Consider the following 107306-nt stretch of genomic DNA (forward strand, 5'->3'; position numbering starts at 1 on the left):
GCTCTGGTGGAGGTCGAGGTCGACCAGCACGAACCGGCCCGGGTGCTCGGCCTCGGCGGCACGTACGAGCCCCCACGTCGTCGCCGCCGCCACGTCATCCCCGTCCACCGCGCCCTGGGTGAGGAACGCCAGCCGCGAATCGGCGAACCGTTCATCGGCGAGCCAGGATCGCACCAGGTCCAGCACGGACGACGCCACACTGTGCGCGGCCACCGGCACCCCACCGGCCCCACCCGTGGCCACCGGCACCCCACCGGCCCCACCCGTGGCCACCGGCACCCCACCGGCCCCACCCGTGGCCACCGGCACCCCACCGGCCCCACCCGTGGCCACCGGCACCCCACCGGCCCCGCCTGTGGCCACTGGGACCAGCACCGTGCGCGGCATGGGAGCACCGCCCTCGCAGGCCTCTCCCAGCGACCGCAGATCGGCGCCTGTCGTGACGGGACCACCCATGACCTCGGCAAGAGCCTCGGCGAGCCGCCACTCGTCCGGACCCACCACCGCCAGAGTGCCCGGCGCAACCGCGGGCACCGGCGAAGCCGGGGCGGCCGCCGGGGCCCAGTCCAGCCGGAACAGGCTGTCCCTGCCGATCGCTCGCGAGCCCGCGGCCAGCTCGTCCGGCTGGACGCGCAGTGCCACCGACGTGATCGAGGCCGTGGGACCTCCCGCACCGGCGATCGCGATCGACATCGCATCCGGTCCGGCCCAGGACATCCGCACCCGCACCGCTGAGGCCCCCGCCGCGTGCAGGGACACGCCCTCCCATGCGAAGGGCACCTTGCGCCTGGCCTCCTGGCTCTGGTCGAGGAACAGGCACAGATGCAGCACCGCGTCCAGCAGCGCCGGATGCATGCCGAACGACCCTGCCTCAGCCGCGTCCTGCTCAGGGAGGCCGATCTCGGCGTACACGTCCGAGCCGCATCGCCACACTGCGGCCAAGCCGCGGAACGCCGGCCCGTAGTCGAAACCGTCCGCCGCCCGCCCCTCGTAGAAGCCGTCCAGCGAGACCGGCTCCGCGCCGGCCGGCGGCCACACCGTCGTGTCGAATGGGGCATCGGGGGCCGGCGCCTCGACCGCCAGATGGCCGCCGGCATGCCGTGTCCACGGCCGCTCTTGCTCATCTTCCGGCCGCGCGTACACGCTCACCGGCCGGCGTCCCCTTTCGTCAGGGCCGCCCAGCCGCACCTGCACCTGGACGCCGCCGTGTTCGGGCAGCGTCAACGGCGCGGCAATGGTCAGATCGTCCACCCGGGCGCAGCCGACCTCGTCACCGGCTCGGATCGCCAGCTCAAGGAACGCCGTCGCCGGCACCACCACCCGGCCCGACACCATGTGATCGGCCAGCCACGGATGCGACCGCGTCGACAACCGGCCGGTGAAGAGCACCTCGTCGCCGCCGGCCAGCTCAACGGCCGCTCCCAGCATGGGGTGACCCGGCGCTCCGAGCCCGGCGGCGGTGACATCCCCGGCAGCAGCGAGCGACGGCCTCGGCCAGTACCGCCGACGTTGGAAGGCGTAGGTGGGCAGCTCCACCTGGCGGGCGCCCGGGAACATGGCCCGCCAATCGAGCGGCACCCCATGCACATGCAACTCGGCCAGCGCCGTCATCACCGCGCTCTGCTCATCCCGATCCCTGCGCAGCACCGGCACCAGCACCGCGCCGAGCTCCGCCGCCCCCGCCTCAGCATCGCGCGCCAAGCCCGCCAGTCCATCGCCACCCGCGACCCCACCCGCGCCCGCGTTCGCCTCGATCTCCGCGGCAAGGGTGTCCTGCGCCATCGCGGTCAGCACCCCATCGGGGCCCAACTCCAGATAGGCCCGTATGCCCTGAGTCTGGAGCGTGCGGACGCCGTCGGCAAAGCGGACCGCGCCGCGGACCTGGTCCACCCAGTAGCCCGGCGAGCACAACTGCTCGGCCGTGGCCGCCTGGCCGGTCAGGGTGGAGACGATCGGAATCTGCGGCGGGTTGTAGCTGAGCCTGCTCGCCAGCGTGCGGAAGTCTTCCAGCATTGGGTCCATCAACGGCGAGTGGAACGCGTGCGAGACCCGCAGCCGCCGCGTTCTGACCCCCTGGGATTCCAGCGCGGCGGCCACCTCAAGCACCGCCTCCTCGACCCCGGAGACCACCAGCGAGGCAGGACCGTTCACCGCCGCGACCGACACCTCATGCTCACGCCCGGCCAGCAGGTCGGCAACCTGCTCCTCGGACGCCTGGACCGCGACCATCGCCCCGCCCGCAGGCAGCGCCTGCATCAACCGCGCCCGGGCCGCCACCAGCGCACACGCGTCACTCAGTGAGAGCACCCCGGCCACGTGAGCCGCCGTGATCTCACCGATCGAGTGCCCGGCCAGCACATCCGGCCGCACACCCCACGAGGACACCAACCGGAACAGAGCGGTCTCCACCGCGAACAACGCCGGCTGCGCCCACCCCGTCTGATCCAGCGCGTCTGCTTCGGGCGTGCCCGGCTCGGCGAACAGGACCTCGCGCAGCGAACAGCCCCGGGGACCCTCTGCCCGCTCGCCCGAAACGCTGTCCGGCTCCCGATCAACCCCCTCCAACAGCGGCTCCAGCTCCGCGATCACCTCATCCAACGCCTGCGCGAACACCGGGAACCGGTCATACAGCTCCCGGCCCATTCCCGCCCGCTGGCTGCCCTGACCGGTGAACAGCACCGCCAGCTGCGGCTCCGCTCCGGCCACCCCGCGCACCACACCCGCACCCGGCCGGTCCTCCGCCAGCGCGCCCAGCCCGGCCAGCAGACCATCACGGTCCCCGGCCAGCACCACAGCCCGATGCTCGAACACCGACCGCGTCACAGCCAGCGAGAACCCCACATCGGCCAGACCCAGACCAGCAGCACCCTCCAGATGGGCGGCCAGCCGCCCGGCCTGCGCCCGCAACGCCCCAGCCGACCGACCCGACACCACCACCGGAACCAGCCCCGGAACCAGCCCCGGAACCAGCCCCGGGTCCACCACCGGCTCCGCCGCGACACCCGCCACCGGCACCATCCCGGCACCCGGCACCAGCTCCGCACCCGGACCCCGGTCAACAACCCGGTCCCCAGCACGAGCCCCAGTACCCGGTGCCCAATCCCCAGCACGAGCCTCGGTCCGACTTTCCGGAACCTCCGGCCCCTGCTCAATGATCACGTGGGCGTTGGTGCCGCTGATCCCGAACGACGACACAGCCGCCCGGCGCGGACGACCGGCCTGCGGCCACTCCACTGGCTCGGTCACCAGCTCGACCGCGCCCTCGTTCCAGTCCACGTGCGAGGACGGCGCGTTCACGTGCAACGTGCGCGGCACCACACCCTCGCGCATCGCCATGACCATCTTGATCACACCGGCGACACCTGCGGCGGCCTGGGTGTGACCGATGTTCGACTTGATCGACCCAAGAAGCAGCGGCCGGTCCTGCGGCCGGTCCTGACCGTAGGTGGCCAGCAGGGCCTGGGCCTCGATCGGGTCGCCCAGCGTCGTACCCGTACCGTGGCCTTCGACCGCATCCACCTCGGACGCCGACAAACCGGCACCGGCCAGCGCCTGACGGATCACCCGACGCTGCGAAGGACCGTTCGGCGCGGTCAACCCGTTTGACGCACCATCCTGATTGACCGCCGAACCACGCACCACCGCCAGCACCGGATGACCGTTACGGCGCGCGTCCGACAGCCGCTCCAGCACCAGCACACCCACGCCCTCCGACCAGCCGACCCCGTCGGCGCTGTCGGAGAACGCCTTGCATCGCCCGTCCACCGACAGGCCACGCTGCCGGGCGAACCCGATGAAGGTGTTCGGGGTCGACATCACCGTGGCCCCGCCCGCCAGCGCCAGCGAGCAATCGCCCGCGCGCAGCGCCTGCGCCGCCAGATGCAGCGCCACCAGCGACGACGAGCAGGCCGTGTCCACGGTTACCGCCGGGCCTTCCAGGCCGAGGGTGTAGGACACCCGGCCGGAGGCGACGCTCGGCGCGGTCCCGGTTCCTTCGTAACCCTCGACCGCGTCGCGTCCGCCAAGCCCCTCGACCACCTCGCCAGCCGCGGCTTGATGCACCCGGCCGGCGGCGTTGCCCAGGGTCAGGCCGTAGTCGTTGTACATCACCCCGGTGAACACACCGGTCTGGCTGCCCCGCAACGACCCCGGCTCGATCCCCGCCCGCTCGACCGCCTCCCACGACACCTCCAGCAGCAGCCGCTGCTGCGGGTCGACCGCCAGCGCCTCCCGCGGCGAGATCCCGAAGAACCCCGCGTCGAACTCATCGGCGTCGTGCAGGAATCCGCCGTGCCGGGTGTACGACGTCCCCACCCGGCCAGGATCCGGATCGTAAATACCTTCCAGATCCCAGCCGCGGTTGGTCGGGAAACCAGTGATCGCGTCAGTCTCCCCGACCACCAGCCGCCACAGATCCTCCGGAGAGGCGACCCCACCCGGATACCGGCACGCCATCCCCACGATCACAACCGGGTCGTCCGCCACCGAACGCACCACAGGCGACAGCACAGCCGAACCGGCCTGCTCACCCAGCAACTCGCCCAGCAGGAACTCCGCCAGCACGACCGGCGTCGGGTAGTCGAACACCAACGTCGCCGGCAACCGCAACCCCGTCACCGCACCCAGCCGGTTACGCAACTCCACCGCCGTGAGCGAGTCAAAACCCAGCTCACGGAACTCATGCCGCGCTTGGACGGCGTCCGCCGACGCGTGCCCCAGCACCGCCGCGACCTGCGCACGCACCAGGTCCAGCACAAACCGCACCCGATCGGCCTGTCCCATGCCGGCCAGCCGCCCACCCAGCGACCCATCACCCGTCACGGGCGCCAACGCCGATGCCGACGCCGCCGACCGGCGAACCCCCCGCGCCAACCCGCGCAACAGATGCGGCACCTCACCGCCTACCCGCGCCACGGCCGCCGCATCCAACCGTGCCGCCACCACTGCCGCACGACCCACCACACCCGCCGCGTCGAACAGGGCCAACCCCTGCTCGACCGCCAAGGCCGATATCCCCGCCCGCGTCATACGCCGAAGATCGACCTCAGCCAGTCCCTCCGTCATCCCCGCGTCCTTCGCCCACGGACCCCAGGCAAGCGACAACCCCGCCAGCCCCAAAGCACGCCGATGCTCAGCCAGCGCATCCAAGAACGCGTTCGCCGCCGCGTAGTTGCCCTGACCCGGCCCGCCGAACGTCCCCGCCACCGACGAGAACACGACAAACTCGGCCAGATCCAGGTCCCGGGTCAGCTCGTGCAGATGCCAGGCGGCATCCACCTTCGGCCGCAGCACCGCATCCACACGCTCCGCCGTCAACGACGGGATCGTGCCGTCGGCCAGTACACCGGCGGTGTGAATGACCGCCGTCAGCGGATGAGCGGGATCCACCCCGGCCACCAACGCAGCCACCTGATCCCGATCCGCCACATCGCACGCCGCGATCTCCACCTCGGCGCCGTGCGCGATCAGCTCGGCCCGCAACTCCAGCGCACCCGGGGCATCGGCCCCCCGGCGGCTGGTCAGCAGCAGACGCCGAACCCCACGCTCGGCCACCACATGCCGCGCGAACAGCGCGCCCAGACCACCGGTGCCACCGGTGATCAGCACTGTCCCTTCCGGGTCCCACGAGCGGACACCGCCCTCACCAAGGGCCTCGCCAAGATCAGAGCGGGGTGTCACCCGCGCCAGGCGGGGAACCAGCACCCCACCGCCGCGCACCGCCACCTGCGGCTCACCCGAGGCCAGCACCCCGGCCAGCACCGCAGGCGATATCAGCGGTGAAACCGTGGACAACCCCGCCAGCGACGAGAACGACTCCCCGCCCACACCCAACGGCTCCCCGGCCACACCCATTGGCGCCAACCGGCCCAGATCCCCGCCATCGTCACCGCCATCACGGCAGTCGACCGCACCAACATCGACCAGCACGAACCGGCCCGGATTCTCCGACTGCGCACTACGGACCAGACCCCACACGGCCGCAGCCGCCAGATCGGTGACCGCCTCACCCTCACCCACCGCGACCGCGCCCCGAGTCACCACGACCAGACGCGAATCAGCGAACCGGTCATCGGCCAGCCACCCCTGCACCACTTCCAGCACCCGGACGGTCAGCGCATGCGACGACTCCACCACCCCATCGGCCTGGTCGGAGACGACCTCCGTCAGCACCACACCAGGCACCGGCCCCTCCAGGACCGACAGGTCCGCGTGAACCGGCAGCACCAGCCCATCGCGCTCACCGCTCGGGCCCGCCAGCGCTGCGCCAAGCACGCCCGCGCCGAGCATGTCCGAACCGAGCATGTCCGAACCGAGCATGTCCGAACCGAGTACGTCCGAACCGAGTACGTCCGAACCGAGTACGTCCGAGCCGAGCACCGCCACCGGCGTCGCCTCAGGCACCGCAAGCTCTGTCAGCGGCGTCCATTCCACCCCGAACAGTGGGTCCCGCCCCATCGCGCGATCACTGGAGGCGAGGGCGAACTGATCGGCTGAGACCGGCCGCAGCACCATCGATTGCGTCGACAGCACCATTTCCCCGGCGGCATCCACCGCGGTCACCGAAACCGAATCATCGCCCGTCCTGGCCAGCCGGACCCGCAACAGCGACGCCCCACCCGCGTGCAAGGACACCCCACCCCACGAGAACGGCAACAACACGCCCCCGGAATCGCCCGGCCGCCAATCCCCCAGCCCGGCAAACGGCACCACATGCAACGCCGCATCCAGCAACGCCGGGTGCACCCCGAACAGCCCCGCATCAGCCACCTGCTCCGGCAGCACGACCTCCGCGAACACCTCACCAGCCGCACCCCGCCAGGCCGCCCGCAGCCCCTGGAACACCGGACCGTAGCCGAACCCGTCCGCGGCCAGGTCCTCGTACAACCCGTCCAGCTCGATCGCGGTCGCGCCCCGCGGCGGCCAGACCTCGGCATCGAACGACACGGCTTCCGGAGAACCGGACGCGAGCGTCCCGGTCGCGTACCGCACCCACTGCACATCCTCACCGGCCTCCGCCGACCGCGCATAGATGTTCACGCTCCGGTGGCCCGACTCTTCCGGCGCACCTACCGACACCTGCACCGCGACCGCGTCGTCCGCGCCCAGCACCAGCGGCGCGACCAGCATCAGCTCCTCGATCCGGTCGCAGCCGACCTGATCACCCGCACGGATCGCCAACTCCAGGAACCCGGTACCCGGGAAGATCACCGTGCCGGACATCACATGATCGGCCAGCCACGGATGCGACCTCACCGACAGACGCCCGGTCAACAGCACACCGTCGGAGTCGGCCAGGCCCACCGCCGCACCCAGCAGCGGATGGCTCGCAGCGGTCAGCCCCAACCCTCGGGCATCCCCAGCCGAAGCGGGGTTCGGCCAGTACCACCGACGTTGGAAGGCGTAGGTGGGCAGCTCCACCTGGCGCGCGCCCGGGAACATGGCCCGCCAGTCGAGCGGCACCCCATGCACATGCAACTCGGCCAGCGCCGACATCACCGCGCTCTGCTCATCCCGATCCCTGCGCAGCACCGGCACCAGCACCGCACCCAGCTCCGCCGCCACCCCAGCATCGCGCGCCAAGCCCGCCAGCCCATCGCCACCCGCGACCCCACCCGCGCCCGCGTTCGCCTCGATCTCCGCTGCAAGGGTCTCCTGCGCCATCGCGGTCAGCACCCCATCGGGGCCCAACTCCAGATACGCGCGTACGCCCTGCGCGTGCAACGTGCGGACGCCGTCGGCGAAGCGGACCGCGCCACGGACCTGATTCACCCAGTAATCCGGCGAGCACAACTGCTCAGCTGTGGCCTGCTCCCCGGTAAAAGTGGACACGATCGGAATGCGCGGCGGGTCGTAGGTGAGCGTCCCGGCCAGGGCGCGGAAGTCCTCCAGCATCGGGTCCATCAACGGCGAATGGAACGCGTGCGACACCCGCAGCCGCCGCGTCCTGACCCCCTGGGACTCCAGCGCGGCGGCCACCTCAAGCACCGCCTCCTCGACACCGGAGATCACCAGCGAGGCAGGACCGTTCACAGCCGCGACCGACACCTCATGCTCACGCCCCGCCAGCAGGCCGACGACCTGGTCCTCGGACGCCTGGACCGCCACCATCGCCCCGCCCGCAGGAAGCGCCTGCATCAACCGCGCCCGGGCCGCCACCAGAGCACACGCATCGCTCAGCGACAACACCCCGGCCACATACGCCGCCGTGATCTCCCCGATCGAATGACCCGCCAGCACATCCGGCCGGACCCCCCACGACTCCACCAGCCGGAACAACGCCGTCTCCACCGCGAACAACGCCGGCTGCGCCCACCCGGTCCGATCGAGCAACCCTGCCAGCTCACCACCCGGCTCGGCGAAGATCACCTCACGCAGCGAACAGCCCCGGGGACCCTCTGCCCGCTCGCCCGAAACGCTGTCCGGCTCCCGATCAACCCCCTCCAACAGCGGCTCCAGCTCCGCGAGCACCTCATCCAACGCCTGCGCGAACACCGGGAACCGGTCATACAACTCCCGGCCCATCCCCGCCCGCTGGCTGCCCTGACCGGTGAACAGCACCGCCAGCTGCGGCTCCGCCCCGGCCACCCCGCGCACCACACCCGCACCCGGCAGATCCTCGGCCAGCGCGCCCAGCCCGGCCAGCGCGCTCTCGCGGTCGCTCGCCAGCACCACAGCCCGATGCTCGAACACCGACCGAGTCACAGCCAGCGAGAACCCCACATCGGCCAGACCCAGACCAGCAGCACCCTCCAGATGGGCGACCAGCCGCCCAGCCTGCGCCCGCAACGCCCCAGCCGACCGACCCGACACCACCACCGGAACCAGCCCCGGAACCAGCCCCGGATCCACCGCTGGCTCCACCGCGACACCCGCCACCGGCACCACCCCGGCACCCGGCACCAGCCCCGCACCCGGCACCAGCTCCGCACCCGGCACCAGCTCCGCACCCGGACCCCGGTCAACAGCCCGGTCCTCAGCACGAGCCCCAGTACCGGGTGCCCAGTCCCCAGCACGAGCCCCAGTACCGGGTGCCCAGTCCCCAGCACGAGCCCCAGTACCGGGTGCCCAGTCCCCAGCACGAGCCCCAGTACCCGGTGCCCAGTCCCCAGCACGAGCCTCGGTCCGACTTTCCGGAACCTCCGGCCCCTGCTCGATGATCACGTGGGCGTTGGTGCCGCTGATCCCGAACGACGACACAGCCGCCCGGCGCGGCCGACCGGCCTGCGGCCACTCCACCGGCTCGGTCACCAGCTCGACCGCGCCCTCGCTCCAGTCCACGTGCGAGGACGGCGCGTCCACATGCAACGTGCGCGGCACCACACCCTCGCGCATCGCCATGACCATCTTGATCACACCGGCGACACCCGCGGCGGCCTGGGTGTGACCGATGTTCGACTTGATCGACCCAAGAAGCAGCGGCCGGTCCTCCGGCCGGTCCTGCCCATAGGTCGCCAGCAGAGCCTGGGCCTCGATCGGGTCACCCAGCGTCGTCCCCGTACCGTGACCTTCCACCACGTCCACATCAGCGGGAGCCAGCCCGGCACCGGCCAGCGCCTGCCGGATCACCCGACGCTGCGAAGGACCATTCGGCGCGGTCAACCCGTTGGACGCACCATCCTGATTGACCGCAGAACCCCGCACCACCGCCAGCACCTGATGCCCATTGCGGCGTGCGTCCGACAACCGTTCCAGCACCAGCACACCCACACCCTCCGACCAGGCCACCCCGTCGGCGCTGTCGGAGAACGCCTTGCACCTGCCGTCGGCTGCCAGTCCGCCCTGGGCGCTGAAGTCAATGAAGGAGGTTGGCGTGGCCATCACGGTCACGCCACCGGCCAGCGCCAGCGAGCACTCACCCGAGCGCAGCGCCTGCGCCGCAAGGTGCAACGCCACCAGCGACGACGAGCAGGCCGTGTCCACTGTTACCGCCGGACCCTCCAGGCCGAGGGTGTAGGACAAGCGGCCGCTCACGACGCTGCCGGCGCTACCGATGGCGGAGAAAGTCATCACGTCCGGTGGGAATGACACACTGTTCGCGTAGTCGTGGTACATCACGCCGGCGAAGACACCGGTATGGCTGCCGCGTAAGGAGGTCGGGTCGATCCCGGCCCGCTCGATCGCCTCCCAAGTGGTCTCCAGGAGGAGGCGCTGCTGCGGGTCCATCGCCAGCGCCTCACGGGGCGAGATGCCGAAGAAGCCGGGGTCGAACTCCCCTGCCTCATGCAGGAAACCACCCTCACGCACGTAGCTGGTGCCCCGGCTCTCCCGATCCGGGTTGTACAACGCCCGCAGATCCCACCCACGATTCGTCGGGAAACCAGTGATCGCGTCGGTCTCCTCAACCACCAGCCGCCACAGATCCTCCGGAGAGGCGACCCCACCCGGATACCGGCACGCCATCCCCACGATCACGATCGGGTCGTCCGCCACCGAACGCACCACAGGCGACAGCACAGTCGAACCGGCCTGCTCGCCCAGCAGCTCGCCCAGCAAGTACTCCGCCAGCACGACCGGTGTCGGGTAGTCGAACACCAGCGTCGCCGGCAACCGCAACCCCGTCACCGCACCCAGCCGGTTACGCAACTCCACCGCCGTGAGCGAGTCAAAACCCAGCTCACGGAACTCGAGCCGCACATCCACGCCATCCGGCGAGGCATGCCCCAGCACTGCGGCTACTTGGCTGCGGACGAGCTCAACCACCAAACGAACTCCGTCAGCCTCCCCCAAACCGGCCAACCGTCCAGCCAGCGACCCCTCGCCTGCCGCCGCCAACGCCGCCGACCGGCGAACTCCCCGCACCAATCCCCGCAACAGATGCGGCACCTCGCCGCCTGCCCGCGCCACGGCGGACAAGTCCAACCGCGCCGTCACCAGCGCCGCACGACCCACCGCACCAGCCGCGTCGAACAACCCCAGGCCTTGCTCGGCCGTCAAGGCCAGAATCCCCGCCCGCGCAATCCTGTGCATATCGGCCTGGCCCAGGGTGCCCGTCATCCCCGCGTCCTGCGCCCACGGACCCCAGGCAAGCGACAACCCCGCCAGCCCCACAGCACGCCGATGCTCAGCCAGCGCATCCAAGAACGCGTTCGCCGCCGCGTAGTTGCCCTGACCCGCCCCGCCGAACGTCCCCGCCACCGACGAGAACACGACGAACTCGGCCAGATCCAGGTCCCGGGTCAGCTCGTGCAGATGCCAGGCGGCATCCACCTTCGGCCGCAACACCGCGTCCAGCCGCTCCGCCGTCAACGACGGGATCGTGCCGTCGGCCAGCACGCCAGCGGTGTGAATCACCGCAGTGAGCGGATGCCCGGCCGGGACCTGAGCCAGCAACGCCGCGACCTGGTCCCGGTCTGCCACATCACACGCGGCGATCGAAACCTCCACGCCATGCGCGATCAGCTCCGCCTGCAACTCCACCGCACCCGGAGCGTCCAACCCCCGGCGGCTGGCCAGCAGCAGACGCCGAACCCCACGTTCGGCCACCACGTGCCGCGCCAGCAACCCACCCAGACCACCGGTACCACCGGTGATCAGCACCGTCCCCTCCGGGTCCCAGGAGCGAACGACATCACCACCAACGCCACCAGGGGCACGACGCGCTCCACCCAGGTCAGCGCCACGGTCAGCGCCACGGTCAGCGCCACGGTCAGCGCCACGGTCAGCGCCACGGTCAGCGCCACGGTCAGCGCCACGGTCAGCGCCACGGTCAGAGGCGGTGGTTACCCGCGCCAGCCGAGGCACCCACACCTCGCCGCCGCGGATCGCCGCCTGTGGCTCGCCTGACGCCAATACCTCACCCATCGCTTCGGGCAGCATTCCCGGCAACGCCGACAGCGAGGATCTGTCATCCACGTCCACCAGCACGAACCGGCCGGGATGCTCAGACTGCGCGCTCCGCACCAGACCCCACACCGCTGCCGCCGCGAGATCAGTCGCGGCCTCGCCGTCATCGGCCGCCACCGCACCCGTGGTCACGAACACCAAACGGGAACCCTGACACCGGGCGTCAGCCAGCCACGCCTGCACCAACCCCAGCACCTGGGCGGTCAACTCGTGAACCGACCCCACCACGTCCCCGGCCGCGTGCCCGCGCTGCCGGTGGGCCAGGGCGAGCCCGGCCGGATCCGTGACCGCCTGCGTCAGCACCACCCCGGGTACCGGCCCTGCCTCCAGCAGCGACGGCAGATCCAGATGGAACGGAACCGAATCCCCGCCCGGCCGCCACGCCGCGATGACACCCAACGCCCCGAAACCCAGCACCGCCGGCGGCATCCCATCGGCCGCCCCACCTGCTGCCGCGCTCTCCGGCAGCGGCGTCCATTCCACGCGGAACAGCGCATCCCGCTCTAGCGCCCGACTACCGGCGACCGGCAGATCACCAGCCGACAACGGCCGCAGCACCATCGACCGCGCCGACAGCACCATCTCCCCCGCGGCATCCACCGCGGTCACCGAAACCGAATCATCGCCCGTCCTGGCCAACCGGACCCGCAACAGCGACGCCCCACCCGCATGCAAGGACACCCCACCCCACGAGAACGGCAACAACACGCCCCCGGAACCGCCCGGCCGCCAATCCCCCAGCCCGGCAAACGGCACCACATGCAACGCCGCATCCAGCAACGCCGGATGCACCCCGAACAACCCCGCATCAACCACCTGCTCCGGCAGCACGACCTCCGCGAACACCTCCCCGTCCGCACCCCGCCACGCCGACCGCAGCCCCTGGAACACCGGACCGTAACCCAACCCACCCCCGGCCAGCCGGTCATACAACCCATCCAGCTCGATCACGGACGCACCCCGCGGCGGCCACACCGCCGTGTCGAACGGCTCCCAGGTCTGGCCACCGGGTGCCAGCACACCGATCGCATGCCGTACCCACGGCTCCTCGGCCGCAGCCTCCGCCTGCCGGGCGTAGACGCCCAGTTCACGCCGACCCGACTCATCCGGCGCCGCCACCCACACCTGCACCGCCACCGCGTCCCGCTCACCCAGCACCAACGGCGCGGTCAAGGTCAGCTCCTCGACCACATCACAGCCGACCTGATCACCTACCTGGATCGCCAGCTCCAGGAACCCGGTGCCCGGGAACACCACCGTCCCGCCCACCACGTGATCGGCCAGCCATGGATGCGACCTGAGCGAGATACGACCGGTCAGCAGCACCCCATCCAAACCGGCCAGCCCAACAGCGGCCCCCAGAAGCGGGTGCTGGGCAGCCGTCAGCCCCGCCCTAGTCAGGTCTCCCACTCGCGAGCCCGCGCCATCAGGCCAGAAACGCCGACGTTGGAAGGCGTATGTGGGCAGCTCCACCTGGCGCGCGCCCGGGAACATCGCACGCCAATCGAGCGACACCCCACGCACATGCAACTCGGCCAGCGCCGACATCACCGCGCTCTGCTCATCCCGATCCCTGCGCAACACCGGCACCAGCACCATGTCCGAGTCACGCGCACCGGCGTCCGAGTCGGCGATCGCGGCAAGGGTCTCCTGCGCCATGGCGGTCAGGACACCATCGGGACCAAGCTCCAGATACGCCCGCACACCCTGCGCATGCAACACACCGACACCTTCGGCGAAGCGGACCGCGCCGCGTACCTGGTCCACCCAGTAGCCCGGCGAGCACACCTGCTCGGTCGTGGCCGCCTGGCCGGTCAGGGTCGACACGATGGGGATCTGCGGCGGGTTGTAGGTGAGCCTGCTCGCCAGCGTGCGGAAGTCTTCCAGCATCGGATCCATCAACGGCGAGTGGAACGCGTGCGAGACCCGCAGCCGCCGCGTTCTGACCCCCTGGGATTCCAGTGCGGCGGCGACCTCAAGGACCGCCTCCTCGACACCGGAGATCACCAGCGAGGCAGGACCGTTGACCGCCGCGATCGACACCTCATTCGAACGCCCGGCCAGCAGGTCGGCGACCTGGTCCTCTGGCGCCTGGACCGCGACCATCGCCCCACCCGCGGGCAGCGCCTGCATCAACCGCGCCCGAGCGGCCACCAATGCACATGCATCACCCAGCGACAACACCCCGGCCACATGCGCCGCCGCGATCTCCCCGACCGAGTGGCCCGCCAGCATGTCCGGACGCACACCCCAGGACTCGACCAGCCGGAACAGGGCGGTCTCCACCGCGAACAACGCCGGCTGCGCCCACCCCGTCTGATCCAGCAGCCCGGCCTGGTCGTCGAACAGCACCTCGCGCAACGAACGACCCAGCCCGGCCGGCTCAAGCGAAGGCTCCAGCTCAGCGATCACCTCGTCCAACGCCTCCGCGAACACCGGGAACCGGTCGTACAACTCCCGGCCCATCCCTGCCCGCTGGCTCCCCTGACCGGTGAACAACACCGCAAGCCTCGGCTCCGCCCCGGCCATTCCGCGCACCACACCGGCGCCCGGCCGGTCCTCGGCAACGGCCCGCAGTCCGGCCAGCGCACCCTCGCGATCCTCGGCGACCACCACCGCCCGGTGCTCGAACGCCGACCGCGTCGTCACCAGCGAGAACCCCACATCGGCCAGCCCGACATCAGGCACACCATTCAGGTACGACGCCAGCCGCCCGGCCTGCACACGCAACGCCTGATCGGTCCGGCCCGAGACCAGCAGCGGCACCGACAACCCGGGCGCCGGGTCCTCGGATGCCACGTCCGCGACCTCCGCGGATTCCTCGATCGGCTCCTGCTCGATGATCACGTGGGCGTTGGTGCCGCTGATCCCGAACGACGACACGGCGGCCCTGCGCGGGTGGTCGGTCTCCGGCCACTCCACCCGCTCGGTCACCAGCTCGACCGCACCCTCACTCCAGTCCACATGCGAGGACGGCGCATCCACATGCAACGTGCGCGGCACCACACCCTCGCGCATCGCCATGACCATCTTGATCACACCGGCGACACCCGCAGCCGCCTGGCTGTGACCGATGTTCGACTTGATCGACCCAAGAAGCAGCGGCCGGTCCTCCGGCCGATCCTGCCCATAGGTCGCCAGCAGAGCCTGCGCCTCGATCGGGTCACCCAGCGACGTCCCGGTGCCGTGCGCCTCGACCACGTCGACATCCGCGTAGGACAACCCCGCCCCGACCAGCGCCTGCCGGATCACCCGCTGCTGCGACGGACCATTGGGCGCCGTCAGGCCGTTGGAGGCGCCATCCTGGTTGACCGCGCTGCCCCGCAGCACCGCGAGTACCGGGTGGCCCAGCCGCCGCGCGTCCGACAGCCGCTCCAGCACCAGGACGCCGACGCCCTCCGCCCAGACCGTGCCGTCAGCCGCCGCCGCGAACGACTTGCACCGGCCGTCCGGCGCCAGGCCCCGCTGCCTGCTGAACTCCACGAACATGCCGGGGTTGGACATCACCGTGACGCCGCCGGCCAGGGCCAGGGAGCACTCCCCGGACAGCAGGGCACGGGCCGCCTGGTGCAATGCGACCAGGGACGAGGAACACGCGGTGTCCACGGTGACCGCGGGCCCCTCCAGGCCCAGCGTGTAAGCCACCCGCCCGGACACGACGCTGGCGGTGGTGCCGGTCAGCAGGTGCCCCTCGAATCCCTCGGGGGCGGCGTGGAGCGGGGCGACGTAGTCCTGCGCGATCGCTCCGACGAACACACCGGTACGGCTGCCGCGCAGGGAGCGCGGGTCGACCCCGGCCCGCTCCACCGCCTCCCACGACGTCTCCAGCAACAACCGCTGCTGCGGATCCATCGCCAGCGCCTCACGCGGCGAGATCCCGAAGAACCCCGCGTCGAACCCCGCCGCGTCCGCCAGGAACCCGCCCACCCGTAGGTAGCTCTTCCCGGCCCGATCCGGGTCGGGGTCGTACAGGCTGTCCACGTCCCAGCCCCGATCGGCCGGGAAGTCGCCGATCGCGTCGCGCTCGCCGGCCACCAGTTCCCACAGGTCCTCCGGCGAGGTCACTCCGCCCGGGTAGCGGCAGGCCATGCCGACGACGGCGATGGGCTCCCGGTCGCGCTCCTCCAGGTCGCGCAGGCGCTTGCGCGTCTCGTGCAGCTCGACGGTCACCCGCCTCAGGTATTCGACGACCTGCTCGTTGTCCGTCATCCGCGCGTCCCCCGTCATCCGAGTTCCTCGTCGATAAAGCTGAGCAGTTCGGCCACCGAGGCCGTCTGGAGCCGCCCGGAGACCCCGCCGTCGCCGTTGGCCGGCGGTGGCGGCGCGGCCCAGGCCGCCACCTGGTCCGACAGGAGCTTCAGGCGGGCGGCGACGCCGACGCGGAGTCCGCCGTCGGCGGGCGCGGCGGCCAGGGCGGCGGCGAGGCGGTCCAGGTCGGCCAGGACGCCCCCGTCGGGCTCGGGTGCGTCGGGCGTCAGCTCGGCGATCAGGTGCCGGGCCAGGGCCGCGGGCGTCGGGTGGTTGAACAGCAGGGCGGCGGGCAGGCGCAGGCCGGTGGCGGCGCAGAGCTGGTTGCGCAGCTCGACCGAGGTGAGCGAGTCGAAGCCCAGGTCCTTGAACGACGCGTCCGCCTCGACGGCGCCCGCGGCGTCGTGCCCGAGCACGGCCGCGGACTGGGCACTGATCAGCTCCAGCACCGTGCGGGTGCGGGCGCCGGGGTCGAGCGCGGCCAGCCGCTCGGCGAGCGGCAGGCCGGCGGCGCGGCCGGGCGACGGCGGCCGGGCGGCGACCGGGGGGACCGGGGGGACCGTGGGGACCAGGGCGCGCAGGATCGGCGCCGCGTCCGGCCCCGCGGCGCGCACGGCGGCGAGGTCGAGGCGGGCGGGCACGGCCACCGGCTCGTCCAGGGCCAGGACCCGGTCGAACAGGGCGAGCCCGTCTGGGACGGACAGCGGCGACAGGCCCGAGCGGGCCATCCGGGAGCGGTCGGCGTCGCCGAGCGCGGTGGTCATGCCCTCGGTCCACGGTCCCCAGGCCAGGGCGGTCGCGGACAGCCCCTGCGCGCGCCGGTGCCGGGCCAGGGCCTCCAGGAAGGCGTTGGCCGCCGCGTACGCGGCCTGGCCCGCGCCGCCGAGCGTGGCCATCACCGAGGAGTACAGCACGAGGGCGGGCGCGTCCGCGCCGCGCGTGGCGCGATGCAGGTTGAGCGCGCCGTCCACCTTGGGGCGGAGCACGGCGTCCAGGCGCTCGGCGGTGAGCCCGGTGACGGTGGCGTCGTCCAGCACGGCGGCGGCGTGAACGACGACGGCCGGCCGGTGCTCGGCCAGGAGCGCCTCGACGGCGCCGGCGTCGGCGACATCGCAGGCCGCGACGGTGATCCTCGGGCCGAGGCCGGATACCTCCCGGCCGCCGCGCCCGGCCAGCACCACCCGGCCCACGTCGTGGCGGTCGATCAGGTGCCGGGCGAGCGCCCGGCCGAGCGCTCCGGTGCCGCCGGTGATCAGGACCGTGTCACGGGGGCCGGGCCGGACGGGCATGGTGAGCGCGGCCTTGCCGACGTGCCGGGCCTGGCTCAGGTGCCGGAACGCGTCGGGGGCGCGGCGCAGGTCCCAGGTGGCCACGGGCAGCGGGGCCAGCTCGCCACGCTCGAACAACGCCAGCACCTCGCGCAGCAGGCGGCCGAGGTGGCCGGGGTCCAGGTCCAGCAGGTCGAAGGCCTGGTAGCGCAGGTGCGGGTACCGGTGGGGGTCGCGGATGTCGGTCTTGCCCATCTCCACGAACCGGCCGCCGGGGCGCAGCAGCCGCAGCGAGGCGTCCACCAGTTCGCCGGCGAGGGAGTTGAGCACCACGTCCACGTCCCGGCCGCCGAAGTGTTGCTCGAACTCGCCGGTGCGCGAGGAGGCCAGGTTCTTGCCGGGCACGCCCAGGGCGCGCACCTGGTCCCACTTGCCGGGGCTCGCGGTGGCGAGCACGTCCGCGCCGAGGTGCCGGGCGATCTGGACCGCGGCCATGCCGACGCCGCCCGCCGCCGAGTGGATCAGCACGGTCTCCCCCGCGCGCAGCCCGGCCAGTTCCACGAGCGCGTGGTAGGCGGTGAGGAAGGCGATGGGCGTGGTGGCGGCCCGCGCGTACGACCAGCCGTCCGGGATGGGGGCGAGCGCGCGCTCCTCGGCCACCGCGGTGGTGGCGAAGGCGTGGGAGAACACGCCCAGTACCCGGTCGCCAGGGGCGTACGCGGTCACGCCGGGGCCGGTCTCGGCGACCACGCCCGCCCCTTCCAGACCCAGGGTGCCGCCGCCGGGGTAGAGGCCGAGCGTGAGCATCACGTCGCGGAAGTTGACCCCGGCCGCGCGAACGTCCACGCGCACCTGGCCGGGGGCGAGCGGCGCGCCGGGATCGGCGACGAGGGACAGGCCGTCCAGGGTGCCGCCCCCGTCCGAGACGAGCCGCCAGTGCGCGGCCCCGCCGGGCGGGAGCAGGTGGCGGGAGGGACGGGCGAGCCGGGGCGCGCGGGCCGTCCCCGCGCGCAGCGCGAGCTGAGGTTCCCCGGTCGCCACGGCGGCGGCGAGCGCGCGCTCGGACGCCTCGTGGCCGTCGCTGTCCACCAGGACGATCCTGCCTGGGTGCTCGGTCTGGGCCGAGCGCGCCAGGCCCCACACGGCCGCCGCCGCGGGGTCGGCCGGGTGCTCGCGGTCGTCCACGGCCACGGCGCCGCCGGTCACCAGCACCAGGGGCCGCTCATCGGCGCCTTCCACGGCGTCGCGGACCAGGGCCAGGCCCCGGTGCGTGATCTCGCGCACGGACGCGACCGTCGGCTCGTCCTCGCCGGTGGCCAAGCGCACGATCCGGGGCGCAGGCGCCTCGCCGGGCGGCAGCGGCAGCTCGGGCCAGTCCACGGTGAACATCGAGTCGGCGGGCACGCCGGACGACGCGGCGGGGCGCAGCACCAGCGAGCCGATCGCCGCGACCGGGCGCCCATGCCCGTCGGCCAGCACGACCGAGACGGCCCCGGCGCCCGCGGACGTGACCTCGACGCGCAACTCGCGCGCACCCGCGTGGTGCAGCGACACGTCCTCGAAGGCGAAGGGCACCACGGGCTCCCCAGAATCGCCGGTGGCGAGCACCGCCGCGTGCAGCGCGGCGTCCAGCAGGGCCGGGTGCAGGCCGAACCCGGACCCGCCCAGACCGGCGGGCAGCGCCGCCTCGGCGTGCGCGGCCCCGCCGTCGAGGGTGACGGCGCGCAGGCCGCGAAAGGCCGGGCCGTAGTCGTAGCCGCGCGCGGCGAGCCTGCGGTACGCCTCCGCCGCGACGATCCCGGACGCCACCTCGGGCTGGACCTGCCACTCCGGGGCGGCAGGCTCGGCCGGGGCGAGCGTCCCGGTGGCGTGCCTGGTCCATGGGGCGTCCTGGTCGTGCCGGGCATAGCAGGCGATGCGGCGCCGGCCGTCGGCGTCGGCCGGACCCACGGCGAGCTGGATCGCCGGTTCGCCGTCGCCGGGGAGCGGAAGGGGCGCCTCCAGGGTGAGCTCGGCCACGCGCGGGCAGCCGAGCCGGCCTCCCGCGTACAGGGCCGACTCCAGCAGGGCGGCGCCCGGCAGCAGCGCCGCGCCGCCCACCACGTGGTCGGCCAGCCAGGGGTGGTCCCGGAGCGAGAGCGTGCCGGTGAACAGGGTCTCGCCGGTGGCGGCGGACGGCACGGGATCGCCGAGGAAGGGGTGCGCGTCCGCCGCGCCGCCGGGCGCCAGCCAGTAGCGCCGCCGCTGGAACGCGTAGGTCGGCAGGTCCACGCGGCGAGCGGCCGGGAACAGCCGCGTCCAGCGCACCGGCATGCCGTGCACGTAGAGCCGGGCGGCGGCGGCGAGCGCCGCGGCTTCCTCGCCGCGGTCCTTGCGCAGGATGGGGAAGGCAGCCGGGCCCGGCGGCTCGCCGGAATCCTGGCCGGCCGAGAGGTTCTGGTGGACGAGTGCCGTCAACCCGCCGTCCGGGCCGAGTTCCAGGAACGTCTTGGCCCCCGCCGAGGCGGCAGCTTGCACCGCCGCGGCGAAACGCACCGGGCGCACGACGTGGTCCACCCAGTACTCCGGCGAGCACAGGTACGCGGCGTCCACCGGCTCGCCGGTCACGGTGGAGATGATCGGCATGCTCGGCTCGTGGAAGGTCAGCCCCTCGACGACCTTCCGGAACTCCGCCAGCATCGGCTCCATCAGCGGCGAGTGGAACGCGTGGCTCACCCGCAGGCGGGTGGCCTTGCCGAAGTGCGCGGCGGTGCGCAGGACGGCGTCCTCGTCCCCGGCGATCACGACGGAGGACGGCCCGTTCACTGCGGCGATGACGGCTCCGTCCGCCAGCAGCGGCTCGACCTCCGCCTCACCGGCTAAGACCGACACCATCGCCCCGCCCGCCGGCAGGCGCTGCATCAGGCGGCCCCGGGCCGCGACCAGCGTGCAGGCGTCGTCCAGGGAGAGCACACCAGCCACGTGGGCGGCGGCGATCTCGCCGATCGAGTGGCCCACCAACAGGTCCGGCGTCACGCCCCAGGACTCCAGCAGGCGGAAGAGCGCGACCTCGATCGCGAAAAGCGCCGGCTGGGCGAACTCGGTGCGGTCCAGCAGTCCCGAGTCGGCACCGAACATCACCTCACGCGGTGACTGCTCCAGCCCCGCGAAAACCTCGTCCAACGCGCGGGCGAAGACGGGGAACCGGGCGGCGAGCTCGCGGCCCATCCCGATCCGCTGCGCGCCCTGCCCCGCGAACAGCACCGCCAGCGCGCCCGGCGGCCCGGCGACACCGCGTGCCGCCTCGGTCACACCGTCATCGGTGGCCAGGAGCACCGCCCGGTGGGCGAATTCCGAGCGTGCCGTCACCAGCGAGTAGCCGACGTCGGCCGGATCGGCTCCGCTCTCGGCCAGGTACGACGTCAGCCGGTCGATCTGGGCCGCGAGCGCCGCCTCGCTCTTGCCGGTGACCACCCAGGGCACCACGGCGGGAGCCGGAGAGGAGACATGCTCGGGATCGGGGGCCGGAGCCTGCTCGATGATCACGTGCGCGTTGGTGCCGCTGATCCCGAACGACGAAACACCCGCCCGGCGCGGCCGACCGGCCTCCGGCCACGCCACCGCCTCGGTCACCAGCTCCACCGCCCCGGCCGACCAGTCGACCCGGGACGTGCGAGCATCGACGTGCAACGTCTGCGGCACGATCCCCCGCCGCATGGCCTGCACCATCTTGATCACGCCCGCGACCCCCGCGGCCGCCTGGCTGTGACCGATGTTCGACTTGATGGACCCCAGCAGCAGCGGCCGGTCCCGGTCCTGCCCGTACGTCTCGAGCAGGGCCTGGGCCTCGATCGGGTCGCCCAGGGTGGTGCCGGTGCCGTGCGCCTCCACCACGTCCACATCCGCCGGGGCAAGGCCGGCGCTGCGCAGAGCCTGTCGGATCACCCGCTGCTGGGAGGCCCCGCTGGGGGCGGTCAGGCCGTTGGAGGCGCCGTCGGAGTTCACCGCCGAGCCACGCAGAATCGCCAGCGGCTGATGGCCGTTGCGGCGGGCGTCCGACAGTCGTTCCAGGACCAGCACGCCCACGCCCTCGGCCCAGCCCGTGCCGTCGGCGGCGTCGGAGAAGGCCTTGCACCGCCCGTCCGGGGACAGACCGCCCTGCTTGGCGAACTCCAGGAAGATGCCCGGCGTCGACATGACGGTGACACCACCCGCCAGCGCCAGCGAGCACTCCCCCGACCGCAGCCCCTGCGCGGCCAGGTGCAGGCCGACCAGCGACGACGAGCACGCGGTGTCCACCGTGATCGCGGGACCCTCCAGGCCCAGGGTGTACGCGACCCGGCCGGACAGGATGCTGGGCGAGGTACCCGTCAGCGTGTAGCCTTCGGCGTCGCCGGACACCTCGTGCATCCGGGCGCCGTAGTCCTGCGCCATCGCGCCGAGATAGACACCGGTCCGGGTGCCGTGCAGCGACGACGGCGGGATCCCGGCCCGCTCCACCGCCTCCCAGGCCACCTCCAGCGCCAGCCGCTGCTGCGGCTCCATCGCCAGCGCCTCACGCGGCGAGATCCCGAAGAACGCGGCGTCGAAGTCGCCCGCGTCGTAGAGGAAGCCGCCGGGAAGATCTCCGGGGACGGCCCCCCTCCGCCAGCCACGGTCGGGGGGCATCGCCGACACGGCGTCCGCACCGGCGTCGACCAGCCGCCACAGGCTTTCCGGGGAGTCGATCCCGCCCGGGTAGCGGCAGGCCATTCCGATGATCGCGATGGGCTCGTCGGCGAGGAGGGTGGAAGCCACCGGTTCCGGGGGCGGGGGGTTCCCGGAACCGGTGGCGGCTGTGGACGTCAGAAAGGCGGCGAGCCTCGCCGGCGTGGGGTGGTCGAAGAGATTGTTCGCGGTCAGCGGCAGCCCGGCGGCCGAACTGAGCCGGGCCGTGAGCTCGACGAGCATCGCGGAGTCGAAACCGAGTGCCTTGAAGGGCAGGCCGAGTTCGACACCGTCGGGATCGTAGGTCCCGAGGACGGTCGCGCACGCGTCACGCACCACATCCAGCAGGTAGCCGGGCCGCTGAACAACGTCCGGCCCGCCATCGGCCGCCGCGGGCGGGTCGGCGCCGGGTCCCTCTTCGGCCGGCCCTGGCTCCGGGCCGGATCGGCGCGGCCCGGCCTCCTCCAGCCAGTGGCGGATCCGCTGGAACGCGTACGTCGGCAACTCGACCCGGGACGCGACGGGCAGGAACCTCTCCCCGCCGGCGTCCACCCCGTTCACGTGGAGTTCGGCGACCGAGGTGAGCACGCGGGAGATCCCGGCGTGGTTCCTCCGGAGCGTGCAGACGGCCACCGCCGGGCGGCCGGCGGCCTGGGCGACCTCGTGGACGCTCCCGACCAGCACCGGGTGCGAGCTCACCTCGATGAACGCGCCGAACCCGTCGGACAGCAACCGGCCGACCGCGCCCTGGAAGTCAACCGGCCGGCGCAGGTTGCGGTACCAGTAGTCACCGTCGAGTTCCGCGGTGTCCAGGGGGCCGCCGGTCACCGCCGAGTAGAAGGGGATCACCGAGCTGCGCGGCCGGATCGACGCCAGCATCGGTGCCAACCGCTGCTCGACCAGCTCGACCATGGCACAGTGCGAGGCGTAGTCGACCTTGACCCGGCGCATCCGCACCGTATCCGCCCATTCGGCCTTCATCTCGGCCAGCGCCTCATCGTCCCCGGACACCACCACGGAGGACGGACCGTTGACGACGGCGACGGACAGGCGGCCCTCCCAGCGTGCCAGCCGTTCGTCCAGGACCTCCCGGGGCAACCCCACGGAAACCATGCCGCCGTTGCCGGAGAGGACCTCGGCGACCAGCGCCGACCTGGCGGTCACGATCCGGGCGCCGTCTTCCAGTGACAGCGCGCCCACCACGCACGCGGCCGCGATCTCCCCCTGCGAGTGGCCCACCACCGCGCCCGGTTCCACGCCGTACGACCGCCACAACGCCGCCAGCGAGACCATGATCGCCCAAAGCACCGGCTGGATCACGTCGGCGCGTTCTCTGGGCGGGCTTCCTGGCTCCCCCCGGACGACGCTCGTCAGCGACCAGTCGACGAACGGGCTCAGCGCCGCCTCGCATTCGGCCATGGCGGCGGCGAACACCGGGGAGGAGTCGAGTAGTTCCACCCCCATCCCCGCCCACTGCGACCCTTGGCCGGGAAAGACGAAAACCTGCCGGCCGGGACGTCGCCAGCCGCGGGTCAGCGGCGCGGTGTGCTGGCCCAGCCCGAGGACCAGCCGCATCTGGTCCATGCGCTCCAGTTGGGTGGACAACACGCCCCCGGAACCGGAGTCGACGTCGGTCCTGCCGCGCACCAGTCCGGGAGCGGAGCGCCCTTCCGCCAGCGCGTCCAGCCCGCGGAGCAACTGCTCGCGTTCGTCCCCGACGACGACCGCTCGATGGAGCAGGCCGGCCCGTGTCGTCACCGAGGAGAAGGCCACGTCGCCGACGGAGAGGTCCTCCCGTTCCCTGACGTGGCGGGCGAGCCGGGCCGCCTGTGCCCGCAACGCGTTCTCGGTGTGGCCGGACACCGTCCAGAACACCGGTGGCGAGGTCTGCGGCCCTGGCTCGGGCCGCTCCAGAACGCTCCCGGTCGCGGGGCCCGGGGAGACGGGCTCCGGGGCGACGGGCTCCGGGGAGGTCAGCACGAGGTGGCAGTTGGTGCCGCCGAGGCCGAACGACGAGACGCCGGCGACGATCCGGCCGTCCTCACGACCGCCGCTGTCGCGCACCGGCCACGGCGTCGGCGACCCCACCACCCGCAGATTCCACTCGTCGAAGCGGATCGCGGGGTTCGGCTCCTCGAAGTTGAGGCTCGGCGGCAGCATGCGGTGCTTTACGACGAGCGCGGCCTTGAGCAGGCCGACGATCCCCGCGGCGCCTTCCAGGTGGCCGACGTTGGTCTTGGCCGATCCCACCCACAGGGGGTCGCCCGAGCGCTGCGAGCCGTAGACCGCGCCGAGAGCGGCGGCTTCGATGGGATCGCCCACTCTGGTGCCGGTACCGTGCAACTCCACGTATCCGACGCTCGCCGGGTCCACGCCGGCGCGCCGGCACGCCGCCCGCATCACCTGCTCCTGCGCCCGGGCGTTCGGCGTGGTGAGCGCGTCGCCGGGGCCGTCGTTGTTGACCGCGCTCCCCGCGATGACGCAGTACACGTGGTCGCCGTCCGCGAGAGCGTGCGACAACGGTTTGAGGAGGACGACGGCGCCGCCCTCGCCGCGGACGTAACCGTTCGCCCGCGCGTCGAAGGTGAAGCACCTGCCGTCCGGAGACAGCGCGCCGAGCTCTGCGGCCGCCATGGCGCTCTCCGCGGCGAGGTTGAGCTGGACGCCACCCGCGAGGGCCATGCTGGACTCGCCGCTGCGGATGCTCTCACAGGCGAGGTGCACCGCCACCAGCGACGACGACTGGCCGGTGTCCACGGCCATGCTCGGGCCCGTCAGCGCGAGGAAATGCGACACGCGGTTGGCGACGATGCTGCGGTTGACGCCCGTGAGCGAGTGATGACCGATTCCGGACGCCCCGGACTGGCGGCTCAGCAGCGCGTAGTCGTCGGCCATCACACCGATGAACACGCCGACGTCGGTGCCGCGGAAGTCGGTGGGCGCGATACGCGCGTCCTCCAGAGCCTCCCAGCCGAGTTCCAGCATCAGCCGTTGCTGGGGATCCATCGCGCGGGCCTCACGGGGCGAGATCGCGAAGAACCCGGCGTCGAACCGGTCGACCCCGTCCAGGAACGCGCCGTACGCGCTGGGGCCGAGTTCCGGGCCCGCGTTCCAACGGCCGGGCGGCACCGTGGACACGGCGCTCACGCCGTCGCTCAGCAGCCGCCAGAACTCCGACGGGCCGGGCGCGGAGGGCAGTCGGCAGGACACTCCGACGATCGCGATCGCATCGTCACTCGTGCCGGACCCACGACCAGGCATGAACTCGGATCGATTCACGCGCCGCTCTCCCCACACCGTTCGTCGTGCCGCCACGCGGAAACGCGGATTCACCGCCCGGCAAGGGTGCGCTCGAATCGCCGCGTCCCGGCTCCCGGCTTCAGCCGCGACAAACTATGCCGATCACCCGCTGCGCGTTTCACTAGTTGTGGTACCGCACGCGAAGAGGCAGTGACCTGGATCGACGCGGTTCCGCTCCGCGCGGTACCGGATTCCTAGTGATTTCACGAGTGCCGCCCGGGTTCTTCTGTACGTGACCCGGCATGTCTTCGGTGAGTCCCGTGTCGCGGAGCGGCGGGGAAGACGGGACTTTCCGAACGTCTCCCTGTCGCCCCGTGCCGGCGAGCCGGGCCGGCTGATGAGTGAGGGAAATCGATGGCGTTCAAATATCAGGTGTCAAAGCCGTACCTCACCGGACGGGAACTCGAGTACATCACCGAGGCCGTCAACTCCGGCTGGATCTCCTCGCAGGGCCCCTTCGTCGGGCGCTTCGAGGAAGAGTTCGCCCAGTACAACGGCTTCGCTCACGGCGTGGCGTGCTCCTCGGGCACGACCGCGCTCACCCTCGCGCTGCGCGCGCTGGGGGTCGGTCCCGGCGACGAGGTCCTGGTGCCGGAGTTCACCATGGTCGCCTCGGCGTGGGCGGTCAGCTACACGGGCGCGGTGCCGGTGTTCGTCGACTGCGCCGACGACCTCAACATCGACGTCTCGCTGATCGAGGAGAAGATCACTCCACGTACCAAGGTCATCATGCCGGTGCACGTCTACGGCCGGCGATGCGACATGGACGCGATCATGAACGTGGCGTACGAGTACAACCTGCGGGTGGTGGAGGACTCGGCCGAGGCGATGGGCGTGCGCCCGGTGGGCGACGTGGCATGCTTCTCCCTGTTCGCCAACAAGATCATTACGGCCGGCGAGGGGGGTGTCTGCGTCACCAACAGCGAGCATCTGGCCCGGCAGATGGCCCACCTGCGCGGCATGGCCTTCAGCAAGGAGCACAACTTCATCCACAAGAAGCTGGCCTACAACTTCCGCATGACCAACATGCAGGCCGCGGTCGCCCTGGCCCAGCTGGAGCGGGTCGAGGAGATCCTCGCCATCCGCAAACGGATCGAAAGCCACTACGACAGCGGACTCGAGGGCATCGACGGGGTCACCCTCATGCCGCCCCGCGACGTGCTGTGGATGTACGACCTGCGGGTGGAGCGGCGGGAGGAACTGCGGGAGTTCCTCGCGAACGCGGGGATCGAGACCCGGCTGTTCTTCCAGCCGATGAGCCGCCAGCCGATGTACCTCGACCCCGACTGGCCGTCGCTGAACGCCGCCCGCTTCGCGGCCGACGGTCTCTATCTGCCCACCGACCCCGGGCTGTCCGAGTCGGACCAGGACTTCGTGATCGGCAAGATCCGCGAGTTCTACCGGTAGGGGTCGGATCCGCCACGTACGCCACTTCGGCAGTAGATCCAGGAAGGCAATCGCGAGTGAAAGCAACTCCGGCCGTCGCTGTTGCGGCCCTTGACCGTCCGGCTTGGATACGATGCGTGCTCTCGTAGTAACCGTCGGCTCGCAAGGGGATCTTCAGCCTTTTCTCGCCCTTGGACAGCGTCTGCTCGCGGAGGGCCACGACGTCATGTTCTCGGCCTCCGACAGTTACGCGGCGCACGCCGAAGCCGTCGGCGTGCCTTTCGCCGGCCGGCCGACTCCGGACGAGGCGGAAGTCGAGGAGTACTACACCCGCATGGCCGAGACGAAGGACAAGCTGCGGCAACTGACGCTCACGGTTGAAGTGCTGGCGCGGGAACAGCGTGCCGCGGTGCCGGAGCTGATGGCGCTGGCAGGTGAGGCCGACGTCGTCATCCATCCACCGCTGGCCGTCGCCGCGGCCGCCGCGGCGCGCGCGGTCGGCACGCCCCACGTGAGCGTGCACCACGCCTGGCCGCTGCGCCGAGCGCGCGGGTACGGCCCGACCAATATCGATTTCGGGCCCATCGGCAACGCCCTCGCCTGGTCGATCACCGGCTTGGGGGTCAGGCACGCGACCGACAGGTCACTCAACCCCGTCGTCACCACGGCCGGCCTTCCGCCCTGGCGCGACATCATCTTCGACGCGAGCCATTCGCCCCTGCTCAACCTCATCGCCACCAGCCCGCACACCCTCCCGCGCGATCCGCTCTTCGGCCCCACCTACCGCACCACGGGATACTGGTTCCTCGACGAACCGGAGTACGTGCCCCCAGACGACCTTGCGGCGTTCGTAGCCGACGAGCCGCCGGTCGTGATCGGCTTTGGCTCCAACAACGGGTTCGACTCCGACACGGTCACCGAGCAGCTACTCGAGGCGGTTCGCGGCCTGGGCCGCCGCGTCGTCCTGCAATCCGGCTGGGCGGGAATCGGAGCAGAGGAACTGCCGCCCAACATATTCTTGGCGGACTTCGTCCCGCACGGGTGGCTCTACGCCCGCGCCGCGTGCGTCGTCCATCACGGGGGGCCCGGCACGGCCGCGGCGGCGTTCCGGGCTGGTATCCCGCAGGCGGCCGTGTGGCTCCAGGGTGATCAGCTCCAGTGGGGAAGAAGGCTCGCACAACTCGGTGTCGGACCTCCGTCGCGTAACCACCACGCTCTCAACGCCCGCTGGTTGCGAGACACGCTCGATCGCCTGCTCACCGACAGCGGTATGGCCACCCGCGCTCGGGCGCTCGGTGCCGCGATCCGCGAAGAAGACGGGACGGGTGTGGCGGTTCGCGCGATCGAGGAGGTATTCGCGGCCAGGTAGAAGTGGCGCCGGCGCAGAAAGCAGCCGGCGCTCTGGTCACATCGCACACACGTCAATGGATTCCCACCAGGATCGGTTCTCCCGGTACCAGGTGAAGACATCCTCAAGGCCTTCCCTGAAATCGATCACGGGTTCGAACCCGATCTCCTCGGCGATCTTCCTGTGGTCGAGCGAGTACCGGGGGTCCTGAGCCGGCCGGTCCGGCACATTGCGGACGCAGTCCCAGTCGGCCCCGGCCAGTTCGAGCAGCAGGCCGGTCAGCTCAAGGTTGGTGAGCTCCATCCCGCCGCCGATGTTGTAGATCTCGCCGGCGCGGCCCTTGTCGAAGACCAGGGAAACGCCGCGGCAGTGGTCGTCGACGTGCAGCCATTCGCGGATGGCGCTGCCATCGCCGTGCAGTGGGAGGTCACGCCCCTGGAGCAGGCGGGTGACGAAGCGGGGGATGATCTTCTCAGGATGCTGCCGGGGTCCATAGTTGTTGGAGCATCGGGTGATCGACAAGTCCAGGCCGTGCAGGCGCCAGTGCGCTCGGGCGAGGCAGTCGCCGGCCGCCTTCGACGCCGAGTAGATGTTGTTGGGCTCGACCGGAAACTGTTCCGTCCATGATCCGTGCTCGATCGAGCCGTACACCTCGTCGGTGGACACGTGCACGACGCGCTGAACTCCAGTCTTCCTGCACTGTTCGAGCAGGCGGTGGGTTCCCATCACGTTGGCCCACACGAACGGTTCCGCGTCGTCCGACGCCCTGTCGACGTGTGACTCGGCGGCGAAATGTACGACTCCGTCGTGTCCGGGCAGGAGATCGGCCAGCAGTTGCCGGTCGCAGACGTCGCCTTGTACGAAGGTCAACTTCGGATGTGCCTCGGGCAGGTTGTCCCTCCGGCCGGCATAGGTCAACTTGTCCAGAACGGTGATCCGGGTGTCCTCGTGTCCGGGGTATCGACCGTCCAACATCGACCGTACGAAATGGGATCCGATGAACCCAGCTCCGCCAGTAACCAGGATTCGCATCTGATACTCCTTCATCCGCGTTACCTGCCTCGCCCCTGGCGACAACTTGGACGGAAACACGGTGTCGGCGAATGTGACTCCCCCAGATCGAGGGGCCTCGTTCACGCGATTGTGCCTCAGCCGATCAGGTATTTCCCTTAGTGTTCGCGGCCGTAAGCTCCCACCGCCGGTTACTCAAAGGCTTGTCGTGAGCTGCCGAAATGTCTTCGGCAACGGCGGCCGGACACGACGGGCGGAGGGAGAGAACGCTGATGGACACCACCAGCCGGTGTTTGGTGTGCGGGACCGACAGTCTGGAAGGGGTGGTCTCGCTCACCCCGACTCCGCCCGCCAACGCCATCGCGTCCACAGCAGAGGCGGCCCGGGCTCAGGAACGGTACCCGTTGGACCTCGTGCGCTGCGCCATGTGCGGCCTGGTCCAGCTGGTGGACGTCGTGCCCCGATCGGTGCTGTTCGCCGACTACCGGTACGCCACCGGCGCCGCTCCCGCCCTCGTCGAACACTGCCGCGCGCTGGCCACCCGGGTCACGGACCGACTGGGGCTGGACGCCGGGGCGAAGGTGCTCGAAATCGGCTCGAACGACGGCACGCAACTGAGCTTCTTCGCCGAGCGCGGCATGACGGTGCTCGGTGTCGACCCGGCGGTCGAGCTGGGGACCTACGCGCAGAAGCACGGAGTGCCGACGCTGACCACGCATTTCGGCGTGGAGACGGTCGAGAAGATACTGAGTGACATCGGGCCCGTTGACGCGGTGCTGGGCAGCAACGTGCTCGCCCACGTCAACGACGTGAACGGAGTCCTGCGCGCGATCCGCCTGCTCCTCAAGCCGGGCGGCCGTGCCGTCATCGAGGTCGCGCACGTCCTGCCGATGGTCCAGCACGGTATCTTCGAGTTCGTCTACCACGAACACCTGTCGTACTTCTCCCTGCACGTGCTGGCACAGGCGGCCGCGGCGAACGGCCTCGCGGTGTTCGACGCCGAGCTCATCCCGGCCCAGGGAGGCTCGTTGCGGTGCTGGATAGGCCGCGATGACGAAGCCCGCCCCTCATCGATCGAACTCGACCGGATCCTGCGGGCCGAGGTCGACGCGGGCGTGCCCGACGGCAGTTTTCTCGACGGCTTCGCGGACCGCGTCAACCGGGTCTGCACGACCCTCAACGACGTGCTGGCCGGTCTGTCGAAGGTCGGTGGGCGGATCTGCGGGTACGGCGCGTCGGCGCGGGCCGTCACCCTGCTCTCCCAGGCCGGAGTGGGCGGTCAGATCGCGTGGATCGTCGACGACAACCCGCGCAAGGTGGGCAAGTTCACGCCGGGCGACGGTATCCCCATCGTGAGCTCCGAGCGACTGACCGCGGAGGCGGCCGACTACTGTGTGCTGTTCGCCTGGAACTTCGAGGCCAGCATCCGCGCCCGGTCCGCGGCGTTCACGGCCGGCGGCGGCGCGTTCGTCGTGCCGTTCCCGGAGCTGGCCATCAGGTGAGGTGACGGACGTGGCGCGGCACGTCGGCGTCCGCCTGGTGGCAGGCGATGCCCGTGACCGCGCCCGAATCCGGGGAACGGTGCCGCCGGCGGCAGGACCGGTCGCTCGCTACGCCCCGAGTGCCTGAGCGATCTCTTCGTTCACCGCCTGCTGATGCCGGGTGAGGAAGAAGTGTCCGCCGGAGAACACCCTGATGCGGAAGTCCCCTTCGGTGTGCCGACGCCAGGCATGCGCCTCCTCGACCGTCGTCTTCGAGTCGGCGTCTCCGGTCAGCACAGTGATCGAGCTGCGCAGGCGCTGCTCCGGATCGCCGTGGTAGGTCTCGATCGCCCGATAGTCGCCCCGAAGCGCGGGCAAGGACATCCGGAGGATCTCCTCGTCGCCGAGCACCCCGGCGTCCGTACCGTTCAGCAGCTTGAGCTCGGCGATGATGCCGTCGTCGTCGCGCCGGTGGACCGACTCGTCCCGGTGGGTGGCCGGCCCGCGGCGTCCCGAGGCGATCAACGTGTGCGGCGCGTTGACGCCCTTGCGCTCAAGCCGGAAGGCCACCTCGTAGCCGATCACCGACCCCATGCTGTGACCGAAGAAGACCGTCGGCTTCTCCGACAGCGTGAGCAGTTCGTCGACGATCCGATCCGCTAGGGTGCCGATGTCCGTGATGCACGGCTCCCGCAGCCGATCCTGCCGCCCGGGGTACTGGATGGCCACCACATCGGTGTCCGGTGAGAACCTGGCCGAGGTCGGCAGGAAGAAGCTGGCCGATCCGCCCGCGTGCGGGAAGCACACCAGACGCCTACCCGCCCGCGCCGCCGGGTGATAGCGACGGATCCATGCGGTGCTGACGTCGTCTGCGGTACTCACGATCTGTCGGTCCCTTCATCGCGCCCAATTCCGTTCCGACCAGTGAACCCCGGCAACGACTCGCAAAATTACTACTTCTCCTTGCACTAGAAAACTCCGATGATTTCCCGGTTTTTCGGCGTCTACTGTCCTGCTAACCATGTGCGGCAAGAGGGGTTTCAATGATCACGACCCATGGGCTGGCACGCAGTTTCCACGTGGACGGTCGGCGGATCGACGCGGTCAAGGGTGTCGACATCGACGTGTCGGCGGGTATGGGCGTCACGTTGCTGGGCCCCAACGGAGCGGGTAAGACCACGTCCTTCCGCATGCTCACGACGCTCCTGCGGCCGACCGCCGGCGCCGCCACCGTGGCCGGCCGCGATCTGCTGACCGACCCGACGGGCGTGCGCAGACGCATCGGTTACGTCGCGCAGGGCGGTGGCACCTGCGGCGAGCACACGGTTCGCGAGGAGCTGGAGACGCAAGGCCAGCTGTACGGCCTGTCGAGGGCCAAGGCGCGGCTCCGCAGCGGGGAGGTGGCGGAACAGCTTGAGCTGAACGGTCTGGAGAATCGGCTGGTCAAAACGCTGTCAGGTGGACAGCGCCGCCGTCTGGACGTCGCTCTCGGGCTGGTTCACTCGCCGCTTGTCGTGTTCCTCGACGAGCCGACAGCCGGGCTGGACCCGCAGAGCAGGGCGGCCCTGTGGAAGCGCGTGCACATGTTGCGCGCCGAGCTGGGCACCACCGTGTTCGTCACGACCCACTACCTGGAGGAGGCCGATGACTTCTCCGACCAGGTGCTCATCATCGACCACGGGAAAATCATCGCCGAAGGTACTCCCGAGGCCCTCAAGGCGAAAGTGGCCGGGCACCGGGTCGAGGTCACGGTGCCGATAGAGATGGTCCAGACCACGGCTGCCATCGCGGCCCGGCACCCCCAATCGACCCGACCGTCGATCATTGGAAACACCGTGCGGTTTCAGGTGCCGATGGGAGACGCCATGATCCCCCACATGATCCGCGCCCTGGATTACGCGAACATCCCCACGCTCTCGATCCAGGTCGTGCAGCCGACCCTTGACGACATATTCCTCCTTCTGACCGGCCGGAGCATCCGTGAGAACCCCAGCACCTGAACGTCCAACCCCGACAGGATGTGACCCATGCTTCGCGACGCAGCGCTGATCTTCCGGGGCGAGCTGATCCTGACGCGTCGGTCCTGGGCACCCATGGCGCTTTCGATCGCCCAACCCCTGACCTGGCTGCTGCTCTTCACCCCGCTGATGGTCGGACTCATGAAGGAGACGCCAGACTCCCCGACCGGGGGCGCCTGGATGGTCATGACACCCGCCCTCACGATCTATCTGGTGCTCATGAACAGCGCGTTCACCGGATACAAGCTCCTGGGGGACCTGAGCAACGGGGTGCTTGAGCGCATGCGGGTCACTCCGGCCAGCCGCACGGCGCTCCTGCTCGGCTATGCCATGATGACCGTGGTCCAGACAGTGATCCAGAGCATGATGGTGTTCCTGCTGGCCTGGGCACTCTTCCATCTCCCCATTACTTTCGCCGGCACAGTGCTGACCCTGGGCGTCGGGGCCCTGCTCACCTTCACGCTCACCGCATGTTCGATCACCCTGGCGCTGGTGGCGAAGAGCGAACCGATCTTCACCGCGATCATCAGCACCGGCCTGCTGCCCCTGACACTCCTGTCGGGCATTCTGATGCCGATAACACCCGGGCTGGCACCTCAATGGCTCTACATTCTGTCGCGATGCAATCCGCTGACCTGGATCGCCGATCTCACCAGGGCGACCTTCACCGGCAACTACGCGTTTGAGCCGGTAGTCATCGGCGGCGGCATACTCCTGGCGATAACCGTGATGTCACTCTGGTGGGGCACCCGGACCTTCAATCGCGAGATCCTCTGACCTCGGGCCGGTCGATGCGACAAGCACCGACCGGCCGACCGGTCATCTCAGCGGGGAAGGCGCCGATCAGTGACGTTCATGTCGAGCGCGGTGCCCTCGATCCAGGGTTCGGGCTGGGTCAGGAACACCGAATCGCCGTCGGTGCCCTCCTGCATCTGCACCCAGCGCCGCATGGCGGCCTGGGTGGTCGGTGACGTGAAGTTCATCAATGCGGCGGTGGCCTCTTGGTTGAGACTGGCCCGAGCCGAGATGGAATGGGCGTCGTTGAAGATCCGCTTCTGCTGGGCCACCACCTTCCGCGGCCGGCCGGCGTAGCGTTCCGCCATCCGCTGGACCGTGTCCAGCAGGTCCTCGGCCGGCACCACCCGGTTCACCAGACCCAGTTCCAGGGCCTCCTGCGGTGAATAGAAGCGCGCTTCGAGCATCATCTCCAAAGCTCGGGACGGCCCGACGAGGTGGGCGAGCCGTTGCCCGCCCAAGGCGGTGTTCAACCCCACCGACAGTTCGGGCAGGCCAAAGCCGGCATCACGATCAGCCGACACGCGCATGTCGAAGAAGACCGACAGCTCCAGGCCACCGCCGCCGCACGGCCCGTTCACCGCGGCGATCCACACCGCCGGGGAATACATCAGCCGCAGCGCCATCTGATGGAACTGGGTTATCGAGAGCAGTCCACCCAGCGAGGAACGGGCGATCAGACGTTCACCCGCCCATCCCGTCATGGCCCGCACGCTCCGGAACAGGTGCTGAGCGACCGCATGGGAGATCTCCGGCGCGCCATCCGCGTGCGCGGAGATGCGGGCGACGTCGGCGTGCGTGATGAACCGGCCGGGCCGCGCACCGGTGACGATGACCGCGCCGACCGAATCGTCGTGCTCCACCGCCTCGACGAGCCGGATGAAGTCCCGCTGCATCGTCGTGGTCATGTAGTTGAAGGGCGGGTCGTCCACCCGCGCCGTCAGCACCCGGCCCGACTGCTCCAGCCGCAACGTGGACAGTTCGAGACCCGCCGCACCGCCATCCACCGGCTGGGGATCCGTCTGTTCTCCGCTGGGCGTAGTTGCACGATCCATTGGTCTGAGAAACCTTCCTGGCGAACCTTCAGTGTTCCAAGCAGGACCAGCCGTCGATCAGGCGGGCCGTGTCCGCCGCCTTCTCGGCGAGCATCGAGAAGTGGTTCGCCTCGATCGTCCGTACGGCATGCGACGGGTCGAACGGTGTCGCCCGCCAGTAATCCGATTCAGGTTCGACGTCAGAGAACGGCTCCGTGCACTGCACGAACAGCACGGGCGCGTTCACGTTCGCCAGTTCGATGTCGTGCATGATGGCCGACCAGTGCGCCATGGCGGACAGTCGCGCGCTGTTGAACTCGCCGAAAACCGTCTCCATCTGCAGGAGGTACTGCAGCACCTGCTCGGACAGCAGCTGCGAATCGCCACCTGCCGGGGAATGGAAGGAGTCCAGCATCACCACCCCCGCCGGGGGGATCCCCGACTTCTCCAGGAGACTGGCCGCGCCGTAAGCGAGAACGCCGCCGGCCGAATGACCGACGAGCACGAACGGTTCCCCCTCACTGGCCTGTGCGACGCTTTCCGCGATGCTCCCGAGGGCGATGTCCATCGTGGCGGGCAGGCCCTCACCGAGCGCGTAGCCCAGCAGGGGAAGCGCCGAGACGCGTCTTTCCCCCCGGAAGTGCGCGGCGAACCGCGCATACTGGTGAACACCCCCGGTCACCGTGGAAGAACTCACGCAGATCAGGCGAGGCCGCGCCGCGCCGTTGGCCAGCGTCACCGGTCGGGGGATTTCCCGCAGGTCGACAGGTGCGTCGTACATGGGCCGGGTCCTGGCCACGGCGTAGAGCAGTCCGAACGCTTCCTGCGCTTTCCCGGAACGGAAAGCGCCGCGGAACAACTCGGCCAGGGTGTCGTCCACCTGGGCGGCCGCCGTCGCCTGGTCCACATTCATCCGGGTGGCGAGCTCATGGCGCAGCCAACGGGCGAGATCGGCGGAATTCTTGTTCTCGAACACCGCCACCGGCGGGAATTCCCAGCCAATCGCCTTGACCAGGGAGTTACGCAACTCGGTCGCGGTGAGCGAGTCGAGGCCCAGCTCGAAGAAATCACGTTCGAGATCGACGTCCGAGGAGTCGCCGTGGCCGAGAACGGCAGCCGCATGACGCCGCACCAGTTCCTCCAGCGCCTCGTGCTGCTGGGCTTCGTCAAGCCCGCGCAACCGCTCCCACAACGGGCCGGTCTCGTGTGTTGACGCGGACCGGCGAACACGCCGGGCCGGTCTCGCACCGCGGTCACCGCTGGAGGCGGCGGGGAACCGGTCGGCCGTGACCGGGCGTAGCACCAGCGAATCCACGGTCAGCACCGGCTCCCCTGCCGGGTCCACCGCCACCAGCGACACCTCGTCCGCGCCGGTCCGGGTCAACCGCACCCGCAACATCGACGCCCCAGACGCGTGCAGGCACACCCTGCCCCACGACGACGCCCTGTTGTCCGGCCCCCCGTCGCTGTCCGGCCCCCCGTCGAGGCCGAATGCGGCGGCATGCACCACCGCCTCCAGCAACGCCGGATGCACCCCGAACAAACCCGTTTCGCCGGCTTCTTCCGGCAACGCGACCTCGGCGAACGCCTCACCATCCTCGCCCCGCCACGCGGCCCGTAACCCCTGGAACGCCGGACCGTAATCGAAACCGTGCTCCGCCAGCCGGTCGTACACCTCGTCCAACTCGATCACAGCCATCCCCGCCGGCGGCCACGTCCCCACCTCCAGCCGCCCCGCGGCCCGGCCCTCGGGCGCCAGCACACCGGAGGCATGGCGCGTCCACGACTCGTCGTCAGCCGCCTCGGCAGACCGGACGTAGATGGTCACCGCACGCCGGCCCGCCTCATCCGGGCCACCCACCGCCACCTGCACCGCGACCGCGTCCGACTCACCCAGCACCAGCGGCGCGACGAGCGTCAGCTCCTCCACCACCTCGCAGCCGACCTGGTCACCCGCCCTGATCGCCAGCTCCACGAACCCGCTGCCCGGGAAGACCACTGTCCCGGCCACCGTGTGATCGGCCAGCCACGGATGCGACCTCACCGACAGGCGCCCGGTCAGCACCACCCCATCGGTACCGGCCAGACCCACCGCCGCACCGAGCAGCGGATGGAGCATCGCGGCCTGCCCCAGCGCCGCCACGTCACCCATACCGGAGTCGGCGTTCTCAGGCCAGTACCGCTGGTGCTGGAAGGCGTAGGTCGGCAGGTCGACCTGGCGACCGCCGGGCAGTACGGCCTGCCAGTCCACCGTCACGCCGCGCACGAACAGCTCGGCCGCCGAGACCAGCACCCGGTCCAGCCCGCCCTCGTCCCGGCGCAGCGTCCCGGTGATCACCGCGTCCACCGCGGCCTCGCCGACGCATTCGCCGATGCCGATCGTCAGTACCGGGTGCGGGCTCACCTCCACGAACACGCGGTGACGCTGCTCCAGCAGCTGCCCGATCGCGGGGGCGAAGTTGACCGTGCTGCGCAGGTTGTCACGCCAGTACGCCGCGTCGAGTTCCGATCCCTCCAGCCACTGGCCGGTCACCGTCGACAACATCGGCACCCGCACCGGCTGCGCCACCACCCCGGTCAGGACCCGGGCCAGTTCCGCACCGATCAGATCGACCTGGGCCGAGTGCGAGGCGTAGTCCACCGCGATCCGCCGGACCCGCACGTTCTCAGCGGCAAGGCGCTCGACCAGTTCCTCCACCGCGGCGACCTCACCGGCCACCACCACCGAACCGGGGCCGTTGACCGCCGCGACCGAGATCCGCCCGTCCCAGCCGGCCAGCCACTCACGGACCTGGTCGACCGGCAACGCCACCGACGCCATCGCCCCCAGCCCCGCCAGCCGGTCGGCGATCAGACGGCTGCGCAATGCCACCACCCGCGCGCCGTCCTCCAACGACAGACCACCCGCCACCACCGCAGCCGCGATCTCGCCCTGCGAGTGGCCGACCACGGCGTCCGGGCGCAGGCCGAGCGACTCCCACACCGCCGCCAGCGACACCATCACCGCGAACGACACCGGCTGGACCACATCCACCCGATCCAGCCCGGGAGCGCCCTCGATCTGACGGATCACGTCCAGTAGCGACCAGTCCACCAACGGCTCCAACGCCGCCGCGCACTCCTCCATCCGGCCCACGAAGACCGGCGACTCCTCAAGCAGGGCGGCACCCATGCCCGCCCACTGCGCCCCCTGACCCGGGAACACCCACACCGACTTCCCGACGACGTCGGCCACACCCGCGACCACCCGAGCAGCCGGCTCGTCGGCCTCGACCGCGGACAGGCCCGCCAGCAGTTCCTGACGGTCACGTCCGACCACCACCGCACGGTGCTCGAACACCGACCGCGACACCACCAGCGAGAACGCCGTATCGAGCAGCGCCACCTCACGACGGCCATCCACATGCGAGGCCAGCCGCCCGGCCTGCGCCCGCAACGCCTGACCCGTCTTGGCCGACACCACCACCGGCACCACACCACCAGCCGACGCCGGAACCTCCACCACCGGTCCGGCCGGAACCTCCGGCCCCTCCTCCAAGATCACATGCGCGTTGGTGCCGCTGATCCCGAAGGAGGAGACACCGGCCCGGCGCGGGTGACCGTTCCGCGGCCACTCGGCCGACTCGGTCAGCAGCTCCACCGCACCCGCCGACCAGTCCACATGCGAGGACGGCGCATCCACATGCAAGGTCTGGGGCAGCACCCCATGCCGCATCGCCAGCACCATCTTGATCACACCCGCCACACCGGAGGCGGCCTGCGTGTGACCGATGTTCGACTTGATCGCGCCCAGCATCAGCGGCCGATCCTCCGGCCGATCCTGCCCATAGGCCGCCAGCAGCGCCTGCGCCTCGATCGGATCACCCAGCGTGGTACCGGTGCCGTGCGCCTCCACCGCGTCCACCTCGGACGGCGACACTCCGGCATTGGCCAGCGCCTGCCGGATCACCCGCTGTTGAGAAGGACCGTTCGGCGCCGTCAACCCATTGGACGCGCCGTCCTGGTTGACCGCCGAACCACGCATGATCGCCAGCACCTGATGCCCGTTGCGCTGAGCGTCCGACAACCGCTCCAGCACCACCACACCCACACCCTCGGACCAGGTCGTGCCGTCGGCGGTGTCGGAGAACGCCTTGCACCGGCCGGTCGCCGACAGCCCGCCCGTCGCGCTGAAGCCGATGAACACCCCCGGGGTGGCCAGCACGGTCACACCACCGGCCAGCGCCAGATCGCACTCGCCCGAGCGCAGCGCCTGCGCCGCAAGATGCATCGCCACCAGCGACGACGAGCAGGACGTGTCCACCGTCACCGCCGGACCCTCCAACCCCAGCGTGTACGAAATCCGGCCGGTCACGACGCTTCCCGCGGTACCGGTGCTGACGAAAGCCATCACCTCCGGCTGGAGGCCGACGCTCATCACGTAGTCGTGGTGGATCAGCCCGGCGAACACACCGGTACTACTGCCGCGCAGTGAGACCGGGTCGATCCCGGCCCGCTCGATCGCCTCCCAGGACGTCTCCAGCAGCAACCGCTGCTGCGGATCCATCCCCAGCGCCTCACGCGGCGAAATACCGAAGAACCCCGGATCGAAGTCGGGCGCGTCAAAGAGGAACCCGCCCTGGAAGTCCAGCTCGCCCTGCGCCTGCCAGCCCCGGTCCCTGGGCACCGGCGAGATGGCGTCCCGGCCGTCGGCGACCAGCTGCCACAGATCTTCCGGAGAGCTCACTCCCCCCGGATAGCGGCAGGCCATCGACACGATCACGATCGGATCGTCCGCCACCGGCCCCACCGCCGACGGCGCCGCCACCTGCGCCTGCCCGCCCAGCAACTCCGCCAGCAGGTGGTCCGCCAGTACGGCCGGTGTCGGATAGTCGAAAACCATCGTGGCCGGCAGGTTCAAACCGGTCGCGGCCTGGAGCGCGTTGCGGAGCTCGACCGCGGTCAGCGAGTCGAATCCGAGGTCCTTGAAGGCCCGTCCGGTCTCGATCGCATCCGCGCCGGAATGCCGCAGCACCACGGCGACCTGCTCGCGGACCATGTCACGCAGGATCTGCGACCGCTCGCCCGCCGCCAGCTCACCCAGCCGTGCCCGCAGCGCGGCGGCCGCCGACTGCTCGTCCTCCCGGATGGCACGGCCCGCCTCGACCAGACTCCGCACTTCCGGCAGATCGCCGAGCAGAGCGCTCTCCCGCACGGCCGTGAACGTCGGGGCGAACCGCTCCCAGGCGATGTCCGCGACCGCGACGGCCGCGTCGCGGTGCGCGACCGCCCGCCACAACGCGGTGACGGCCACACCCGGCGTCATCACCCGCACGCCACGCCGGGAAAGGTAGTCCTGTGCCGCGCCGGCGGCCATGCCGTCCCCGGCCCAGGGGCCCCAGGCGACCGAGGTCGCCGCGGCCGCGCGCGCCCGCCGCTGTTCGGCGAGAGCGTCAAGACAGGCGTTGGCGGCGGCGTACGCGGCCTGGCCACCACTGCCCCACACTGCGGCGATCGAGGAGAACAGCACGAAGAAATCGAGCTCGCGGTCGCCCAGCAACGCGTCGAGGTTCAGCGCGCCGACGACCTTGGCCCGCATCACCTCGGCCAACTCGGCGGCATCCAGCCAGTCCAGACTGTTGGCCGGGCTGACACCGGCGGCATGGACCACCCCGGTCAGCGGGCACTCGGCCGGGATGTCGGCCAGCACCGCCGCGAGGGCGTCCGCATCGGCCACGTCGCACGCCACGACGGACACCCTGGCCCCCAACGCGGTCAGTTCCGCGCTCAGCTCGGCCGCTCCGTCGGCGTCCATGCCTCGCCTGCTGGTCAGCAGGAGATGTTCGGCGCCCTCGGCCGCCAGCCACCGGGCCACGTGAGCGCCGAGCGCTCCCGTGCCACCAGTGATCAAGACCGTGCCGTGTGGTTTGGGAGTGGTGTCGATCCCCCGGTACGGGGCGTGGGCGAGCCTGCGGCCATAGACGCCGGTCGAGCGGATCGCCAGCTGATCCTCGGAGTCGGGCAGGGTGAGGATGCCCGCCAGCCAGGTCACCACCCGCTGGTCCAGCGTCTGGGGAAGGTCGATGAGGCCGCCCCACCGGTGCGGGTACTCCAGCGCGGCCACCCGGCCAAGGCCCCAGACGCCCGCCTGAGCCGGGCTCGGAGCCGTATCGGATCGGCCGATCGAGACCGCGCCCTTCGTGAGGCACCACAACGGCACCTCGGCACCGGCATCACCAAGCGCCTGCAGCAGAGTCACCGTCAGCGCCGAAACCGCCGAGACATCCGCCGCCGCGGTCTCACGCAACGCCAGCAGCGACGCCACCCCGGCCGGCTCCACTCCGGAGTCGAGGAGCCCGCGCACCTGATCGGCGAGCGCGAACCGGTCCGGCGCGGACACCTCCAGCCGTACGGCCGCGGCCCCGAACATCTGGACCACGGACTCCACCCAGTCCTCGCCTGCCAGTTCCGCGGGCACCACAACCAGCCAGGAGCCCGGGACGGCAGCGCCCGAGACGCTGGTCAGCGGCTTCCAGATGACGCGGTACCGCCAGGAGTCCGCCACGGACGTCTCGCGCCGGGCTCGGCGCCAGGACGTCAACGCCGGCAACACCGCACCGAGCGTCTCCTGCTCCACATCCAGCCGCGCCGCCAGCGACTGAAGATCCTCCCGCTCAATGGTGGCCCAGAACTCCGCGTCCACCGGATCGGCCCCGGCGGCACTGTCGGCGGGGGCGCCGGCCTCGGGCCACAACCGCTCACGCTGAAAGGCGTAGGTGGGCAGGCCGACCCCGCGCCCGGGCGGGATCACCGTCTCCCAGCTCACCGGCACCCCGTGCACGTGCAGACGAGCCAGCGCCTCGGTGACGGCCTCGTGCTCATCCCGGCCCCTGCGCAGCACCGGCACCAGCACAACCTCTTCCAGGGCGGCGTGGCTCGCGACACCCGAGCCTGGGTCGGCCAACGTTTCTTGGGCCATGGCGGTCAGGACACCGCCGGGGCCCAGCTCCAGATAGGCCCGCACACCCTGTGCGTGCAGCGTACGGACGCCGTCGGCGAAGCGGACCGCGCCACGGACCTGGTCCACCCAGTAGTCCGGCGAGCACAACTGCTCGTCCGTGGCCGGCTCCCCGGTCAGGGTGGACACGATGGGGATCCGCAGCGGGCTGTAGGCCAATCCGCTCGCCAGCGTGCGGAAGTCTTCCAGCATCGGGTCCATCAGCGGCGAATGGAACGCATGCGACACCCGCAACCCCCGCGTCCTGATCCCCTGGGATTCCAGGACCGCGGCGACCTCAAGCACCGCCTCCTCGACACCGGAGATCACCACCGAGGCCGGGCCGTTGACGGCGGCGATCGACACCTCGGTCTCACGCCCGGCCAGCAGCCCGGCGACCTCCTCCTCCGAGGCCTGGACCGCCACCATCGCCCCGCCCGCGGGCAGCGCCTGCATGAACCGCGCCCGGCCCGCCACCAGCGCACACGCATCGCTCAGTGAAAGCACCCCGGCCATGTGCGCCGCCGCGAGTTCCCCGATCGAGTGCCCTGCCAGCACATCCGGCCGCACCCCCCACGATTCGACCAGCCGGAACAGCGCCGTCTCCAGCGCGAACAGCGCGGGCTGCGCCCACCCCGTCTGGTCCAGCAACTCCGCCTCGGCGAACATGACGTCGCGCAGCGGCCTGTCGAGCAGCGGGTCCAGCTCCGCGACCACCTCGTCCAAAGCCTTGGCGAACACCGGGAAACGGTCGTACAACTCCCGGCCCATCCCCGCCCGCTGACTGCCCTGGCCGGTGAACAGGAACGCGAGCCGGGGCTCCTCACCGGCCACCCCGCGCACCACATTCGCACCCGGTAGGTCCTCCGCAACCGCGCCCAGCCCGGCCAGCAGACCATCGCGGTCCCCGGCAAGCACCACCGCACGATGCTCGAACGCCGACCGCGTCGTAGCCAGCGAGAACGCGGTGTCGGTGAGCGCCACCTCGGGGTGGCCCTCCACATGCGAGGCCAGCTGTCCGGCCTGCGCCCGCAACGCCTGACCCGTCTTGGCCGACACCAGCACCGGCACCACACCCGGCGCCTGATCCTCGCCACGCGACTCCGCCGCAGGAGCCTCCGGCCCCTCCTCCAAGATCACATGTGCGTTGGTGCCGCTGATCCCGAACGATGACACCCCCGCCCGGCGCGGACGACCGGTCTCCGGCCACTCCACCGGCTTGGTCAGCAGCTCCACCGCACCCGCCGACCAGTCCACATGCGAAGACGGCGCATCCACATGCAAGGTCCTGGGCAGCACCCCATGCCGCATCGCCAGCACCATCTTGATCACACCCGCGACCCCGGCGGCCGCCTGCGTGTGACCGATGTTCGACTTGATCGCGCCCAGCAGCAGCGGACGATCCCCCGGCCGGTCCTTGCCATACGTGGCCAGCAGCGCCTGCGCCTCGATCGGATCGCCCAAGGCCGTACCGGTGCCATGCGCCTCCACCGCGTCCACCTCGGACGGCGACAAACCGGCGCTGACCAGCGCCTCCCGGATCACCCGACGCTGCGAAGGACCGTTCGGCGCGGTCAACCCGTTCGACGCGCCGTCCTGGTTGACCGCCGAACCACGCACGACCGCCAGCACCTGGTGCCCGTTACGGCGCGCGTCCGACAGCCGCTCCAGCACCAGCACGCCGACACCTTCCGACCAGATGGTGCCGTCCGCCGAGTCGGAGAACGCCTTGCAGCGACCGTCCGGCGCCAGCCCGCCCTGGACGCCGAAACCGATGAACGCCAACGGCGTCGTCATCACCGTGACACCGCCGGCCAGTGCCAGCGAGCATTCGCCCGTCCGCAGGGCCTGAGCCGCAAGGTGCAACGTCACCAGCGACGATGAGCAGGCGGTGTCCAACGTCACCGCCGGGCCCTCCAACCCCAGGGTGTACGAGAGACGGCCGGACAACACGCTGGCCGACAGACCGGTAAGGCCATGACCCTGCGTATCCGCTTGCGTACTCATGATCACATTGGCGTAGTCCTGGCCGTTGGTGCCGACGAACACGCCGGTGGAGCTGCCCTTCAGCGAGACCGGGTCGATCCCGGCGCGCTCGATCGCCTCCCAGACCGTCTCCAGCAGCACCCGCTGCTGCGGATCCATCGCCAGCGCCTCACGCGGCGAGATGCCGAAGAACCCGGCGTCGAACTCCGCCACATCAGGCAGGAACCCGCCCTGGCACCCAACGCCCAGCGCCGACAGCATCTCCGCATCCCAGCCCCGATCGGCTGGGAAGGGCGATATCGCGTCCTCACCTTCGGCCAGCAACCGCCACAAATCTTCAGGAGAGCCGACCCCGCCCGGATACCGGCACGCCATCGACACGATGGCGATCGGCTCATGCCTACCGGACTCCACCTCTTCGAGCCGCCGACGAGTCTCGTGCAGATCGGCGGTGACCCATTTCAGGTACTCGACGAGCTTTCGGTCTTCAGACATGAGCGTGGTCCTTCGGTATTCAGACGCGGGCTCGGGTCACAGATCTCTCGAGCGGCCCAGTTCGTTGTCGATAAAACTGAGGATCTCCTCGGTACTCGCAGATTCGAGCATGTCGGCGACAGCGGTTTCACTAGTTTCCGCGCCGCTCTCGCTCACCTTCGCCAGCAGGTGCCGCAGCCGGGTCGCGATGCCGTTCCGGGCGCGGTCGTCGAGCACGTTGCCGGAGAACGCGGTTTCGAACCGTTCGAGATCGGCCAGCAATGACAGCTCCACCTCGGTGTTCGCTCCGGGAGCGATTTCCGCCAGCACGTATTCGGCGAGGCTCGCGGGGGTGGGGCAGTCGAAGATGAGGGTGGCGGGCAGCCGCAACCCGGTGACGGCATTGAGCCGGTTGCGCAGTTCCACGGCGGTGAGGGAGTCGAAGCCCAGCTCGCGGAACTCCCGCCGCGCCTGGACCGCCTCCGGCGACGGGTGGCCCAGCACCACCGCGGCCTGCGCGCGCACCAGCTCCGTCACCAGCCGCATCCGCTCGGCTTCGCCCAGTCCCGCCAGCCGCCGTACCAGGTCCGCCTCCCCGCCCAGCGAGGTGGAGACCGCCGACCGGCGGCCTACGCGCACCAGGCCCCGCATCAGATGCGGCACCTCAGGGAACGTGCGCAGCACCGACAGATCCAGCCGCGCCGCCACCACCGTCGCCCGGCCCGACGCGGTGGCCGCCTCGAACACCGCCAGCCCCTGTTCGGCCGACAGCGCCGGCATGCCCGCCCGCGCCATCCGCTGCAGATTGACCGCCCCGAGCCCCCCGGTCATCCCGGTCCCCTGCTCCCACAGACCCCACGCCAGCGACAACCCGGGCAGCCCCTGCGCCCGGCGCGACTGGACCAGCGAGTCGAGGAACGCGTTCGCCGCCGCGTAGTTGCCCTGACCGGCGTTGCCCATCACCCCGGCCAGCGAGGAGAAGATCACGAACCCGGCCAGATCCAGGCCCTGGGTCAGCTCGTGCAGGTGCCAGGCCGCATCCGCCTTCGGCCGCAGCACGCTGTCCAGCCGCTCGGGCGTCAGTGACGGGATCGTGCCGTCGGCCAGCACACCGGCGGTGTGGATCACCGCGGTCAGCGGATGAGCGGCATCGACACCGGCCAGCAGGTCCGCCACCGCGTCCCGGTCGGCCATGTCGCACGCCGCGATCGTGACCTCAACGCCGTGCGCGATCAGCTCCGCCTGCAGCTCCACCGCACCCGGAGCCTCCACGCCCCGGCGACTGGTCAGCAGCAGATGCCGTACGCCACGCTCGGCCGCCACATGCCGCGCGAACAACGCGCCCAGACCACCGGTCCCACCAGTGATCAGCACTGTGCCCTCGGGGTTCCAGGCCGGGGCGTCGTGTTCGTCCGGTGACAGCCGGACGAGGCGCGGAACCAACACCTCCCCCTCGCGTACGGCGGCCTGCGGCTCAGTCGAGGCCAGCACGCCGGGCAGTACATCAAGCGGCGAAGACTCCTGATCATCCACGTCGACCAGCAGGAACCGGCCCGGCTCCTCCGACTGGGCACTGCGGACAAGGCCCCACGCCGCCGCAGCCGGCAGATCGGTGACCACTTCGCCGTCGCTCACCGCGACCGCGCCCCGGGTGAGGAACACCAGCCGCGAATCGGCGAACCGTTCATCGGCCAGCCACCGCTGCACCAGGTCCAGAACGCGGGCGGTCAGCTCATGCGCCGACTCCACCACCCCGGCCGCCGGATCCGAGACTATCTCCGTCACCACCACTGCCGGGACCGGATCCGCCTCGGCCAGCGACGACAGATCAACGTGCACCGGCACCGAATGCCCGCCAGGTTCCCCGACCAGATCGGCGACCGCGGGGGCGTGGCCCAGGGCGTCCAAGCTGAGCACCGCCGGCGACACCTGGTCGGCCTGCGGCAGGCCGCCGACCACGGACCATTCCACCCGGAACAGCGAGTCCCATCCGGCTCCGCGATGGTCGGAGCCGGCCACCTGCTCGGTGGCCATCGGTCGCATCACGACCGACCGGGCCGACACCACCGGCTCTCCGGCCGCATCCACCGCGAACAGGGAGAACGCGTCGTCCCCTGTCCGAGCCAGCCGTACCCGCAGCATCGACGCGCCGCCCGCGTGCAGGCACACCTCACCCCAGGAGAACGGCACCTGGCCGCCCTCGGAATCGTCCAGCCCAGTGAACGGCGCCGCTTGCAAAGCCGCGTCTAGCAGCGCCGGATGCAACCCGAACGAAGCCGCGTCTCCTGCCTGCTCCGGCAGACTCAGCTCGGCGAACACCTCGCCGTCAGCACCCCACCAGGCCGCCCGCAGCCCCTGGAACGCCGGACCGTAGGCGAAGCTCTCCTTCGCCAGTTCCTCGTACAGCCCCTCCAACTCGATCGCGGTCGCGTCGGCCGGAGGCCACACCGCCGCGTCGAACGGCACGGCTTCCGGAGTACCTGTCGCGAGTGTGCAGGTGGCGCGCAGCACCCACGGAGCCTCATCGGCCGCGTCCGCCGGACGTGTGTGGACACTCAGGCTCCGGCGGCCCTCTTGTGGTGCGTCCACCGAGACCTGCACCACTACCGCCTCGTGTCCGACGAGGGCCAGCGGCGCGGCCAGCGTCAGCTCTTCGATCACATCGCAGCCGACCTGGTCACCCGCCCGGATCGCCAGCTCCACGAACACGCTGCCCGGCACCACCACCGAACCCGCCACCAGGTGATCGGCGAGCCACGGCTGGGTGCTCACCGACAACCTCCCGGTCAGCACCACCCCATCGGAGTTGGCCAGCGGGATCGCCGCGCCCAGCAGCGGGTGATCCGTCGCGGACAGGCCCAGCACGCGAGGGTCACCGCTCTGCCTGGTGTTCGGCCAGAATCGCTGGTGTTGGAAGGCATAGGTCGGCAGGTCGACCTGGCGACCGCCGGGCAGTACGGCCTGCCAGTTCACCGTCACGCCGCGCACGAACAGCTCTGCGGCCGAGATCAGCACCCGGTCCAGCCCGCCCTCGTCCCGGCGCAACGTCCCGGCGATCACCGCGTCCACCGCGGCCTCGTCCACGCATTCCCCGATGCCGATCGTCAGCACCGGATGGGGACTCACCTCGACGAACACGCGGTGGCGCTGCTCCAGCAGTTCCCCGACGGCCGGGGCGAAGTTGACCGTGTTGCGCAGGTTGTCACACCAGTACCCCGCGTCGAGTTCCGGACCTTCCAGCCACTGACCGGTCACCGTCGACAACATCGGCACCCGCACCGCACGCGGAGCCACCTCCGCCAGGACCTGAGCCAGTTCCCCACCGATCAGATCGACCTGGGCCGAATGCGAGGCATAGTCCACCGCGATACGGCGAACCCGCACCCCATCCTCGGCCAATCGCTCGACCAGTTCCTCAATGGCCGCGACCTCACCGGCCACCACCACCGAGCGAGGGCCGTTGATCGCCGCGACCGAGATCCGCCCGTCCCAAGACGACAGCCGTTCACGCACCTGCTCGACCGGCAACGCCACCGACGCCATCGCCCCGAGCCCCGCCAGCCGGTCGGCGATCAGGCGGCTGCGCAACGCCACCACCCGGGCGCCATCCTGCAGCGACAGGCCACCCGCGACCACCGCGGCGGCGATCTCGCCCTGCGAGTGGCCGACCACCGCGCCGGGACGGACCCCCAGCGACTCCCACACCGCTGCCAGCGACACCATCACCGCGAACGACACCGGCTGGACCACATCCACCCGATCCAGCCCCGGAGCGCCCTCGGCCTGCCGGATCACGTCCAGCAGCGACCAGTCCACGAACGGCTCCAGCGCCGCCGCGCACTCGGCCATCCGACCCGCGAAGACCGGCGACTCCTCAAGGAGCTGCCTGCCCATACCCGCCCACTGAGCTCCCTGACCCGGGAACACCCACGCCGACTTCCCTGCGACATCGGCCACGCCCGAGACAACGTGAGCCGCCGGCTCACCTGCGCTCAGCGCACCCACACCCGCCAGCAACCCGCCACGATCCCGCCCGACCACCACCGCACGGTGCTCGAACACCGACCGCGACACCACCAGCGAGGACCCGACATCGACCGGGTCCAGGTCGGCCGCCTCCACCTGCGCCGCCAGACGACGCGCCTGACCACGCAACGCCTCCGGAGTCTTGGCCGAGACCACCCACGGCACGACACCCGGCGCCTGTTCCACCGGCTCCGATACAGAAGCCTCCGGCCCCTGCTCCAAGATCACATGCGCGTTGGTGCCACTGATCCCGAACGACGACACACCCGCCCGGCGCGGACGGCCGGTCTCCGGCCACCTGGCCGGCTCGGTCAGCAACTCCACCGCACCGGCCGACCAGTCCACATGCGAGGAGGGAGCATCGACATGCAGCGTCTTGGGCAGCACGCCATGCCGGAGGGCCAGGACCATCTTGATCACACCCGCGACACCGGCGGCGGCCTGCGTGTGACCGATGTTCGACTTGATCGAACCCAGCAACAGCGGCCGGTCCTCGTCCCGATCCTGCCCGTAGGTCGCCATCAGCGCCTGCGCCTCGATCGGGTCACCCAGGGTCGTACCCGTACCGTGCGCCTCGACCGCGTCCACCTCGGCAGGAGACAGCCCAGCGACGGCCAGTGCCTGGCGGATCACCCGCTGCTGCGACGGGCCGTTCGGTGCGGTCAGCCCGTTGGACGCGCCGTCCTGGTTGACCGCCGAGCCACGCACGATGGCGAGCACCTGGTGGCCGTTGCGGCGGGCGTCCGACAGCCGCTCCAGGACCAGCATGCCCACGCCTTCGGAATAGCTGGTGCCGTCCGCCGCGTCGGCGAAGGACTTGCTCCGGCCGTCGGGGGCCAGGCCGCCCTGCGCGCTGAAACCGATGAACACCGCCGGCGAGGCCATCACCGTCACACCACCGGCCAGCGCCAGATCGCACTCCCCCGACCGCAGCGCCTGCACCCCCATGTGCATCGCCACCAGCGACGACGAGCAGGCGGTGTCCACCGTCACCGCCGGGCCCTCCAGACCCAGCGTGTACGAGATCCGGCCGGTCGCGACGCTGCCCGCGGCACCCGTGCTGATGAAGCCCATCGCCTCCAGCGGGAGTTCCGCGGTCATCGCGTAGTCGTGATACATCACACCGGCGAAAACACCCGTCCGGCTGCCACGCAAGGAGAGCGGGTCCATACCCGCCCGCTCGAAAGCCTCCCAGGACGCCTCCAGCAGCAGCCGCTGCTGCGGGTCCATCGCCAGCGCCTCACGCGGCGAGATCCCGAAGAAGCCAGGATCGAACTGCTCGCTGCTCTCCAGGAAGCCACCGTCGCGCACGTAACTGGTGCCCGGGTTATCCGGATCCGGGCTGTACAACGCTCCCAGATCCCAGCCGCGCGTGGTCGGGAACTCACCGATCCCGTCCCCGCCCTCGGAAACCAGCCGCCACAGATCCTCCGGAGAGTCGACCTCGCCCGGGAAACGGCACGACATGCCCACGATCACGATCGGATCGTTCGTCACCGGCGCCATCGCCGTGGGCACCACCACATCGGCGCCCTCGCCGAACAACTCGTTCAGCAGAAACTCCGCCAGCACCACCGGAGTCGGATAGTCGAACACCAGCGTGGACGGCAACCGCAACCCGGTCGCGGAGTTCAACCGGTTACGCAACTCCACCGCGGTGAGGCTGTCGAAGCCCAGCTCACGGAACTCCCGCCGCACCTCCACCATCTCCGGCGAGGCGTGCCCGAGCACCGAGGCCACCTCGGTGCGTACCAGATCCAGCAGAACCTCGGCACGCTCGGCCGCCCCCAGCGGAGCCAGCCGATTCAGCAACGTCGCCGCCACCACCGAACCGGACGCCGCCGACCGCCGACCGCCCCGCACCAGCCCCCGGAACAACGGAGAGACCTCGCCGAAGGCGCGCAGCACCGCCAGCTCCAACCGGAGCGGGATCACCACCGGCCGGGCCACCCGGCAGGCCGCGTCGAACAGCGCCAAGCCCTGTTCCACCGACAGCGGTGGCATGCCCGTCCGGGCGATCCTCCGCATGTCGACCTCGCTCAGCGTGCCGGTCAAGCCGGTGTCCTGAGTCCAGGGACCCCACACCAGCGACTGCGCCGGCCGCCCCTCGGCACGACGCGACTCGGCCAGCGCGTCCAAGAACGTGTTCGCGGCGGCATAGTTGGCCTGCCCAGCCGCGCCCATGACACCCGCGAGCGAGGAGAACAGGACGAACGCCGCGAGGTCCAGGCCCTGGGTCAGCTCGTGCAGGTGCCAGGCGGCGTCCACCTTCGGCCGCAGCACCGACTCCAGGCGCTCCGGTGTCAGCGAGGGAATCGTGCCGTCATCCAGCACACCGGCGGTGTGCACGACCGCGGTCAGCGGATGCTTCTCGTCCACGCCGGCCAGCAGAGCCGCCACCTGGTCCCGGTCCGCCATGTCGCACGCCGCGATCGTGGCCTCGGCGCCGTGCGCGATCAGCTCGGCCTGCAACTCCACCGCACCCGGCGCCTCCAAACCCCGGCGGCTGGTAAGCAGCAGATGCCGTACGCCACGCTCGGCCACCAGATGCCGGGCCAGACTGCCGCCCAGACCACCGGTGCCACCGGTGATCAGCACCGTCCCGTCGGGATCCCACGGCCGCTCGACCTCTTCCGCGGGTGCCACCCGCGCCAGACGGGGGACCCGTACCCCACCCTCGCGCACCGCCACCTGCGGCTCACCCGAGACCAGCACCCCGGCCAGTACGGGTGAAGACAGCTCACCGTCGACATCGACCAGCAGGAACCGGCCCGGGTTCTCCCACTGCGCCGACCGCACCAGACCCCACACCGCCGCAGCCGCCAGATCGGCGACCACCTCGCCCTCCCCCGCCGCCACCGCACCACGAGTGACGAACACCAGCCGGGAAGCCTCGAACCGCTCATCGGCCAGCCACCGCCGCAACAGCCCCAGGACCTGAGCGACCAGCTCGTGGGTCGACTCCACGGTGCCGGCCGTCTCCGACGAGCCGACACTGAGCGTCAGCACATCCGGCACCACCTCCAGCAGCGCCAGGTCAGCGAGAACCTCTTCGGTGAGCTCGGCCACATCCAGCCCGGCGTCGGACACCGGCGCGTGAGCCGGCACCCATTCCAGCCCGAACAACGCCTCCCGCTCCGCCCCCGGACCACTGCCGGCGGCGGCGAGCTGGTCGGCCGAGACCGGCCGCGACACCAGCGACCGCGCGGAGAGCACCGGCTCTCCAGCGGCGTCCACCGCGCTCACCGACACGGCGTCGTCGCCCACCTTGGCCAGGCGGACGCGCAACAGTGCCGCTCCGCTGGCGTACAGGGTCACCTCCTGCCAGGAGAAGGGCAGCCGCGTACCCGCCGCGGTGTCCAGCCCGGCGAACGCGATCGCGTGCAGGGCGGCGTCCAGCAACGCAGGATGCACCCCGAAGCCACCGGCATCCGACTGCGCCTGCTCCGGCAACGCGACCTCGGCGAAGACCTCACCACCGGTGCCACGCCAGGCCCCCCGCAGGCCCTGGAACACCGGGCCGTACCCCAGCCCTCCCTCGGCCAGCTCTTCGTACAGCCCGTCCAGCTCGATCGCGGTCGCGCCGGCCGGGGGCCACACCGCCGTATCGAAGTGCGCGGCGGCCTGAGCATCCGTGGTGAGCGTCCCGGTGGCGTGCCGCACCCACTGCACCTCGTCACCGGCCTGCGCCGGCCGGGAGTAGACACTCAGGGTCCGGCGGCCGGTCTCCTCCGGGGCGCCTACCGCGACCTGGACCGCGACCGCGTCATCCTTGCCCAGCACCAGCGGCGCGGCCAGGGTCAGCTCCTCGACCAGGCCGCAGCCGACCTGGTCACCCGCACGGACCGCCAGCTCCAGGAATCCGGTGCCTGGGAAGAACACCATCCCCGCCACCGTGTGATCAGCCAGCCACGGCTGCGTTCGCAGCGAGATACGCCCGGTCAGCACCACTCCGTCGGAATCGGCCAACCCGACCGCGGCGCCAAGCAGCGGATGATCCGTCGCGGCCAGACCCGCCGCCGCCACGTCCCCCGCACCGGCACCGGCGCTCTCAAGCCAGTACCGGCGGTGCTGGAAGGCGTAGGTCGGCAGGTCGACCCTGCGCCCACCGGTCAGTACGGCCTGCCAGTCCACCGTCACGCCGCGCACGAACAGCTCGGCCGCCGAGACCAGCACCCGGTCCAGCCCGCCCTCGTCACGGCGCAGGGTACCGGCGATCACCGCATCCACCGCGGCCTCGTCCACACATTCGCCGATGCCGACCGTCAGCACCGGATGCGTGCTCACCTCGACAAACGCCCGGTACCGCTGCTCCAGCAGCTGCCCGATCGCCGGGGCGAAGTTGACCGTGTTGCGCAGGTTGTCACACCAGTACGCCGCGTCGAGTTCCGGCCCCTCCAGCCACTGGCCGGTCACGGTCGACAGCATCGGCACCCGCACCTGCTGCGGCACCACCCCTGTCAGGACCTTGGCCAGTTCCTCACCGATCAGATCGACCTGAGCCGAATGCGAGGCATAGTCCACCGTGATACGCCGGACCCGCACCCCGTCCTCGGTCAGATGCTCCACCAGCTCCTCGACGGCTTGCAGTTCACCGGCGACCACCACCGAATTCGGGCCGTTGACGGCCGCGACCGACACCCGCCCGTCCCAGCCGGTCAGCCGCTCACGGACCTGCTCGACCGGCAACGCCACCGAGGCCATCGCCCCGAGCCCTGCCAGCCGGTCGGCGATCAGGCGGCTGCGCAGCACCACTATCCGGGCGCCGTCTTGTAGAGACAGGCCACCCGCGACCACAGCAGCAGCGATCTCGCCCTGAGAGTGGCCGACCACGGCATCGGGGCGGACCCCCAGCGATTCCCAGACCGCCGCCAAGGAGACCATCACCGCGAACGACACCGGCTGGACCACATCCACCCGATCCAGCGACGGAGCACCCTCCGTCTGCCGGATCACATCCAGCAGCGACCAGTCCACGAACGGCTCCAGCACCGCCGCACACTCCGCCATCCGACCCGCGAAAACCGGCGACTCCTCAAGCAGGGCAGCACCCATGCCCGCCCACTGCGCCCCCTGGCCCGGGAACACCCACACCGACTTCCCGACGACGTCGGCCACACCCGCGACCACACGGGCCGACCCCACTGCGATCACGCCACCCCGCAGGGGGGCTCCGGCGTCGTCCGTGCTCAGCGGGCCGAGACCGGCCAGCAACTCCTCACGATCACGCCCGACCACCACCGCGCGGCGCTCGAACATCGACCGCGTTGTGGCCAGCGAGAACGCCACATCGACCAGCCGCAGATCCTCCGCCGCCGCCACATACTCGGCCAGCCGGCCGGCCTGCGCCCGCAACGCGTCATCGGATCTGCCCGAGATCACGCACGGCAGCACACCCGCCACCGGCGCCGGGTCCGCCGCGTCCAGCTCGGCCTGCGGCGTCTCCGGTGCCTGCTCCAAGATCATGTGAACGTTCGTGCCGCTCATCCCGAACGACGACACACCCGCCCGGCGCGGACGGCCCGTCCGCGGCCACTCCACCGGCTCCGTCAGCAGTTCGACCGCGCCCGAGTCCCAGTCCACCCGCGAAGATCGCTCGTCCACATGCAACGTCTTGGGCAGCACCCCATGCCGGAGAGCCAAGATCGTCTTGATCACGCTGGCCACACCCGCCGCGGCCTGCGTGTGACCGATGTTCGACTTGACCGCCCCGAGCAGGAGCGGCTGCCCCTCTGGCCGGTCCTTGCCGTACGTGGCCAGCAACGCCTGGGCCTCGATCGGGTCACCCAGCGTCGTCCCGGTGCCATGCGCCTCGACCGCGTCCACGTCAGCGGGACTCAGTCCCGCGACGGCCAGCGCCTTGCGGATCACCCGCCGCTGCGAAGGACCGTTCGGCGCGGTCAACCCGTTGGACGCGCCATCCTGATTGACCGCGGAACCCCGGACGATCGCGAGGATCTCGTGCCCGTTGCGGCGGGCGTCCGACAACCGCTCCAGCACCAGCACGCCCACGCCCTCAGACCAGCCCGTGCCGTTCGCGGTGTCGGCGAACGCCTTGCACCGGCCGTCGGGCGCCATCGCGCCCTGCGCGTTGAACCCGAGGAACACCAGCGGCGAGGCCATCACGGTCACCCCGCAGGCCAGCGCCAGCGAGCACTCACCCGACCGCAGCGCCTGCGCCGCGAGGTGAATCGCCACCAGCGACGAGGAACAGGCCGTGTCCACCGTCATCGCCGGGCCCTCCAGGCCCAGCGTGTAGGACAGGCGTCCGGACAGCACACTGGCCACCGTTCCGGTGACGCTGTCGCCCTGCCCGCCTTCCAGGACCAGGCTCATGTAGTCCTGGCCGTTGGTGCCCACGAACACGCCGGTGGAGCTGCCCTTCAGCGAGACCCGGTCGATCCCGGCCCGCTCGATCGCCTCCCACGACGTCTCCAGCAGCACCCGCTGCTGCGGATCCATCCCCACTGCCTCACGCGGCGAGATCCCGAAGAACCCGGCGTCGAACTCCACCGCATCGGACAGGAACCCGCCCTGGCATCCGACCCCCATGGCCGAGATGCCCTCCACATCCCAGTCCCGATCGACCGGGAAGGAGGAGATCGCGTCCTCACCGTTGATCAGCAACCGCCAGAAGTCCTCAGGCGAGCCGACTCCGCCGGGAAAGCGGCAGGCCATCGACACGATCGCGATCGGATCGTGCCGATGCGACTCCAACTCTTCAAGCCGTCGACGGGTCTCGTGGAGATCGGCGGTGACCCACTTCAGGTACTCAACGAGCTTCCGATCTTCGGACATCAGAGTGGCCCTCCAATTCAGACGCGGGGTCACAGATCTTTCGAGCGGCCCAGCTCGTTGTCGATGAAACTCAGGATTTCCTCGGTGCTCGCAGATTCGAGCATGTCGGCGACCGCGATTTCACTAGTCTCCGTGTCGCTCTCGCTCACCATCGCCAGCAGTTGACGCAGCCGGGTCGCGATGCCGTTGCGAGTGAGCTCATCGAGGGCGTTGCCGGAGAGAACGGCCTCGACCCTGTCGAGATCACCCAGCACCGTCGGCTCTTCCGCGGTGTCCGCCTCGGGCGCCATCTCCGTCACGATGTGCTCGGCGAGGCTGGCGGGGGTGGGGTAGTCGAAGATGAGCGTCACCGGCAGCCGCAGCCCCGTCGCCGCGTTCAGCCGGTTACGCAGCTCGACCGTGGTGAGCGAGTCGAAGCCCAGCTCGCGGAACTCCCGTCCCTCCTCGATCGCGTCCGCCGACGCGTGCCCGAGCACCGCCGCCGCCTGCGACCGCACCAGCTCCACCACCAGCCAGATCTGCTCGGCCTTCGCCATACCGGCCAGCTGCCGGGACAGCGCCTCGCCCGCGTCGCCAGCCGCCGACCCCGACGCCGCCGTGCGGCGGGTGCCGCGTACCAGCCCGCGGAACAGCGGCGGGACCAGCTGGGCGGGCATCGGCGGCAGGTTCATCGGGACCGGGAGCACCAGCGGCGAATCCGAGCCGATGGCCGTGTCGAACAGGGCCAGCCCCTGCTCGGTGGTGATGGGCGGCAGTCCGGCGGCGGTCATCCGCTGGACCTCGGCCTGCGACAAGCTCCCGATCATGCCGCTGGTCTGCGCCCACAATCCCCAGGCCAGGGAGAGACCCGGCAGTCCTTGAGCGCGGCGGGTGGCCATCAACGCGTCCAGCCAGACGTTGGCCGCCGCGTAGTTGCCCTGACCGGCGTTGCCCGTCACACCGGCCAGTGAGGAGAAGACCATGAAGTCGGCCAGGTCCAGGTCCTGGGTCAGCTCGTGCAGGTGCCAGGCGGCGTCCACCTTCGGCCGCAGCACCGACTCCAGGCCCTCCGGCGTCAGCGACGCGATGGTCCCGTCCGCGAGCACACCCGCGGTGTGGATCACCGCGGTCAGCGGATGCTCGGCGCCGATTCCCGCCAGCAGCGCCGCCACCTGGTCCCGGTCGGCCACATCGCAGGCGGCGATGGTCACGTGCGCGCCCAGTTCCTGCGCCAGCTCGCGTGCGCCGGCCGCTTCCAGGCCTCTCCGGCTGACCAGCAGCAGGTGCCGTACGCCGTGCTCGGCCACCAGATGCCGGGCCACCTCCGCGCCCAGACCACCGGTGCCACCGGTTATCAGCACGGTGCCTTCCGGGTTCCAGCGGCGCGGCATGGTCAGGACGATCTTGCCGGTGTGGCGGGCCTGGCTCATGAACCGGAACGCCTCACGGCCCCGGCGCACATCCCACGCCGTGACGGGTAGCGGTCGCAGCTCACCGGTCGCGAACAGCCCTGCCAGCTCGGTCAGGATCTCCCGCAACCGCTCCGGTCCGGCGTCCATCATGTCGAACCAGTGGTACGTCAGCCCGGGGAACTGCTCCTGGTCACGGATGTCGAGCTTGCCCATCTCGATGAAACGGCCACCCGGACGCAGCAGACGCACAGTGGCGTCGATGAACTCGCCGGTCAGCGAGTTGAGGACCACATCGATCCCCCGCCCGCCGAACTTCTCCTCGAACTCCAGGGTGCGGGAGGAGGCGATGTGATCGTCCGGGATGCCCAGCGAGCGGAGGACGTCCCACTTGGCCGGGCTGGCCGTGACGAACACCTCCACCCCCAGGCGTTGAGCCAGCTGGATCGCCGCCATGCCCACACCGCCCGCCCCGGCGTGCACCAGCAGTGACTCACCCGGCCGCAACCCGGCCAGATCCATCAGCCCGTAATAGGACGTCAGGAACGCCACCGGAATCGTCGCCGCCTGCTCGAAGGAGACCCCGTCGGGCACCTTCGCCAGGGCCGTGGCCGCGGCGACGACCACCGGGCCGAACGCGCCCTCGGCCAGACCCATCACGCGGTCTCCCGGGACCAGGTCCTCCACTCCAGGGCCGACTTCCATGACCACGCCGGCGGCCTCGCTGCCCATCAGACTGGCCATGTCCTGGTACCAGCCCAGCGCGTTGAGCCCGTCCAGCAGGTCCCGGAAGTTGACGCCCGTCGCGTGTACCGCGACGCGCACCTGTCCGGCTCCCAGCGGTTCCGCCGCCCTCGGGAAGGGAAGCAGTTCCAGCGCGTCCAGGCTGCCCTTGGCCTGACTGCCCAGCCGCCACGGCACCCCTGCCGGAGGCACCAGACCCGCCCCCGACACCAGCGACGCCAACCGCGGCACCCGCACCCCACCGGCACGCAGCGCCACCTGCGGCTCATCGCAGGCCAGCACCCCGGCCAGCACCGAGCCCGGCAGCTCACCATCGACATCCACCAGGACGAACCGCCCCGGATTCTCCGACTGCGCACTACGGACAAGACCCCACACCGCGGCAGCCGCCAGATCGGCGACCGCCTCGCCCTCACCGGCCGAGACCGCGCCGCGCGTCACGAACACCAGCCGCGAGCCCGCCAACCGCTCGTCGGCAAGCCACCCCTGCAAGAGTTCCAGCGCCGAAGCGGTCACCTGATGCGCGCAGGCCACCGCGTCCCCGGCCGGATCGGTCACGATCCCGGCCAGCACCACACCCGGCACCGGATCCGCTTCGGCCAGCGCCGACAGATCCGGATGAACCTCGGCCTGCTCCGTGGCAAGACCCAGCGGGTCGGGGCCGACCACCGCCACCGGCACCGGATCGGCCTCCGGAAGATCCGAAAGCGCGGCCCATTCCAGCCGGAACAGCCCGTCTCCCATCGTCGCCTGGCCACCGGCCGCGGTTGCGAGCTGATCCGCCGAGAACGAACGCAGCGCCAGCGACCGCGCCGACACCACCGGCGCGCCCGCCGCGTCCACCGCCACCAGCTCCACCGAGTCGGCGGCGGTGCGGACCAGCCGGACCCGCAACACCGACGCTCCCACGGCCTCCAGGGACACCCCGGTCCAGGAGAACGGCACCAGGCCACCCCCGGAATCGTCGAGCCCGGCGAAGGCCACCACGTGCAACGCCGCGTCCAGCAGCGCCGGATGCAACCCGAACGTCCCCGCCTCCGACTGCGCCTGCTCGGGCAACGCGACCTCGGCGAAGACCTCACCGTCAGATCCGCGCCAGGCCGCCCGCAGCCCCCGGAACACCGGGCCGTAGTCGAACCCGTCCGCGACCAGGTCCTCGTACAACCCGTCCAGCTCTATCGCGGTCGCGCCCCGTGGCGGCCAGATCGCGGCGTCGAACGACCCGGCTTCCGCGGAACCGGTCGCGAGCATGCCGGTGGCGTGCCGTACCCACGGGACGTCGTCGGCGGCTTCCGCCGAGCGAGCGTAGACGTTCACGTTCCGGCGGCCCGACTCGTCGGGCGCGCTCACCGACACCTGCACCGCGACCGCGTCGTCCGCGTTCAGCACCAGCGGCGCGGTCAGGGTCAGCTCCTCCACCAGGTCACAGCCGACCTGGTCACCCGCCCGGATCGCCAGCTCCAGGAACCCGGTGCCCGGGAAGATCATCATCCCGGCCACCGCGTGATCGGCCAGCCACGGATGCGACCGCACCGACAGACGGCCGGTCAGCAGCACCCCGTCGGAGTCGGCCAGGCCCACCGCCGCACCCAGCAGCGGATGACCGGCCACCGCCAGCCCTGCCGCCGCCACGTTACCCACCTGAGACGCCAGCCCCTTGGGCCAGAACCACTGATGCTGGAAGGCGTACGTCGGCAGGTCCACCCGGCGCCCGCGCGGCAGCAGCGCCCGCCAGTCCACCGCCACCCCGTGCACGTGCAACTCGGCCAGCGCCGTCATCACCGCCGTGTGCTCATCCCTGTCCTTACGCAGCGTCGGCACCAGCGCCACATCGGCGTCGGGTACGTCCACCGCGAGGGTGCCGGCGGCCATGGCGGCCAGCACCCCGTCAGGGCCCAGCTCCAGATAGGCCCGTACGCCCTGAGCGTGCAGCGTGCGGACGCCGTCGGCGAAGCGGACCGCGCCACGGACCTGGTCCACCCAGTAGCCCGGCGAGCACACCTGCTCGGCCGTGGCCGCCTCCCCGGTAAATGTCGACACGATCGGGATACGCGGCGGGTTGTAGGTGAGCCTGCCGGCCACCGTGCGGAAGTCCGCCAGCATCGGATCCATCAACGGCGAGTGGAACGCGTGCGACACCCGCAACCGCCGCGTCTTGACCCCGCGCTCCTCCAGCCTGGCGGCGACCTCAAGGACCGGCTGCTCGGCCCCGGAGAGCACCAGCGAGGCAGGACCGTTCACCGCCGCGATCGACACCTCATCCGAACGACCGGCCAGCAGGTCGGCGACCTGGTCTTCCGACGCCTGGACCGCGACCATCGCCCCACCCGCGGGAAGGGCCTGCATCAGCCGCGCCCGGGCTGCCACCAGCGCACACGCGTCGCTCAGTGAGAGCACCCCGGCCACATGCGCAGCCGTGATCTCCCCGATCGAATGACCGGCCAGCACCTCCGGCCGCACACCCCACGAGGACACCAACCGGAACAGCGCGGTCTCCACCGCGAACAGCGCCGGCTGCGCCCACCCCGTCTGGTCCAGCGACTCCGACTCGGTGAACATCACATCGCGCAACGATCCGTCGAGCAGTGGGTCCAGCTCGGCGATCACCTCGTCCAGAGCCTCGGCGAACACCGGGAAGCGGTCGTACAGCTCCCGGCCCATGCCCGCCCGCTGGCTGCCCTGACCGGTGAACAACACCGCGAGCTTCGGCTCCGTCGCGGCCACGCCGCGCAGCACACCCGCGCCCGGCCGGTCCTCGGTCAGCGCGCCCAGCCCGGCCAGCAGACCATCGCGATCACTGGCCAGCACCACCGCACGATGCTCGAACGCCGACCGCGTCGTCGCGAGCGAGAACGCCACATCGGCCAAGGCCGGCTCGTCGTGGGCCGCCACATGCGCGGCCAGCCGGTCGGCCTGCGCCCGCAGCACCTCTGCCGTACGGGCCGACACCAGCACCGGCACCACCTCGGTGACCGGTTCCCGATCCACCGCACCCGGCTCGGCCTGCGGTCCTTCCTCCAAGATCACGTGGGCGTTGGTGCCGCTGATCCCGAAGGAGGAGACACCGGCCCTGCGGGGGTGACCGTTCCGGGGCCACTCAGCCGGCTCGGTCAGCAGTTCCACCGCGCCCGAGGTCCAGTCCACGTGCGAGGACGGCTCGTCCACGTGCAGCGTCTTGGGCAGCATGCCGTGGCGCATCGCCAGCACCATCTTGATCACACCGGCGACGCCCGCGGCGGCCTGGGTGTGACCGAAGTTGGACTTGATCGCGCCCACCAGCAGCGGCCGATCCTGCGGCCGATCCTTGCCGTAGGTCGCCAGCAGCGCCTGCGCCTCGATCGGGTCACCCAGCTTCGTACCCGTGCCGTGCGCCTCCACCGCGTCCACCTCGGACGGCGACAACCCGGAAACCGCCAGCGCCTGCCGGATCACCCGCTGCTGCGAAGGACCGTTCGGCGCGGTCAGGCCGTTGGACGCGCCGTCCTGGTTGATCGCCGACCCACGCACCACCGCCAGCACCTCGTGCCCGTTGCGGCGAGCGTCCGACAACCGCTCCAGCACCACCACACCCACGCCCTCGGACCAGGTCGTGCCGTCGGCGGCGTCGGAGAACGCCTTGCACCGCCCGTCAGGCGACAGGACGCCTTGTGCGCTGAACCCCATGAACCCGAACGGGGTGGTCATCACCGTGACACCGCCGGCCAGCGCCAGGCCGCACTCGCCCGAGCGCAGCGCCTGCGCCGCCATGTGCATCGCCACCAGCGACGACGAACAGGCGGTGTCCACCGTCACCGCCGGACCCTCCAGACCCAGGGTGTACGAGAGACGGCCGGACAGCACGCTGGCCGACATTCCGGTCATGGCATGACCCTGCACATCGGGTGCGGCGTTCATCACCAAACTCGCATAGTCCTGGCCGTTGGTGCCGACGAAGACCCCGGTGGAGCTGCCCTTCAGTGAGACGGGGTCGATCCCGGCCCGCTCGACGGCCTCCCACACCCCCTCCAGCAGCAACCGCTGCTGCGGGTCCATCGCCAGCGCCTCACGCGGCGAGATCCCGAAGAACCCGGCGTCGAACCCGGCCGCGTCCGCCAGGAATCCGCCCTGGATGTCCAGGTCCGTCCCGGAGAGCATGCTCAGGTCCCAGCCACGATCGGCCGGGGCCGGCGAGATCGCGTCCGCACCCTCGGACAGCAACCGCCACAGACCCTCCGGCGAATCCACCCCACCGGGGAACCGGCAGCTCATCCCCACGATCACGATCGGATCGTTCGTCACCGGCGCCATCGCCGTGGGCACCACCACATCGGCGCCCTCGCCGAACAACTCGTTCAGGAGGAACTCCGCCAGCACGATCGGCGTCGGGTAGTCGAACACCAGCGTCGTCGGCAACCGCAGCCCGGTCGCGATGTTCAGCCGGTTACGCAGCTCGACCGCGGTGAGGGAGTCGAAGCCCAGCTCACGGAACTCCCGCCGCGCCTGGACCGCCTCTGCCGAGGTGTACCCCAGCACCACCGCCGCCTGCGCGCGAACCAGCTCCGTCAGCACCCGGACCTGCTCGGCCTTCGCCAACCCGGCCAGCCGCCGCAGCAGCTCCCCGTCGCCGTCCACCGGTACGGAGACCGCCGACCGGCGACCCGTACGGACGAGGCCCCGCAGCAGATGCGGCACCTCGGGGAACGTACGCAGAACCGCGAGTTGCAGCCGCGTCGCCACCACCGCCGCGTGAACCGTCGTGGCGGCCGTCTCGAAGGCCGCCAGGCCCTGCTCGGCCGACAACGCCGGCATGCCCGCCCGCGCCATCCGGCGCAGCTCGATCGCGCCAAGACCGCCGGTCAGCCCGGTCTCCTGCTCCCACAGGCCCCAGGCCAGCGACAGTCCCGCCAGGCCCCGTGCCCGGCGCGACTCGGCCAGCGCGTCCAGGAACGCGTTCGCCGCCGCGTAGTTGCCCTGACCGGCGTTGCCCAGCACCCCGGCGAAAGAGGAGAACAGCACGAACGCGGCCAGATCCCGGCCCTCGGTCAGCTCGTGCAGGTGCCAGGCGGCGTCCACCTTCGGCCGCAGGACCGTGTCCAGACCCTCCGCCGTCAACGACGGAATCGTCCCGTCGGCCAGCACACCAGCGGTGTGCACGACCGCCGTCAGGGGATGACCCGCGTCGATCCCGGCCAGCAACGCCGCGACCTGATCACGATCGGCCACGTCACAGGCGACGATCTCGACCTCGGCGCCATGCGCGATCAGCTCCGCCTGCAACTCCAGCGCACCCGGAGCCTCCAGGCCCCGGCGACTGGTCAGCAGCAGACGCCGTACGCCACGCTCGGCCACCACATGGCGAGCGAACAGCGCACCCAGACCACCGGTCCCGCCGGTGATCAACACCGTGCCATCCGGATCCCACGGCCGCTCCACCGTCTCCGCAGGCGTCAGACGCGCCAGACGCGGAACCCGTACCTCGTCCCCGCGTACCGCCACCTGCGGCTCGCCGCAGGCCAGTACCCCGGCCAGCACCGAGTCAGACAGCTCACCATCGACATCGACCAGCACGAACCGGCCCGGGTTCTCCGAGTGCGCCGACCGCACCAGGCCCCACACCGCCGCGGCCGGCAGATCAGTGACCGTCTCGCCGTCGCCCGTCGCCACCGCACCCCGAGTGACCACCACCAGAGGCGAATCAGCGAACCGGTCGTCAGCCAGCCACCCCTGCAGCAAAGTGAGAACGCGCGCGGTCAGCGCGTGCGCCGCCTCCACCGTCTCACCGTCGGAGGCGACCTCCGTCAGCACCACACCCGACCCCACCAGGGGCGAGAGATCCGGCGAGTCCAGGTCAAGCACCGTCACCGGCGCCGGGTCGGCTTCCGGCAGACCGCCGACCACGGACCAGTCCACCCGGAACAGTTCGTCCCGCCCGGCCCCACGGCCGTCGGAGCCGGCGAGCCGCTCATCGGACATCGGCCGCAGCACCACCGGCCGCGCCGACACCACCGGCGCGCCCGACCTGTCCACGGCCATCAGCGACACCGAATCGCCATCGGCCCTGGCCAGCCGCACGCGGAGCATCGTTGCCCCACTCGCGTACAGGCGCACCTCACCCCACGAGAACGGCAACCGGCCTCGCTCGGCATCGTCCAGCCCGGCGAACGGCACCGTGTGCAACGCCGCGTCCAGCAACGCCGGGTGCAACCCGAACGTCTCCGCTCCGCTGACCTGCTCCGGCAAGCTCAGCTCGGCGAAGATCTCACCATCAGACCCCCGCCAGGCCGCCCGCAGACCCCGGAACGCCGGACCGTACGCCAGCCCCTCCTCCGCCATTTCCTCGTAGAACCCGTCCAGCTCGATCGCGGACGCCCCAGCAGGCGGCCACACCGCCGCATCGAACGAACCAGCATCCACAGCATCGGTCGCGAGCATGCCAGTGGCGTGCAGCACCCACGGCAGGTCATCGGCCGCGTCCGCCGAACGCGCATAGATGTTCACCGGGCGACGGCCTGACTGCTCCGCAGCCTCGACCCACACCTGCACCGCGACCGCGTCACCCTCGCCCAACAACAGGGGCGTGGTCAGAAGCTCCTCGACCACATCGCAGCCGACCTGGTCACCCGCCAGGACGGCAAGCTCCACGAACACGCTGCCCGGCACCATCACCGTCCCGGCCACCACGTAGTCGGCCAGCCACGAATGCGACGAGAGCGACAACCGCCCCGTCAGCACCACCCCATCGGAATCGGCCCGGGGCATCACCGCGCCCAGCAGCGGATGCCTCGTCGCGTCCAGACCCAGAACACGGACATCACCGCTCTGCTGGGCGTTGGGCCAGTACCGCTGGTGCTGGAAGGCGTAGGTCGGCAGATCGACCCGGCGTCCACCCGGCAGCACGCTCTTCCAGTCCACCTCGATACCGCGGACGAACAGTTCGGCGGCCGAGATCAGCACCCGGTCCAGCCCGCCCTCGTCACGCCGCAAGGTCCCAGTGATCACGGCGTCCACCGCGGCCTCGTCCACGCATTCGCCGATGCCGATCGTCAGCACCGGGTGCGGGCTCACCTCGACAAACGCCCGGTACCGCTGCTCCAGCAGTTCCCCGACGGCCGGGGCGAAGTTGACCGTGTTGCGCAGGTTGTCACACCAGTACGCCGCGTCGAGTTCCGGACCTTCCACCCACTGGCCGGTCACGGTCGACAGCATCGGCACCCGCACCGACTGTGGAGCCACCTCCGCCAGGACCTGGGCCAGTTCCGCACCGATCAGATCGACCTGGGCCGAGTGCGAGGCGTAGTCCACCGCGATCCGCCGGACCCGCACCTCCTCAGCGGTCAGACGCTCCACCAGCTCCTCGACGGCTCGCAGTTCACCGGCCACCACCACTGAGCGAGGGCCGTTGATCGCCGCGACCGACACCCGTCCGTCCCAGCCGGCCAGCCGCTCACGTACCTGCTCGACCGGCAACGGCACCGACGCCATCGCCCCGAGCCCGGCCAGCCGGTCGGCGATCAGACGGCTGCGCAACGCCACCACCCGCGCCCCGTCCTGCAACGACAGACCACCCGCGACCACCGCAGCCGCGATCTCACCCTGAGAGTGACCGACCACGGCGTGGGGCCGAACCCCCAGTGACTCCCAGAGCGCAGCCAACGACACCATCACCGCGAAGGACACCGGCTGGACCACATCCACCCGATCCAGCGAGGGAGCGTCCTCGGCCTGGCGGATCACGTCCAGCAGCGACCAGTCCACGAACGGCTCAAGCGCAGCCGCGCACTCGGCCATCCGACCGGCGAAGATCGGCGACTCCTCAAGCAGGGCGGCACCCATGCCCGCCCACTGGGCTCCCTGACCCGGGAACACCCACACCGACTTCCCGACGACGTCGGCCGCACCTCGGACCACATCCGTCGCCGACTCACCGGACTCGACCGCCGACAGGCCCGCCAGCAGTTCCTGACGGTCACGGCCGACCACCACCGCGCGGTGCTCGAACGCCGACCGTGTCGTCGCCAGCGAGAACGCGATGTCGGCCAGCCCCAGAGCGGGCTCACCGTTCAGGTGGGACGCGAGACGCCCGGCCTGTGCCCGCAACGCCTGACCTGTCTTCGCCGACAGCACCCACGGCACGACACCCGGCGCCTGCTCCTCCGGCTCCGCCTCAGGAGTCTCCGGCCCCTGCTCCAAGATCACGTGCGCGTTGGTGCCGCTGATCCCGAACGAGGAGACACCGGCCCGGCGCGGGTGACCGTTCTTCTGCCACTCCACCGGCTCGGTCAGCAGTTCCACCGCGCCCGAGGTCCAGTCCACGTGTGAGGACGGCGTATCGACGTGCAGCGTCTTGGGTAGCACGCCATGCCGGAGAGCCATGACCATCTTGATCACGCCTGCCACGCCCGCGGCGGCCTGGGTGTGACCGATGTTCGACTTGATCGACCCAAGAAGCAGCGGCCGGTCCTCGTCCCGATTCTGCCCGTAGGTCGCCAGCAGCGCCTGCGCCTCGATCGGGTCACCCAGCGTCGTACCGGTCCCGTGCGCCTCGACCGCGTCCACCTCCGCAGGGGAGAGCCCAGCGACGGCCAGTGCCTGGCGGATCACCCGCTGCTGCGACGGACCGTTCGGCGCGGTCAGACCGTTGGACGCGCCGTCCTGGTTGACCGCCGAGCCACGCACGATGGCGAGCACCTGGTGGCCGTTACGGCGGGCGTCCGACAGCCGCTCCAGCAGCAGCATGCCCACGCCCTCGGAATAGCTGGTGCCGTCCGCCGCGTCAGCGAAGGACTTACACCGGCCGTTGGGGGCCAGCCCGCCCTGCGCGCTGAAGCCGACGAACACGCCCGGCGAGGCCATCACGGTCACACCGCCGGCCAGCGCCAGATCGCACTCACCCGACCGCAGTGCCTGCGCCGCAAGGTGCATCGCCACCAGCGACGAAGAACACGCGGTGTCCACCGTCACCGCCGGACCATCCAACCCCAGCGTGTACGAAATACGGCCGGTGACGACGCTTCCCGCGGTACCGGTGCTGATGAAGCCCATCGCCTCCGGCGGGAGTTCCGTGGCCATCCCGTAGTCGTGATACATCACGCCGGCGAACACGCCCGTGTGGCTGCCGCGCAGCGAGACCGGGTCGATCCCGGCCCGCTCGACCGCCTCCCAGGACGCCTCCAGCAGCAGCCGCTGCTGCGGGTCCATCGCCAGCGCCTCATGGGGCGAGATCCCGAAGAAGCCAGGATCGAACTGGGTGGCGCTCTCCAGGAAGCCGCCCTCGAGCACATAGCTGGTGCCCGGGTTATCCCGATCCGGGCTGTACAACGCCCCGAGGTCCCAGCCGCGCGTGGTCGGGAACTCGCCGATGCCGTCCCCGCCTTCGGCCACCAACCGCCACAGATCCTCTGGAGAGTTGACCTCGCCAGGGAAGCGGCACGACATGCCCACGATCACGATGGGGTCGTTGGTTACCGACACTATCGCCGTGGGCACCACCACATCGGCGCCCTCGCCGAACAACTCGTTCAGGAGGAACTCCGCCAGCGCCACCGGGGTCGGGTAGTCGAACACCAGCGTGGACGGCAACCGCAACCCGGTCGCGGCGTTCAGCCGGTTACGCAGCTCCACCGCCGTCAGGCTGTCGAAGCCCAGCTCACGGAACTCCCGCCGCACCTCCACCGTCTCGGGCGAGACGTGCCCGAGCACCATGGCCGCCTCGGTGCGCACCAGGTCCACCATGACCTCGGCGCGCTCGGCCGCCCCCAGGGGAGCCAGCCGATTCAGCAACGTCGCCGCGACCACCGAACCGGACGCCGCCGACCGCCGACCGGCCCGGACGAGACCTCGCAGCAACGCGGGGACCTCGCCGAAGGCGCGCATCGCGGGCAGATCCATCCGGACGGGAACCAGCACCGCGTGCCCAAGGGACCCGAGTGCGGTGGCGACATCGAACAGCGCCATGCCTTGCTCGACGGAGAGCGGCGGCATGCCCGTACGGGTGATCCTCCGCATGTCGACATCGCTCAGCGTGCCGGTCAAGCCGGTGTCCTGAGTCCAGGGACCCCACACCAGCGACAGGGCGGCCAGGCCCTCGGCCCTGCGTGACTGGGCGAGTGCGTCCAAGAACGTGTTCGAGGCCGCGTAGTTGGCCTGACCGGGCGAACCCAGGACACCCGACAGCGAGGAGTACAGGATGAACGCCGCGAGGTCCAGGTCCTTGGTGAGCTCGTGCAGGTGCCAGGCGGCGTCCACCTTGGGACGCAGCACCGCGTCCAGCCGCTCCGGCGTCAGCGAGGGAATCGTGCCGTCATCCAGCACACCGGCGGTGTGAATGACCGCGGTCAGCGGATGAGCGGCATCCACGCCGGCCAGCAGAGCCGCCACCTGATCCCGGTCGGCCATGTCGCACGCCGCGACCGTGGCCTCGACGCCGTGCGCGATCAGCTCGGCCTGCAGCTCCACCGCACCCGGAGCCTCCAAGCCCCGGCGACTGGTCAGCAGCAGATGCCGCACCCCGCGCTCGGCCACCAGATGCCGGGCCAGATGACCGCCCAGGCCACCGGTGCCACCGGTGATCAGGACTGTTCCGTCCGGATTCCATGGCTGTTCCGCCGCCTCCTGCGCCGGTGCCATGCGGGTCAGGCGCGGGACCCGCACCGTACTCTCACGCACCGCCGCCTGCGGTTCACCGGAGGCCAGCACCACGGCCAGCGACGCCGAGGACAGTTCCGCATCGGTGTCGACCAGCACGAACCGGCCCGGGTTCTCCCACTGCGCCGACCGCACCAGACCCCACACCGCGGCAGCCGCCAGATCGGCGACCACCTCGCCCTCCCGCGCCTCGACCGCGCCCCGAGTGACGAACACCAGCCGCGAAGCCTCGAACCGCTCATCGGCCAAGCACTGCTGGAGCAGGCCGAGGACGTGAGCGACCAGCTCGTGTGTCGACTCCACCACGTTCTCGGCGTCGGCCGACCCGACGGTGACCATGACCACGTCCGGCGCCGGATCCAGCGAGGCGAGCTCCCCGGTCAGCTCGACCACACTCGTGTCGGCCGCCGGGACCGGCGCCTCCGAGAGCGAGATCCAGTCCAGCCCGAACATGGAGTCCCGCCCGGTCTCCGGGCCGCTGCCGGCGGCGGCGAGCTGGTCGGCCGAGACCGGCCGCAGCACCAGGGACCGTGCCGACAGCACCGGCTGCCCATTGGCATCCACCACGCTCACCGACACGGCGTCCTCGCCCACCTTGGCCAGGTGCACCCGCAGCAGCGCCGCTCCGGTGGCGTACAGGCTCACCTCCTGCCAGGAGAACGGCAGCCGCGTACCCGCCGTGGTGTCCAGCCCGGCGAAGGTGACCGCGTGCAGGGCAGCGTCCAGCAGCGCCGGATGCACCCCGAACGCACCGGCGTCCATCTGCGCCTGCTCCGGCAGAGCGACCTCGGCGAAGACCTCACCGCCGGCGCCCTGCCAGGCCGCCCGCAGGCCCTGGAACACCTCGCCGTAGCCGAGCGGGCTGTCGGCCAGCAGGTTGTAGAAGCCGTCCAGCGCGATCGCGGTCGCGCCGACCGGCGGCCACACCGTCGCGTCGAACGGTGCGGCGGTCCGCGCTTGGGTGGCGAGCGTGCCGGTGGCATGCCGTACCCAGGGCACATCGTCACCGGCCTCCGCCGGACGGGAGAAGACGCTCACGCTCCGGCGGCCGGTCTCCTCCGGGGCGCCCACCGCGATCTGCACCGCGACCGCGTCGCCCTCGGTGAGAACCAGTGGAGCCGCCAGCGTCAGTTCCTCCACCAGGTCGCAGCCGACCTGATCGCCCGCCTGGATCGCCAGCTCAAGGAATCCGGTGCCCGGGAAGAACACCATCCCGGCCACCTTGTGGTCGGCCAGCCACGGATGCGACGACAGCGACAACCGCCCGGCCAGCACGACCCCGCCGGAATCGGCCAGGCCCATGGTGGCGCCCAGCAGCGGATGGCGCACCGCCGCCAGTCCCGCCGCGGATACGTTCCCCATGCTCATACCGACACCAGCGGACCAGTACCGGTGGCGCTGGAAGGCGTAGGTGGGCAGGTCCACCTGGCGTCCGCCGGTCAGTACCGCCCGCCAGTCCACCGCGATGCCACGGACGAACAGCTCGGCGGCCGAGACCAGGACACGGTCCAGCCCGCCCTCGTCACGACGCAGCGTCCCGGAAATCACCGCATCCACTGCGGCCTCGTCCACGCATTCGCCGATGCCGATCGTCAGCACCGGGTGCGTGCTCACCTCGACAAACGCCCGGTACCGCTGCTCCAGCAGCTGCCCGATCGCTGGGGCGAAGTTGACCGTGTTGCGCAGGTTGTCACACCAGTACCCCGCGTCGAGTTCCGGCCCCTCCACCCACTGGCCGGTCACGGTCGACAGCATCGGCACCCGCACCGCGCGCGGAGCCACTTCCGCCAGGACCTGGGCCAGTTCCTCACCGATCAGATCGACCTGAGCCGAATGCGAGGCATAGTCCACCGTGATACGGCGAACCCGCACCCCATCCTCGGTCAGACGCTCCACCAGCTCCTCGACGGCTTGCACCTCACCGGCCACCACCACCGAATTCGGGCCGTTGACCGCCGCGACCGACACCCGCCCATCCCAGGACGACAGCCGTTCCCACACCTGCTCGGCCGGCAGCGCCACCGAGGCCATCGCCCCGAGCCCGGCCAGCCGGTCGGCGATCAAGCGGCTGCGCAACGCCACCACCCGGGCGCCGTCCTGCAACGACAGACCGCCCGCGACTACCGCGGCGGCGATCTCGCCCTGAGAGTGGCCGATCACCGCGTCAGGACGGATCCCCAGGGACTCCCAGACCGCAGCCAGGGAGACCATCACCGCGAACGACACCGGTTGGACCACATCCACCCGATCCAACGACGGAGCGTCCTCGGCCTGCCGGATCACATCCAGCAGCGACCAGTCCACGAACGGCTCCAGCGCCGCCGCACACTCCGCCATCCGACCCGCGAAGACCGGCGACTCCTCAAGCAGGGCGGCACCCATGCCCGCCCACTGGGCTCCCTGACCCGGGAACACCCACACCATCCGGCCGTCCACATCGGACACGCCCAGGACCACACCCGTCGCCGACTCGCCGGCCTCGACCGCGGCAAGGCCCGCCAGCAACTCCGCACGGTCGGCCCCGACCACCACCGCACGGTGCTCGAACGCCGATCGCGTCGTCACCAGCGAGAACGCCGTGTCCACCGGATGCAGATCGCTGTGCGTCGTCAAGTACGCACTCAGGCGAGCCGCCTGATCGTGCAGCGCCTGGCCGGTCTTGCCCGAGATCACCCACGGCACCACACCCGCCACCGGCGCCGGGTCCGCCACGCCCGGCTCGGCCTGCGGTGCTTCCGGCCCCGCTTCCAAGATCATGTGTGCGTTCGTGCCGCTGACCCCGAACGACGACACACCCACCCGCCGTGGACGACCCGTCTCCGGCCACTCCCGCTGCTCGGTCAGCACCTCGACCGCGCCGGAGTCCCAGTCCACGTGCGAGGACACCGCGTCCACGTGCAGCGTCTTCGGCAGCACGCCATGCCGCATGGCCATGACCATCTTGATCACACTGGCCACACCCGCCGCCGCCTGCGAGTGGCCGATGTTCGACTTGATCGAGCCCAGCAGCAGCGGACGGTCGTCCGACCGCTCCTGGCCGTAGGTGGCCAGCAGCGCCTGCGCCTCGATCGGGTCACCCAGGACCGTGCCGGTCCCGTGTGCCTCGACCGCGTCCACCTCGGACGGCGACACTCCGGCATTGGCCAGCGCCTGACGGATCACCCGGCGCTGGGACGGGCCGTTCGGCGCCGTCAGGCCGTTGGACGCACCGTCCTGGTTGATCGCCGACCCGCGCACGATCGCCAGCACCTGATGCCCGTTGCGCTGCGCGTCCGACAACCGCTCCAGCATCACCAGGCCGACGCCCTCGGACCACCCGATACCGTCCGCCGAATCGGAGAACGCCTTGCACCGGGCATCCGACGCCAGCCCGCCCTGCTCGTCGAACTCCGCGAACGCCGCGAGGGTGGCCATTACCGTCACGCCTCCGGCGAGTGCGCGTGAGCACTCCCCGTTGCGCATGGCCTGCGCCGCCAGGTGGATGGTCACCAGCGACGACGAGCAGGCGGTGTCCACCGTCACCGCCGGGCCCTCAAGACCGAAGGTGTAGGAGATCCGGCCGGACGCGACACTGGCGAGCTGGCCGGTCATGATGTGGCCGAGAGACTCCTCGCCGAGCATGTAGCTTGAGGCGACGGCACCGATGTAGACCCCGGTGTCGCTGCCCCGCAACGAGTGCGGATCGATGCCGGCCCGCTCGAAGGTCTCCCAGGCGGTCTCCAGCAGCAGGCGTTGCTGCGGGTCCATCGCCAGCGCCTCGCGTGGCGAGATCCGGAAGAACTCCGCGTCGAACTGGGGCGCGTCGAAGATGAACCCGCCCTTCAGGCCCAGATCGGTGAAGCTCTCCCAGCCGCGGTCGCTCGGGATCGTCGTGATGGCGTCCTGTCCTTCCAGGACCAGCTGCCACAGGTCCTCCGGGGAGTTCACCCCGCCGGGATAACGGCAGGCCATCGAGACGATGGCGATCGGGTCCTCCCCGGTAGAGACCGCGGCCACCGGCACGATGACGTCGCCGTGCGCGCCGAGCACCTCGCTCAGGAGGTGCTCTCCCAGCGCGGCGGGGGTGGGGTAGTCGAAGACGAGAGTGGACGGCAGGCGCAGTCCGGTGGCCAGGTTGAGCCGGTTGCGCAGCTCGATCGCGGTCAGCGAGTCGAAGCCCAGCTCGCGGAACTCCCGCCGGACGTCCACCGCCGATGGGTCGGCGTGTCCGAGGACGGCGGCGGCCTGAGCCCGGACCAGGTCGACCACGAACCGGGTCCGCTCGGTCTGTGTCAGGCCGGCCAGTTGCCGTAGCAGCCCTCCTTCATCGGCAGCGGGCGCCGACGCCGCCGTACGGCGGGTGCTCCGCACGAGGCCGCGCAGCAGCGGCGGGACCAGTTGGGCGGGCATCGCCGGCAGGTTCATCGGGACCGGGAGCACCAGAGGTGAATCCGACCCCAGTGACGTGTCGAGCAACGCCATCCCCTGCTCGGGGGTGATCAGCAGTAGCCCGGTGGCGGTCATCCGCTGCACGTCTGCCTGCGTCATGCCCCCGGTCATCCCGGTGGCCTCCGCCCACAACCCCCACGCCAGCGACAGGCCCGGCAGTCCCTGGGCCCGGCGGGTGGCCATCAACGCGTCCAGCCACACATTGGCCGCCGCGTAGTTGCCCTGACCGGCGTTGCCCATCACGCCGGCCAGTGAGGAGAACACCACGAAGCCGGCCAGATCAAGATCCGCGGTGAGCTCGTGCAGGTGCCAGGCGGCGTCCACCTTCGGCCGCAGCACCGACTCCAGCCGCTCAGGCGTCAGCGAAGTGATGGTTCCGTCTTCGAGGAGTCCGGCCGCGTGAATCACCGCGGTCAGCGGATGCTCGGTGCCGATCCCGGCCAGCAAACCGGCCACCGCATCCCGATCGGCCATGTCGCAGGCGGCGATGGTCACGTGCGCGCCCTGCGCGGCCAGTTCCTGCGCAAGCTCACGTGCGCCGGCCGCTTCCAGGCCCCTTCGGCTGGTCAGTAGCAGGTGCCGTACGTCGTGCTCGGCCACCAGGTGCCGGGCCACCTCCGCACCCAGAACACCGGTGCCGCCGGTGATCAGCACGGTGCCTTCGGGGTTCCACTGCCGGGGCATCGTCAGGACGATCTTGCCGGTGTGCCGGGCCTGGCTCATGAACCGGAACGCCTCACGGCCCCGCCGCACATCCCACGCCGTCACCGGCAACGGCCGCAACTCACCCGCCGCGACCAACCCCGCCAGCTCGACCAGGATTTCGTGCAACCGCTCCTGCCCGGCATCTGTCACGTCGAACCACTGATAAACCAGCTCCGGGAACTGGTCCTGGCTGCGGATGTCCAGCTTGCCCAGCTCCACGAACCGGCCACCCGGACGCAGCAACCGCGCGGAAGCGTCGATGAAGTCGCCGGTCAGCGAGTTGAGGACCACATCGATCCCGCGCTCCCCGCACACCGAACGGAAGCGCTCCTCGAACTCCATACTCCGCGAGGAGGCGATGTGATCATCGGGGATGCCCAGCGAGCGCAGCACGTCCCACTTGGCCGGGCTGGCTGTGGCGAACACCTCCACTCCCAGCCGCTGAGCCAGCTGGATCGCCGCCATGCCGGTCCCTCCGGCACCCGCGTGTACCAGCAGCGACTCGCCCGGCTGCAGCCCGGCCAGATCCATCAGCCCGTAATAGGACGTCAGGAACGCCACCGGAATCGTCGCCGCCTGCTCGAAGGAGACCCCGTCGGGGATCTTCACCAAGGCCGTGGACTCGGCGACGACCACCGGGCCGAACGCGCCCTCGGCCAGACCCATCACCCGGTCCCCCGGACGCAGGTCCTCCACCTCGGAGCCGACCTCCAGCACCACGCCGGCGGCCTCGCTGCCCATCAGACTGACCACGTCCTGGAACCAGCCCAGCGCGTTGAGTCCGTCCAGCAGGTCACGGAAGTTGATTCCCGCGGCGTGCACCGCGACGCGCACCTGGCCGGCTCCCAGCGGTTCCGCCACCTTCGGGAAGGGGAGCAACTCCAGGGCGTCCAGGCTGCCCTTGGTCTGGCTGCCCAGCCGCCACGGCACCCCCGTCGGAGGCACCAGCCCCGAGCCCGACACCAGCGACGCCAACCGCGGCACCCGCACCTCACCCGCACGCACCACCGCCTGCGACTCGTCCGAGGACAGAACCGCGAGCAGTACGTCGCGTAAAGCCGCGAGCGAGGACTCCTGACCATCCACGTCGACCAGGACGAACCGGCCCGGGTTCTCCGACTGCGCCGACCGCACCAGACCCCACACCGCCGCAGCCGCCAGATCGGCGACCGCCTCACCTTCACCCGCCGACACCGCATTCCGCGTCACGAAGAGCAACCGCGAATCGCTGAACCGCTCCTCGGCCAGCCAGCCCTGGAGCAGGCTCAACACGTCAGCGGTCACCCCGTGCGCCGCCGCCACCGCGTCCGCCATCGGCTCGGTGACGACCTCGACCAGCACCACATCCGGCACCGGACCCACTTCGGCCAGCGCCGACAGATCACGATGAACAGCGACTGACTCCCACGTCCCCGCAAGACCCAGCACATCCGGCTCAAACCCGGCAAAACCGGCTACCGCCATCGACACCGGATCGACTGCGGGGAGCTCCGACAGCGGAGTCCAGTCCAACCGGAACAGCCCGTCCCGCGTCGCCGGTGCCCCACCCGCGGCGACCTGATCAGGGGAGAACGCACGGAGCACCAGCGAGCTCACGGACAGCACCGGCTCTCCGGCGGCGTCCACCGCGCTCAGCGACACCGTGTCTTCGCCCACCTTGGCCAGCCGGACGCGCAGCAGCGCCGCTCCGGTGGCGTACAGGCTCACCTCCTGCCAGGAGAACGGCAACCGCGTACCCGCCGTGACGTCCAGCCCGGCGAACGTTGACGCATGCAACGCCGAATCCAGCAAAGCCGGATGCACTCCGAACGCACCCGCGTCCGACTGCGCCTGCTCGGGCAGCGCGACCTCGGCGAACACCTCGCCGCCCGCGCCCCACCAGGCCGCCTGCAACCCCTGGAACACCGGGCCGTAGACGAGCGAACTCTCGGCCATCCGCTTGTAGAAGCCGTCCAGCTCGATCGCGGTCGCGCCGGCCGGCGGCCACACCGCCGCATCGAACGGCACCGCGGCCCGGCCACCCGTGGCGAGCGTGCCGGTGGCGTGCCGTACCCACTTCACCTCGTCGTCCGCCTCGGCGGGCCGGGCGTAGATGTTCACGCTCCGCCTGCCGGTCTCCTCCGGCGCACCCACCGCGATCTGGACCGCGACCGCGTCGTTCTCGCCCAGCACCAGCGGCGCGACCAGCGTCAGCTCCTCGACCACATCGCAGCCGACCTGGTCACCCGCCCGGACCGCCAGCTCAAGGAAGCCGGTGCCGGGGAAGAACACCATCCCCGCCACCAGGTGATCGGCCAGCCAAGGATGCGACTTCACCGACAGGCGGCCGGTCAGCAGCACGCCGTCCGAGTCGGCCAGACTCACAGCGGCGCCCAGCAGCGGGTGCCTGGTCGCGGACAGGCCCAGAACACGGGCGTCACCGCTCTGCTGGGCGGCGTTCGGCCAGTACCGCTGGTGCTGGAAGGCATAGGTCGGCAGATCGACCCGGCGACCGCCCGGCAGCAGTGCCCGCCAGTCCACCGTCACACCGCGTACGAACAACTCTGCGGCCGAGACCAGAACCCGGTCCAGCCCGCCCTCGTCCCGGCGCAACGTCCCGGCGATCACCGCGTCCACCGCGGCCTCGTCCACGCACTCGCCGATGCCGATCGTGAGCACCGGGTGCGGGCTCACCTCCACGAACACGCGGTGGCGCTGCTCCAGCAGTTCCCCGATCGCCGGGGCGAAGGCCACCGTGTTGCGCAGGTTGTCACACCAGTACGCCGCGTCGAGTTCCAGCCCCTTCAGCCACTGACCGGTCACGGTCGACAGCATCGGCACCCGCGCCGGCTGCGGCACCACCCCGGTCAGGACCTGGGCCAGCTCCCCACCGATCAGATCGACCTGAGCCGAATGCGACGCATAGTCCACCGCGATACGGCGAACCCGCACCCCCTCACCCGACCATCGCTCCACCAAGTCTTCAACGGCCTGCACTTCACCGGCCACCACCACTGAGCGAGGGCCGTTGATCGCCGCGACCGACACCCGCCCATCCCAGGACGACAGCCGCTCACGCACCTGCTCGACCGGCAACGCCACCGACGCCATCGCGCCAAGCCCGGCCAGCCGCTCCCCGATCAGACGGCTGCGCAACGCCACCACCCGGGCACCGTCATCCAACGACAGACCACCCGCCACCACCGCGGCCGCGATCTCGCCCTGCGAATGACCCACCACCGCGTCGGGGCGAACACCCAGCGACTCCCACACCGCCGCCAGCGACACCATCACCGCGAACGACACCGGCTGGACCACATCCACCCGATCCAGCGACGGAGCACCCTCCACCTGGCGGATCACGTCCAGCAGCGACCAGTCCACGAACGGCTCCAACGCCGCCGCGCACTCCGCCATCCGATCCGCGAAGACCGGCGACTCCTCAAGCAGGGCGGCACCCATGCCCGCCCACTGCGCCCCCTGGCCTGGGAACACCCACACCGACTTACCGACGACATCGGCCACACCCTCGACCACGCCGCCGGCCGCAGGCTCACCCGAGGCAACCGCGCCCAAGCCCGCCACCAGCTCGCCGCGATCGCCACCGACCACCACCGCACGGTGCTCGAACACCGACCGCGACACCACCAGCGAGAACGCCGTATCGACCGGGTCCAGGTCGCCGGCCTCCACATGCGCAGCCAGACGACGCGCCTGACCACGCAACGACTCAGGGGTCTTCGCGGACAGCACCCACGGCACCACACCCGGCGCCCGGTCCTGCGGAGTCTCCTCCCCTTCCGGTGTTTCCGGTGCTTGTTCGAGGATGATGTGCGCGTTGGTGCCGCTGATCCCGAACGAGGACACACCCGCCCGGCGCGGATGACCGTTCTGCTGCCACTCCACCGGCTCGGTCAGCAGCTCCACCGCACCGGCCGACCAGTCCACGTGCGAGGACGGTTCCGTCACGTGCAGCGTCTTGGGCAGCACACCATGCTGGAGGGCCAGGACCATCTTGATCACACCGGCCACGCCCGCAGCCGCCTGCGTGTGGCCGAGGTTCGACTTGATCGACCCAAGAAGCAGCGGCCGACCCTCCTCCCGGTCCTGGCCATAGGTCGCCAGCAGCGCCTGCGCCTCGATCGGGTCACCCAGCGTCGTACCCGTACCGTGGCCTTCGACCGCGTCCACCTCGGACGGCGAGAGCCCGGCACCGGCCAGCGCCTGCCGGATCACCCGCTGCTGCGAAGGACCGTTCGGCGCGGTCAACCCGTTGGAAGCGCCGTCCTGGTTGATCGCCGAACTACGCATCACCGCCAATACCGGGTGACCGTTGCGCCGCGCGTCCGACAGCCGCTCCAGCACCAGCATGCCCACACCCTCGGACCAGCTGGTGCCGTCCGCGGTGTCGGAGAACGCCTTGGACCGGCCGTCGGGCGCCATTCCGCCCTGCGCGCTGAAACCTACGAAGACCATGGGCGATGTCATCACCGTCACACCGCCGGCCAGCGCCAGGCTGCACTCGCCCGACCGCAGCGCCTGCGCCGCCATGTGCATCGAGACCAGGGACGACGAGCAGGCGGTGTCCACCGTCACCGCCGGGCCCTCCAACCCCAGCGTGTACGACAGACGGCCGGACAACACACTGGCGGCCAGACCGGTGACACCGTGGCCCTGGAGATCCGCCTGAGCGTGCATGACCAGACTCATGTAGTCCTGGCCGTTGGTGCCCACGAACACGCCGGTGTGGCTGCCCTTCAGCGAGACCGGGTCGATCCCGGCCCGCTCGATCGCCTCCCAGGACGTCTCCAGCAGCACCCGCTGCTGTGGATCCATCGCCAGCGCCTCACGCGGCGAGATGCCGAAGAACCCGGCGTCGAACTCCGCCGCGTCCGCCAGGAACCCACCCTGGTCGATCGCGCCACCCAGCCCTGCCGCCCCTCCCAGATCCCAGCCCCGATCGGCCGGGGACGGCGAGATCGCGTCCTCACCCTCGATCAGTAGCCGCCACAAACCCTCAGGAGAACTGACCCCGGCCGGAAAGCGGCACGCCATCGACACGATGGCGATCGGCTCGCGCTTACCCGACTCCACCTCTTCGAGCCGCCGACGGGTGTCGTGCAGGTCGGCGGCGATCGACTTGAGGTAGTCAACGAGCTTCAGGTCTTCCGACATGGGCGAAGCCCTCCAGAGTACTCGCGCATGAGCCGCGCGATCACAGATCTTTGAGGCGGCCCAGCTCGCTTTCAATGAAGCCGAGAATGTCCTTGGTACTCGCCGATTCGAGCACTTCGGCGACTGTGATTTCACTAGTCTCCGTGCCGGTCTCGCTCACCGTCGCCAGCAGGTGGCGCAGCCGGGTGACGATGCCGTTTCTCGCGACCTCGTTCAGCGCGTGGCCGGAAAGTGCCGTCTCGAAGCGGTTGAGATCGGCCAGCAAGGACAGTTCCGTGGCCTTGTTCTCCCCGGGCGCGAGCTCTGCCAGAAGGTGTTCGGCGAGGCTCGCGGGGGTGGGGTAGTCGAAGATGACGGTGGCCTGCAGCCGCAGTCCCGTCGCCGCGTTCAGCCGGTTGCGCAGCTCCACCGTGGTGAGGGAGTCGAAGCCCAGTTCGCGGAACTCCCGTCCCGGCTGGATCGCCTCCGCCGACTCGTGTGCCAGGACCAGTGCCGCCTGCGTGCGCACCAGCTCCGTCACCAGCTGCACCTGCTCGGCCTCGTCCAGTTCCGCCAGGCGGCGGACCAGCTCTTCCCCTCCGCCCGCGGAGGTGGAGGCCGCGGCGCGGCGGCCGACGCGGACCAGGCCGCGCATCAGGTGCGGGACCTCGCCCATCGCGCGCAGTACCGGCAGGTCCAGCCGCACGGGTACCACCATCGCCCGGGCCGAGGCGGTGGCCGCTTCGAACGCGGCGAGACCGTGCTCGGCCGACAGCGGCGGCATACCCGGGCGGGCGAGCCGCCGCATCTCGGTGCCGCTCAACGTGCCGGTCATGCCGCTGTCCTGAGCCCACGAACCCCAGGCCAGCGACAACCCGGCCAGCCCCCGCGCGCGGCGCAGCTGGGCCAGGGCGTCCAGGAACACGTTCGCCGCCGCGTAGTTGCCCTGACCAGGCGCGCCGATGACACCCGCGAGCGCGGAGAAGACCACGAACCCGGCCAGGTCCAGGTCCTGGGTGAGCTCGTGCAGGTGCCAGGCCGCGTCCACCTTCGGCCGCAGCACACTGTCCAGCCGCTCGGCCGACAGCGACGGGATCGTCCCATCGGCCAGCACACCGGCGGTGTGAATGATCGCGGTCAGCGGATGTCCGGCATCGATCCCGGCCAGCAGGTCCGCGACCTGGTCCCGGTCGGCCATGTCACCGGCGGCGATCGTGACTTCGGCACCGAGCTCGATCAGCTCGGCCCGCAGCTCCGCCGCGCCTGGGGCGTCCAGGCCCCTCCGGCTGACCAGCAGCAGGTGCCGTACGCCGCGCTCGGCCACCAGATGCCGGGCGAACAGCGCGCCCAGACCACCGGTTCCACCAGTGATCAACACTGTGCCGTCCGGATCCCACGAGCGGGCGCCGTCCCCGACCGAGTCGATGTCGGAGACACCCGGGAGGTCGCCGGGCAGTATCCGCGCCAGGCGCGGCACCAGCATCTCACCCTCGCGCACCGCCACCTGCGGCTCGCCCGACGCCAGGACCCCGGTCAGCACCGGTGCGGAGATCTCGTGCTCGTCCGCATCGACCAGCACGAACTGGTCCGGATTCTCCGACTGGGCGCTACGGACCAGACCCCACACCGCGGCAGCCGGCAGATCCGCGACCGTCTCACCGTCACCCGCGGCGATCGCACCCCGGGTGCGGAACACCAGACGCGAATCGGCGAACCGCTCATCGGCCAGCCACTGCTGTACGACCCCCAGCACCTGGGTGGTCAGCAGGTGCGCCGACTCCACCGCTCCAGCCGCCGGATCCGAGGCCACCTCCAGCACCACCACGGGCGGTACCGCATCCGCGGTGGCCGCTCCCCAGTCGTCCAATCCGAACACCGCCACGTCGCCGGTCTCCCCGGTCTCCGGCGTGCCCGCCACGGCCTTCCACTCGATCCCGAACAGCGATTCCCAGCCGATGCCGCGGTCCGACACGGCCAGTTCTCCGGCGGAGACCGGCCGCAGCCCCACCGACCGCGCCGACACCACCGGCGCACCCGCCGCGTCGACCGCCGCCAGCTCCACCGAGTCGTCAGCGGTGCGGGCCAGCCGGACCCGCAGCGCCGACGCTCCGCCGGCCTCCAGAGACACCCCGGCCCACGAGAACGGCACCAGGCCACCCTCGGAATCGTCCAGCCCGGCGAAGATCACGGCGTGCAGCGCGGCGTCCAGCAGCGCCGGATGCAAACCGAACGCACCCACCTCGGACTGCGCCTGCTCGGGCAGCGCCACCTCGGCGAAGATCTCACCGTCGCGCTGCCAGGCCGCCCGCAGCCCCTGGAACACCGGACCGTATTCCAGTCCTTGGTCTGCCAGCTCGTCGTAGAAGCCGTCCAGTTCGACGGCGGTCGCGCCGGTCGGCGGCCAGACCGCCGCATCGAACGACCCCGCTGCCGGAGAACCGGTCGCGAGCGTGCCGGTGGCGTGCCGCACCCACGGCACATCCTCCCCGGCCTGCGCCGAGCGGGCGTAGACGTTCACGCTCCGGTGGCCCGATTCTTCCGGCGCGGCCACCGACACCTGCACCGCGACCGCCTCGCCCTCGCCCAGCACCAGCGGGGCGACCAGCGTCAGCTCCTCGACCACATCGCAGCCGACCTGGTCACCCGCCCGGACCGCCAGCTCAAGGAACCCGGTGCCGGGGAAGATCACCGTGCCGGCCACCGCGTGATCGGCCAGCCACGGATGCGTTCGCAGCGAGATACGTCCCGTCAGCACCATCCCATCGGAGTCGGCCAGCCCGACCGCCGCGCTCAGCAGCGGGTGATCCGCGGCGGCCAGGCCCGCCGCCGCCACGTTCCCTCCGCCGGAACCGGCGCTGTCGGGCCAGTACCTGCGGTGCTCGAAGGCGTAGGTGGGCAGATCGACCCTGCCCCCCCTGGGGAGCACCGCCCGCCAGTCCACCGGCACCCCGTGCACGTGCAGCCGGGCCAGCGCCATCATCACCGCCGTGTGCTCGTCTCGATCCTTGCGCAGCACGGGCACGAGCACGTTGTCGAACTCCGCGGCAAGGGTGTCCTGGGCCATCGCGGTCAGGACGCCGTCAGGGCCCAGCTCCAGATAGGCCCGTACGCCCTGAGTCTCCAGCGTGCGGACGCCATCAGCGAAGCGCACCGCGCCGCGGACCTGGTCCACCCAGTAGCCCGGCGAGCACACCTGCTCGGTCGTGGCCGCCTGGCCGGTCAGGGTCGACACGATGGGGATCTGCGGCGGGTTGTAGGTGAGCCTGCTCGCCAGCGTGCGGAAGTCTTCCAGCATCGGATCCATCAGCGGCGAGTGGAACGCGTGCGACACTCGCAGCCGCCGCGTTCTGACGCTCTGGGATTCCAGCGCGGCGGCGACCTCAAGGACCGCCTCCTCGACCCCGGAGAGCACCAGCGAGGCAGGACCGTTGACCGCCGCGACCGACACCTGGTTTTCGCGCCCGGCCAGCAGATCGGCAACCTGATCCTCGGACGCCTGGACCGCGACCATCGCCCCGCCCTCAGGCAACGCCTGCATCAACCGCGCCCGGGCCGCCACCAGCGCACATGCGTCGCTCAGTGAAAGGACCCCGGCCACGTGAGCGGCCGTGATCTCCCCGATCGAATGACCGGCCAGCACATCCGGCCGCACACCCCACGATTCGACCAGCCGGAACAGGGCGGTCTCCACCGCGAACAGCGCCGGCTGCGCCCACCCCGTCTGGTCCAGCAGCCCGGCCTGGTCGTCGAACAGCACCTCACGCAACGAACGACCCAGCCCGGCCGGCTCCAGCTCGGCGATCACCTCGTCCAGCGCCTCCGCGAACACCGGGAACCGCTCGTACAGCTCCCGGCCCATGCCCGCCCGCTGGCTGCCCTGGCCGGTGAACAGCACCGCCAGCTGAGGCTCCGCCCCGGCCACCGCACGCACCACACCCGCACCCGGCCGGTCCTCGGCCAGCGCGCCCAGCCCGGCCAGCAGACCGTCACGGTCCCCGGCCAGCACCACCGCACGATGCTCGAACGCCGACCGCGTCGTGGCCAGCGCGAACGCCGTATCGGCCAGCGCGACCTCACCGCGCTCCCGCACATGCGAGACCAGCCGCTCGGCCTGCGCCCGCAACGCCTGATCCGTCTTGGCCGAGACCAGCACCGGCACCACACCAGCGGGCGGCGCCTGATCCTCCACATCCGGACCGGCCGGAACCTCCGGCCCCTCCTCCAAGATCACATGCGCGTTGGTGCCGCTGATCCCGAAGGAGGAGACACCGGCCCGGCGCGGGTGACCGTTCCGCGGCCACTCGGCCGGCTCGGTCAGCAGCTCCACCGCGCCGGAGGACCAGTCCACGTGCGAGGACGGCTCGTCCACGTGCAGCGTCCTGGGCAGCACGCCATGCCGGAGGGCCAGCACCATCTTGATCACACCGGCGACGCCCGCGGCCGCCTGCGTGTGACCGATGTTGGACTTGATCGCGCCCAGCAGCAGCGGGCGGTCCCCCTGCCGGTCCTTGCCGTAGGTGGCCAGCAGCGCCTGGGCCTCGATCGGGTCGCCCAGCGCGGTTCCCGTGCCGTGTGCCTCGACCGCGTCCACCTCGGACGGCGACACTCCGGCATTGGCCAGCGCCTGCCGGATCACCCGCTGCTGCGAAGGACCGTTCGGCGCGGTCAGGCCGTTGGACGCGCCGTCCTGGTTGATCGCCGAACCACGCACGATCGCCAGCACTTGGTGGCCGTTGCGGCGGGCGTCCGACAGCCGCTCCAGGACCAGCATGCCCACGCCCTCGGAGTAGCTGGTGCCGTCCGCCGTGTCGGCGAAGGCCTTGCACCGGCCGTCCGACGACAGCCCGCCCTGGGCGCTGAAACCGATGATCCCCAGCGGCGAGGCCATCACCGTCGCGCCACCGGTCAGCGCCAGATCGCACTCGCCCGAGCGCAGCGCCTGCACCCCGAGGTGCATCGCCACCAGCGACGAAGAACACGCGGTGTCCACCGTCACCGCCGGGCCCTCAAGACCCAGCGTGTACGAGAGACGGCCGGACAACACGCTGGCCGACAGACCGGTGACGCCATGGCCTTGGATATCCGCCTGAGCGCCCACGATCAAGCTTGAGTAGTCCTGGCCGTTGGTGCCGACGAACACGCCGGTGGAGCTGCCCTTCAGCGAGACCGGGTCGATCCCGGCCCGCTCGACGGCCTCCCAGACCCCTTCCAGCAGCAACCGCTGCTGCGGGTCCATCGCCAGCGCCTCACGCGGCGAGATCCCGAAGAACCCGGCGTCGAACCCGGCCACATCAGGCAGGAACCCGCCCTGATCGGTCGCGCTGCTGCCCCGGCTGTCGGACCCGAACAGCATCTCCATGTCCCAGCCGCGATCGGTGGGGAAGGGGGTGATCGCGTCCTCGCCCTCGGACAGCAGCCGCCACAGACCTTCCGGCGAGTCCACCCCACCGGGGAACCGGCAGCTCATGCCCACAATCACGATGGGATCGCCCGCGACTCCCGCCTGCTGCGCGGCCACCACACCCGAGGCCGCGGCCAGGTCCTGGCGACCCAGCAACTCCGACACCAGGAATCGGGCCAGCACGGCCGGCGTCGGGTAGTCGAACACCAGCGTGGCCGGCAGCCGCAGCCCCGTCGCCGCGTTCAACCGGTTACGCAGCTCCACCGCGGTGAGGGAGTCGAAGCCCAGCTCGCGGAACTCACGCCGCGCCTGGACCGCGTCCGCCGACGCGTGCCCCAGCACCACCGCGGCCTGAGCGCGCACCAGCTCGGCCACCAGCCGCACCTGCTCGTTCTCGCCCAGCCCGACCAGCCGCCGTACCAGCTCCGCGTCTCCGGCCACCGGGGTGGAGACCGCCGATCGGCGGCCTGCCCGCACCAGGCCCCGCATCAGATGCGGCACCTCAGGGAACGTGCGCAGGACCGGCAGATCCAGCCGCACCGAGACCACCGCCGTCTGCGCCGACGTGGCAGCCGACTCGAACGCCGCGAGTCCTTCCTCGGGCGACAGCGGCGGCATGCCCGCCCGCGCTATCCGGCGCAGCTCGATCGCGCCGAGGCCACCGGTCATCCCGGTCTCCTGCGCCCACAGGCCCCAGGCCAGCGACAGCCCGGGCAGCCCCTGCGCCCGGCGCAGCTGGACCAGCGAGTCGAGGAACGCGTTCGCCGCCGCGTAGTTGCCCTGACCCGCGTTGCCCATCACCCCCGCGAGGGAGGAGAAGACCACGAACGCCGCGAGGTCCAGGTCCTTGGTCAGCTCGTGCAGATGCCAGGCGGCGTCCACCTTGGGACGCAGCACCGCGTCCAGCCGCTCCGGCGTCAGCGAGGGGATCGTGCCGTCATCCAGCACACCGGCGGTGTGAATGACCGCGGTCAGCGGATGCTCGGCCGGCACCCGCTCCAGCAGGGCAGCCGCCGCGTCCCGGTCGGTCACATCGCAGGCCGCGACCGTGACCTCGGCACCGTGTGCGATCAGCTCGGCTCGCAACTCCACCGCGCCCGGAGCCTCCAGACCCCGGCGGCTGACCAGCAGCAGGTGCCGTACGTCGCGCTCGGCCACCAGATGCCGCGCGAACAGCGCGCCCAGACCACCGGTCCCACCAGTGATCAACACCGTGCCGTCAGGATCCCACGGCCGTTCGACCTCGGCACCGGGCACGACCCGTGCCAGCCGGGCCACCAGCACCTCGTCACCGCGCACCGCGACCTGCGGCTCGCCCGACGCCAGCACTCCGGCCAGCAGCGGTGCGGAGATCTCCTGATCGTCCACATCGACCAGCACGAAACGGCCCGGATTCTCCGACTGGGCGCTACGGACCAGACCTCGGACCGCCGCCCCCACCGGATCCGGCGCGTCCTCACCGGCATCGGCCACGACCGCGCCCCGGGTGAGGAACACCAGCCGCGAATCGGCGAACCGCTCATCGGCCAGCCACCGCTGCAGCAGATCCAGAACGCGGGTGGTCAGCTCATGCGCCGACTCCGCCACCCCGGCCGCCGGATCCCGGACCACCTCCGTCAGCACCACACCCGACCCCGCCAGGGACGAGAGATCCAGCGCGTCCAGGTCAAGCACCGTCACCGGCACCGGGTCAGCTTCCGGCAGACCGCCGAAGACGGACCATTCCACCCGGAACAGCGTGTCCCGGCCGACGTCACGGCCATCGAGAGCGAGCTGCTCGGTGGAGATCGGTCGCAGGACCACCGACCGGGCCGTCACCACCGGTGACCCGGACGCGTCGACCGCGCTCAGCGACACAGCGTCGTCGCCCGCCCCGGCCAGCCGTACCCGCAGCATCGAGGCGCCGCCCGCGTGCAGGCACACCTCACCCCAGGAGAACGGTTCCTGGACAGCCTCGGCATCGGCGATCGGCGTCACCTGCAGGACCGCGTCCAGCAAAGCCGGGTGCAACCCGAACGAATCCGCTCCACCGACGTGCTCCGGCAGACTCAGCTCGGCGAAGATCTCACCGTCAGCACCCTGCCAGGCCGCCCGCAGGCCCTGGAACGCCGGACCGTACGCCAGCCCTCGGGTGGCCAGCTCATCGTAAAGGCCATCCAGTTCGATGGCGGTCGTCCCGGCCGGGGGCCACATCGCCGTATCGAACGGCACGGCTTCCGGAGCACCGGTCGCTAGCGTGCCGGTGGCGTGCAGCACCCACCGCACATCATCGGCCGCGTCCGCCGACCGGGAGTAGACGCTCAGGCTTCGGCGGCCCTGCTCCTGCGTGGCATCGACCCATACCTGGACCGCGACGGCCTCGCCCTCGCCCAGCGCCAGCGGCGCGACCAGCGTCAGCTCCTCCACCAAGTCGCAGCCGACCTGGTCACCCGCCCTGATCGCCAGCTCCACGAACACGCTGCCCGGTACCACCACCGAGCCCGCCACCAGGTGATCGGCGAGCCACGGCTGGGCGCTCACCGACAGCCTCCCGGTCAGGACCACCCCGTCGGAGTTGGCCAGCGGCATCGCCGCGCCCAGCAGCGGGTGCCTGGTCGCGGACAGGCCGAGAACACGGGCATCACCGCTCTGCTTGGCGTTCGGCCAGAACCGCCGGTGCTGGAAGGCGTAGGTCGGCAGGTCGACCCTGCGCCCACCGGTCAGTACGGCCTGCCAGTCCACCGTCACGCCGCGTACGAACAGCTCGGCCGCCGAGACCAGGAGACGGTCCAGCCCGCCTTCATCCCGGCGCAGGGTCCCAGCGATCACCGCGTCCACCGCGGCCTGGTCCACGCACTCCCCGATGCCGATCGTCAGCACGGGGTGCGGGCTCACCTCCACGAACGCCCGGTATCGCTGCTCCAGCAGCTGCCCGATCGCCGGGGCGAAGGCCACCGTGTTGCGCAGGTTGTCACACCAGTACGCCGCGTCGAGTTCCGGCCCTTCCAGCCACTGGCCGGTCACCGTCGACAGCATCGGCACCCGCACCGGCTGCGGCACCACCCCGGTCAGGACCTGCGCCAGCTCCGCACCGATCAGATCGACCTGAGCCGAATGGGAGGCGTAGTCCACCGCGATCCGCCGGACCCGCACCTCCTCGGCGGCAAGCCGCTCAACCAGTTCCTCGACCGCGACGACCTCACCGGCCACGACCACCGAACTGGGGCCGTTGATGGCCGCGACCGACACCCGGCCGTCCCAGCCGGCCAGCCGCTCACGCACCTGCTCGACCGGCAACGCCACCGACGCCATCGCGCCAAGCCCGGCCAGCCGGTCGGCGATCAGGCGGCTGCGCAGCGCCACTATCCGGGCACCGTCCTGCAGCGACAGGCCGCCCGCGACCACGGCGGCGGCGATCTCGCCCTGCGAGTGGCCGACCACGGCGTCGGGGCGGAGCCCCAGGGACTCCCAGACCGCAGCCAGGGAGACCATCACCGCGAACGACACCGGCTGGACCACATCCACCCGATCCAGCGACGGAGCACCCTCTGTCTGGCGGATCACGTCCAGCAGCGACCAGTCCACGAACGGCTCCAGAGCAGCCGCGCACTCGGCCATCCGACCCGCGAAGACCGGCGACTCCTCAAGGAGCTGCCTGCCCATGCCGACCCACTGCGCTCCCTGACCCGGGAACACCCACGCCGACTTGCCATCGACGTCGGCCACTCCCGCGATCACCCGAGCCGCCGACTCACCGGCCTCGACCACGGACAGGCCCGCCAGTAGTTCCTCGCGGTCACGGCCGACCACCACCGCGCGGTGCTCGAACGCCGACCGCGACACCACCAGCGAGAACGCCGTGTCGACCGGGTTCAGATCGCCGGCCTCCACGTGCGCCGCCAGACGACGGGCCTGGCCACGCAACGACTCCTCGGTCTTCGCCGAAACCACCCACGGCACGACACCCGGCGCCTGCTCCACCGGCTCCGAGACAGCAGCCTCCGGCCCCTGCTCCAAGATCACGTGCGCGTTGGTGCCGCTGATCCCGAAGGAGGACACACCCGCCCGGCGCGGACGGCCGGTCTCCTGCCACTCCACCGGCTCGGTCAGCAGTTCCACCGCGCCGGAGGCCCAGTCCACGTGCGACGACGGCGCATCCACGTGCAACGTCTGAGGCAGCACCCCGTGCCGCATCGCCAGGACCATCTTGATCACACCGGCCACACCGGCGGCCGCCTGCGTGTGACCGAGGTTCGACTTGATCGAGCCCAGCAGCAGCGGCCGACCCTCCTCCCGATCCTGGCCATAGGTCGCCAGCAGCGCCTGCGCCTCGATCGGGTCACCCAGCGTCGTACCCGTGCCGTGCGCCTCGACCGCGTCCACGTCCGCGGCGGACAATCCCGCGACGGCCAGCGCCTGACGGATCACCCGCTGCTGCGAAGGACCGTTCGGCGCGGTCAGCCCGTTCGACGCGCCGTCCTGGTTGACGGCGGAGCCACGCACGACCGCGAGCACATGGTGGCCGTTGCGGCGGGCGTCAGACAGCCGCTCCAGCATCACCAGGCCGACGCCCTCGGACCAGCCGGTGCCGTCCGCGGTGTCGGAGAACGCCTTGCACCGCCCATCGCCGGCCAGCCCGCCCTGCGCGCTGAAGTCGATGAACACGCCCGGCGTGGCCATCACGCTCACGCCGCCGGCCAGCGCCAGATCGCACTCGCCCGAGCGCAGCGCCTGCGCCGCCATGTGCATCGCCACCAGCGACGAAGAACACGCGGTGTCCACCGTCACCGCCGGACCCTCCAGACCCAGCGCGTACGCGACACGGCCGGTGAGGATGCTCCCGGCGCTACCGGTGCTGACGAAGGTCATCACCTCCGGCGAGAACTCAGCGCTCATCCCGTAGTCGTGGAAGATCGCCCCGGCCCACACACCGGTACGGCTGCCGCGCAGCGAGACCGGGTCGATCCCGGCCCGCTCGATCGCCTCCCAGGACGTCTCGAGCAGCAGCCGCTGCTGCGGATCCATCGCCAGCGCCTCACGCGGCGAAATACCGAAGAACCCCGGATCGAATTCGGCCGCGTCCACGAGGAACCCGCCCTGGAAGCCCAGCTCACCCTGCACCTGCCAGCCCCGGTCCCTGGGCACCGGGGAGATGGCGTCCCGGCCGTCGGCGATCAGCCGCCACAGATCCTCCGGAGAGCTCACCCCGCCGGGGAAGCGGCAGGCCATCGAGACGATGGCGATCTGGTCGTCCGCCACCGCGGTGGCGACCACCGGCGCAATCGCGTCGCCGTGCACGCCGAGCAGTTCACTGAGCAGGTACTCGCCGAGTGCGGTGGGGGTGGGGTAGTCGAAGACGAGGGTGGAGGGCAGGCGCAGCCCGGTGGCGTCGTTGAGCCGGTTGCGCAGTTCGAGCGCGGTCAGCGAGTCGAAGCCCAGCTCACGGAACTCACGCCGGACATCCACCCCCTCCACGGAGGAATGCCCGAGGACGGCGGCGGCCTGCGCCCGGACCAGGTCGACCAGCAGCTGGATCCGCTGGGGGTGAGCCAGACCGGCCAACTGCCGGGACAGCGCCTCGCCCGCACCACCACCTCCGGCCGCCGACAGCGCGGCGGCCGTACGGCGGGTGCCGCGCACCAGCCCGCGCAGCAACGGCGGCACCAGATGAGCGGGCATCGCCGACAGGTTCATCCGCACCGGGACCACGAGCGGTGCATCCGAGCCGATGGCCGCGTCGAACAGCGCCAGACCCTGCTCGGTGCTGATCGGGGGAATCCCGGCGGCGGCCATCCGCTGCACGCTGGCCTGCGACATGCCCCCGGTCATCCCGGTGGCCTGCGCCCACAATCCCCAGGTGAGCGACAGCCCCGGCAGCCCCTGTACCCGGCGCCGCGCCATCAGCCCGTCCAGCCAGGCGTTGGCCGCCGCGTAGTTGCCCTGCCCCGCGTTGCCGATCAGCCCGGCCAGCGAGGAGAACACCACGAACTCGGCCAGGTCCAGGCCCTGGGTCAGCTCGTGCAGATGCCAGGCCGCATCGACCTTCGGCCGCAGCACCGCATCCACCCGCTCCGGTGTCAGCGAGGCGATCGTCCCGTCATCCACGATGCCGGCCGCGTGAATCACCACGGTCAGCGGATGCTCGGCGTCGATCCCGGCCAGCAGGCCGGCCACCGCGTCCCGGTCGGACATGTCGCAGGCGCTGATGGTTACCTGGGCACCCTGATCGCTCAGCTCCTGGTGAAGCTCTGTCACACCGGGGGCGTCGGGGCCTCGGCGGCTGGCCAGCAGCAGATGCCGCACCCCGTGCTTGGCCACCAGATGCCTGGCCACCTCCGCGCCCAGACCACTGGTGCCGCCGGTGACGAGCACGGTGCCTTCCGGGTTCCAGCGGCGCGGCATGGTCAGCACGATCTTGCCGGTGTGGCGGGCCTGGCTCATGAACCGGAACGCCTCACGGCCTCGCCGCACATCCCACGCCGTGAACGGCAACGGCCGCAACTCACCGGCCGCGATCAGCTCCATCACCTCGGCCAGGATCTGCTGCAACCGCTCGGCGCCGGCGTCCAGCATGTCGAACCAGTGATACACCAGCCCGGGGAACTGCGCCTGGTCGCGGATGTCCAGCTTGCCCATCTCGATGAACCGGCCGCCCGGACGGAGCAGTCGCGCCGAGGCGTCGATGGGCTCCCCGGTCAGCGAGTTGAGCACCACATCGATCCCCCGCTCACCGCGGACCGCGCGGAACTGCTCCTCGAAGTCCAGGGTCCGCGACGAGGCGATGTGATCGTCTGGGATGCCCATCGAACGCAGCACGTCCCACTTGGCCGGGCTGGCCGTGGCGTACACCTCGACCCCCAGCCGCTGGGCCAGCTGGATGGCCGCCATGCCCACACCGCCCGTACCGGCGTGCACCAGCAGCGACTCCCCTGCCCGCAGCCCGGCCAGATCCATCAGCCCGTAATAGGCGGTCATGAACGTCACCGGGATGGTCGCCGCCTGCTCGAACGAAATCCCGTTGGGGATCTTGGTCAGAACCTGGGAGCTGGTGACCACCGGGCCGAACGCACCTTCGGTCAGACAGACCACCCGGTCCCCCGGGCGGATGTCGTCGACCTCGGGGCCGACCTCCAGCACCACGCCGGCGGCCTCGCCGCCCATCAGGCCGACCTTGTCCTGGAACCAGCCCAGCGCGTGCAGCGCGTCCAGCAGGTCACGGAAGTTGACTCCGGCCGCGTGCACCGCCACCCGCACCTGCCCGGCCGCCAACGGCTCGGCCGGCCCCGGGTCGGGAATGAGCTCCAGCGCGTCCAGGTTGCCCTTGGCCCTGCTCCCCAGCCGCCACGCCGTACCGGACGGAGGCAGCAGACCCGCCCCCGACGCCAGCGATGCCAACCGCGCCGCCCGCACGCCGCCGCCACGCACCGCCACCTGCGGCTCGCCGGAAGCCAGCACCCCACCGAGCAACCCGCCCAGCGCACCGAGCCGCACCGACTCCTCGTCCACGTCCACCAGCACGAACCGGCCCGGGTTCTCCGCCTGCGCGCTGCGCACCATCCCCCACACCGTCGCGGCCGCCAGATCGGTGACGTCCTCGCCATCGCCCGCCGCGACCGCTCCCCGGGTGAGGAACACCAGTCGCGACTCGGCGAACCGCTCTTCGGCCAGCCAGTTCTGCAACAGGCCCAGCACCTCACGGGTCACCTGATGCGCCGCTGCCACCGCGTCCTCAGCCGACGCGGTCTCGATCTCGGCCAGCACCACACCTGGCACCGGCCCCGCCTCGGCCAGCGTCGGCAGATCACGATGAGCCGCGACCGGCTGCCCGGCCGACTCCCACGTTCCCACCAGGCCCAGCATGTCCAGACCGACCACCGCCATCGGCACCAGGTCGGCCACGGGAACATCGGAGAGCGCGGTCCATTCCAGCCGGAACAGCCCGTCGCGCTCCGCCGCCTGGACATCACCCGCGGCGGCGATCTGACCGGGCGAGAACGGGCGCAGCACCAGCGAGCGTGCCGACAGCACCGGCTCCCCTGCGGCGTCCACCGCCGTCAGCGTGGCCGAGTCGGCGGCGGTCCGGCTCATCCGCACGCGCAGCATCGCCGCCCCGGTGGCGTGCAGGCTCACCTCACTCCACGAGAACGGCAACCGGCCGCCCTCGGAATCGTCCAGCCCGGCGAAGGTCACCGCGTGCAGGGCAGCGTCCAGCAGAGCCGGATGCACCCCGAACGAAGCCGCGCTCGACTGCGCCTGCTCGGGCAGGACGACCTCGCCGAACACCTCACCGTCGGCACCGCGCCAGGCCGCCCGCAGACCCTGGAACACCGGGCCGTATTCGAACCCGCCCGAAGCCAGTCCCTCGTACAGCCCGTCCAGCTCGATCTCGGTCGCGCCCTGCGGGGGCCAGACCGTCGCGTCGAACGGCGCGGCAGTGGACACGCCGGTCGCGAGCGTGCCGGTGGCGTGGCGCACCCACGGCACATCGTCGGCCGCCTGCGCCGAGCGGGCGTAGACGCTCACGCTCCGATGGCCGGTCTCCTGCGCGGCGCCCACCCACACCTGCACCGCGACGGGATCGGTCTCGCTCAGCACCAGCGGCGCGGTCAGGGTCAGTTCCTCGACCAGGTCACAGCCGACCTGGTCACCGGCCCGGATCGCCAGTTCCAGGAACCCGGTGCCCGGGAAGATCACCGTGCCGGCCACCGCGTGATCGGCCAGCCACGGATGCGATGACAGCGACAGACGGCCGGTCAGCAGCACCCCGTCGGAGTCGGCCAGACCCACGGCGGCGCCCAGCAGCGGATGATCCGTCACCGCCAGCCCGGCCGCGGCCACGTTACCCACCCGGGAAGCCGCCCCCGCGGGCCAGTACCGCTCGTGCTGGAAGGCATAGGTCGGCAGGTCGACCCGGCGCCCGCGCGGGAGCACCGCCTGCCAGTTCACCGGTACGCCGTGCACGTGCAGCTGAGCCAGCGCCTCGATGACGACCTCGTGCTCGTCCCGGTCCCGGCGCAGCAGCGGCACCAGCACGTTATCGATCTCTGCGGCAAGGGTGTCCTGGGCCATCGCGGTCAGGACACCGTCGGGGCCCAGCTCCAGATACGCCCGTACGCCCTGAGTCTCCAGCGTGCGGACGCCGTCGGCGAAGCGGACCGCGCCACGAACCTGATCCACCCAGTAATCCGGCGAGCACAGCTGCTCGGCCGTGGCCGCCTGCCCGGTCAGGGTGGACACGATCGGAGTTCGCGGCGGGTTGTAGGTGAGCCTGCTTGCCAGCGTGCGGAAGTCCTCCAGCATCGGGTCCATCAGCGGCGAGTGGAACGCGTGCGAGACCCGCAACCGCTTGGTGCGCACCCCGCGCTTCTCCAGCGCGGCGGCGACCTCAAGGACCGGCTGCTCGGCCCCGGAGATGACCATCGAGGCCGGGCCGTTCACCGCCGCGATCGACACCTGGTCTTCGCGCCCGGCCAGGAGCTCGTTGACCGCCTCCTCGGAGGTCTGCACCGCCACCATCGCCCCACCCGCAGGAAGGGCCTGCATCAGCCGCGCCCGGGCCGCGACCAGCGCACACGCGTCGGCCAGTGACAGCACCCCGGCCACGTGAGCCGCGGTGATCTCTCCGACCGAGTGCCCGGCCAGCACCTCCGGCCGGATCCCCCACGAGGACACCAGCCGGAACAGCGCGGTCTCCACCGCGAACAGCGCCGGCTGCGCCCACCCCGTCTGGTCCAGCGCCTCCGCCTCGGCCGTACCCGGCTCGGCGAACAGCACCTCCCGCAGCGACCCGTCGAGCAGCGGGTCCAGCTCGGCGATCACCTCGTCCAGCGCCTGCGCGAATACCGGGAAGCGGTCGTACAGCTCCCGGCCCATCCCCGCCCGCTGGCTGCCCTGGCCGGTGAACAACACCGCGAGCCTCGGCTCCGCCGCCACACCGCGCACCACACCCGCACCGGGACGGTCCTCGGTCAGCGCGGCCAGCCCGGCCAGCAGACCATCACGGTCCCCGGCCAGCACCACCGCACGATGCTCGAACGCCGGACGGGTCGTGGCCAGCGAGAACGCCGTATCGGCCAGCGCCACCTCACCGCGGTCCTGTACATGTGAGACCAGCCGCTCGGCCTGCGCCCGCAGTACCGCTGCAGTACGGGCCGACACCAGCACCGGCAGCACACCTGCGGCCGGCGCATCGTCCCGCGCCGCCGTCCCGGCCTCGATCCGCGGAGCCGCCGGCCCCTGTTCGAGGATGACGTGGGCGTTGGTGCCGCTGATCCCGAAGGAGGAGACACCCGCCCGGCGCGGACGGCCGGTCTGCGGCCATTCGGCGGACTCGGTCAGCAGCTCCACCGCGCCGGAGGTCCAGTCCACGTGCGAGGAAGGCTCGTCCACGTGCAGCGTCTTGGGCAGTACGCCGTGACGTAGCGCCAGCACCATCTTGATCACACCGGCGACGCCCGCGGCGGCCTGGGTGTGACCGAAGTTGGACTTGATCGCGCCCACCAGCAGCGGCCGGTCCTCCGGCCGGTCCTTGCCGTAGGTGGCCAGCAGAGCCTGGGCCTCGATCGGGTCACCGAGCGTGGTACCGGTGCCGTGCGCCTCCACCGCGTCCACCTCGGACGGCGACAGCCCCGACACGGCCAGCGCCTGGCGGATCACCCGCTGCTGCGACGGACCATTCGGCGCGGTCAGGCCATTGGACGCACCGTCCTGGTTGATCGCCGACCCACGCAGGACCGCCAGTACCTCGTGCCCGTTGCGGCGGGCGTCCGACAGCCGCTCCAGGACCAGCACGCCCATGCCCTCGGACCAGGTCGTGCCGTCGGCGGTGTCGGAGAAGGCCTTGCACCGTCCATCAGGCGCCAACCCGCCCTGCGCGCTGAACCCGATGAACCCGATCGGGGTGGTCATCACCGTGGCGCCGCCGGCCAGCGCCAGGCTGCATTCGCCCGAGCGCAGCGCCTGCGCCGCCATGTGCATCGCCACCAGCGACGATGAGCAGGCGGTGTCCACCGTCACGGCCGGGCCCTCCAGACCCAGGGTGTAGGACAGGCGGCCGGACAGCACGCTGGCCGACATACCGGTGATGGCATGGCCTTCCACGTCTGCCGCGGCGTTCATCATCAGGCTCATGTAGTCCTGACCGTTGGTGCCCACGAACACGCCGGTGGAGCTGCCCTTCAGCGAGACCGGGTCGATCCCGGCGCGCTCGACGGCCTCCCAGACCCCCTCCAGCAGCAACCGCTGCTGCGGGTCCATCGCCAGCGCCTCACGCGGCGAGATCCCGAAGAACCCGGCGTCGAACCCGGCCACATCCGCCAGGAACCCGCCCTGGATGTCCAGACCCGTCCCGGACACCGACGCCAGATCCCAGCCACGATCGGCCGGGACCGGCGAGATCGCGTCCTCGCCCTCGGACAGCAGCCGCCACAGACCTTCCGGCGAGTCCACCCCACCGGGGAACCGGCAGCTCATCCCCACGATCACCACCGGGTCGTCCGCCACCGACGCGCCCAGCCCGGCCACCACACCCGACCCGACGGCCTGGTCCTGCCGGCCCAGCAGCTCCGAAACCAGGTACTCCGCCAGCACGATCGGCGTCGGGTAGTCGAACACCAGCGTGGCCGGCAACTGCAGCCCCGTCACGGTGTTCAGCCGGTTACGCAAGTCCACGGCGGTGAGGGAGTCGAAGCCCAGCTCACGGAACTCCCGCCGTACCTGGACAGTCTCCGCCGACGCGTGCCCGAGCACCACCGCCGCCTGAGCCCGAACCAGCTCCACCACCAGCCGGACCTGCTCGGTCTCACCCAGCCCGGCCAGCCTGCGTACCAGCTCCGTGTCCCCGCCCACCGGGGTGGAGACCGCCGACCGGCGGCCCACACGGACGAGGCCGCGCATGAGATGCGGCACCTCGCCAAGCGTCCGCAGGACCGGGAGATCCAGCCGTGCCGCGACCACCGCCGTCTGCCCCGACGTGGCGGCCGCGTCGAACGCCGCCAGCCCTTGCTCGGCCGACAGCGCCGGCATGCCCGCCCGCGCTATCCGGCGCAGCTCGATCGCGCCCAGACCACCGGTCATCCCGGTTTCCTGCTCCCACAGGCCCCACGCCAGCGACAACCCGGGCAGCCCCTGCGCCCGGCGCAGCTGGACCAGCGAGTCGAGGAAGGCGTTCGCCGCCGCGTAGTTGCCCTGACCGGCGTTGCCCGTCACCCCGGCCATCGAGGAGAACACCACGAACCCGGCCAGGTCGCTGCTCCGCGTGAGTTCGTGCAGGTGCCAGGCCGCGTCCACCTTCGGACGCAGCACACTGTCCAGCCGCTCGGAGGTCAGCGACGGGATCGTCCCGTCGGCCAGCACACCGGCGGTGTGAATCACCGCGGTCAGCGGATGAGCGGCATCGACACCGGCCAGCAGGGCCGCAACCGCGTCCCGGTCGGCCATGTCGCACGCCGCGATCGTGACCTCCACGCCGTGCGCGATCAGCTCCGCCTGCAACTCCACCGCGCCCGGAGCCTCCAAGCCCCGGCGGCTGGTCAGCAGCAGATGCCGTACGCCACGCTCGGCCACCACATGGCGAGCGAACAGCGCACCCAGACCACCGGTCCCGCCGGTGATCAACACCGTGCCATCCGGATCCCACGGCCGCTCCACCGTCTCCGCAGGCGTCAGACGCGCCAGACGCGGAACCCGTACCTCGTCCCCGCGCACCGCCACCTGCGGCTCGCCGCAGGCCAGCACCCCGGCCAGCACCGAGTCAGACAGCTCACCATCGACATCGACCAGCACGAACCGGCCCGGATTCTCCGACTGAGCACTCCGGACGAGACCGTGAGCCGCCGCCGCCACCGGATCCGGCGCCGCTTCACCCTCCGCGACCGCGCCCCGGGTGAGGAACACCAGCCGCGAATCGGCGAACCGCTCATCGGCCAGCCACCGCTGCACCAGGTCCAGAACGCGGGCGGTCAGCTCATGCGCCGACTCCACCACCCCGACCGCCGGATCCGAGACCAGCTCCGTCACCACCACGGCCGGGACCGGACCCGACTCCAGCAGGGACGAGAGATCCTCGTGGACCGGCAGTCCGCCCGACTCTCCGGCCGCGTCGTTCCCGGCGGTCCGCAACGCCGCTGTGGCGCCCAGTGTGTCCCGGCCGAGCAGCCCCACCGACATCGGCGCCCCAAAGGCCTCCGGCGTAAGGCCCATGGGGGCCCACTCCACCCGGAACAACGTGTCCCGCCCAGAGCCACGACCGTCAAGAGCAAGCTGCTCGGTGGAGACCGGCCGCAGCACGACCGACCGGGCCGACGCCACCGGCGCACCCGTCGCGTCCACCGCGACCAGCGACACCGCATCACCGCCCGCCCCGGTCAGCCTGACCCGCAGCATCGACGCGCCGCCCGCGTGCAGGCACACCTCACCCCAGGTGATCGGCGACCAGCCGCTTCCCACCGTGTCCAGCCCGACGAAAGGCACCGCGTGCAACGCCGCGTCCAGCAGCGCCGGGTGCAACCCGAACTCCCCTGCGCCGCTGACCTGCTCCGGCAAGCTCAGCTCGGCGAACACCTCGCCGTCAGAACCCCGCCAGGCCGCCCGCAGCCCCTGGAACGCCGGACCGTAGGCGAAGCCCTCCTCCGCCAGTTCCTCGTAGAGCCCGCCCAGCTCGATCGCGGTCGCGCCGGCCGGGGGCCACACCGTCGCATCGAACGACTCGGCAGGCGAAAGTGCGAGGCCCGTGGTGAGAGTGCCAGTGGCATGGAGCACCCACGGAGCATCGTCGTCGCCGTCCGCCAGACGCGTGTGCACGCTGAGGCTCCGGCGGCCCTGTTGTGGCGCGCCCACCGACACCTGCATCACTACCGCGTCGTGCTCGGCGAGAGCCAGCGGCGCGGCCAGCGTCAGCTCCTCGACCACATCGCAGCCGACCTGGTCACCCGCCCGGACCGCCAGTTCCACGAACACGCTGCCCGGCACCACGACCGAGCCCGCCACCACGTGGTCGGCCAGCCACGGCTGCGTACTCACCGACAACCTGCCGGTCAGCACCATCCCATCGGTGTCGGCCAGGCCCACGGCCGCCCCCAGCAGAGGGTGCCTTGTCGCGGACAGGCCCAGAACACGGGCGTCGCCGCTCTGCCTGGCGTTCGGCCAGAACCGCTGGTGCTGGAAGGCATAGGTCGGCAGATCGACCCGGCGACCGCCGGGCAGGACGCTCTTCCAGTCCACCGTCACACCGCGGACGAACAGCTCGGCGGCCGAGACCAGGACACGGTCCAGCCCGCCCTCATCCCGACGCAACGTACCGGCGATCACCGCATCTACTGCGGCCTCGTCCACGCATTCGCCGATGCCGATCGTGAGCACCGGGTGCGGGCTCACTTCCACGAACACGCGGTGGCGCTGCTCCAGCAGTTCCCCGACGGCCGGGGCGAAGTTGACCGTGTTGCGCAGGTTGTCACACCAGTACGCCGCGTCGAGTTCCGGACCTTCCACCCACTGGCCGGTCACCGTCGACAGCATCGGCACCCGCACCGAACGCGGAGTCACCTCCGCCAGGATCTGCGCCAGTTCCTCACCGATTAGATCGACCTGGGCCGAGTGCGAGGCGTAGTCCACCGCGATCCGCCGGACCCGCACCTCCTCAGCGGTCAGTCGCTCGACCAGTTCCTCGATGGCCGCGACCTCACCGGCCACCACCACCGAGCGAGGGCCGTTGATGGCCGCGACCGAGATTCGCCCGTCCCAGCCGGACAGCCGTTCACGGACCTGCTCGACCGGCAGCGCCACAGACGCCATCGCGCCGAGCCCGGCCAGCCGGTCGGCGATCAGTCGGCTGCGCAGCGCCACCACGCGCGCGCCGTCCTGCAGCGACAGGCCACCCGCGACTACCGCTGCGGCGATCTCGCCCTGAGAGTGGCCGACCACGGCGTTGGGGCGGACGCCCAGGGACTCCCAGACTGCCGCCAGGGAGACCATCACCGCGAACGACACCGGCTGGACCACATCGACCCGGTCCAGCGACGGGGCGTCCTCGGCCTGGCGGATCACGTCCAGCAGCGACCAGTCCACGAACGGCTCCAGCGCCGCCGCGCACTCCGCCATCCGACCCGCGAAGACCGGCGACTCCTCAAGCAGGGCGGCACCCATACCCGCCCACTGGGCTCCCTGACCCGGGAACACCCACACCGACTTCCCGACGACGTCGGCCACACCCGCGACCACGTGAGCCGCCGGCTCACCGGACTCGACGGCCGACAGGCCCGCCAGCAGCTCGCCGCGATCCCCGCCGACCACCACCGCACGGTGCTCGAACACCGACCGCGACACCACCAGCGAGGACCCCACCTCCACCGGGTCCAGATCGCCGGCCTCCACATGCGCCGCCAGACGACGCGCCTGACCACGCAACGCCTCCGGAGTCTTCGCCGAGATCATCCACGGCACCACACCACCGGCCGACCCGGCAGGCTCTTCCGCCTGGGGTCGCGTAGAACCTTCCGGTCCTTGCTCCAAGATCACGTGGGCGTTGGTGCCGCTGATCCCGAACGAGGACACCCCGGCCCGGCGCGGGTGGCCGTTCCTCTTCCACTCCACCGGCTCGGTGAGCAGTTCCACCGCGCCGGAGGCCCAGTCCACGTGCGAGGACGGCGCATCCACGTGCAGCGTCTTGGGCAGGACACCATGCCGCATGGCCATGACCATCTTGATCACACCAGCCACACCGGCAGCCGCCTGCGTGTGACCGAGGTTCGACTTGATCGAACCGAGCAGCAGCGGCCGGCCCTCCGGCCGGTCCTGACCGTAGGTCGCCAGCAGCGCCTGCGCCTCGATCGGGTCACCCAGTGTCGTACCCGTACCGTGCGCCTCCACCGCGTCCACTCCGGCGGGAGACAGCCCGGCGCCGGCCAGCGCCTGGCGGATCACCCGCTGCTGCGACGGACCGTTCGGCGCGGTGAGACCATTGGACGCACCGTCCTGGTTGACCGCCGAGCCCCGGACGATCGCCAGGACCGGATGCCCGTTGCGGCGGGCGTCCGACAGCCGCTCCAGCACCAGCATGCCCACGCCCTCGGAGTAGCTGGTGCCGTCCGCCGCGTCGGCGAAAGACTTGCTCCGGCCATCGGGCGACAGGCCTCCTTGGGTGCTGAAGTCGATGAACGCCAACGGGGTGGCCATGACGGTCGCGCCACCGGCCAGCGCCAGGTCGCATTCGCCCGAGCGCAGCGCCTGCGTCGCCATGTGCATCGCCACCAGCGACGACGAGCAGGCGGTGTCCACCGTCACCGCCGGGCCCTCAAGCCCCAGCGTGTACGAGATACGGCCGGTCGCGACACTCGCGGCGGTACCGGTGCCGACGAAGCCCATCACCTCCGGCGGGAACTGGGCGTTCATCCCGTAGTCGTGGTAGAAGATGCCGGCGAACACCCCGGTACGGCTGCCCCGCAGTGAGGTCGGGTCCATGCCCGCCCGCTCGATCGCCTCCCAGGACGTCTCCAGCAGCAGCCGCTGCTGCGGGTCCATCGCCAGCGCCTCACGCGGCGAGATGCCGAAGAAGCCAGGATCGAACTGCGCGGCGCTGTCCAGGAAGCCGCCCTCGCGCACGTAACTGGTGCCCCGATGCTCGGTGTCCGGGTTGAACAAAGCCGCCAGATCCCAGCCGCGCGTGGTCGGGAACTCGGAGATCCCGTCCCCGCCCTCGGCCACCAACCGCCACAGATCCTCCGGAGAATGCACCTCACCCGGGAAGTGGCAGGCCATACCCACGATCACGATCGGATCGTCGCTCAACGGCAGGGCGGGTGCGGGAATGATCGCGTCGGCGTGCTCGCCGAGCAGTTCGGCCAGCAGGAACTCCGCCAGCACGGTCGGCGTCGGGTAGTCGAACACCAGCGTCGCAGGCAACCGCAGACCGGTCGCGGCGTTCAGCCGGTTACGCAGCTCCACCGCGGTGAGGCTGTCGAAGCCCAGCTCACGGAACTCCCGCCGCACCTCCACCGTCTCGGGCGAAACGTGGCCCAGCACCATGGCCACTTCGGTACGCACCAGATCCAGCAGAACCTCGGCACGCTCGGCCACCCCCAGCGGAGCCAGCCGCTGCAACAGCGTGGCCGCCACCACCGAACCGGACGCCGCCGACCGCCGACCGCCCCGCACCAGCCCCCGCAACAACGGGGAGACCTCGCCGTGGGTGCGCAGCACCGCCAGCTCCAACCGGAGCGGGATCACCACCGGCCGGGCCACCCGGCAGGCCGCGTCGAACAGCGCCAGACCCTGCTCCACCGACAGCGGCGGCATGCCCGTCCGGGCGATCCGCCGCATGTCGGCCTCGCTCAGCGCGCTGGTCATGCCGGTGTCCTGGGTCCAAGCGCCCCAGGACAGGGACTGCGCGGGCAGCCCTTCGGCCCGGCGCGACTGGGCCAGGGCGTTCAGGAACCTGTTCGCCGCCGCGTAGTTGCCCTGCCCGGGTGCTCCCATGACACCCGACAAGGACGAGTACAGGATGAACGCCGCCAGGTCCATGCCGCTGGTCAGCTCGTGCAGATGCCAGGCCGCGTCCACCTTCGGACGCAGCACCCTGCCCAGCCGCTCCGGCGTCAGCGACGAGATCGTCGCGTCCTCCAGCACACCGGCGGTGTGCACGACCGCGGTCAGCGGATGAGCGGCGTCGACACCGGCCAGCAGGGCCGCCACCTGGTCCCGGTCCGCCATGTCGCAGGCGGCGATGGTCACCTGCGCGCCCTGCGCGGCCAGGTCCCGCTCCAGCTCAGCTGCGCCGGCCGCTTCCAGGCCCCGGCGGCTGGTCAGCAGCAGGTGCCGTACGCCGCGTTCGGCGACCAGATGCCGGGCCAGATGGCCGCCCAGACCGCCGGTGCCACCGGTGATCAGAACTGTCCCGTCCGGATCCCACGGCCGTTCCGGCTCCTCGGCCGGTGTCACCCGGGCCAGCCGAGGTACCCGCAGCGCGCCTTCGCGCACCGCCGCCTGCGACTCACCGGAGGCCAGCACCGCGGCCAGCGACGATGGGGACAGCTCCGCGTCGACATCGACCAGCACGAACCGGCCCGGGTCCTCCCACTGCGCCGAACCCACCAGGCCCCAGACCGCCGCGGCCGCCAGATCGGTGACCGCTTCACTCTCACTCGCGGCCACCGCGCCCCGCGTCACGAACACCAGCCGCGAAGTCCTGAACCGCTCGTCGGCCAGCCACCGCTGCAGCAGGTCGAGGACGTGGGCGACCAGCTCGTGCGTCGACTCCACCACGTTCTCGGCGTCGGCCGACTCGACGGTGACCATGACCACGTCCGGCACGGGATCCAGCGAGGTGAGTTCCCCGGTCAGCTCGACCATGCTCGTGACGGTCTCCGCGACCGCCACCTCCGGCAGCGCGGTCCAGTCCAGCCCGAACAGCGAATCGCGCGGTACGCCGCCACCGCCCGCACCGGCGAACTGCTCGGGGGTGAACGGACGCACCACCAACGAGCGCGCCGACAACACCGGCGCTCCCGCCCGATCGGCCGCCGACAGCGACACGGAGTCGTCACCGGACCTGGTCAGCCGGACGCGCAGCAGCGCGGCGCCACTCGCGTGCAGGCCCACCTCTTGCCAGGAGAAGGGCAGCAGGCCACCCTCCGCCACGTTCAACCCGGCGAAGCTGACCGCGTGCAGAGCAGCGTCCAGCAACGCCGGATGCACTCCGAACGCGCCCGCGTTCGACGCCGTCTGCTCGGGAAGGGCGACCTCGGCGAAGACCTCGCCACCGGGGCCGCTCCAGGCCGCCCGCAGTCCTCGGAACGCCGGGCCGTAGCCCAGCCCTCGGGAGGCCAGTTCGTCATACAGTCCGTCCAGCTCGATCGCGGTCGCGCCGGCCGGAGGCCACACCTCCGTGTCGAAGTGCGCAACGCCCCGAGTGTCCGTGCCGAGCGTCCCGGTGGCGTGCCGTACCCACTGCGCCTCGTCGCCGGCCTGGGCCGGCCGGGAGAAGACGCTCAGGGTCCGGCGGTCGGTCTCCTCCGGCGCGCCCACCGCGATCTGGACCACGACCGCCTCGTCCTCGGCCAGCACCAGCGGCGCGGCCAGGGTCAGCTCCTCGACCAGGTCGCAGCCGACCTGGTCACCCGCGCGGATCGCCAGCTCAAGGAACCCGGTGCCGGGGAAGAACACCATCCCGGCCACGGTGTGGTCGGCCAGCCAGGGATGCGTGGCGAGCGACAACCTGCCGGTCAGCACCACTCCGTCGGAGTCGGCCAGGCCCACCGCCGCGCCCAGGAGAGGATGCTTCGTCGCCGCCAGGCCCGCCGCCGTCACGTTCCCCGCACCGGCGCTCGCACTGCCGTCAGGCCAGAACCACTGGTGCTGGAAGGCATAGGTCGGCAGATCGACCCTTCGCCCACCCGGCAGCAGTGCCCGCCAGTCCACCGTCACGCCGCGTACGAACAGCTCTGCGGCCGAGATCAGCACCCGGTCCAGCCCGCCCTCGTCACGCCGCAAGGTCCCGGCGATCACCGCGTCTACCGCAGCCTCGTCCACGCACTCCCCGATGCCGATCGTCAGCACCGGGTGCGGGCTCACCTCCACGAACACTCGGTGGCGCTGCTCCAGCAGTTCCCCGATCGCCGGGGCGAAGTTGACCGTGTTGCGCAGGTTGTCACACCAGTAGGCCGCGTCGAGTTCCGGTCCCTCCAGCCATTGGCCGGTCACGGTCGACAGCATCGGCATCCGTACCGAACGCGGAGTCACCTCCGCCAGGACATGCGCCAGTTCCTCACCGATCAGATCAACCTGAGCCGAATGCGAGGCGTAGTCCACCGCGATCCGCCGGACCCGCACCTCCTCAGCGGTCAGTCGCTCGACCAGTTCCTCAATGGCCGCGACCTCACCGGCCACCACCACCGAGCGAGGGCCGTTGATGGCCGCGACCGACACCCGGCCGTCCCAGCCGGCCAGCCGCTCACGCACCTGCTCGACCGGCAACGGCACAGACGCCATCGCCCCGAGCCCCGCCAGCCGGTCGGCGATCAAGCGGCTACGCAGAGCCACCACCCGGGCGCCGTCCTGCAACGACAGACCACCCGCGACCACCGCAGCCGCGATCTCGCCCTGCGAGTGACCGACCACGGCGTCGGGGCGGACGCCCAGGGATTCCCAGACCGCAGCCAGGGAGACCATCACCGCGAAGGACACCGGCTGGACCACATCCACCAGATCCAGCGACGGGGCGTCTTCGGTCTGCCGGATCACGTCCAGCAGCGACCAGTCCACGAACGGTTCAAGCGCCGCCGCGCACTCCGCCATCCGGCCCGCGAAGACCGGCGACTCCTCAAGCAGTCGCCCGCCCATACCGACCCACTGCGCCCCCTGACCCGGGAACACCCACACCGACTTACCGGCGACGTCGGCCACACCCGCGACCACGCGAGCCGCCGGCTCGCCGGCCTCGACCGCGGACAGGCCCGCCAGAAGTTCCTCGCGGTCACGTCCGACCACCACCGCACGGTGCTCGAACACCGACCGCGACACCACCAGCGAGGACCCCACATCCACCGGGTCCAGATCGCCGGCCTCCACCTGCGCCGCCAGACGACGCGCCTGACCACGCAGCGCCTCCGGAGTCTTGGCCGAGACCACCCACGGCACGACGCCCGGCGCCTGTTCCACCGGCTCCGTCACAGGAGCCTCCGGCCCCTGCTCCAAGATCACGTGCGCGTTGGTGCCGCTGATCCCGAAGGAGGAGACACCGGCCCGGCGCGGGTGACCGTTCTTCTTCCACTCCACCGGCTCGGTCAGCAGCTCCACCGCACCAGAGGCCCAGTCCACATGCGTGGACGGCTCGTCCACGTGCAGCGTCTTGGGCAGCAGCCCGTGCCGCATGGCCAGCACCATCTTGATCACACCGGCGACACCGGCGGCGGCCTGCGTGTGACCGATGTTCGACTTGATCGAACCCAGCAGCAGCGGACGATCCTCGTCCCGATCCCGGCCGTAGGTCGCCAGCAGCGCCTGCGCCTCGATCGGGTCACCCAGCGTCGTACCGGTGCCGTGCCCTTCAACCGCGTCCACGTCAGCGGGCGTGAGCCCCGCCCCGGCCAGGGCCTTGCGGATCACCCGCCGCTGCGAAGGACCGTTCGGCGCGGTCAGACCGTTGGACGCGCCGTCCTGGTTGACCGCGGAACCCCGGACGATCGCCAGGACCTGGTGACCGTTACGGCGCGCGTCCGACAGCCGCTCCAGCACCAGCATGCCGACGCCCTCGGACCAGCCCGCGCCGTCGGCCGCGTCGGAGTAGGACTTGCACCTGCCGTCGGGGGCCAGGCCGCCCTGCCCCGTGAAGTCGATGAACGGCCCAGGTGTGGCCATCACCGTCACACCGCCGGCCAGCGCGAGCGAGCAGTCACCGCCGCGCAGCGCCTGCGCCGCGAGGTGCATCGCCACCAGCGACGACGAGCACGCGGTGTCCACCGTCACCGCCGGGCCCTCCAGACCCAGGGTGTAGGAGAGCCGGCCGGTGGCGACGCTGCCGGCGGTGCCGGTGCCCATGAAGCCCATCACGTCGGCGGGGAAGGCCGTGCTGTTGGCGTAGTCGTGGTACATGACACCGGCGAACACGCCCGTGTGGCTGCCCCGCAGCGAGACCGGGTCGATCCCGGTCCGCTCGATCGCCTCCCAGGTCACCTCGAGCAGCAGCCGCTGCTGCGGGTCCATCGCCAGCGCCTCACGCGGCGAGATGCCGAAGAACCCGGGGTCGAACTCGCCGGCCTCGTGCAGGAAGCCACCCGCCTGGACATACTTGACGGCTTGGCCCTCGGCTTGCGAGAGCGCGTCACGCTGCCAGCCGCGTGTCGTCGGGAAGGGGGAGATGGCGTCCGCGCCCTCGGTGACCAGCCGCCACAGGTCCTCGGGAGAGTTGACCCCGCCCGGATAGCGGCACGCCATGCCCACGATCACGATCGGGTCGTCCGCCACCGGCAGGATGGCCGTGGGGATGACCGCGTCGGCGTCCTCACCGAGCAGCTCGGCCAGCAGGAACTCCGCGAGCAGCGTCGGCGTCGGGTAGTCGAACACCAGCGTGGCGGGCAACCGCAGGCCGGTCGCGCCGTTCAGCCGGTTACGCAGCTCCACGGCCGTGAGCGAGTCGAAGCCCAGCTCGCGGAACTCCCGCCGCACCTCCACCGTGCCGGAGGAGACGTGCCCGAGCACGACGGCCACCTCGGTGCGCACCAGATCCAGCAGGACCTCGGCGCGCTCGGCCACTCCCAGCGGAGCAAGCCGCTGCAGCAACGTCGCGGCCACCACAGAGCCGGACGCCGCCGACCGCCTGCCTCCCCGCACCAGCCCGCGCAGCAGCGCCGGAATCTCGCCCTGCGTCCGCAGTGCCGTCGGCTCAAGCCGGACGGGGACGAGCAGCGCGTGCTCCAGCGTGGTGGCGGCCTCGAACAACGCCAGACCTTGTTCTGGCGACAGCGGCGGCATGCCCGCCCGTGCCATTCTGCGCATTTCGGCGTCGTCGAGTGTGCCGGTCATCCCGGCGTCCTGGCTCCACGCGCCCCAGGCCAGCGAGAGCGCGGGCAGTCCCGCCGCCCGCCGGTGCAGGGCCAGCGCGTCCAGGAAGACGTTGGCCGCCGCGTAGTTGCCCTGACCGGCGTTGCCCATCACCCCGGCCAGCGAGGAGAACAGCACGAACGCCGCGAGGTCCAGGTCCTGGGTCAGCTCGTGCAGGTGCCAGGCGGCGTCCACCTTCGGACGCAGCACCGTGTCCAGCCGCTCCGGTGTCAGCGAGGGAATCGTGCCGTCATCCAGCACACCGGCGGTGTGAATCACCGCAGTCAGCGGATGAGCGGCATCGATCCCGGCCAGCAAGGCCGCCGCCTGATCCCGATCCGCCAGGTCGCACGCCGCGATCTCGACCTCGACGCCGTGCGCGATCAGCTCGGCCCGCAGTTCCACCGCGCCCGGAGCGTCCAGACCACGGCGGCTGGCCAGCAGCAGACGCCGTACCCCACGCTCGGCCACCACGTGCCGCGCGAACAGCGCGCCAAGACCACCGGTGCCGCCGGTGATCAGCACCGTTCCCTCCGGGGCCCACGGGCGCGCGTCGCCCTCATCGAGGACATCGCCAGGATCAGCGGCGCGTGTCACCCGCGCCAGCCGGGGCACCCGTACGCCGTCCTCACGTACCGCCACCTGCGGCTCGCCCGACGCCGACGCGGCGGCCAGCACCTCCGGCAGCGAAGGCTCCTGCCCGGCCACATCGACGAGTACGAACCGGCCTGGTTCCTCCCACTGCGCGGACCGCACCAGTCCCCATACCGCGGCGGCCGCCAGGTCCGTCACGGTTTCGTTCTCGCTCGCCGCGACGGCACCCGTGGTGACGAACACCAGCCGGGAGCGGACACAGCGGTCATCGGCCAGCCAGGCGCGCAGCAGGTCCAGCGCCGCGGCGGTCAACTCGTGAACCGAAGCGACCACGTCGCCGTGCGCGGCGCCGACCGTAACGGTCACCACCTCCGGCACCGTCTCCAGCGCCGCCAGCGCCGCCGCCGGGTCCGAGGCCGGGGTCAGGGTCAGCTCGGCCGAATCGAAGTCGACGGCAGCCGGTCCGTCGGGCAACGCCGTCCAGGCCAGCTGGAACAGTGAGTCCCTGAGCGGGTCGCGACCGCCGCCCAGGACAGCCTGGTCGGCCGCGACCGGGCGCAGCACCAGTGACCGCGCCGAGAGCACCGGTTCCCCTGCGGCGTCCACCGCGATCACCGAGACCGCGTCGCCTCCGGTCCTGTCCAGCCGGACGCGCAGCACCGACGCGCCACCGGCGTGCAGGCACACCTCACCCCAGGAGAACGGCAACCGGCCGTCGGCCTCGTCCAGCCCGGCGAAGGTCACGGCGTGCAGCGCGGCGTCCAGCAGCGCCGGATGCATTCCGAACGAACCCGCGCTCGACGCCGCCTGCTCGGGGAGGACGACGTCGGCGAACACCTCGCCGTCAGCACCTCGCCAGGCGGCCCGCAGGCCCTGGAACACCGGCCCGTAGTAGAAGCCGCCCGCGGCGAACCGGTCGTACAGGTCGTCCACCTGGATGGGGGTGGCGTCCTGCGGCGGCCACACCGCCGTGTCGAAGCCGGCGGCGGCGGGCGCGGCTGTGGCCAGCACGCCGGTGGCATGCCGTACCCATGGTTCCTCGTCGGCGGCTTCGGCCGGACGGGCGTAGATGCTCAGGTTGCGGCGGCCGGACTCGGCCGCC

Annotated in this window: 14 protein-coding genes; 5 read left to right on the forward strand and 9 right to left on the reverse strand. The window is 71.1% G+C overall.

From position 1 onward, the window contains the following. Together KIP79_RS46415 and KIP79_RS03095 are read right to left on the reverse strand one after the other, a co-directional pair. The coding region (locus KIP79_RS46415; RefSeq protein ID WP_250212577.1) for a type I polyketide synthase at positions 1 to 16071 on the reverse strand (16071 nt) is incomplete at its 3' end. Next, entirely contained in the window at positions 16068 to 25307 is a 9240-nt protein-coding gene (locus tag KIP79_RS03095) for a type I polyketide synthase (protein WP_250212631.1), read from the reverse strand. The genes KIP79_RS46415 and KIP79_RS03095, both read right to left, overlap by 4 nt. A 393-nt stretch (positions 25308 to 25700) precedes the next feature. Here KIP79_RS03095 and KIP79_RS03100 point away from each other — a divergent pair, with 393 nt between their 5' ends. Together KIP79_RS03100 and KIP79_RS03105 are read left to right on the forward strand one after the other, a co-directional pair. Then, the gene (locus tag KIP79_RS03100) at positions 25701 to 26753 is read left to right on the forward strand and encodes a DegT/DnrJ/EryC1/StrS family aminotransferase (protein ID WP_214103125.1); all 1053 of its coding nucleotides are present in this window, start codon (positions 25701 to 25703) and stop codon (positions 26751 to 26753) included. 112 nt (positions 26754 to 26865) lie between these two features. Beyond that, positions 26866 to 28101: a glycosyltransferase gene (locus KIP79_RS03105; RefSeq protein ID WP_214103126.1), complete on the forward strand. Its 1236-nt coding sequence runs from the start codon at positions 26866 to 26868 to the stop codon at positions 28099 to 28101. 36 nt (positions 28102 to 28137) lie between these two features. Here KIP79_RS03105 and rfbB read toward each other — a convergent pair whose 3' ends face one another. After that, entirely contained in the window at positions 28138 to 29127 is a 990-nt protein-coding gene (gene rfbB / locus KIP79_RS03110) for a dTDP-glucose 4,6-dehydratase (protein ID WP_308169537.1), read from the reverse strand. A 236-nt stretch (positions 29128 to 29363) separates the two neighbouring features. On the opposite strand from rfbB, the gene KIP79_RS03115 reads away from it, so the two are divergent. Next, positions 29364 to 30593 (forward strand): class I SAM-dependent methyltransferase, encoded by a 1230-nt coding sequence (locus KIP79_RS03115; RefSeq protein WP_214103128.1) that lies wholly within the window; start codon positions 29364 to 29366, stop codon positions 30591 to 30593. Positions 30594 to 30701: 108 nt separating this feature from the next. Here KIP79_RS03115 and KIP79_RS03120 read toward each other — a convergent pair whose 3' ends face one another. Continuing rightward, positions 30702 to 31454, reverse strand: coding sequence for a thioesterase II family protein (locus KIP79_RS03120; protein WP_214103129.1), 753 nt, complete (start codon positions 31452 to 31454; stop codon positions 30702 to 30704). A gap of 161 nt (positions 31455 to 31615) precedes the next feature. Between KIP79_RS03120 and KIP79_RS03125 the strand changes: the two genes are divergently transcribed. Together KIP79_RS03125 and KIP79_RS03130 are read left to right on the forward strand one after the other, a co-directional pair. Further along, the gene (locus KIP79_RS03125) at positions 31616 to 32572 is read left to right on the forward strand and encodes an ATP-binding cassette domain-containing protein (protein ID WP_214103130.1); all 957 of its coding nucleotides are present in this window, start codon (positions 31616 to 31618) and stop codon (positions 32570 to 32572) included. A gap of 27 nt (positions 32573 to 32599) precedes the next feature. Next, a complete protein-coding gene (locus tag KIP79_RS03130; RefSeq protein WP_214103131.1) occupies positions 32600 to 33367 on the forward strand; it encodes an ABC transporter permease in 768 nt (255 codons plus the stop codon). A 47-nt stretch (positions 33368 to 33414) separates the two neighbouring features. Here the strand turns inward: KIP79_RS03130 and KIP79_RS03135 are convergent, their stop codons facing one another. From KIP79_RS03135 to KIP79_RS48890, 5 genes are all read right to left on the reverse strand, one after another. Further along, a complete protein-coding gene (locus tag KIP79_RS03135; RefSeq protein WP_214103132.1) occupies positions 33415 to 34392 on the reverse strand; it encodes an enoyl-CoA hydratase/isomerase family protein in 978 nt (325 codons plus the stop codon). Between the two features lie 76 nt (positions 34393 to 34468). Next, positions 34469 to 43876, reverse strand: a complete 9408-nt coding sequence (locus tag KIP79_RS03140) for a type I polyketide synthase (RefSeq protein ID WP_308169538.1) — start codon at positions 43874 to 43876, stop codon at positions 34469 to 34471. 36 nt (positions 43877 to 43912) lie between these two features. Then, positions 43913 to 54679, reverse strand: coding sequence for a type I polyketide synthase (locus KIP79_RS03165; protein WP_214103133.1), 10767 nt, complete (start codon positions 54677 to 54679; stop codon positions 43913 to 43915). A 29-nt stretch (positions 54680 to 54708) separates the two neighbouring features. Continuing rightward, positions 54709 to 77721: a type I polyketide synthase gene (locus KIP79_RS46420; RefSeq protein ID WP_250212578.1), complete on the reverse strand. Its 23013-nt coding sequence runs from the start codon at positions 77719 to 77721 to the stop codon at positions 54709 to 54711. Between the two features lie 40 nt (positions 77722 to 77761). Then, the gene (locus KIP79_RS48890; protein ID WP_372453510.1) at positions 77762 to 107215 is read right to left on the reverse strand and encodes an SDR family NAD(P)-dependent oxidoreductase; all 29454 of its coding nucleotides are present in this window, start codon (positions 107213 to 107215) and stop codon (positions 77762 to 77764) included. Positions 107216 to 107306: the final 91 nt, after the last annotated feature.

The sequence above is a fragment of the Acrocarpospora catenulata genome, from assembly GCF_018476525.1.
GTDB classification, from domain to species: Bacteria; Actinomycetota; Actinomycetes; order Streptosporangiales; family Streptosporangiaceae; genus Acrocarpospora; species Acrocarpospora catenulata.

Excerpts from the sequence above, each read along its gene's own strand:
- KIP79_RS03095 (WP_250212631.1), bottom strand. The coding sequence starts at position 25,307 with ATGCCTGGTCGTGGGTCCGGCACGAGTGACGATGCGATCGCGATCGTC.
- KIP79_RS03100 (WP_214103125.1), top strand. The coding sequence starts at position 25,701 with ATGGCGTTCAAATATCAGGTGTCAAAGCCGTACCTCACCGGACGGGAA.
- KIP79_RS03105 (WP_214103126.1), top strand. The coding sequence starts at position 26,866 with ATGCGTGCTCTCGTAGTAACCGTCGGCTCGCAAGGGGATCTTCAGCCT.
- rfbB (WP_308169537.1), bottom strand. The coding sequence starts at position 29,127 with ATGAAGGAGTATCAGATGCGAATCCTGGTTACTGGCGGAGCTGGGTTC.
- KIP79_RS03115 (WP_214103128.1), top strand. The coding sequence starts at position 29,364 with ATGGACACCACCAGCCGGTGTTTGGTGTGCGGGACCGACAGTCTGGAA.
- KIP79_RS03125 (WP_214103130.1), top strand. The coding sequence starts at position 31,616 with ATGATCACGACCCATGGGCTGGCACGCAGTTTCCACGTGGACGGTCGG.
- KIP79_RS03130 (WP_214103131.1), top strand. The coding sequence starts at position 32,600 with ATGCTTCGCGACGCAGCGCTGATCTTCCGGGGCGAGCTGATCCTGACG.
- KIP79_RS03140 (WP_308169538.1), bottom strand. The coding sequence starts at position 43,876 with ATGTCTGAAGACCGAAAGCTCGTCGAGTACCTGAAATGGGTCACCGCC.
- KIP79_RS03165 (WP_214103133.1), bottom strand. The coding sequence starts at position 54,679 with ATGTCCGAAGATCGGAAGCTCGTTGAGTACCTGAAGTGGGTCACCGCC.
- KIP79_RS46420 (WP_250212578.1), bottom strand. The coding sequence starts at position 77,721 with ATGTCGGAAGACCTGAAGCTCGTTGACTACCTCAAGTCGATCGCCGCC.